We start from the raw sequence: 115343 nt of genomic DNA, 5'->3' as shown, positions 1-115343 counted from the left end.
CAGGGTTCCCCCCTCGCGCAGGCGTTTTGGCCATGCAAGGCATGATGATCGCGGCTGCCGCCAGGCGCGCCTACATCAGCATGCCCATCTCCCGGGCCGCCTCCACCAGGATCGGCCCGTATTCCTCCAGCCGCTGCAGCGTCAAGCGGCTGACCGGCCCCGACACGGACAGGGCGGCTGCAAGCTTCCCTGTCCGGTCAAATATCGGCGCGGAGACGGCGGACGCCCCCGGCTCCCGCTCCTCGTAGCTGGTGGCATATCCCGCCTTGCGGATATCCTCCAGCTGCGCCACATAGGCCGCCTTATCGATCGTCGGCGGCCAGTCCGGGCTGTCCAGCACCGCCTGGAGCACCTCTTCGCCCGAGTAGGCGACGAGCACCTTGCTGGACGCGCCCACGTACAGCGGCAGCCGCGCCCCGACCGGCGCGACCCGGCGGATGGCCTGGTTGCTCTGCACCGCCTGAATCCGTATCCGCTCAATGCCGTCACGTAAATAAAGGCTGACCGTCTCGCCGAGCCGGTCGCGCAGCCGCTCCATCTGCGGCAGCAGCAGCACAGCGGGATCGTCGCTGTGGGACATATGGGTCGACAGCTCCCAGATCTTCAGGCCGAGACGGTACTTCTCCGTAGCAGGATCACGGATCACAAAGCCCCGCTCCTCCAGCGTGGTCAACAAGCGATGGACCGTGCTTTTATGCAGGCCGATTTCGGCGGCGATCTCCGTCAGCCCCAGATCGCTTGCTTTTGTGAAACATCCCAATATATCCAAAGCCCGCTCAACCGCGCGCACCGTCAGCTTCCGGTCTTCCATCCGGCATCCTCCTTAGGTTTCACTATATGAAACTCGGTTACATAAATTATATGAAAGAAGCGAAATTCCGTCAATGAAACACCTTCCATTGACATTCAACAGGGATCGACTTACGATTAAATTCAGGGGAATCGTGTTATTTCGACATTTTCTTCGATCCCCCTCCATTAAAAGCGTTTTCTTCAATTGTAAACAGTCCAAATTTCAATCATATAATCTAGTAATGGGAGGGAAGCGTATGAGCCACACCGGTCGAAATGATCTTCCCTTGCCTCCTTCGGCGTACGTTTCCGGCGATGTTCCCGCGGCAACAGCCCGGCACATCAGCATCAAAAACATTATCATTGCCCTCTTATTATCCGTGCTGTTCTTCCTGATCTTCTGCTTTATCTCGCTGCACGGCTATATCGCCTGGGTGCTCTCCAACCCCAAGGTGGCGCCGCTTTATTCCAATCCGAAGCTGTCTATTAATTTGGATTACCAGAACATCACCTTCCCCGCGGCTGACGGGAGCCGAATGATGCAAGGATGGTATATTCCGGCGGAAGATTCCGTCAAAACGATCGTATTTAGCCATGGGTATGGGGCCAACCGCGAGGAGTACTGGATTCCGATGTATGATCTGGCCAATTTTGCCCATCGTCTGAATTTTAATGTCCTGATGTTTGATTACGGCTTTGCTGCGGAGAACAGCAAGGAGGTCGCCACCGGCGGCAAAAAAGAAGCCCAGCAGCTGCTCGGAGCGATCCAGGTTGCCAAACAACTGGGCAGCCAAGAGATCATCGTCTGGGGCTTCTCCATGGGGGCCGGCACTGCACTGCAAGCCGGTTTAAAAAGCCCGGACATCGACGGCATGATTCTCGACAGCACGTTCCTGCTGGAGCCGGATACGATGTACCACAACATCCGCCAGCACATCGACCTGCCGCGCCATCCGTCGCTGGAGATTATCGGTATGCTGCTTCCGGTGTTAAACGGTACCAGCCTGCGGCAAATTCCGTATACCCAGGTCAAATCGGAAGATTATCCCTTCCCGATCCTGTTCATCCACGGCACCGAGGATGAGAAAGCGCCTTACCCCATCGCTGAGAAACTGGCGGCCAACCAAACGAATCCTATTTCTAGCGTATGGATCGTAGACGGCGCGCATCATGAATTGATTTTCCGCGAGCATCCGAAGGAATATCTGCGTAAAGTGTCGTTGTTCCTGGGCCAGATCAAGCTCGCCTCCCAACAAACGAATATTCAAACCGGGTCCGCATCCGAATAGCATAAGCCAACCCTCCTCTCCAATAAGTTAGTAGTAATGTACTTCTTATCCCTGAGGAGGTAGGCCGAATGTTGTTTGTATACGGGCCTTTTTTGCCTGTGCGCATATTGGAGGAAATCCGTTTCTGGAAGCAACAAGAAGCGGAGCACACGGAAGTCATTCAGGCGATTGTTCCCCGCCTGGAGGCCGATTACGTTCGGCTGCTGGAGGAATGGAAGCCGATCTTTGAAGGGACGGAGGCCGCAGCTGACAAGCTGCTGCAATACGCCTTGGCCACACCTCACGCCGCCTCGAGTCCAGAGATCATCCGCCAGACGGAACGGCTTCTGCGAGCCTCGTGTCAGCAGTCGCAGGAATTTATCCGCCATCTGGAGTACATGCTGAAGCATAGCGCGGCCGTGAAGTCGGTGCCGCTGGCTCCCGTGGTACTGCTGCACATCATCCGGGAATCGGCGTATTTCCTCGAGGTGCTTGAACGGCTGAATCGGCCGGGGGAAATCGCCGGCAGCATGGCCGGAGCGCCGCCGTATCCTGATCCTCATCACGCGGCTGGGGGACAGCCATTCTATCGCGAAGAAGAGCCGCAGGAGTTAACAGCCTTCACCACGTCCGAGCAACTGGACTTGACGGCCGAAACGGACGCAACCACCTCCGCCGAGCAAAACAGAGCGGACGCCTCCGAAGCAGCAAACACGCCCGAGGAGCAAGACGTGCCAGGAGCGGCGGACGTGTCCGAGGCCACCCTTGCAGCAGAAGTCGTGCAGGTGCATGTGCAGGAACAGGATGAGCTCAGCCTCCGCCAAGAACCAGCCGCTGACAACAACGCGGAAGCGATTACGGCGCGCGTACCGGAACACTCCGTCCCGATCGGCGGACATACGCTCCCTCCGCTGCCTTATCCATACAACGCGCTTGAACCCTATATCGATGAACAGACGATGCGCATTCATCACGACAAGCATCACAAGACGTATGTTGACGATTTGAACAAAGCGGAACTCAAGCTGCAGGAGGCGCGGAAATCCGGCAATTTTGATTTGGTAAAGCATTGGGAGCGGGAGCTGGCCTTTAACGGTGCGGGACATTACCTGCATACGATTTTCTGGGACATTATGAATCCGAAGGGCGGCGGCAAACCGCAAGGCGAGCTGCTGGAGCAGATCAAACGCGACTTCGGCAGCTACGACGCGTTCCATAAACAGTTCTCTGAAGCAGCTGCCAAAGTCGAAGGCGGCGGCTGGGCCATCCTGGTGTGGAGCCCGCGCGCTCACCGGCTGGAGATCCTCACAGCGGAGAAGCACCAGAACCTGTCGCAATGGGACGTCGTTCCGCTGCTGCCGCTGGACGTTTGGGAGCATGCGTATTACCTGAAGCATCAAAACGCTCGCGCCAACTACATCAAAGATTGGTGGAACGTCGTCTATTGGCCCGCCGTCGCCAAACGGTACGAAGCCGCGAAAAAACTAAAATGGCAGCCGTTTTAAACGACTGCCATTTTGTTATTATGGTTCACTTTCTTTTGCTCACTTTGAAGAGGATAAGAGCTAGTAACAGAATAATGATGGTGTTATTTAATTGCTGTACAACGTGTCCGTACCAATAATAAGAACTATAAAAAGACCTTTGGTTCACGAGGCTTGTACTCGAAACCAAAGGTCTTTGATAAAGGCTAATCTTTGATGAGCGAAAGGAACTCCGCCCGGGAAGCCGCATCCTTCCGGAAGCTTCCGCGTACGGCCGAGGTCACGGTCTTGCTGCCTGGCTTCTTGACGCCGCGAGAGCACATGCATAGGTGCTCGCCCTCTACGACAACCATCACGCCTTTCGGCTGCAGCACCTCTTCCATGATGTCGGCAATTTGCGAGGTAATCCGCTCCTGCACCTGCAGGCGTCGGGTTACCGCTTCTACCAAACGGGCCAGCTTGCTGAGCCCGGCGATTCGACCGCTTGGAATATATCCGATATGGGCTTTGCCGAAGAAAGGCGCCATATGATGCTCGCATTGACTGTAATAGACGATGTCCTTCACAATGACAAGCTCTTCATGGTTTTCCTCGAAGGTAACTCCCAGCACATCCCGAGGATCGACTTCATACCCGGCAAAAATCTCTTCATACATCCGCGTCACCCGGGCCGGTGTTTCGAGCAGCCCTTCGCGTTTCACGTCTTCCCCGATCAATTTCAGGATTTCCCGAACATGATATTCGATTTGCTCCCGATGATCGCCTACCCGTGTATTGACGTAATCTTTCAATCCGGACATCTTCAGCGCCCCTCCTTTCATAGAGTATGGCGAAACGTTACTTTATTTTCTCTTCTTCGTCGTTCGTCCCGCCCCCGGCAATGGGCCGCCTTGATTCTTCATCAACTGCTGCGCACGCTGCATCTGCTTGCTGTTCAGGTTATACCCCATTTGCTTCGCCATCTTCTGCAGCATTTGCGGGTCGTTTTGCATCTTCGTTAACTGTCTGCGGAGGTAAAAGACCCCGATCACAAAACCGCCAACCAGACCGACGATTAAAGTAATAATTGGAATAACGATATCCATGTTTCAGCCACCCCTGAATAATAATCGTGCTGCCTTTCGCTTGTAAGGCTTGCACACTCCAAATATCATAGCATCCAGCCTCACGCGATTCAAGGATTCACGCCAAAACCGCCTCGATAAACAACGTTGTCTCAGTCGCGAGATCAACCTCATTCACGTCCAGCTCATCGCCGGTGCCCCGCACGATCCGAATAACAGGCCGGCCCGGTAATCCCCGGTGTTGTCTGACCACCACGCCGGTTTCCTTCGTCCCAAGACGAACTGAGGTTCCGTTCGGGTACACGGAGATAATGCGCATAAACTCCACCAGCACCTCGTGGTCCAGCTCCTGTTCCGAGCAAGCCATCAAATGCTCGCAAGCCTCATGCGGCAGCAAGACCCGCCCGTCCTTGCTTGCGCCGCTGATCAAATTGTCGTACATATTCGCGACGGCGACGATACGCGGAAACAGATGGATCTCGTCCCCGGCAATTCCCCGCGGGATTCCTTTGCCGTCCAGACGCTCATGGTGTTGCAATGCCGTATGGGCGATCAACAGATTAAATTCGCGTTTATGGCGGAGCAGCTCGTAACCCCTCCAGGTATGGTGGTTTTTAGGGTCTTTTGGATTGGCTCCTTCCGGCAGTTCCACTGATTTGCCGATATCGTGCAGCAGCGCGCCAATCGCCAAATCCTTGAGTTGGGAATACCCGAGCCCCAAATTCAGTCCAATCATCGAAGAGATCAAGCTGACGTTCACCGCATGAAGATAAGCGGCATTGTCCGCTGTCCGAATGTCGGTGAGCTGCAGCAATACCTCTTTGTTGTTCAACACGTCAGTCAGCAGGGAATCCACGCTCGCGTTGATTTTGCGCGCGCTCCAATCCTTGCCGGAACGAATGGCCTGCAACGTTTCGGACATTTCCCGGAACATCGCCTGCTTGGTCGCCTCGCTGAGCACATCTTCAATTTCGATATCATCGAATTCCGGATCTTTAATGTATAACATTGTCACACCGATCCGCTTAAGCGTGTTAATCATAAAAACCGTAAGCTGAACCCCTGCCGACAACAACACGGTGCCGTTGGCGGAATACACCGTTTTACCTAAATATTGCCCCGGTTCGATATCCTCGATACTGATGAAACGCATATTTTGTGTTATCCCCCTTGCTGGATATCAGTCTCCGATGGAAGCCTGCAGCTTCTGCTTGGCCGCCCGAAGCCGAACCCGCACTTCTTCCTCCTGCTCGGCGTCTAGCGCCCGGTCGATCGCTTCCTCGGCCTCCTTGCCTCCGATTCGGCTCAGCGCCCAAGCTGCAGTTCCCCTTAGCTCTGGCCGCGGGTCATGAAGCAGTATATCTATTAATTTCGGCACGGAAGCCGAATCTTTGAAGTTGCCAAGCGCGATGACCGCATTGCGTTGGACCGGTTTTTTGCCCCGCCAGGCCGCGGCGCTGTCGCCAAAACGTTCTTTGAACTCACGGTTGCTTAAATCCAGCAATGGCAGCAGCAGAGGCTTAACGGTCTCGGGATCGGGAGCCAGCTCAGGCCGATGATTCCAGGACTTGCCTTTGTTTTTCGGGCAGACAATCTGGCAGGTATCGCAACCATAGAGGCGGTTGCCCATCTTCACCATAAATTCTTCGTCCAGAAACCCTTTGGTTTGCGTCAAAAAAGAAATGCACCGCTGCGCGTTCAACTCACCGGGGCCAACTAACGCTCCCGTCGGGCACGCGTCGATGCATTTGGTGCACTCACCGCAATCCTCCTCCACCGGCGTATCCGGAGGAAACGGCACGTTGGTGATCAGCTCGCCGAGGTAAATCCACGAGCCCCACTTGGGGGAGATGATCGCACAGTTTTTCCCCTTAAAGCCGATCCCTGCCCGGTCCGCCACCGCCCGGTCTACCAATGCCCCGGTATCGACCATACTCTCGATCCGCGCTTCGGGTACGCGCTCGCGGATGAAGGCTTCCAGCTTCGCCATCGCTTCGCGAAGCACCTGATGATAGTCCCGCCCCCAAGCAGAGCGGGCCAAGATGCCCCGCCGCTCGCCGGGCGCTGACTTCGGGGGATTCTCCAGCTTCGACGGATAGGCTACCGCGATGGATATCAATGAAGCCGGCTCCGTAAGCGACAATTCCGGGTACACCCGCTTGTCGAGATCCGGCTCCTCAAAGCCGGATTCATAGCCTTTATCGCGCCGGTCCTGCAAAATCGCCTTCAGCGACAAGAACGGATCCGCGCTGGCAAAGCCGATATCGTCGATCCCGAACTCCGCAGCTGCTTCCTGAATCTCCCGCTTCAGCTGCGCCCAGCGATTGTCTCCTTCCGGTAAACGCGTCATGCCGGTTTCCGCCATAGACATGTGTCCCCCTCCTTCCTGTTCATGTTGCCGTAAAGGCTGTCTGTTGTATTTTTAAGAAGATAAGCGCTTAATCGCTTCCCGTGCTAACTGGTCGCAATAATTGTTCAGCTCGTTGTCGCTATGTCCTTTGACCTTGATGTACTCCACCTTGTGAATGCCCATGAGCCGCCACAGCTCTTCCCAAAGATCGCGGTTCTCGACGGGCTGGTTCTTGCTGTTCTTCCAACCGTTCTTGAGCCAGCCGCGAATCCAGTTCTGCTGAAAGCAGTTGACCACGTAAGCGGAGTCGCTGTATACCTTAACTTGACAAGGCTCCTTTAATTGACTAAGCGCCGAAATGACCGCCTGGATTTCCATGCGGTTGTTGGTGGTCATTTTTTCGCCGCCGGACAGGTCCTTCCGATGCCCGTTAAACATCAGCACCGCGCCCCATCCCCCTGGACCGGGATTCCCGGAGCAAGCCCCGTCCGTATAAATCGTCACTTCCTTCACTGTTCATCCTCCCAAGCAAACGGCTTATAAACTACGGATCTTCGTAATCGGCCAAAAAACGAATTCGGCGCGGCCAACGATCCATTTCTCCTTCACACTGCCAAAATAACGGCTGTCTTTGCTTCGTCCGGCGTGGCGGTTATCGCCCATCACGAAATAATGTCCGGCCTCCAGCTTCAGCTCCGGCATGTCGCCGTCCTCGATTACCGAGTCGGTGTATGGCTCGTCCAACGGCTGCCCGTTAATGAACAGTTGGCCGTCTCGCACTTCAACCGTATCCCCGGGAACCGCCACGATTCGCTTCACCAGAAAAGGCTTCCGGTCGGCATCCACACTAGGATCCTTCAGCACGACGATCTCACCGCGCTTCGGATGATGAAACCGATACACCAGCCTATCCACGAACAGCCGCTCCTGCTCTTCCAGGGTAGGCTGCATCGATTGTCCCTTCACCATTGATAAGTTAAAAACAAATAGGTTTAACAGCAGCATAATGACAAAGGCGATAACGATCGTCTTCAGCATCTCCCACAGTTCTGCGGCCCACCGCGGTTGCGTGGCTTCCGCTTGCAGCTCGTTAGCAGAGCGTTCGGGATCTGACGCTGCCTTTTGCTCCGAATCCATGACCGGTTCCATCCTGCACCTCATCAAAATTAAACAATCTATATAAATAGAAAAGCACATCCTTCACCCATTTGCAACGGATGGAAGATATGCTTCAACATTTCCCATTTCTGTCTTGGGAAGTTTCATCAATTGGATCCCGTCAGCGTCCGGGCTGCGATACCAAGCTTCTGGAAGGCTTCCAAAAACTTGCCTGCCCCATAGCCCATCGCCTCGTAGAGCGGCATGATCGCTTTATTGTGTTCATCTCCGGCGACCATAATCCGACGGACATTCCGCTGCTGGAACCGTTGTTCCATCGCGGTCACAAGGTTGCGGCCGACGCCGCGCCGGCGGTAATCAGGGTGTACGGCCATGCGGTAAATGCATCCCGTATTCTGATCGATCGTCCCGATCAATACCCCTTTGATCTCTTCCTCGACTTCTGCAACCATAATCAGCTCAGAATCCCAAGAAAGTTGTCTGGCAAACGCGCACTTGGTGTCTTCGTAGCAATCCTCCGATAAGGCCAACTGCAATAGCTCCATCACTTGATTTACATCACTCAACTGAAAGGAACGAATAAGCATGCTAAGATCTCCCTTTTCTTCACGCAAGATAGGCCGATGTAAAACATAACCCCCTGATTTACATCAACCGAATATTTGATTCCAGACAAAAACGAGAAAAAAACAGCTTCCTTGTCCATTAAACCATAGATATCTCCCAAATACATCAATTTTCTTATGAAAGCGCTTTGAATTAAGCGGTTACAATTATGAACTTTTACAAACGCCCCTGTTATGACTCACATTTATGCATATATTTTTATGCACTACCAATAATAGGATTGTTATGCGGGTGTTAACGGCGGGGAGCTGATGACTTCCTTAACACTCGGATGACGAAGCGGGATCTTATTATTAACGGGAGGTAAGAACGACCATGGCACATGAATTGCCTGCTTTGCCTTACCCGGCAAACGCACTGGAACCTTATATCGATGAGCAAACGATGATCATCCACCATGATCGGCACCATAACACGTATGTCACCAACTTGAACGCTGCGCTGGAAAGCGCGCCGGAACTGCAGAGCAAAAGCGTGGAGGAGCTGATCTCCAACCTGGATGCCGTTCCGGAGAGCATCCGCACGGCCGTACGCAACAACGGCGGTGGACATGCCAACCACAGCTTGTTCTGGAAGGTCATCGGCCCCGGCGGCGGCGGTGCGCCCACCGGCGCTGTAGCTGCTGCTATCGACAGCGACCTCGGCGGCTTCGATAAATTCAAAGAGGAATTCACCAAAGCGGCGACCACCCGGTTTGGCAGCGGTTGGGCGTGGCTGGTCGTCGGCAAGGACGGCAAGCTCGCGGTCACCAGTACGCCGAACCAGGACAGCCCGCTCTTCGAAGGCTTAACGCCGATTCTTGGCCTGGACGTTTGGGAGCACGCGTATTATTTGAAGTACCAAAACAAACGGCCGGATTACATCGCCGCGTTCTGGAACATCATCAACTGGGACGAAGTGAACCGCCGGTATGAGGCTGCGAAGAAATAACGCTGCGTTCATTACTCACGAAGGAGGATACATCTATGGCAGAGCAAAAGCGTAAATTGACGAATGACCCGGAGGAGCTTCTCGCCGCCAAACACGCCGAGGATGCGCATAAGCAGCAATTCACGAATTTCGCCCACAGCGTCATCAGCGGCGGAGCCACCCCCGACCTCGGCAAAGTCTCGGACGAAGAGCATCGCGAGCCCGATACCCAGAACCACATGAAATCCGTGGAGAACCGTATGATGTAATGGAAAAAAGGAAGGCGCGTGAGATGCGCCTTCCTTTTGTTGTGGTGTGGCGGCCGGATAGCGGTAAAAAGTACCGCTATTTTGTTCACGGATGGGGCTGTGCCGCAAATAGCGGTAATTTAGGGCCTTATCAGACCCGATTAGCGCCTCAACAATCGTTGGCGCTCGCAATAAGGCCAATTTTTTACCGCTATCCTTCTACGAAGACGTCGGCTAGAAGTAGACTTATTGACTTTTGGAGCTATCCTCCTAACGCACCCATCGTGCAAACAAGTTCCCCCTACCTCAAACCGCGCACTTCTATAAAATTAGTTAGTCTCTTACCCTTGTTTCACCGTGCTGTCCAGTCCCTTTAGCGCTCCACATGAACGTTCCATCCTGCACACCTTACAAACAAGCCGCCCAGTGTAATGGACTTCCTCGGCTAGGGGGTGGCCATATGTGGGGGGGGACTAGCCTACTGGGCAGTATAACGGTAAAAAGTACCGCTATTTTGCTTATGGGGATTGATCTATCCCTTTGATTCAGAACAATATTAACTTATTGCGTGTATCGCGTGCTGTTAGGCACCCTGCTTCCTGGAGGCTTCGGCGCATTAAGCGCCAAAGTACCCATTCAGAATACGCAGGAACACGTTCGGGAACGCCAGGTTATCCATATCTTCCCGAGTGATCCACCGGTACTCGGCTGCGGTGTCATCGGCGGCGGCCCCGGCGTCCGAGGCCTGTGGCCGGGCCGCCGAGTCGGCGCCGCCCGCCGCGTCATACGCCGCGGCGGTCTCGGCCACGGCCGCGGGCCCTACGCCGCGGCCGGCCGCCTCCATTGGAATCTCCGCGTCAAAACGAAACACACGGAGATTCCAATGGATATGGCTGAACGTGTGCTCCGCGTTCAGCAACGCCCCGCCCGGCCGGGCGGGCACCCCGGCGGCGGCCAGTGCCGCCGCCAGCCGGTCCATCGCCGGGCCGTCGGGGAGGCCGGCGCCTTCGCCCGGCACGGCGTCGGCGGGGATGTGGGGCAGCTCCCACATCCGTGCGAGCAGCCCCGTGTCCGGCCGCCGGCGCACGAGCACGCGGCCGGCCAGCGCCCCGCCGCCTTCGACGAGGGCGGCGAGCCGGTACTCCGGCCGCGGCGGCTTCGCCTTGCTCTTGACCGGCAGGCGCTCCTCCGCGCCTTCGAGCCGGCCGGCGCAGCGGGCCATCACCGGACAGATCAGGCATTGCGGCGACTTAGGCGTGCAGACAAGCGCGCCCAGCTCCATCAAAGCCTGATTAAAATCGGAGGCCCGCCCTTCCGGGATCAGCTCCGCGGCCAGCTCCTCCATGAGGGTGCGTGTCCCAGCCTTCGCGACGTCTTCCTCGATGAGGAAGTAGCGCGACAGCACCCGCATGACGTTACCGTCCACCGCCGGTTCCGGGCGGTTAAAAGCAATGCTCAAGATCGCCCCGGTCGTATACGGGCCAACCCCCTTCAAGGCGGATACCTCCGCCTTGGTATCCGGCACGATCCCTCCGTGCCGCTCCATCACCTGCTTGGCCGCGGCCTGCAGATTGCGGGCCCGCGAATAATAGCCAAGGCCCTCCCAGCATTTCAGCACCTCTTCCTCCGGCGCCTCTGCCAGATCCCGAATCGTCGGAAACCGCTCGATAAACCGCTGAAAATACGGAATCACCGTATCCACACGCGTCTGTTGCAGCATAATTTCCGACACCCAAATATAATAAGGATCGCGATGCCTGCGCCAAGGCAAGTCCCGCTTCGACCGCTCATACCAACTAAGCAGTTCTGTACTGAAAAATACCCGTGTTTCCCTGTTTCCCCGCATCCTGCTCTCCTTCTATTCCACGCGTTCCACCACGGCAAAGGCCGAAGCCAGTTGCCGCTCATGCGTAATGCTAAGATGTATGGTATACCCGCTGCCCTCCGGTCGGCCGACACCAGACAGACCAAGTCGTTCCCAGGCTCCCGGCGTCAGCGTCACAAACGGTTTCCCGTGCGCATCGGGCAAAATCTCGATATCAGTAAAGCTTAGCACCTGACCGATGCCACAGCCAAACGCCTTGCTGACGGCTTCCTTCGCCGCAAACCGCCCCGCCAAGAACTCCGCCGGTCGGGCAGCTTGTCCAGGCAGCTCCAGCTCCGCCACGGTTAAGATCCGCCGGCGCAGCCGTTCGCCGATCGACTTGTTTAACAAGCGCTCCATGCGCTGGATTTCGACGATGTCATGTCCGATTCCGAAAATCAACAGGCAGCCCTTCTTCCTTCAAAAACTTCTCTCCATGCGCCCCGTCCGAGTCAAGCCCATAAACGGTCGCTTCCCCCATTGTAGCAGGGAACGGGGGGAGGCGCGAGTCTTGCCACAGGGATTGACAAATCACCGGCCAAACGGGAGACAAGCGGCACTGCTCCTCCCCTTCCCCTATGCTATGCTGAAGCTAGCTTATCTTCCCAACCGCAAGAATGATCAAGAAGCCAATTTTTCGGTCCGCTATACTTGAACCATAGACCGGTCTGGAGGCAGTTATGAATCAAATCAACACCATTCAAAAAAGCATCGATTATATCGAAGAACGGCTAGGCGAGGAGCTCACGTTGGCTGAGGTGGCCAAGGCGATGTTTTACTCGGAATACCATTTTCATCGCACGTTCCTGTTTTTCGTCGGCGAGACGATGACGTCTTATATCCGAAAGCGCAGATTGTCTCTAGCAGCCGAACTCCTGGCACATTCTGATCTGAAGATAGTCGACATCGCGCTGCGCTGCGGCTTTGGTTCCCATGAGGCCTTTACCCGGGCCTTCCGGAAAATGTACGGAATCCTGCCTACGGAATGCCGCCGCCGCGGCCGCCCGCCATACCTGGTACCCAGGGCCAATCCGCTTCGAGATTTCGTTGCTCAAATTACTTATGATTGGGGAGATTATGTCATGCAATACCGTATTGAACAGATTCCAGCTAAGCGCATCCTGGGTTTCGCAATCCAAACAAAAACGGAGGATGGACAAAATCACAAGGACATTCCAGCGTTCTGGCAAAATTATATGCGTGAACAATGGGGCTCCCGCGTCCCCGGCAAACTCCATCCAAATGTTGAACTCGGCGTCTGCACCGCCCTCGATGAAGACGGCACGTTCCGCTATATCATCGGCTTTGAAGTCGACGAAACAACCGAGGTTCAGGAAGGACTCACCGAGTATCGGGTCCCAGCGCAAACCTATGCGATCTTCACCACTCCGCCAGCAGGTGAAGCCGATTTCTCCTCGTCCATTCAGCAGACATGGGACGAAATCTTTACGAGCTGGTTCCCGACGTCCGGCTACGAGCAAGTGGCTGCGCCCGATTTTGAATGGTATGATGAACGCTGCTGGCCGAAGGAAGGTAAACAGATCGACATTTATATCCCGGTTCAGCCATCCGGAGCAAAGGCGTAACCCCGTTGCCCCACAACATCATAGTAACCCGCAACAAAAAGAAACAACCCGGCTCCACCCAACGGAGAACCGGGTTGTTTTGTTATTCGTAACGCAGCGATTCGATAGGGTGCAGCTTGGAGGCTTTGTTGGCTGGGTACAAGCCGAAGAAAATACCCACCGCAGCCGAAAATCCAAAGGCCAGCAAAATCGCCCAAATCGAGATGACAAACGGCCACCCCGAGATCAAAGCGAACACCCAGGCCGCCAATAACCCTAACAGGGCGCCAATCGTGCCCCCGATAAACGAGAGGATGACCGCTTCGATCATAAACTGGAGCATGATCGTCCCCGGCGTCGCGCCAATCGCTTTGCGGATCCCGATTTCCCGGGTCCGTTCCGTGACGGAGACCAGCATGATGTTCATGACCCCGATCCCCCCGACAAGCAGGGAGATGCCGGCGATAGAACCGATGATCGTTTGCAGGATGGAGAACGTGCTTTTTATCATTTGTTCCGCATCCCTTGCCGATTCCGTGACATAAGCATCCTTGCTTACGTTTTTCCGATCCGCCAGCCAGGACTTGACCGTCTCCACCGTTTCATCCATTCTCTCCGGCGATGTGGGCAGAATCTCGAGCATACTTAAGCGATCGCTTGCCCCTTCCCCGTCCAGCATAGCCGTAATCGGTGTGTAAGCGGAGTAACGCTCTCCGCCAAAGCTGCTCATGAGGCTCTCCTGCGCCTTGTACACCCCAACAATCCGGAACATCCCTCCGGATAATTGGATTTTCCGGCCGATTGCCCCTTGCGGGGAACCAAACGCTTTATTGGCATATTTGGCCTCAACTACAAGGATTTTTTGACGCGCCCGCTCCTCTTGTGAGTTAAAAAACCTGCCCGCCACCACATCGATTTTCTGCATTTTAGGCGAATCCGAGGTCGTCCCAGTGATACTAAATTGCAGCTCTTCCTTCTTAAGCTTACCGGTCATCCCATAGGAAGACGACGACGAAACGTAACGGACCCCCGGGAGCTTACGAATCTCTGCCAATTCACGCTGCCGGAAATAGGTATTGTCCTCGGGTTCTCCGTTGTTATAGTTCGGATAGATCAGAAAATACCCATCCTCATAGTTAGAAATCTCCGACATAATCGAGCTTTGTCCAGCCTGGCCAATAGACACAACCGTGACCACCGCAGCGACGCCAAAAACGATGCCGATCATCGTCAGGAAGGAACGCAGCTTGTTCATTCGGAGATTGTCCAGGGCAACAAGGATGCTCTCCCAAATGCTCATCCGCCAACACTCCCTTTACGCTTGTCGCTTAGGATCCGTCCGTCCCCAAACGTGATGATCCGGTCGGCATGCTCGGCGATGTCCGGTTCGTGGGTAACGAGCACGATCGTCGTCCCTTCGGCGTGAATTTCTTTGAACAAATCCATGATTTCATAGGACGATTTCGTATCTAGGTTCCCGGTAGGCTCATCGGCCAGCAAGATCGGTGCGTTCATCGTCAGCGCCCGGGCGATCGCCACCCGCTGTTTCTGACCGCCGGAAAGCTCGTTTGGGCGGTGCTTAACCCGTTCAGCCAGCCCAACCCTGCGAAGCAGCTCAAGTGCCCGCTCGTTGCGCTTCTCCCGGGGGATGCCGGCGTACATCATCGGCAGCGTGACGTTTTGCAGCACGGTTTGCCGGCCCAGCAGATTAAAGCTCTGGAAAACGAACCCGATTTTCCGGTTCCGTACGCGTGCCAACTCCTCCTCGCTCAGCGACTCTACCGGAGCTCCGTCCAGCTCATAGCTGCCGGAGGTCGGGACGTCCAGGCAGCCGATAATGTTCATCAGCGTTGATTTGCCCGAGCCTGATGAGCCCATGATGGCCACGAACTCGCCTTTCTCGATGTGCAGATCAATGGGGGTCAAAGCCTGTACCTCAAGGGGACCGTTTTTGTATATTTTGGTGATGCCTTTGAGTGTAATCATTTCACCTTCACCTTAGCGCCATCCTGCAGCTTGTCGCCGCCTTCCACCACGACCAGATCGCCTGCGGCCGCCCCGGAGACCAATTCAATTTGATCCTCGCCTTCCTTCCCCGTTGTAACCGGCACCTTAACGGCAACACCGTCCTGAACCTTAAAGACGTATACCTGCTCACCGTCGTACTGAACCGCGTCGATTGGCGCAAGAAGCCGCTCCTTATCGGGAATCTCCATCTCTACCGTGACGTTATACCCCGGACGAAGCTCCGGCGATACTTGATTCAGGCTGACTTCCATTTCCACCGACGTATCCTTGGATGTTGGATCGGTCACCCCCGCCGTAGGAGCCAAATACGAGATACTGCCCTCATAACTGTCCGAAAAAGCCTCACCGGTAACCACGGCCTTCATCCCTTGCTCCGCCTTGCCTGCATCCAGCTCATTCAGGTATGCACTTACTTTAAGCCGGCTCACATCGGCAATCGTTGCGATTTCGCTGCCTTCGGCCAGCATTTGACCTGCGTTTACCGCAAGTGAGGTGACAACGCCGTCGGCTGGGGCTAGCACCTGCTGATTGGCGAGCTGCTTCTCCAGGGATTGGATCGTCAGCTGACTGGAACGAATACGCAAATCATAGGTGGTAAGGTCCAACTCCTCCGGTTCGAGGTCCGGGTTTTCGAGACGCGCTTGCTTGAAGCTTTCAAAATGCTGCTTTTTGGCCGCCAGTCGTTCCGCTTCGGTCAATTGCAGATTAATCCGTTCCTTCTCCAGTTGCTCCCGCACTTGCTCCATGCTCAGCGTAAGGAGAACCTGCCCTTTCTTGACCGTATCGCCTGACTTCACCTTTACCGCTTCCACCAATCCGCTTGCCGGAGCGTACACCGAGGTCGTCTGTCCCGGCTCCAGCTTGCCGTTCGTGTAGATTTGCTCGACGATTTTGCCCATCTCTACGGCGGTAACCTTCACTTCAGTTGCCCGATTCAACCCAATCAGGTTGGCAACGACCAACGCGATGACCGCCAAACCGACGATGGCGCCCCAAAACCATTTTTTCTTCAACAAGTCCATCACCTATCCTGTTATGTATAATTCCGGACTTAAACCAGCAACAGCGATCCCAGCGATAACACGAGCCATGCTACAATAATCCAACCTGCCACCGTTTTGTAAGGCCGTTTCATCATGACCGAAGAGCCGATAATATACAGTACGAGCCCCCAAATCGAAAATGGATTGATCAAGGATAAGAACTGGTACATTGGGCTGGACTTATCGGAGATAAAGGCCCCCAAGCTCAGCGAAACATCCGTGACGGACTGCACGTCCATCGTCATGATCATAATTCCCGTGATCAAGCTGCCTAACAGCCCCGGCAGAGCGGAATAAGCAGCGATGGAAACAAACTGCATGTATTTGCCTTCACCGCGCACGACTAAATTCAGCAGCAACAACAGCAGGCCTGTCACGAAAATCGTGATAATCGGCATCACTACGCCCATCACGTAAGCAGACGTCTTCGCTGTCGCCATAAACGTCGCCTGCATCGCGGCATCCAACTGTTGACTTTGGATCTGCCGTTGAAATTCCTTCTCCAGCACCGGCATCTGCATGTAGATCACGACAACGGAGACAAGGATCATCACCGCAAGCGCAAAGAGCCAAGCGGTCTTACTCTCCCGCACCCGCCTAAACGTTTCCACCGGAGCTGTAAAAATCGTAAATACGTTTTTCATAGAAACTCCCTCCTCCTCCTCAAATCTCCCAACATCATTCCATTTCATATAAAATGTAAGACTAGAATTATGTTATATATACGAACAAAGTCGCAAAGAGATTCAAGTTAGGCCCAATTTACAACTCATGCTAGAGCTCGTGAACACCACATCCATAGGAAGCTCGCTAGGTTTCCCTGCCATTATACCCTCCTGTCCCATTTCCGCCACAGACTAGGATCACTGCTGGACCTAAGCCCAAGCTCACTCAAATTGTAAAAGATCGGCGTCCCTTTACGTCCCCTGGCGTCCCTTGGCTTCCCCTGCCCCTTGGGCCCTTCTCGCGCGCCACTCTTTTCGCCATTATCCCTTTTGCTCAGAACGGGGGATCGGGGAAGGAGATCTTCTTGCTGCTCCACTTTGCACAATTATCCCTTTTGCTCAGAATTGAGAGATCCATGGACGGGAGTGAAATGAGGTCCCCGGGGAGCTGATCTTTCCTTTTCCATAAAGATAAGAATGACTTTCTGGGATTTTTTTCTTGTAAATAGAACGTATGTTTGGTATAATGAAAAAAAGAGAACATACGTGCGCATTTATTGAGTTAGAGGATTTGAATTGGAGGAATCGGACATGGAGTTAGGTATGAATACGGAGCTGCTTCAACCTGTCAGCAGCCGTTTTCAAAGTGAGGCGGACTGCATTGAGGCGATCATCACTATGAAGTGGCCAAACGGATTTGTTTGCCCGCGCTGCGCTTATAGCGAGTGCACCCGCCTGTCCTCCCGACGCCTTCCTTTGTTTGAGTGCGGACGATGCGGCTATCAGGCATCGCCTTTGGTCGGCACGATTTTTGAAAGAACCCATCTGCCCCTTGTGAAGTGGTTTCGAGCCCTCGAATTGTTCCTGCTTCCCGACGGCATCTCGGCGCTGCGGTTGAGTCAGGTCATTGAAGTTACCTACAAGACCGCTTGGCTCATGCTGCACAAAATCCGTCATACCCTCGGCGAATGCGATGCCCGGGAACTGCTCTCTGGAGACGTGAAGGTAAACTGCGATCAGTATGCGTATGATTCGTCGCGTTATCATCCGGCTGCTCAGCCATATGCCACCGCGGTTGTAGCCGGCTGCACGGTCACGGAATATGGCGAGCCGGAGCGGGTGAAGATCCAGCTGATATCGCATAAAAGAGGACAACGTGCCGACCGGCATGATCTCGCCGCGTTCATCCATGATCATATCGATGTCCATACCTCCACCGTTCAGTCGTTCCATTTGGCTTATCGGCTGTATTTGCCTTTGCGTAAAGAAGTAAGAGCGGCGTGGAACTCGCTTAAGCGCACGTATATTGCCTTGGGGCTAACACATTTGCAGGCGTATTTGAATGAATACACCGTCCGCCGCCATCTGCGCATGTCCCCTTCCGAGGAAGAAATGCGTCATAATATGCTTCAGATGTGCGTGTCCATTCCAGCGATCCCTTACCGCCAATTAATCGCAAGTCATCAGAACGCACACCATAAGAAGCCGTTCTTTGCAGCAGCCGCGTAAATCGAAGTGTTAATCGAGCCGCTAATCAAGCTACTAATCGAGATACTAAGAGGCTACTAAGAGGCAATGATAGAAGTGCTAATCGGAATGCTGAAAAACACAAATTAGGAGCCTCCCACCTGACTTTCGTAGCTCAGCTGATCGACCATTCACATGATATCCATACTAATGCGCATTGTGGGGATGTATCCGTACAAGGCGGTGTTGACGTAGTTTATCCATATAATACGTGTTGACGTAGTTTTTATCCGTATAAGGCAATTTGCAATAAGGCTTATTTGCGATAAGGCGTGTTTGCGAAATATGTCCGTACCGGGGTTTTGTCGCAAATTATATCCTGCCCATCGAAGTTCTCGCAGCATCTTTTTTGCTATTGGACGTGTTCCCTTCCTTCTTATTTCCCACGAGCTGATTCAACGGGATAATCATCAAAAAGGGGGCGGCAGAGAGACGATGAACGATGAACGATGAACACTGTTCCCCCTGTCGCATATAACCGTACTTATCGTTTTTCTTGCAACATCTTACTTCTACCGTGCATATTTGCTTCTTTCTCTCACTCACTGCCTGATGCAACGGGATAATCATAGAAAGAGAGCGGAAAAAGTACTATGTTACCCTAGAAAAAAGCGGGCTCCGGGCAGCTTGCCCGGGCCCGCGTCTATCATCTATGTGTTAATTAAATGCCCGGGATTGGGCTGCGCTTGTGCTCGGTTTTGCGGTAGAAGGCCTCCAGGCGCTCTTGGACGGCCGGATCGATCTGCTTGCCTTCCAGATAATCGCTGTTATCTTCGTAGCTGATTCCGAGCTCCTTCTCATCTGTTTGCCCTTCCCACAGGCCGGCGGTTGGCGCCTTGTCGATCACGCTTTGCGGCACGCCGAGGCGGACGGCAAGCTGGCGAACCTGGCGTTTGTTCAGCGAGCTGAGCGGCGTAACGTCAACGGCTCCATCGCCCCATTTGGTGTAAAAGCCGGTAATCGCCTCGGACGCATGGTCGGTGCCCACAACGAGCAGGTTCAGCTCAAAAGCCAGCGCATATTGCATGACCATCCGCGTCCGCGCTTTCACGTTACCTTTGCCTTGCGGGCTGAGGTGACGGGATTGCCCGATATTTTTCAAGCCGTGCTCGACTTCGAGGGCAATTTCGTCTACGGCTTCCTCAATATTCGTCTCTACCGTATGCTTAAGTCCAAACGCCTTGGCCACCTCGTAGCTGTGCTCGATGTCCTCCTGCTTCCCGTATGGCTGGAACACGCCCAACGTCATGTACGGTTGGCCGGTTTCCTGCGTCAGCTCGTCCGTCGCCCGTTTACACAAGCCGGTGGTTACTGCGCTGTCAATCCCGCCGCTGATCGCGATTAATAGGCCGGTCGTGCGCGCCGCTTTGACCTGCTCCTTCAAAAAGTCGACCCGCCGGCGAATTTCCTCATCCACGTCAATGACGGGTTTAACCCCAAACCGCTTAATGATTTCCTGCTGCAAACTCATCTAAATCCCTCCACATCCAAGATATAACACCTTATGTAAGTAGTATGCCCTAAATCGAAAAACGCCCCGAACCATCCAGACAGGCTGGATGGCGGGGCGAAAGCAACTGTCAGATCAGCGGCCATTCGTCGGCTGCAGATTGCGTCGCTGGACCAGCTTAAGGATCGTCTGTCGCCAGGTCGGCAGGCAGATTAGATGCTGCTTCATCCGCTGGCGGAACGGCTGGCTGCTACAAGGTCAGCTGGCTGATCCGCTGCTGCTATCGATCGGAGATCGCTACAGCTTACCGGCAGAAGCGGTCAAACGCGCTGGTCAGATCAGCGGCGATTTCTTCAGCCGAACGGTCTTCAATTTGGTGGCGTTCGATGAAATGGACGAGCTCGCCGTCCTTCATCAATGCGATCGAAGGCGAAGAAGGCGGATACGGCGCGAAGTATTCGCGTGCTTTCGCCGTTGCTTCTTTATCTTGACCCGCAAACACGGTAAACAGGTGGTCCGGTGTCACGTCATGCTGCAACGCCTTCGCTACGCCCGGGCGGCATTGTCCCGCTGCGCATCCGCAGACGGAATTGACAACGACCAGCGCAGTCCCTTTCGCGTTTGGCAGCTTCTCTTCTACTTCCTCCGGCGTACGCAGCTCTTGAATCCCCAGCACGGTTAATTCGTCTCTCATCGGTTGTACCATGTCTCTCATATATTGGTCAAATGACATCGACATTACCCATCACTCCTTATGCATAATCACATGGCTCTATTTTGAGCTCTCGCAATCGCCTCGCTCTTAGCCAGATTAATTTAATTATACATTCATAGGGAAGGAAAGCAACTCTGCCTATCGACGTCAAATGGCCCAACCCCGGCTTAGGAGAGTGGAAAAAGAACGGTAAAAGTTGTGCCTTGACCCTCTGTCGAATCGACGGTAATTTTGCCACCGTGGCGTTCGACGATGCTAAGGCATAACGCCAGCCCCAGCCCTGTTCCCTTCGCTTTTGTCGTGAAAAATGGCTCGAACAGCTTCTCCCGTTGCCCGGAAGGAATCCCGGGTCCTGTATCGCTGACCACCAGCAGTCCACCCTGATCGGTCACTCTGGTCTCAAGCGTAAGCTGCCCTTTCTCAGCCATCGCCTCCATCGCATTACGCGACAGATTTAAGATCAGCTGTTTAATCTCCTTGGCATTCAGCAACAATTCCGGCATGGAATCATCCAGCTTGACCTCGATCGTTTGGCCGCGAAGGTTCGCATCTGCCCAAAGCAACGGCGTCAGCTCCTTGATGATGTCGTGGAGATGGCATTTCTCACTTTCAACTGGACGATTCTGCGCCAGGGAAAGAAAGTCATTGATAATGCCATTGGCCCGATCGAGCTCCTCCATCACGATCCGGTAATAATGATCAAGCGTTGGCGGGCTCTTCTCCCGCATGAGCTGCAGAAAGCCCCGCACCACCGCCATCGGATTGCGGATTTCGTGCGTGATCCCGGCAGCCATCTGACCCACCAGACTCAGCCGCTCCACATGGTTCAGCTCCATCCGCAGCGTTTCCAGTTCGGTGATATCCTGAACGATAGCTACCGCACCGATCACTTCGTTGGATTTGCTTTTTTGAATCGGAGACGTACTGGTAAAATAAATATGATTATCCGCTTTGATCAAGTCGGTCACTTTCGTTTGCCCTTCGAGCGACTGCTCGACTCGGGAGGCGATGGACTCAATGGGCACGCCGCTGAGCACATCGCTCAACCGGCGCAGCAGCAGATCCTCGCGTCGCGATTCGTTCGGCTCTTTTTGGTACGTCCGATAGAGTTGGAGAAACGTTTCATTTATCGATATAATATAACCTTGTTGATCCAGCAGTACGATACCTAGCGGAGCGGCGTCCATCATTTGCTGAAGCTTCTCCGCTTCGCGGAAGTATTCGCGCGACAGCTGCATCACTTGGCCGCGCAGCTTCTCCTTCTCCAAGGTGCTTTCGATCATGTAAACGAACAAGCTGCCGACCAACATCGTCACTAACACATTAATGAATCCATTCGTTATAGCGTTAAGGTCTGAATGGAATGATAGGCTTCCGGTCAAAAATGGAGACATACCTATCATCGTCTCCCCGCCCATAAAGTAGAGAGAGAGGATGGCTACTTTGCCCTGGCGACCGGTTCTTTTGAAATAGCGGGAAGTGAGCAGAACAAAAGGATACAGGAGAATTCCCGTCTCCATGATAAACCCGATAAGGGTGTAATTTACTGCAAACAGAGGATGAAGGATGATCTGCAGCAGAGCCAAAGTAACCCCGTCCCGGAGCCGACCATACAGCATGAGAGCAAACAGGGGCAATATCCCGAAATTTAAAGGGGAAACTTCCCATAACCGCGAGGCAAAAATATCGCAAAGCAACATGCTGGTGAAGCAGGTATACATTAAGCCTACGGCATAGGGATGTCCCTCGGCGCTACGGTTGTTGTGAGGCCAGCAGCAATTTGTTTTCTCAAACGTCAACGGAAACAGAAAAGCAGGCAAACTGGCGATCAGCACTTGAAGCAGGATCTCTTTAACAACATCCACGTTCTCCCTCCTCTGGCGGAAGAATACAAAAATACGACTCTAGTTTCGATTAAATCATAGCCGACAAAGTTTTACAATAATTCATGGTTTATAAAATAGTAAGAATAGTACAAATAGAGAGGATATTACATGAAAAAAGCAGATGTCATCGTCATCGGCGGCGGCCCCTCCGGGCTGATGGCCGCCATTGCGGCAAGTGAGCAGGGTTCTAAAGTTCTTTTATTGGACAAGGGAGACAAGTTAGGACGTAAATTGGGCATCTCCGGCGGCGGAAGATGTAATGTCACCAATGCCAAGGAGCTGGACGAGCTCATCCAGTTTATCCCCGGAAACGGCCGTTTCCTCTACAGCGCTTTAACCACGTTCGGCAATAAGGATATTATCGCTTTCTTTGAAGGACTCGGGATTAGGCTCAAAGAAGAAGACAACGGGAGGATGTTCCCTGTCTCCGATAAAGCCAAGACCGTGGTAGATGCGCTGATCAACAAAGTACGCTCCCAAGGTGTTCAAATCCGGGTAAATAGCCCCGTAGCGGAAGTTCTTTACGACAATGGTCGAACCGTCGGCGTCAAGCTGAAAACCGGAGAAGTGCTGGAGAGCCATGCGGTGATTGTCGCTGTTGGAGGGAAATCCGTCCCGCAAACCGGGTCGACCGGTGACGGATATGCCTGGGCAGAGAAAGCCGGCCACACGATCACCGAACTGTTCCCGACAGAAGTTCCGCTCACTTCGAATGAACCTTTTATTCAAAGCAAGGAGCTGCAAGGGCTGTCCTTAAGAAACGTATCCCTTTCCGTATGGAATCCTAAGGGGAAGAAGCTGATCGAGCATCATGGCGACATGCTGTTTACGCACTTCGGGATTTCAGGACCAATTGCTTTACGGTGCAGTCAGTTCGTTGTCAAAGCTCTAAAGCAGTTCGGCACGGGGAATATTGAAGTTTCCGTTGACTTTACTCCCGATAAAAGCAAGGATGAAGTCTACAACGAAACGCTGAAGCTTGCTGAACAAGATCCCAAAAAATCAATTAAAAACGTATTAAGAGCGTATTTGCCTGAGAAAATCATCCCAATCCTGCTGCAAAAAGCCGAATTAGATCCTCACCTGACTTACGCTCACATTCCGAAGCAAAAGTGGCTGCAATTCGCCCAGTTGGTTAAGCGTTTCCCGATTCGGGTCTACGGTACGTTATCGATTGAAGAAGCTTTTGTAACGGGCGGCGGCGTGAATATAAAGGAAATCGATCCTAAAACAATGCAATCGAAGCTGATGCCAGGACTTTATTTCTGCGGCGAAATTCTGGACGTACACGGCTATACCGGCGGATACAACATTACTGCTGCTTTCGCCACGGGGTATACCGCCGGCCGCAACGCAGCGCTGAGTATTGGGCGTTAACCGACCGGAACAACGAAAAAGGGACGCTGCGGGGTTTATCCCGCCTGCGTCCCGTTTGCCATCATTTAGACAGTTGTTCATCTAATCTTTCTGCCAGTTCGATGCGGCGAGCCGGCCTCAACGGCCTGCAGCTTCGTGTTGTACAGGTCCCGTGGATTCCCGGACGATCAGCTTGGGTTCCATAACGATTCGTTGTTTGATGTCGTCGCTCCCTTCGTCCGGCGAAGAGAGAAGCAAGCCAAAGGCCAGCTTCGCCATTTCGTCCGTTGGCTGGGCAATCGTGGTCAGCGTCGGGTTCGTGACTGTTGACAAAATCGTGTTGTCGAAGCCGATGATCGACAGCTGCTCCGGGACGCGGACGCCGCATTCCCTAGCCGCCTGCAACGCGCCGATCGCCAGCATATCGTTGCAGCAGAAGATGGCTGTCGGCGGATTGGGCCCGCGAAGCAGCATCGTCGCCGCCCGCTTGCCGTCCTTGATCGTGGATTGGCAGGCAACAATCCGCTCGTCGTCCAGCGTCTTGCCGGCCTCGAACAGCGCAAATCGGAACCCTCTCACGCGCTCCTTACTGCTGCTGAACTTGGCGTTCTCCAACAAGATCGCAACGTTCTCGTGCCCGAGCTGTAGAAGATGACCCGCCGCCAGCGAACCGCCTTTAAAGTCGTCCGTCAATACACGATGCACAGTGATATCCGGCGTCTCCCGGGCGATCATCACGATCGGAACGGAATTTTCGGACAGTTGCGCAATAATGTTGGCATTTTCAACGCCGGTGCCGATCAGCAGGCCATCCACGCTTTTTTGTTCCAGAAGCTTGATGTATTTCTCGATGCGTTCGTCGTTATTATCCGTGCTGCATACAATGACGCTGTACCCTTCCTCATGGGCCATATCTTCCACAGCCCGGGCGATTTCGGAGAAGAACGGGTTCGACACATCGGGAATCAGCAGTCCCAGCGTATACGTCTTCTTCCCCATCAAAGCGGATGCGATGACGCTTGGCTTGTATTGAAGTCGGTCCATCACCTTAAAGATTTCTTCCCGCTTCTTCTTGCCCACGTTGCCTTTGCCGTTAATGACGTTGGAGACGGTCGCAATCGACACGCCCGCTTCCTTGGCAACGTCGTAAATCGTAGTCCCTTTCATAAACAACCTCATTCATTATCGGATAGTAGTCCGAGCGTTACCGCTCTCTATTGTGCTATTATCCGATGATTCATTTGCCTTTGCAAATGTTCAATCGGGTTGAGTCTTGCGCATGCCTGCCGGTTCGAGCGTCCATGCGTGGTCCGGGTCGTTGCGGATCTTCCAGGTGCGGACGGGACCGGCCATGACGTTGAGATAATAGACGTCGTAACCCGGAGGCGCAGACACCGGATGATAGCCCTTTGGCACGAGCACCGTCTCCCCATCCTTTATCGCCAGCGTTGAATCAAGCGAGCCGTCGTCCGTATACACGCGCTGAACGGCAAAACCTTGCGGCGGGTTCACCCGGTAATAATACGTCTCCTCCAGAAACGCTTCATCGGGCAGGGCATCCTGATCATGCTTGTGCGGGGGATAGCTGGACCAATGCCCCGGAGGCGTAAACACCTCGACAACGAGCAAGCTGTCCGCAGGCTTCTGTTCCGGCAAAATATGGTGAATATATCGCTGCGTCACCCCTTCTCCCCGGACTTCGCTGTCCATATCCTCTGGCCCGATCAGGCGAGCCGGATGGCCGCCATTCCGATCCGGCGCATGGCAGACCGCCAGCTCCAACTCGGTCACCGCTTCAATTTCGTACCGATTGCCGCCCGGCACATAGACCGCATACGGGGGAATGCGTTCAAATACGCTCATCCGCTCGCCAACCGCCTCCCACCGGGTCTCTGCCGTTGATACGTGGGCCTTCCCTTCCAAAATCACCAGGCAGTATTCCCGATCCTCTGTACTCCGTTCGATTTTCTCCCCAGGCTTCAGCCGGTACACGTCAAAGCCGACATAGCTCCAACCGGCGGATTCCGGCGTCACCGACAGCAGCGGGAGCTCGTCCGACGCTCCCTTGTCAGGACGAACGATTAGATTTGGCATTTTCTCATCTCCCTTCGCGTTCAGCATGGATCGATCCGGCCACATCCAGCTCTGACAGCTTGACGATCCGCCGTTCCTGAAGCGACAGCTTCGCTGCCCGAGCGATCCGCTCCGCCTGCAAGCCGTCCTCACCGTCAACCGGAACCGGTGTGCCGCTTAACACGCAGTCAATAAATTGCTGCGTCTCCAGGATGTACGCCTCGTTATAGCGCTCGAGGAAGAAGTATAACGGCTTATCGCTCTGCACGCCTGACGACGTGCTAAGCTCCACCGTGTTGGCGTAGTCGTTGTCGGCGTATGCCGCGCCAAGCGAGCCAAACGCTTCCGCACGCTGGTCATAACCGTACGCCGCTTGACGGCTGCAATCGATCACGCCCAACGCGCCGTTAGCAAAGCGCAGCGTCACGATCGCCGTATCCACATCGTCGTATTTCGCAAAAGCGGGATCGATCAGCACCCCGCCGTGCGCGGACACTTCCACCACCTCGCTGCCGGACAAATAGCGCGCCATGTCGAAGTCATGGATCATCATGTCCATGAAGATGCCGCCGGATACCGCGATGTAGGCTTCCGGAGGTGGACTCGGATCGCGGGATGTAATTTTAATAAGATGTACGTCACCGATTGCCCCTGACTCGACATGCTCGCGGACGCGGCGGAAATTGTGATCGAACCGGCGGTTGAAGCCCACCTGCAGCTTCACGCCGGCACGGCGCACCTCCTCCAGCGCCTCCTCCGTCTGACGGATATCCATGCTGATTGGCTTTTCACAAAAAATATGCTTACCGTTTCTCGCAGCGCTCTTGATGAGCGGAACATGGCTGTCTGTGGACGAGCAGATGAATACCGCATCGATGTCGGGATGATGAATCATCGCGTCGCTGTCGTTCGTGACGAGCGGAATCTCCCTCTCCCGTGCCCACTTCTCCAATTCGGCGTCCGCATACAAGTCGCTGATCGCGATGACCTCTGCTTGCGGCAGTCTTTTGAGATTACCCACGTGAATTTTGCCGATTCTCCCGGCGCCGATGACGCCGATTCTTAATTTATCCATGTCGTTCCTCCCACTTAACTTCAGCTTGGTTACAACCAGCGAGCGGTCACCATTTTTTTGCGCGTATAAAATTCGACCCCGTCTGTGCCGTTCGCATGCAAGTCGCCGTAGAACGACTTCTTGTAACCGGAGAACGGGAAGAACGCCATTGGTGCAGGCACGCCCAAATTAATGCCCAGCATCCCAGCGTCAATGGTCTCCCGGAAGGTCCGAACGTTGGCGCCGCTGCTCGTGAACAGACAAGCCCCGTTCGCGAATTCCGAGCGGTTGGCGAGTTCGATCGCTTCCTCCAACGTCTTCGCCCGCATGACCGACAACACCGGCGCAAAAATCTCATCTCTGCCGATCGCCATCTCGCCATTCACCTGATCAAAGATCGTTGGCCCGAGGAAAAAGCCTTCGCCGCTTGCCGCCGCATCTTCGCGGCCATCCCGAACGAGCACGGCGCCTTCGGTAATGCCGCTTTCGATGTAGCGAATCGTCCGTTCCTTGTGCGACTGCCGGATAACCGGGCCAAGGAGCACGCCTTCGTCGAGACCGTTGCCGATCTTGATCCTGTCCGCAGCTTCAGACAGTCTGGCGACAAGTTCGTCCGCGATGTCGCCAACGGCAACGACAACGGCGCAAGCCATGCAGCGCTCGCCAGCAGAGCCAAACGCCGCGCTGATAATCTCCTTGACGGCAAGGTCAAGATCCGCGTCCGGCATTACGATCGTATAGTTTTTGGCCCCAGCCAATGCCTGAACGCGTTTGCCGTTGGCCGCACCGGTCTTGTACACGTATTCCGCCACCGGTTGTGAGCCAACAAACGAGATCGCCTTGACGCCGGGATGCTGCAGCAAGCCGTTTACAACATCATGCGCACCGTGTACGACGTTCAGCACGCCAGGCGGCAGGCCAGCCTCATGGAACAGTTCAGCCAGCCGGTTCGCCAGCAGCGGCGTCCGCTCGGACGGCTTGAGCACAAACGTATTGCCGCACGCAATCGCCAGCGGGAACATCCAGCAAGGCACCATCATCGGAAAATTAAACGGCGTGATGCCACCGACAACTCCGAGCGGGTAGCGGTACATGCCGGATTCCAGGTTCGAGGCAATATCCGGCAGCTGCTTCCCCATCATCAGCGAAGGTACACCTGCGGCGAATTCGACGCATTCGATGCCGCGCAGCACCTCGCCGTGCGCCTCGTTAAAGCTTTTGCCGTTCTCTTGCGTAATCAGGCGGGCTAATTCATCCCAATGCTCCACAAGCAGCTGCTGGTACTTAAACAACACCCGTGCACGGCGCGGAACCGGTGTCCGGCTCCATGCGGTAAAAGCTTCGGCCGCAGCCGAAACCGCCTGATCCACCTCAGCCTGCGTAGACAACGGCACCTTCGCCAATACTTCGCCTGTTGCCGGGTTGTAGACATCCTCCGTTAGTTCGGATGCGGACTTAACCCATTGTCCGCCGATCCAGTTGTTTAGCGTCGTTGAGTTCATAGCGCATGTTCTCCCCGTTTCTATAGGCCGGCCCACTTGCCTCTCAAGTTAACCGGCTGTAATTTCCCCGCGCTCGCAGCACTGAATATAGTCCTCCACCGCTTTGGCAGTGGGCATCGCGTCCGAACAGCTGTGACTCGAAATCACAATACTTGCTGCCGCCCCGCCAAAAGCCATGCTCCGGGCGACATCCCACCCGGACATTAGTCCGTGAAGGAAGCCGGAAGCATAGGCATCGCCGGCCCCAAACGTCTTGATGACCTTTGCTGGATACGACGGAGCGCGATGCTCCAGGCCATCCTCCGTATAGGCGATGGACCCCTCCTTGCCATGCTTGATGACGACGAGCTTCGCACCGCGATCGAACCACTTGGCAGCGGTGTACCGGTCACTGCGGTCGGAATTCTGCTCGAATCGCTCCATGCTGTCGAATTCCTCGCGCGTCCCGAGGATGATGTCGCTTTTCTCCGCGACAAGGTGGCAGTACACCGCCGTTTCCTCCGGCGATTTCCAGGTGTAAGGCCGATAGTCGATATCAAAAGCGACCGGAGTCCCGTGAGCCCGGGCATACTCCAGGGCGACGAATACCGCCTCCCGAGACGGACTTGCGGCCAGTGCTGTACCCGAGATCAAGAGCGCTCTGCTCTCCGCAATCAGCGATTCATTCACCTCCAGCGGGCCAAGCTTCAGATCGGCCACATTATCCCGATACATCAGGATGCTGCAATCCGTAGGGCTCTTGATTTCCGTGAACGCAAGCCCGGTGACCGCGCCGGTGTGGTCCGTCGAGACGCCGCTGTCGTCGATGCCGTTATCGCGCAGGTACGTTCGAATAAATCGGCCCATCTGATCGTCGGCCAATTTACCGATGAAGGCGACGCGCCGGCCGAGCCGGCTCATGCCGATGGCGATATTCGCGGGCGAACCCCCAACATACTTGGTGAACGTCACCGTCTGCTCCATCGGGCGGTTAATTTCGTTCGCGTTAAGGTCAATACATAGCCGTCCAAGCGCCGTGAGGTCAAACCTCCGGTTCTCCGGGAACAGCGAAACCAACGTTGTCATGAAGGGTCCCCTCCTTCAGCCGGAATCAGCGAGTGCAGATAGGCAAGCGCCTTCGCTGCATATTCCCGCGGCGGATGCTCCGCCGGATCCTGCTCGCCCTCAAGCATGGCCCAACCGCTGTAACCGCGGCTGACCAGCTCAGCGATGATCGGCCCAAAATCGATGCAGCCGTCGCCCGGAACCGTGAATACGCCTTCACGAATGCAGGTGATGAAGTCGGAGCCGGCTTCCTTCAGCTTACGCAGCCTGTCGTCGCGCACGTCCTTCAGATGAACGTAGGCGATGCGGTCGTAATGCTTGCGGAGCACTGTCAGCGGGTCCGCCCCGCCGTACAGCGCGTGCCCGGTATCAAACAGCAGCCACACCGATTCCGGATCGGTCAGTTCCATCAGCTTGTCGATCTCATCGGGCCCTTCGATGACCGTGCCGCCATGGTGGTGGTAGGTCAGCTTCAGCCCGTACTCGCGGGCGATGCGGCCGGCAGCGTTAAGACCTTCAGCCAAGCTGCTCCATCCCGCATCGTCCAAAGGAATAACGTTCCGCTCGTTTGGCGTTCGTCGCGGATCAAAGTGCAGTGAACCGCCAACTTCGCACGTGCTTATCACCTCAGCCCCCATCTCTTTCAGAAACTTTACATGCTTCCGGTATGCCTCCAGTTCCTGCTCCCGATAAGCCGGATCAGAGAAGAGCACCGACTTCCATTGCGAGACCAGTTGGATGCCGCGTTTGGACAACTCCTGCTTCAGCACGCCGATCTCGGTTGGATATTTTCTCCCCATCTCCGTTCCCGTCAGGCCCAGCGCTTGGATATCATCCAGGATTTGTTCGTACGTCGTGTCCGCTCCATGCTCCTTGACGTCTTCCCCCACCCAATTAATCGGATGCGCCCCTAAGCGAAAAGAAAAACCTCTCATCCTCATCCCTCCCCGTTGCCGGTTTCGATTAATAAGCTCTTGCCTGCCGAATGCGCTCGTTCATGGCTTCGTGGGCCTTCACAACCCGCTCGCCCGTCGAGACGGCGGGGACGCCGACGTTCCACCAGGACTCGTAGCCCTCCGTGTTGGTGCCCGGCAGCACCGCGATCTCGATCAGCGTCGTCCGCGTCTCTGCCTGGGCCAGGCGAAGCGCCTCGCGCAGCTCCTCCGTGTTCGCTGCCTTATACGAAGCTGCACCAAGACTGCGGGCGTGCGCGGCGAAGTCGATGGGAAGCACCTCGCCCGTGTAGCGGCCTGTGCCGCCCTCCCGATAACGGAATTCGTTGCCAAATCCGTCGCTTCCATGCTCGCGCTGCAAGTTGTGAATACATTGGAAGCCGTGGTTATTAAACAGCAGGACCGTGATTTTCCGCCCTTCCTGCAAGCTGGTGAGCAGCTCGGAGTGAAGCATCAAATAGCTGCCATCCCCGACCAAGGCGTATACGTCCCGCTGCGGCGCCGCCAGCGAGACCCCAAAGGCGCCGCTCACTTCATAGCCCATACAGGAGAAGCCGTATTCCATATGGTAGGTATCCGGCCGGGACGTCCGCCACAGCCGCTGCAGGTCGCCGGGCAGACTGCCCGCCGCGCATACGATAACCGCTTCGTCGCCGATCGTCTTATTGATCACCCCAAGCGCACGTGTCTGCGCAAGCCCGTCTTCGCGTTCCAGCCCATATAACCGGTCGACCTCCCGATCCCACTCGGCCTTGAGCGCTTCGATCTCCGTTTCGCCGTAAGCTGACGCATACCCCGCCGCCGCCAATATTTCCGCAAGCGCTGGCAGCGTTGCCTTCGCATCTCCTGCAAGCGGGATCCCGTCCAGCTTGACGCCGTCCAGCCGGCTGACGTTCACATTCACAAACAGCGCGTCTTCCCGGTACGCCGACTTGGATGCGGTCGTAAAGTCGGAATACCGCGTACCGACGCCGATGACGAGATCGGCCTGATGGGCGAGCCGATTCGCCGCGAGGCCGCCGGTGACTCCAATGCCGCCGACGTTAAGCGGATGGTTCCAAGGCAGGACGCCTTTGCCCGCCTGCGTCTCCGCCACCGGAATGCCAAAGCGCTCGGCGAATGCCGCCAGCTCAGCCTCCGCCCCGGAATAACGCACGCCGCCGCCTGCAACGATGATCGGACGGCGCTTGGCTGAGATGGCTTCCGCCGCCCGACGGAGCGCCTCCTCAGACGGACGATGCCGCTCAATGACATGCACCCGCTTGTCAAAAAACGCCTCCGGGTAATCATAAGCCTCTGCCTGAACATCCTGCGGAAGCGCAAGCGTCACCGCCCCCGTCTCTGCCGGGTCCGTCAGCACGCGCATCGCGTTCAGCGCTGCGGTCATCAACTGCTCCGGACGAACGATGCGATCCCAATACTTGCTTACCGGCTTGAAGCAATCCGTCGCCGCGATCGTGTAGTCGTGGCCGGCTTCCAGTTGCTGCAGCACCGGATCAGGCTGCCGTGAGGCGAAGTTGTCGCCGGGCAATAGCAGCAGCGGGATACGATTGACCGTTGCCGTCCCGGCTGCGGTCACCATGTTCAGCGCGCCAGGACCTATCGAGGTCGTGCACGCGTAGATGCGCCGGCGCCGCGATTGCTTCGCAAACGCGATCGCCGCATGGGCCATGCCTTGCTCGTTCTTGCCTTGCACGTATACTAGCTTGCCTGGGCTTCGTTCCAGCGCCTCCCCGATGCCCGTTACATTGCCATGGCCAAAGATGCCCATGACCCCAGCCACGAACTTCGTCTCGACACCGTCGACGGATACGTATTGATTGTCCAGAAACCTTAACAACGCTTGTGCCATTGTAAGCCGGATCGTCCGCATTTTGCCCTCCCACTTTTCATTAATCGCTTAAAAATACAACGCTTTCAATTTCTCGTAAACTTCTATATTTAAATTAAGTAAAGCGCTTAATTAACTTTTACTATAAATTTGAAGTGAGCGCAATCATTTTTTGGGGCTTGGGTAGATCTCGACAAAGGTTTAGAAAAATCGGGAATTCTCGATTTCTCGGTCGAAACGGCGGTTTTTGAGACGAGCGCGGACAAACAAAAAATAAAACAACCCGGCGTCAGAATTACAATACCAGGTTGTTTTTCGCGGATCTAGTAAAGCGCTTTACGACCTATCCTATGATTTAAAGGGGGGCTACCCTCGCCTACGATCTCCATCGTCTGAAGGATAAGCCCATTTCACGGGAGAAGCCGCCAAGCCATCTGGCGAGCAATACGCCCGTGGATGCCTTAGACGCCATCGTTGTCATAGATGTTTTGCTGCGGGCGGCCAGCCCCAAATGCTCCCATAACGTCAGCGTATCGTAAAATACCGGCTGCTCCGGAATATAAGCATAATGGTTCGCCCCGCCATGAAGTGTCACCTCGGCGTCCGCAAACGGCAGCAGGCCAAGGATCGCCTTCAGCGTGGTGCTCTTCCCCGCTCCGTTAAGCCCGATCAGCCCGGTAAGAACACCGGGCTTCACTTCGAGCGAAATTTGTTTGATGGCGGCCATCCCTGACTCGTATCCCGCCTGATGAATATTCACTTCCGTTCCATTACGCCTCCACAGCTCCCACAGTCTCCACTGCCGGTACAGCTGCGGCGCGGTCCCGCTTCATAATGGCCGGGGCAATCGACAAGAGCAGGAAGCCGATGACGGCCATCAGGCTGCCCGATACAATGAAGGCGGGTTCCGGCCCAAAGGCGGTCACCAGCGAGCCGCCAAACAACGGTCCGATCAGCGTTGCGGTCGAGGTCAAGCTCGATACCGTTCCAAAAACGCGCCCGGTCACCGCTTCCGGGGTCCGCTGCTGCAGCGTGACCTGGAACGGGATAAACGTCATCCCCGCGCCTAATCCGGCGAATGCGAACAATGCCAGCATCAACGCCATGACTCCGTCGGTAAACGTGACCCGGCTCACGATAAAGCCTGCTGCCGCGAACACCAACCCCAGCATGGCTCCGCCGATCCCCATTTTATACAGCGGAGTGATCTTGAGGCGCTGCGTGAGCCACGCCGCAGTTAAGGTGCCTACCCCGCTAAACGTAATGCACCACCCCAGCAAGTCATCGGGCACCCCAGGGATCTCCCGGAACAAAACCACGGCTTGCGAATCGGCGATCTGCAGAACGAGCAAACACGCGCACAGGATCAATGTGGCAATGGCAAGCAGCGGAATTCCGCCGATGATTTTGATGCCGGCCGCCATTTCTGCCCAAAACCCCCGCTTCTGTTTCCCGGATGCCGCTGATTCCCCGGCTTCCCCTTCCACCGGTTTCGACAATGCTGCAACGCTCCGCAACTTGCCCGGCACCTTGGTTAGCAAGAGCGCCGAAACGAGAAAGGTTCCCGCATCCACCACAAAACATACGGTTACGCTAAATGCCGCCGTCAGCATCCCGCCCAGAGCCGGACCGATAATTTTGGTGCCCTGTTCAATGATCGCACTGTAGGAAACGGCCTGTTCCAACTGCTCATGCGGCACAATCTCTTTAATTTTCCCGTTCTTCGCCGGGAAGAAGATGACGTCCAAGATTCCCTTGAAGATCAACAGGACGTACACCTGCCAGATCGCAGTTACGAACACGAAGCCGAGCAGCACCCCAAACCGCACAAGGTCGGAGAAGACCATCAACTTTTTGCGTTCAAATCGATCCGCAAGCATGCCCGCCAACGGTCCGCCCAACAATACCGGCAACACCATACAAAGCGAGACCATTGTAATTTCCCAAGGTGTGGCGTGCCATTTCAAGCCAACCATCGTCAGCAAGGCGAGCAAATACAACCAGTCGCCAATGTTGGATACCAACTGCGCCGATAACAGCGCTAAATAAGCACGATTTCGCAAGAGGCCGGAAGTTTCCCGGCTGGCCAAACCTTTCCCCAATCTTCTCATCTTCGACATCCCCTACTCCGCTTTGATTTATGAAGTTATCTTAATGAAACGGAAGGGGGATTCCATCCGTCTCGGGGCCGATTCCGTCCCTGCGCCGCAGAATGAAATTTTTGTGGTCCTAAGGCAGAGGGAATTACATTTATTTCCATACAAAAAAGACGCAAATTGTGATAAATTATATTTTTTTTAAATCTAAGGTGGTTTAAGATTACAAGTACTCGATCAAGTTCAAAGATTCACAAATATAAAATAAGGGCGGGATGCACATGATGACCACCGAACAACGCGGAACGGATTTGTCACTGCATTTGTACCGGGTTTTTGCCAAATCATTTAAGAGCGTCAACGAGCATGCGGTCATGGGGAGCAAAATCCAAGGATTTAATCCTACGGCCTTTGCCGTTCTGGAGGTCCTGTATTACAAAGGCTCTCAGCCGATTCAACAAATCGGCGCGAAGCTGCTGCTGCAAAGCGGGAACGTGACGTATGTGATCGATAAGCTGGAAGCGGCCGGCTTGCTGCACCGAACGCCTTGCCCGCGCGACCGTCGTGTAATTTATGCCAATCTGACACCTAAAGGCAAAGAGCTGATGGACCGGCTGTATCCGGAGTATGCGGAGCGGATTGACCACGCGCTGAGCGGGCTGACGGATGAGGAGAAGAAGGTCATGATCGAATTGCTGAAGAAAATGGGCCGTGAAGCCGAGAAGCTTGCCCCGTTGCTGCGGAAATAAAACAAATAGGCTGTTTCCATGGCTCATCGGCATGATGAACCTGGACACAGCCTACTTCGGGAAATCCGTGAGAATTCCCTTACATAGAATAGAGTGATGAAATCACCTTATCTCAGGACCATGAGCCCGATAAGGTGATTTTTTATGGAATGCTCCAAACCCTAATGGGTCGGATCCATATCCTTGTTGTGGTCGCGGTTGTTAATGTCGCGGTGCCGGCGGTCATTCACCTTTTGCTGCATCTGCTGGGCTTGGTGTGCGTTGACCGGGGTCCGGTCCAGATCCTCTACGACATTCGTCAAATTTTTATCGATTCCCGATTTGCTTCGTGCCATCGCATAGGTCCTCGCTTTCTCGTTGTTAAGGGTTCGTCAGCGGCGCCAAAGCTTGCGCGCATTCATGAATATGACGGACATAGTCTCCGGTTAACTCCTGAATTTCCTGGCTGTTCTCCGCAATGGCCTGCCCATCCCGCTCCACATCTACCAGCTCGACACGAACCTCGCGCGGGTCCATATAAGAGCATTGAAAATCGAAGGAATAAAGCTGATGTCCCGCCGCATTGATATGAATCCGCAGCCCCTGGGGGTCCGCCCCATCAGCTTGCACCTGTACGGAGTCTCCCGGGTTCAAGTATTCCGGCAGCTGCTTCTGCCAAGCGTTGACGAGCGTGTGTTGGTCAACGTTCATGACCTTGTTCATAGTTACACCTCCCCTTTCCTGTTAAGGTGCGGAGAGGCAGGCTTTTTTATACCGTTTGATGCAAAAGAGACTGTAGACCGCGGCTACCCAAGGTCCGCCAAAAAGCAAAACGGGCCGTCCCATGAAGGGACCGCCCGCTGTAACCCCATATGAAGTTAAGCTCTATCTATAGAGGGCTCGCCCGCCTCGACGTCCTCCTCCTGCTCCGGTGCCTGGTTACGCAGCCCGAAAGCGCATAGGATGCCAACGATGCCAAGCACAGCCATCACGATAAACAGCGTATGCAGGCTTTGTGCCAGTACATCCTTTAGCTCACTCCATAGCTTGGGGGCGAGCAAGTGGACTTTTTCCGGAGACAGCAGCTGATCGATATCATCCTGAGAGATCGGGATCCCTGCCGCCGTGCCATTCTTCGTCTGGGCAACAATCTGCAGATTAATCAAGGTACCAAAGGCGGTGACCCCAATCGTCTGCCCAATCGATTTGACGAAGGAATTTAGCGCCGTAGAGGCGCCGCGCAGGTTATAACCAACGGAGGATTGGGAGATGATCGTAAATACGGTAAACGAAAAACCAAACCCGATCCCGTACAGCGCGTTATAAATCAACAGCGGCCAGATCGGTGTTCCGCCTTGGATCGTAGCCAATCCTAACGCACCGAGGGCGATGATCACCATTCCGATCAGCGAAGTGTTACGGGAGCCGCGGGTAATGATCCAACGGCCGCCCAACACCGAGCCAAGCATCCAACCGATGGACATGGGGGCGAGTACGAGACCGGAGGTCGTCGCATTTTGCCCCTGCACTCCTTGAACCCAGAGCGGCAGATACGAGGTTAACCCGATGAGCAGGGCGCTTGCCAACAGACTGGTGATATTGGAGAAGGCGATATCCCGGATACGGAACAGCTTCAGCGGCACCAGCGGTTCCTCGGCCCGTTGCTCAACGACGAAGAACAGCACCAGGAAGCAGGCCGCCACAGCAAAAATCCCGATCAGCCAAGGCGAAACCCAATCAAACTGTTGTCCGCCCGTCGCCAGCCCAATCAGCAAAGCGGAAACGCCAATCGTAAAGGTGACCGCTCCCAAATAGTCCACCTTCACCTTCCGTTTTTCAATCTGTTCATGCAGATAGACGATGATGAAATAGAGCGACAGCAGGCCAAACGGTACATTAAAATAGAATGCCCAACGCCAATTCAATGAATCCACGACATATCCGCCCAGCAGCGGCCCGATCAAAGAAGAAATGCCCCAAACCGAGCTGATCCAGCCCTGAATCTTGGAGCGTTCCTCGATGGAATAAATGTCGCCGATAATCGTAAACGTCACCGGCAGCAGGCCGCCGGCTCCGATCCCCTGCAAGGCGCGGAACCCGATCAGCTGTCCCATGCTGTGCGCCGTGCCGGACAGGACCGAACCCGCCAAGAACAGCAGGGAACTGATCACAAACACCGGTTTGCGGCCGTACAAATCGCTGATTTTCCCAAAAATCGGCGTAGTGACGGACATGGTCAGCAAATAGGCGGTAAACACCCAGCTCAGCAGCCGGGCGCCGCCCAGATCGCCAACGATCCGCGGGCCTGCCGGACCGATGACAGTCCCTTCGATCGCCGCTAAAAACGTGGACAGCAGCAAGCCCGTTAAAATATAATTCCGTTTCAATTGCATTGGTTTCATGATGAATAAAACTTCCTTTCTTTACTTTCCGGGCAAGGATTCCATAAACACTCATTATAATTTAACCCTCTGAAAAAAGAAAGCGGACAACAAACACAGGCCCTTTCCTGGTTTGTCGTCCGCATGTTTACGTATCGTCTATTGGATCGTCTGCTTCATCGTTATCGTACCGTTTCCTGTCCAGCTTTAATCCCGCTCTTCGTCCTGAAGCTGCCCTTCCGCGATCCGCCAACGCTTGACCCGTTGGCCTTCAAACAACTCCGGCTCATGGGTGATCATGATCAGCGCGGCACCTTGGTCCAGCGCCTCACGGCACAAAGCCGTTAACAAGCGGACACCGCTGTAATCGATGCCCGCCGTGGGCTCATCGAGAATATACAGCCGCTTCGGGCAGATCATGACAGAGGCTGCGCTCAGGAGCCGCTTCTCCCCGCCGCTTAACCAATACGGGGAATCGCCGGTTTTACCGCTTAAGCCGATCGCCTCCAGCATCCGTTCCGCGCGCTGCCGCCATTCCTCCGGCACAGGATCCCGCGGCCGCAGCCCAAGCTCAGCGCGCGGGCTGTACAGCAGCTCGTCCAGCACCGTCGAAGCAACGAATTGCTGCTCCGGCTGCTGGAACACGTAGCCGATCTCGGACGCCAGATCGTACAGCGTCCGGCGAGCGGTATCCTTGCCCTGCCAGAACACCGTCCCTTTGGGCGGGCGCAGAAGGCCCATCAGCAGGCGGGACAATGTGGTTTTGCCGGAGCCGTTGTCCCCGCACAGCAGCCGCCATTCGCCAGGGTACAGCGTGAGGCTAACATCCCGCAGCACCGGCTCGGCCCCGCGGGCGAAGGCGTAGCTGAGCCCGCGCGCTTCGAGCAGGGGGGTGCGGAACACCGGCGCAGCGGCCGCGGGAGCCGGGGCGGGCGCTGCGGGACGCTCGGCGGCGGGCGTGTGCTCGGCTGGAGCTTGAGCGAGCTCAGCCGAGACGGCCGAGACACGCGCCGGGGCTGGGGCCGGCGCTGAGGCGAGCTCCGCTGCCGTCGCCTTAGCAAGGGCGGCGTGCCCCTCCGGGCCGCCGCCGCTTGGGCCTGGGCCTGCTGCCGCCGCCGATGTGCCGGCCGGCAGCAGGCCCAGCGCTTCCAGCCGCGCGCTCGCGCTGCGGCGGATGCGCTCCGCCGGACCGTCCAACGCGACGGTTCCGGCGTCCAACACGACGAGCCGCGGCGCAGCCAGCGCGAGCTCGTCCATCCGGCCGGACATCGTCACGATGGTCCGGCCTTCGCCGTGCAGGCGGCGCAGCAGCGCCAGCAGCCGCCGGCGCGAGGCGGCGTCGAGGCTGGCCGCCGCCTCGTCGAGCACGAGCAGCGGCGGCTCCAGCGCCAGCACCGCCGCGATCGCCGTGCGCTGTCGGCCGCCGCCGGACAGCGCGTGCACGGGCGTCAGGCGGCGAGGCGTCAACGCCACCGCCGCCAGCGCGTCCGAGACCCGCCGTTCCAGCTCGGCGGCGGGCACGCGCAGGTTCTCCGGGCCGAAGGCGACTTCGTCTTCGACCCGGCCCTGCACGAGCTGCGCGTCGGGGTCCTGGAACACGACCCCGACGCGCCGGGCGACCTCGCCGATCTCCGCTTCCGCGGGATCGACGCCGTGCACGCGCACTCGGCCCGAGCGGCTCCCTCCCCCGGCGCGGGGGAGATAACCGCTGATCAGCTGCGCCAGGGCCGATTTGCCGCTGCCGCTCGCGCCGACGACCGCCATCCACTCCCCGCGTTCCACGGTGAGCGTCACGTCGCGCAGCGCCGGGACTCCGCCGGGCTCAAACGCATAGCTGACGTCCTGCAGCTCCAATGCCGGTTCCGGCATTTTACGCCTCCGCCCGGCGGCCGACCGCGAAGCGGCGAAGCAGCCCGCTGCTAGCCAACGCATCGCCCAGCAGTTTGACCAACAGCCCGCACAGGATCATGCCGCTTAATACCCGAACGACGAGGGCGATCAGCAGAACATCCATGCCCCACTTCGTATAACCGTACATCTGGGCCGCAAAAAAGAACCACAACGGCACCATCGCCCCGCCGGTAATCAGCAGCATCGGCAAGCTCCAGTTTTTATAACGTACGAGGGCAAAAGCCGCCTCCACAATCACCAAATAACAAGCCGCAGCCACAAAGCAGGACAAAATGCCATACGCCGTTCCCATAAACGCTTGGACAACCGCACCGATACCATAGGTGATCAGGGCCGTCCCCGGTTTGCGGATAATATAATACGCCAGCAATCCGTAAATCATATACAAACCGGTGATCGTTGAGGTGAGGATCGGTCCCCCCAGCCCATTCAGCGCTTGATTCACCGGTGACAGAAACACCGTCATGACCGCGTTAGCCGCTGCCAGCATCGCCATAAGTACAATATCAAGCGTCGTAAAGCGCTGAAGCACTTTGTCGGAACTTCCTTCTTTCACTTGAACCATCCTCTCATCCATTTGAATTGTTAACCACAAGTGATAATTTAGGTTAACAATTTGTCCGCGTCAAGTCCTTTTTTTCAAATTTAACCTGAACTGCCTTATCTCTAGGGCCCGCATGCTTGTAAAAAGTGAACATCCAACAAGTCAAAATCCGTTACAGCATCCACAGGCCCGCAGTCAACACCAAGCTTGCCAGCATCGTCCATACGCCAACCGCCTTCAGCGGCACATCCCGCAAAAATGTGCGCTCCCGGTACGCACCAAAGCCCTTCACGTCCATCGCTCCTGCGGTTTGTTCCACACGCCGAATCGCTCCGGTGAACACGGTGACCAACTGCCCCCGCCACTGCGCAAGCCGTTCTGCAACCCCCCGCGGTTTGCGACCCAACCGAAGTTTACGGGCGGCTGCCGCCTGTCTTCCTTCCTCCGCAAGCAACGGCAAGAACGTCATCGCCAGCGAAACGCCAAACACAAACCGGTAAGGCAGCTTCAAACGGGTCGACATCATCACAACAAAATCCTTGGGATTCGTGGACTCGATATAAGCCAGCGAGGACAAAAACAAATTCACCAGCCGCAAAGTCACGGCGGCAGCGTCCTCAAGCGCAGTGGCCGAAATCGGCAGGAATCCCCCGCCCCCGGCACTTCCCTCCCGAAGCTGCACCGCCAGCGCGGTAACCACAAATAACGGCAGACCAAAGCCTAAGATCCAGGCGATGCGCCGCAATAACCGGGCCCAGCCAATCCCGGCCCCCAGCTTGGCCCCCGCCACCAATACCAGCAGCAAGATCACCTGCCGCTGCAGCTCGTCCCAATGCATGGCAAGCGCAGCGATACAAGCTAATGCGACCAGCTTACTGAGTGGGTCCAAGTGGTGCAGCATTCCGCCGCCGTATTTTTTTTCAGACTTCATCATCGTTAGGTTATTCCTCCCGAGTAATACTCTTTCTTCAACAAAGAATACATCAACAAATCAACAAAACCGTTCTCCGTCTTCTGATACTCCCGCAACAGCCCTTCTTCCATGAACCCAAACGCTTTCAGCAACTTGCGGGAAGCGTTGTTGCGTGGATCTACCAGCGCTTCTATCCGGTTCAGTCCCATCGTCTCGTAGCCGTACGCAAGCAGCATTCGCAGCGCCTCCGACATATACCCGTGCCCCCAATATTCCCGGCCTAGGTCATAGCCGATTTCCCCGCGATAAGCCCCGGCCAGCTCCCAAACATTAAAGCCGCAGCTGCCAATCAGCTTCTGTTCATCCTTCAGCTCAATGCCAAAACGTAGCGTATCCTCGCTCTCAGATAAACCATTCAGCAGGTTAATCATTGCCCAAGTATCCTCCACCGAGGCAAACGGCGGAAGATTCATATACTTAATGACTTCCGGATCGCTCCAATACCGAAACATCACCTCGGCATCGCTTCGCTCCATCCGCCGCAGCCTTAGCCGTTCGCTTTCCAGCACAGGAATGTCTCCGCCGCATTTGTACACGCCCGCCTTCTCCCCCTTTCCACCTGTGGTCATTAATCGCTACATCCTTTACTAGCTAATCATATCGGAATGGGCTCGTCAAAGGGACGGGGTAAATTTTCCGTATGGCGATTTTCCTTCCAACTTTTCGGTGATACTATAAAAACGTAAGAGAGCTTCACGGATAGGCTCGCAAGGAGGAACCCAGCGACATGGTATTTACGATCGTTATTTTGTTCTTCATGCTGATTGTATTGGCATTCGTAAGCGGCTTGCCGCGGTTTGCGGTGCGCCAAATCACCCAGATGCGGCTGCAGACGAACGAGAGCATTTACGAGTATTTGGAACGAACCGGGGTATTTACCCGCGACCAATTCGAACGGCTGCCCAAACGACAGGTTCAAGTCCGATCCCGAGATGGGCTGAAGCTCAACGGGTATGTTTTGGAACTGTTTCCTGGAAGCCAACGCTGGATGATCATCGTACACGGCTATACGGTTTCCTTGCTCGCCTCCACGCAATACATTGACGTGTTCCGGAAGGCAGGGTTTAACATTCTGCTGGTCGATCAACGTCGACATGGCGGCAGTGAAGGAAACTACACGACCTATGGATATCAGGAAAAATACGATGTCCAAGCCTGGGTAAACTGGATTTTGGAGAATTACGGGGAGAATAGTGTGATCGGCCTGCATGGCCAATCTTTGGGGGGTGGAACGGTGCTGGAGTATCTTGCCATCGCCCATCCGAACGTGAAATTTGTGATCGCGGACTGCCCTTACTCGGACTTGACGGAGCTCATTCGACATCAGATCACCAAGCTGAACAAGCTTCCGGCCAAACCGCTCTTGCCGCTGGTCGATAAGCTGCTGCATCGCAAAGCCGGCTTCCGGCTGCACCAGGTCAGCCCAATTAAAGCCGTTGAGAACAGCAAGCTGCCGGTGTTATTCATCCACGGTACGGAGGACAACTACGTTCCGACTTATATGAGCCGGGAAATGTACCAAGTGAAGCCTGAACCTAAAGAACTGCTGCTCGTGGAAGGCGCGGTCCATGCCAATGCCTACGGCATCAACCCGAAGCGGTATGCCGAAGTGGTACATGGCTTCATCGAGAAGGTTCTTGGCGCGGAAATGCCAGAGGCCGCTTACTTGCCGAGCATTTGACTTTGGGCCATCACGATATACTGGTCCAGGCGCTGGCTTATTTCCAGAATGGCGCCGCTGCTGAAGTTATCTTGAGTAGCGGCATTCATCAATTCCGTGCGCAGGTGCTCGATGGTCGCCTTCAAGTCGTTGCTGATTTTATTATTGGTACGGCTTGTGCCTCGGAGAGATTGAGGTACCATAAAAATCACCTTTTCATTAATCTTGTCCCTATTTTACCGCATGATGCCAAAAAACATATTTTGCAAATTTGATAAAAAATAGCACTGAGTGTCGGACTTTGTAAGATATAAACGGTTCTTCGCTCTTAGGGATGCTATCCCTCGACAAAAAACTTCTTTATAATAGTTGTATCGCTGCCGGCAACCTTATCTCGCCCGCAGTTTTTAAGGAGGGAATCATGCATGTTTCATGCCAATGAATATAGCGGTACCCGCGAAGAGCGGCAGCAAGCCGTCTTGTCGCAGCTTCAAGCGCTCATCAGCGGGGAGACTAACCAGGTAGCCAATCTAGCCAATGCGGCTGCGCTGTTGAACCATTACCTGGAGGATATCAACTGGGTCGGCTTTTACTTATACGACGGCAACGAGCTGGTGCTCGGACCGTTTCAAGGCCTGCCGGCCTGCATCCGGATCCCGCTTGGCAAAGGGGTCTGCGGCACCAGCGCAGAACGCCGCGAAACGCTGCGGGTGGAGGATGTCCATGCTTTTCCAGGCCACATTGCCTGTGATGCGGCATCCAACAGCGAGATCGTCGTACCGATCGTTAAGGAAGACCGGCTGATCGGCGTCCTGGACATCGATAGTCCGCGGAAAGGACGCTTTGACGCGGAAGACCAAGCGTTCCTCGAACAATTTGTGGCGACGCTGGCCCAGCAGCTGCCGGTTCCCGCTTAACGGGGATTACACTTCAACTGCGACTGTTACTCAGACTGGGATCCTTACCCCAACTCACTCTCACTGTAGCCGCTGCGATTCCTGCAAAAGTGCTGTTATTTTAGTCAAAATGGGAGAAAATCACGAAATTGATGCAAAAGTGCAGTTTTTTTCGCTCGAAACGCCGGATTTCCGGAAATGGGCAGAAAAAGCCTGCACTTTTGCAGTTTTTTAGCTCCAAATCGTCACTAGCGTTGCATTAACTTTTCAAACGATATTTCAAATCAACAATTTACTAAATTTGCAAATTATAGGCTGGTTTTCATGTACAAAAATAAAGAAATCCCCTAATGTTGAGTTGATCCAAAGGTTATCCATCAACCTCTCAACAAAAGGAGATTTCTATGGATAACAGTACAAATTTAAGTGTCATATGTCAATGTCTACAAATGTTAAATATTAATTCTTCCCGAGATAGCGTTTTGGATTATCGTGCTCGCAAGCTTTTTGTCGGTTCTTCCCTACTGCTGTTCATTGAAGCCCAGTTACAGCAACGAGAGTCTTATGCTGAAATGTCCGAGCATCTTGAAGCCAATGAAGATTTTCAAGCGATACTTGGTGGACTTGAAAGCATAAGCCCATCCCAACTCTCGCGGAAAATGAAGAAGCTTCCCCTAGAGAACCTTCACCTGCTTTTCATGCAAGTAACGAGACAAATCCAACAACTAACGGAGAGTAAGCCAGGAATCACGACTAAGATCGGAAAGCTCGCGATCATGGATTCTACTCAAATCACCTTGCCAGCGATTCTTTCCAAATGGGCTTACTGCTCTGCATCCAATCACGGCGTGAAAATGCACACTTCACTTCTAGTCGTCGACGCGAAGACGATGGTTCCAGATAAAATCATCGCCTCAACCAAAGATGTCGCAGACCACGAAGTTGCCCCAAACTTTACGGTCGATAAAGAAGTGACCTATGTGATGGACCGAGGCTATCAGGTGCACAAGCATTTTCAAGCCTGGGTGGACCAAGGGATGAAGTTTGTGGCTCGGGTTAAGGATAATACCCGATTGACGATCCTCAAGGAACGGGCTCTTCCCAAGCGGGGAGATTTCATTCGGGATGCGGATGTAACTCTGCCAGGGCAGCAAATGAAGTTGCGACTCATTGAGTTTCAGGATCAGCAAGGTCGTTTATATCGCCTTGTGACAAGTCGCATGGATTTGTCCGTGCACCAAATTGCAGATGTATATCGGCATCGTTGGCAAATCGAGCTATTCTTTAAATGGATTAAGCAACACCTCCGTTTAGTGAAGCCTCATGGGTACACCGCAGAAGCCATCTGGAACCAGATGTATATCGCGTTGATATCCTATGCTCTGTGCCTGTTGCTACGCCTGAAGCTAGAGTGCAAGCAAACCGTTTGGCAGTTACTTCGATTGATTCGACTCTATGCCGATCGGTCATGGACTAGGCTGCATGAAGCCTTATTCAAAAAGCCCACACGGAGCTCAAAAGGACGAACGAAGCGAAACGGTCGGCCCCCCAAGCAGGCGAACAAATCGATGAAGCCACGAATCATTGTAGAAGTATTGAACTAAATACTTAAATTTTAAAAAATGGGTAACGTGCGGGTCTAATCCCCTCTAAACTTTTTCAAATTTAAGCAAAGTGCGTCTGTAAAATATATACTAATCCGGTTTGTATATACTATATCGTTGTTCTGTATTTGTCTGAATCAAAGCAGAAAGAAGTCTTAATGCAACGCTAGTGCCAAATCGTACTTTTGACAGAAAAAACTGTACTTTTGCAGCTATCTCCCCCCTAGCGAACAAAACTAAAGCGCGAGCCTAAGGACCGAATGAAACGGACCTCTAAACTCGCGCTCTTTCATTATGCCTGACGCCTGGCTAACTACCGCGCAAAGTTAATCCTCCCCCGGTTTCTTGATAATCATCAAGCCTTCCACGTGCCGTTTGCTCATCAGCTTGCGCTTTTTCCGGTTTTCCTTCGAGTCGAACACGATATCCAAATCGTAATCCTCCGGATACAGAGACTCGCTCTTAAGATAAGGCTTTAATCGCTTATGGTTCACCTTGATTTTCTGCTTCTGCACCTGAACTAACGCCATTCCTCGCAAATCCGGCGGTTCCACGACGATGCCAATCTTCCCGATGGAAGTGACGAGAACGGCGTCGCCCACCTCAAACTTGCGGGACGGCGGAAGGGCTGCTTCTCCGGTTGCCGCCTCAGCGTCAGCGGGTTTCCCGGCCCCCGTTACGGTCTCCGTTCCTCCGCCGTTCAAGCCTGCTGCTCGCTGGGGCTTCAGCTGTCCCTTAGCTCCCGAACCTTTCCCCGGCTCCCCCGCTGCTCGCGAACTCCCGGGCACAGAAGCTGCCTTATCCCGTGCATCCCGCGCAGCCGCTGATGGCTTCGCGGGTACGATCTCATCCCAACGCAAACCGCCGCTGCCAGAGCCATCGGTGGATTGCTGGCGGCTGACGATATGCTGCGAGCGTTCGATGATCCCGCCGGACATCCCCAGCTTGCGGGCGATTTCGATCGCATAACTGCGGCCGGACTGCCCGATGGTCAGGCGGTACAGCGGACGCAGCGTCTCGGCGTCGAATTCCATCCGCGCGTTCTCAAATCCCTCCGCCCGGGAAGCGAAGGTCTTGAGTTCGTTGAAATGGGTCGTGACCATTACCGTCGACCCTTTCCGGGCGAACTCCTCCAGGATCGCAATCGACAAGGCGATCCCTTCGCCTGGATCGGTGCCCGCCGCCAGCTCATCGATCAGCACCAGGGTAGCGGGGCCCGACTCTTTCAGGATTTGTACCAGCGCGCCGATCTGAGCGGAGAACGTGCTGAGTGACTGCTCCAGGTTCTGGCCGTCCCCGATGACAGCGCGGATGCCCTGGTACACCGCAAACCGGCTATCCGGCGAGACCGGCACCAGCAGACCCGATTGCACCATCAATGTCAGCAGACCAAACGTCTTCAGGACGACCGTTTTCCCGCCGGTATTGGGACCGGTGATGATCAGCGTCCGGTAATCCGTACCGATCGCCATATCCAGCGGCACCATCGTCTGCAGCAGCTTCGGATGCTTGGCGCCGCGAATCACCGTCTCTCCGGTCTCGCTGAGCTGCACCTCGGTCCCGCCGATTGCCGCAGCGTATTTTGCCTTAGCGAAAATAAAGTCATACAACCCTGTAATCTCGATATTCCGAATCAGGTCAGCCGCTTCCCGTTCGACCAATCCGGCGAGGTATCCGAGGATTTTCGCTTCCTCCCGGGCCTCTTCGCCTTGAAGCAGCTCCAGCTCGCTTTGCAAGGCTGCCACCTCCTGGGGCTCGATGAACGCGGTCTGCCCGCTGGTCGATTGGTCCAGCATACGCCCATTAACTTGCTTGTAGTAGTCTTTTTTCACCGGGATCACGTATCTGCCGCCGCGTACGCTTACGATGTTCTCCTGCAAAATCGAGGCGTGACGAGCCATAACAGCCTGAATCCGCTTCTGGATCCGCTCTTTGACGATGCTGATTTTTTTACGTATCTTCTCCAGCTCCCGGCTGGCGTCATCCATAATCACTCCGTGCCGAATACAACGGAGAATCTCCTGCTGCAGTGCAGGCAAATCCTGCAAATCGGTCGCATAGATGCCGATTCGCCAGGCCAGCTCGCCTTTGGCAGCCATATATTTCTTGAGTTGCCCGCAGCTGTGCAGGAACATCTGCACTGCCGTCAAATCCTGCTCCGTGAACAGATACCCTGTGCCCAGCAATGAGACGACCTGCTCGATCCCTTCCAGCGAAGGCAGCGGGACACTGGCTCCCTTCCTGTACAGGGCGACCGCCTCCGCCGTTTCCGCAATCGCCCGTTCGATGGTCCGCTTCTCCACCATCGGTGCGAGCTCTTCGATGCGTTTCCGGCCGGCATAAGATACCGCGTATCCCAGCAATTCCTGTTTGATGCTTTCATATTCCAATGTACTTAGCGAAAATCTCTCCAAGGGAAATCCTCCTTCAAAATGGTTGATCTTCCTTCTTTCCGGAATAAAAAAAGGCAAAGGACGCACGTATGCCATCCTTTGCCTATACTTCTCCCGCTCTCTGCCGATCCGGGTAATCAAAAAAGCCGTGCTGAAAACAGCACGGCTTGATCGTTATCAAGATAACGGCAGCTAATGGGGAGCTGCAAGATGCTTTCGCGTGTGTTCTTAACTATTCATAGACCGAAACAAGCGTACGGAAAAATACATGCGCGCTTAAAACTCAAGCGGCACGTTCCTGTACTCGTGTCTCTGTCCCTATGAAATTACTAGTTAAGAACCTTCACCGACATCAAGATCTCTCCTCTTTCGATCACGAAGCATTATTCCGAAAAGAAGGAATACGTTTAATTTACCAAAAAGGGGCGTTATCCGTCAATAATACGGCTTTCGACGCGTTGCATACGGCTTTAAGTGGAATATCTTGCTAATTGAGTGAATTGATTAATTTTATTCTTGCGGCCATTTCATGTATTATATATGGGGTGTTAAAATTGTAAACTCGGCATTAATTACAACTAAGGAGTTTTTACGGAAAGGAAGGAAACGAAGTGTCACAGTTCAATCGCATCCGGCTCGCCAGCATCAAGCCGTTTGTCTTTTTCTCTGTCATTATGATCTTCAAGATTTATCTCGTCTGGACGGCTATCTTTGATGTAGTACCCGCTTGGGGGCCATTGTTGAAGGAAATCCCGTTTATCTGGATTTTGTTCTGCTTGATTGAATGGTTCTCCTCCAAACGTAAGATCGGCCTTTATTTAACCGTCAATTTGATCGTTACAGCCATTTTCTTCGCCGCTGTTATGTACCATAAATATTATGGGGTTATCGTGAATTACACTGCCCTGCAGCAGGTGAATCAAGTCACCGCGGTGAAGAACAGCGTGTTCTCCCTGCTGGCGCCTTATTATCTGCTGATCTTTGTGGACATCGTGGTGATCGGCTTCTGGTTGTTCCGGAAGAAACGCGCCGAGAAGCTAAAAGCTTTATTTAATCTAAGAAAAGCCAGCACCGGCGTCATTACCGGAATTTTCGCCTTTTCCCTGCTGCTGTGTATCTTTAATGTATGGCCGAACCGGGCCAGCATGAATGAGATCAAACAGGCCGAGCAAATGGGCATCCTGAACTATGAAACGTACACGATTTTCTCCAGCGCCAAGAAGGAAGAACTGGTTGACAAGGACCAGATCTCGCAAGAGAAAATCAATAACCTGAAAGGCATTACCATCCCAGCGGAACCGAAATATTTTGGTGCGGCCAAAGGCAAAAACCTGATCATCATTCAGATGGAATCGTTCCAGAACTTCCTGATTGACCTGAAGATCGATGGTCAGGAAGTCACGCCAAACATGAATAAACTTGTTAAGGAAAACACCTATTTCAAGCATTTCTATCAAATGGTCGGACAAGGGAACACCTCTGATGCCGAGTTTGTTGTGAACACCTCGTTCTACATTCCGTACAATGAGGCCGCAACGCAAAACTATCCGGACAAGGATCTGCCAAGCTTGCCGAAGCTGATGCGGGATCAAGGGTATGATACGGCAACGTTCCACACGAATGTCGTTGATTTCTGGAACCGCGGCGAATTGTACAAAGCGATTGGCTTCAACCGCTATTATGACCAGAAATGGTTTGGTACCGAAGACACCGTCTTCTTTGGCCCTTCGGATGAAGTGCTCTACAAGAAGACAGCTGAAGAGCTGGATCGCATGCAGCAAACGGGACAGCCTTTCTATACTCAAGTGATCTCGATGACGGCTCACCATCCGTTTACAACACCGCATGACAAGGATAAGATTCAGTTGCCTGAACGTTACCAAGACAATATGGTTGGCGATTATTTGCGGGCGCAAAGCTATGCGGACTACGCACTCGGTCAATTTATCGAGGATCTGAAGCAAAGAGGCATCTGGGACAACAGCGTGGTTGTCATTTACGGTGACCATCTCGGCTTGCCAATGTATTCGCTAGACAAACATGGACTTGAGCTAATGAAAGAAATTTATGGCCGGGATTACAGCTATATTGATATGATCAATATCCCGCTGCTTCTTCATGTGCCGGGTACCGATATGCCAGATGTCATGGACAATGTCGGCGGCCAAGTGGATATCCTGCCGACGGTAGCCAACCTGTTTGGCATCAATCTCGATAATCATATTCATTTTGGTGAGGATTTGCTGAACCAAACATCTTACAACCTGTTACCGCAGCGTTACTATCTGCCATCCGGCTCGTTTATCAACGACCAGGCGCTGTTTATCCCAGGGGTTTGGTATGATGACGGTACGAAGTATCCGCTCCCCAAGGACGGTGTGACCCAAGCGTTAACGACGGAAAGCGAATATAACCGTGCGCTTGAACTGCTCCGTCTCAGCGACAGCTACGTGAAGCAGCTGCCTGACCGAGAGAAAGAGTAGGATATCTTGCCACAAAAAACAGAAAGAGCCGCAGGCGCCCTTCCCGGGCCGCCCTGCGGCTCATCTTTTATTCTCACCCTTTATAACGCCGAAGGAGCAACTCCGTCCATCGCCTGATTTCCTTGCCCCTGGCCTTGGTCTTCCTGGGCCCATCCCCGTTCTTGAAGCAGCTCCTGCTCTTTTCTGCGCAGATACTTACGCCCTCTCCATCGGAAGAACGAAAAGACGCCCCGAATATATTCGTCGCTGATCATACAAGCGTAAATGGCGATAATGCCCCAGCCGAGCGAAACGCCAAACAGATACGAGCAGCCGGTCGCAACGACGGACATAAAGATCAAGGAAATGATCATCGTATATCGCGTATCCCCTACCGCATTCAACGAGTTCCCGAGGGCCATGTTGATCATTTTGCCCGGCTGCAGCAACAGATTGAGCCAGAGCAATGCCGCACAGAGGGCCAAGATATCGGGATCCTGTGTAAACAATCCCAACAGCTTCGGACCAAACAGAACAAGGATAAACGCATTAACGATAACGAGCGGCAGCCCAAAGGCCAGCACGCGGTATACCGCGCGGTAAGCTTCTTTGGTTTTGCCCGCTCCGTACAGGTGAGCGATCTGGATTTGCGCCGCCATCGCCAGCGAGAAGCCGAGCATAAAGCAGAACGACTCCAGCGTATTCATATAGGTTCTGGCGGCCAACTCGGTTGCGCCAAGCATCGCCAGGAAGGAGAAAATCGCCAGCTGCGAGAACACCCAGCTCGCCGAATTGACTCCCAGCGGCCAGCCAATGACCAGAACCTCCTTAAACAGCTTGCCATCGTAGACAGACATGTCCTTGAAGCCGATCCGCCGCTGGAACGTGCCGAGGAAAATGAAGAGCAAGACAACCGTAGCGACCAAGCGGCTGATTACCGTTGAAATCGCCACGCCGGTCAGCCCCCATTGCGGAAATCCAAAGGCCCCAAAGATAAAGCAATAGTTCATCAGGATATGCAAAACGTTCATGCCCACCGCCGTGTACATCGGGCCTTTCGTATTTCCGGTGTTGCGGATCGCCGTACCCAGCAGGGAAATCATCGCGGTTAGAATCATGCCTCCGCCAACGATGGAGATGTAGATTTTGGCCAGAGGCAGCAGCTCATCCGGAAGCTGCAGCATGGTGGCGATCGGTCCCGGAACCGCAATCAGCAAAATGCTGAGAACAAGACCAATCCCAGCCGTCACCTTGAAAGCGATAATCGCGACGGTTCGCGCATCCTCTTCGCGGCCCGAACCGATCTTCTGGGCGATGACAATCCCCGCCCCGCTAGCGACAGTTGCAAACAGCGTCGTCAGCGCATTAAACAGCTGGTTCGAGAACCCCACGACCGCCACCGCATTGTCGGAAATGCGGCTAACCATCAGCGTATCGACTGTCCCCAGCAAAATTTGCAGGAACAACTCGATAAAGATGGGCCATGCGAGCAGCCAGAGAGAGAACTTATTCTTCTCGCCGCCATTGACTTTCTTCATTATTACAACCTCCTGGAGATTGGAGAATCCCGTTGATTCCCTGTCATCGTGTTAGCATGAAACACATTATAGATGGTAACGCCGTTTTGATGTATCATTGAATCAACTCAATTTTTCAATATTCCAACCTAAGAGGAGTGGGTATCCTTTGCCTCCCATCATTGAATTTACCGCGCCTCCACTTCCCCATTACATCGTCAGCGGCTCGGCGGTGATCCCGGTCGGCGGCAAGCATCCCAGCCGGCAAAATATCGGGGCCTTCGACCTGCTGGTCGTCGAGTACGGATGTTTATATATCAGCGAGGAAGGCCGCGATTACGAGGTGACCGCCGGACACTCGCTCATTCTCCGCCCGGACTGTTATCACTATGCGCTGGAAGGCTGCCGGGAAGATACGCTGCACCATTGGCTGCATTTTCAACTCTTGGGCGATTGGCGTGTAGTTGAGGAGGAGGAATACCGGCATTGCGGATGCAGCCTGACGGATCAGGGCACCCCTGGCTCGATTTCCCTGCCGCCGTTCACGGCGACGTCATATACAGTCCCCCTTCCCCAATATGCGAAGCTGGCCCAGCCGCAGAAAATGATCGCGCTGCTGAAGGAACTGACGGATTTGAACCGCGATATCCATTTGGACAGCGTCCGGTTGCGCCAGCAAGCTCTATTTCAAAACGTGATCGTTGAGCTGTCGGCTTTGTCGACCAATACGGGACTCTCTCCGCAGTCGGCCTGCGCCGAAAAGGCAGCCTCCTATTTGCGTGAGCATTATGACGAGCCTTTCTCTGCGCAAAAGCTTGGGGAGAGCATCAATTTCCATCCGGTCTATATCGCCCGCTGTATGCAGAAGGTGTTTGGCTGTTCGCCCGCCGTCTACTTGCAACGGCTGCGTATCCAGCAGGCCAAGCTGCTGCTTCTGCAAACCGATCTGACCATCGAGCGGATCGCCGAGCAGGTGGGCTTTAATCAGGCCGCTTATTTCACCGCTTGCTTCAGCAAGACCGAAGGCATGTCCCCGCGAAAATATCGTCAACGCTTCACTTGGAGCAAGGACTGATCGATTTACTTCATACAAAGAGGCCGGGCAAAAGGGGATAATTCCCTCTGCCCGGCCTCTCCTTCTATTTCGTCACCAGGAACCGCTAACTTCATCACTTCTTCCCGGGATCAATGTCCTGCGGACGCAAACCTTCCCAAATGTTCGGGATGTTCACTTTGGACGGATCCTCAAAGACGAGAAACGCGGTTGGCAAATAACGTTCTCCGTATTCGGACGAAGGCTTGTTAACGATCTCCCCGCCTTCCTTGACCAATACGGTTGACGACCCGCCGTCCAAATTGGCAGCGATCACCGCGCCGCGTTCCAGCATGATCTGCTGAACATCGTACAGGCTGGCGCCGATGCTGTATCCCGGCTGACGTCCGTCGATGACGACGAACAGGATCGCGCCGTCTTCGCGCTGCCCCATGGCCGTCCGCGGTGCGATGCCCCAGCCTTCTTTTTGACTGCGGATCTGTCCTTTGCCGTTTACGATAATTCGCGGTTGAAACGTCACCGCTTCCTGAATGCCCAGCTTGTCCAATTCCTCCAGCGTATATTTACCAGCGATCATTTTGCCTTGCTTGTCCAGGCCAACGATCTGCGTCGCTGCCCCTGAACTGATGCCGTTGTAATACAGCTTCCCTCGGGAAATGACCACCCCAATCGGCTTGAAGCCGTTGCCCTTCCAGTTCGGGTCGGCAAAGCCGCCGCCGTTCACACCGGCAAGGGCACCGGTCCGCGCCACCATGCTGGAGACCTTTTCTCCTTTGCCTCGTTTCGCTGGAACTCCTAAACGGATTTTGGTCGGGTCGTTTACAGTTAACACGTACCCGTGATAGCTTTTGCCGGAGATCTCTTCAATTTCAATCAGCGGCTTCTCCGCTTGTGTGTCTTCTTTATCATCCGGGTCGGGTAAGTCAATCGTATGGGTGTCCTTCTCCGTCCCCATTTCCTCGAATTGAGCCTGGTAAGCGGCGACCCGTTTGTCCAGCTCAGCTTGTCCGATGATATATTTCGCCCAATGGCGATGCTGCGTCGTAATCAGCGTATCGGCCATTAAATAGCGCATATTGTTCCCAGACGGGGTAAAGAACAACCAGAATAAGGCCGCCGTCCCGATCAGCATCATCGTGAGGATCAGCCGGGATAACAGATAGAAAAATCCACGCTTCCGCCGTTTCTTGGCGGACGTACGCTTCTTAGCCCCCGTTGCCCGCTTTGCCGACGCGGGGCTTGTCCGGCTCGCGCGGCTGGGTAATGTAGGCGTTGGCATGATGCTTGTCTCTCCCCTGCTCTCTAATATACTTGCTGTACATTAAACGTTCATGTTAGTCTGAAAGTTTCATTTTCGCAAGTAGACCCATGATCGCTTCACTGTACACCAAAAACCCGCCTGCATCAACAGGCGGGTTCTTTCTCTAAACAATGCTGCCGCGAAGCTCCTTCCCGGCAAGCTTCGCCGCGCAAGGCGTAAAGCTGCCGGAAGCCTCGTCTGCGTAAGATTCGTGCTGCTTTTATCACCGCAGACCGACGGTCCGCGACAATCAGAACAGGGTCCGAAGACGAAAGCTCCTTCGCCCATACAAAAGGTAATCGACCTAACGAAATGTTGATCGCTCCGTTCAGGTGGCATTCTTCATAATAAGACGCGTCCCGGACATCCAGTATCTTCGTCTGCGGCGGCAGGTCGAACCCGCATAAGGCCCTCTCCTCCACGAACTTTAGACCCGAGACAGGCCATACCAACCGCAGTACATATCCGATTATCCAGGCGGCAAGCAATATTCCTCCTGCCATGGTCAGCATGTCGCTCACTCCACTTCATCCTGCCAGGCCAGCATTCCGCCGGTCATGTTGACCACACGGTAGCCTCTTTCACTGAGCAGCTCACACGCCAGACTGCTCCGCCCGCCGCTGCGGCAGACGACGATCAGCTCTTCCTCCGGATCCAGCTCCACAAATCGCTCTGGCAGCTGCCCCAACGGAATATGTTTAGCCCCTGGAATATGGCCTTCGGCCCACTCAAGCGGCTCGCGTACATCCAGCACATGAACCTGTTCGCCCCGTTTCATTCGCATGACGAGCTCGGCCGGAGTTATTTCCTTTTCTGGCTGAAACGCCACCGTGATCATCTCCTTTTCGAATTACCGGCTCTTAACCAGCAGCTCTACCGCTTCCTTCACCAAATGGGCGGTGTCTCCCCCTTGGGCCTGCTCCTCCAAAATGCACTGCTGCAGGTTATCCGCAACGATTTGGGCCAAAGCCTTATCCGCAGCACTCCGCACTGCAGATAGCTGGCACACCACTTCCTTGCATGGCTTCCCTTCCTCCATCATGCGAAGCACCCCGCGCACCTGACCTTCGATTCGTTTCAATCTGCGTTTGACTTCTTCTGCATAGTGATGTTCTTCGGACATGTCGTGCACTCCTTTCAATTATCCCTCGTGCCTGACATCGCATTATTACATCATACCCCCACGGGTATATATTTTAGTTAATAATCCCCCTATCGTCAAACCGAACATGCCCTAAAAACAGCCCAGCCCGCGCCTTCGTAAACGAGGGTGCGGGCCGCCGTCGTATCTGCTGCGTTATCGTTTGTCCCCGTCTCCTGATCCGAAGCGGCCGCGTTATTTCCCGATTCGGAATTTGCCGATGTCTGGTCACTGACCCCTGACGTATTCGTCGTCGTATTTTGCTCTTGTGGTGCTCCACTTAACGATTTATTGCCGCATGCGCTCAGCATCAATACCGCTGCCAGGGCTGCCATCAAAAGTACCAGTGTTTTATTAGGGTTCATAGTGAAGCTGCACAAAATCCCGATTCAAAATCGCGATGCTGGCGTCATGCCGGTTCATGTATTCGCCTAACAGCCGGGATACTCGATGGTCCCGCGAGCTTCTGGAGCATTACGCACCATAACTCCGCGCAAACAAGAAAAGCCTTGATAGACGAGAGTACGTCTACCAAGGCTTAATACACTTTGATTGCTTAGCGCAGTTAATCTAGATCTTATAAGCCTTCATCGCTTTGCGCAGCTCTTTGAAGGTCGGACGTTTACCGTACAGCAGGACGCCGGTGCGGTAAATCTTCGCCGACAACCAGCCGAACACGAAGATGGCAATAGCCAGGACGATCAGCGAAGCCGCGATTTCCCAGACCGGCGGCTCCCCGATGCCGATCCGCACGATCATCGAGACCGGCGAAACGAACGGGATGAAGGAGCTGACCTTCATCAGCAGCGAGTCTGGCGTGCTCAAGCTGAAGATCCCGATATAGAACGCCGCCAGCGACAGCATCGTAATTGGCATCACCGCTTGCCCCAGCTCCTCGGTCCGGCTGACCAGCGAGCCGATCGCGGCAAACAGCGTCGCATACAGGAAGTAACCCAAGATGTAGAAAATCAGGCCAAGCACTAACACTTCTACGCGGATGTCGGACAGATGCAAATTGAAATCCGCCAACACCGGCTGGTTATACGGCAGCGAGATATTGATCGCAATCACCCCGGCAAAAACGGCGATTTGCAGCAGCCCGATAAAAAACATCCCGATAATCTTCCCGAACATTTGCGCCAGCGGTGATACGCTGGTGATGAGAATTTCCATAATGCGCGAGCTTTTCTCTGCGGTGACTTCGGCCGAGATCATATTGCCCGTCATCATAATGGTCATGAAGAACAAGATGATGAGCACATACACGATAACGTAATTAATCGCCCCCATCGCTTTCGCCTGATGACCCGATTCCTCAGCGCCGGATTCCGGTGAAGCCTTCACCGCATCGATTTGGACCGGCGCGCTTAACGCGGCGATCTGCTCCTCAGTCAGCATGCCTTTCGTGATATACTCCGCCTTAACGTTCTGCAGTGCTGCCTGCAGCGCATTTTGCAGTCCCATTCCCAAGCTGTCTTTTTTCGAGGTATAGGTCACCGCCGGGAAGACCCCGCCATCTCCTTCGGCAAATTGCAAATAACCATCAATTTCCCCGGCTTCAATCGCCGCTAGCAGTTTCGCGTTGTCCGCTTGTTCATAAGGAACCAGCGTGTAACCTGCCGCCGGCTGCTTCTCCGTGTAGGCTTCAAGTGACTTCGCCAGCTCCGGCTGCCCTTCGTACACAATGCCGATCTTCGTCGGTTGATCCTCCCCGCCGGTAAATTTATCGATAAAATAAGGCACATGCAGCCCGATCGTCACCAGCAGCGCCAACACGAGCGTCGTAATGATAAATGATTTCGTTCGAACTTTATTCATGAACGTAAAGCCAACGACCGTCCCCATTTTATTCATTGGATTCACCTACCTCTTTAATGAAGATCTGATTCAGCGTAGGCTCCTTAATCTCGAAATGCTCCACTTCGCTGACTTCCATCGCTCTACGCAAAATCTCTTGCGCCGCCGATACCTGCGAGATCCGCACCAGATAGCCGCGTTCTTTCCGCTCAACCTTCTCCACGCCCGCGATCCGCTCGAGTCCCGTTACTTCTCCCGCTGTATGCAAGAGCACTTCTTCGCGTGGATAACGTTTTTTGATCTCCTGCAAATTGCCCTGCAGCACGGTATTCGAACGGTGCAAAATCGTGATGTTACGGCACAGCTCCTCTACATGCTCCATCCGGTGGGTGGAGAACAGAATGCTGGTGCCTTGATCGCGCAGCTCCTTCACCGTCGCCTTCAGCAGCTCGACGTTAACCGGGTCCAAGCCGCTAAACGCTTCGTCCATGATGACGATTTTCGGTTTATGGACGACCGCAGCGATAAAGCCCATTTTTTGCTGGTTGCCTTTGGACAGTTCCTCGATTTTCTTATCGTAGTATTCCGGCACTTCAAACCGTTCAAGCCAATACTTCAAGCTCTTGTCGGCCTCCGCCGCAGACATGCCGCGCAAGCGGGCCAGGTAGATGATTTGGTCGCTGACCTTCACCTTCGGGTACAAGCCGCGTTCCTCCGGCAGATAACCCATTTGCGATTGCAGCTCCCGGCTGTAAGGCTTACCGTTGTACAAGATCTGCCCGCCATCCGGATAGATCAAACCCAGCACCATCCGCATCGTTGTCGTCTTCCCGGCACCATTGGCGCCAAGCAAACCGTAAATCTCGCCTTCCTCTACCTGGAGCGAAATGTTGTTGACAGCCGTTTTCTCGCCAAACTGCTTCATTACGTGGTCCAGTACCAATGGTTTCGCCATATTCCCTCTCCTTCTTCACTACGAAATTATTCATGCCATTAAACCAATGCCGCTGTGGATGTGGATACCAGCTTCGCCGGTGAATGCCCTTGAATCCATAGCTGCAAAATTTCATCTAACTCCAAGCTGCGGGTCTGGATCACCTGCAGGCCTTTCGCCGCGAGACTCCGCTGCAGTTCTCCTTCATGCTGCTCCTGGACGACCAGCTTCGTCACCTGCGGTCCATCGACGCGAAGAATCGTTCCCTCGGGCAAATCGCTTGGCGAGCAGTCGCTGCTGCGGATCCAGATCTCCTTCCAGCTGCTGAACAGCTGATCCTTCTCGGCCATCCCGAGTACCTGCCCCTGGTGGATTAAAGCAATGTAGTCAGCCAGCCGCTTGACTTCCTCCACGATATGGGTCGCGATCAAAATCGTCATGTCCTCGCCTGCCATAAAGTCCCGGAGCTCGTCGATCATGCCCTTCCAAGCGAAGGGATCCAGCCCCGAGGAGGGCTCGTCGAGCAGCAGCAGTTTCGGCCGGGCAGCCAGCGCTGCCGCAATCTCGAATTTACGTCGCTCTCCTTTGGACATCCGGTTTAACCGTTCATTTCTTGGGACCTCAAACCGATTCATGAGATCCTCAAAGAGTTTCTCATCCCAAGTCGGATACCATTGCGACCGGAATTCAGCTGCGCGCTCGGCGGTCATATAATTTTCTTCCGGTTCTGGTGCTTCCGGGACATATCCGATTTGTTGGCGCAGCTCAAGCGGCAATTCGCCGGAGAACGACTGTCCAAACCAACGAATCTCCCCCGCATCCGGCCGCAGCGTTTGCTGAATGAATTGCATCATCGTGCTTTTTCCAGAGCCGTTAGGTCCAACCAGAGCCACGATATACCCCTTCGGTACTTGTAAATGCAACGGCCCGATCGTTTTACGGCGGCCCTGCTTCAGCGCTCCAATCAGCTCAATCGCCATCGGTTGTGCCATTAATCCGCCCCCTCCTTGTCTTGATTTGAGTTATATTTCTGTTGCATGACCTGCAAAAAAAGCTGCTTTAACTCTTCCGCCTCGTATTGCATCGATTTCCCGGTATCCACCGCCTTCTCCAGCGCTTCCTTCACAACTGCGGTACGGTATTCATCACGTTCGTCCGCGCTGACCTTGGCGACAAACGTACCTGTTCCCTGCCGCGTCCGAAGCAATCCCTCGGCCTCTAAATCTTGATAAACCCGGCGTACCGTAATGACGCTGCAGTTTAAGGCGCCGGCGAATTCCCGAATCGAAGGCAGCAACGTACCTTCTTCGATTTGGCCGCTGACGATCAGGGAGCGAAGCTGCGACTCTATTTGATGATAAAGCGGCGCAGCGCTATTTTCGTTGATTTGAATGGGAATCCACACCTTTCTTGCTCACCTCCGCCTTACTCCCGTATTTCCGTGCCATCTTTAGGCCAAATCCCGCTGCAGCAGTTTTCGCCGCGTCAACGATAACAGGTAAGTGAATCCGAGACCGCCGATAGCTAAGGAGCACCACATCACTGGTGACAAGATCACGTAACGCCGGGAGCTTTCCAAGATGAACGCCAGCAGGTTGAAGTCAAGCAAATTCATAACCAAAGCGGCTCCCCCCAACACCAGCATGAGCAGGAACGTTAACCCTAAATAAACTTTGCCGCTCGTCAGAAGCTCGCAAAAGATGAACAACCCGTTGATCAGTAAGCTGTACCCGGTCCAAGTGAAGCAAAACACGAGAAAGGCTCCAAAATCCCACATCATACTATTCATCAGATACGTGACCAGATAAAGGCCGCCGTAAAACAATATGCCGTTCAGCAGCATCGCCGCCCCTAACTGGATCAGCCTGCTTCTCAGCACCGTCCGCAAGGAAATCGGCAACACGCGATAATATCGCAGCATTTGGGTATACGAATTTTCCCGAATATAGTTAAATGACCTCCGGGTAAAAAAGAACCCTGTGAACGGAACGATCATCAGCATCATGAAATCGCCCATCGGATTCATCACGTACTCGGCTTCCTCCCGGGTTCCGATGAAGATGCCGAGCATCAGCGAAATGTACAGCATAAAGATGACGTTCCAAATGAGATAGAGCCGATCGTTTCGCAAATCTTTTTTGAAGATCGCCCAAGCACCCTTCCAACTATCCATCGTCTATCCACCTCTTTTCAATCCCATCGTCGTCCTTCGTTCGTGATTGATGTTCGTCGACAGGGTGTGATAATCACTGTGCTTACTGTTTATATCTTTATACACAGTATAATCTGTGCTCATTTTCGTGTCAATGCTCCTTCCACCCGCATAAGAAAAACGTCTATCGACGTATATTCTAGGAAGACAGACCGCGGTTAGCGGTAGTTTTTCTTGCGATATCAGGAAGCGGAAGCTCCGAAGTTTATACTTTCTGATATCTTAAGAAAAACGTCTATCGACGTATATTCTAGGAAGACAGACCGCGGTTAGCGGTAGTTTTTCTTGCGATATCAGGAAGCGGAAGCTCCGAAGTTTATACTTTCTGATATCTTAAGAAAAACGTCTATCGACGTACATTCAAAGTAGACAGACCGCGTTTAGCGGAAGTTTTTCTTGCGATATCAGGATGCCAATGCCCCGAAGTTTATACTTTCTGATATCTTAAAAAAAAGCCAACAGCGCGATTCTTCACGAATCGGCCATTGGCCTTTGATAGGATCCAGTCCAAACTAACGATCATTTACATTCCCAAAATGACTTCCCACACCGGCTTCGTATGGCCGCCCGGATACAACATATACAGCAGCACATAAACGACTACGCCGGTAATCGCCGTGCAGAACCAGATGACCGAGGTGACTCGTCCCCATTTGCGGTGTTTGGCGTATTTCTCCTTGAAGCCAAGCACCAGCGTGGTGATGCCAAATACGGCCGCAACGGTTGCCAGGACGATATGGAAGGCGAGGAACGTCTGATAATAGCCTTTGAGGCTATCTGGTCCGCCCCATGAGGTATTGCCGATAAATACGGTCCGCGACATATAGATCAGGAAGAACAGAAGCGCAGCGACGGCCGCAGCAATCATCGTCCTCTTGTGAGCTTCCCGTTTCCCTTTAATGATGAGCCCCCAACCGATCGCTACCAGCACGGCACTAATGACGATAAACGATGTGCTGAGCGTCGGAAATAACGTGAACAGATCCAATTTGCATCCTCCTAAACGTTTTGTGAGGTAACCTTCTGACCCCAATTCGCAGGCCGGACTCCCATCCCACAGATTTAAGATCCGGTCTGAGGCGGGGGTGGATTCAGCGAAGAGTTAGACAACGCAGCTCCCTCCGCTTCTTCCTCGTCGTTCTCGCGGTTTTCCTGCTTGTACCAATGGTAAAACACGTACGCCAGCATCGACGCAAAGATGAATTCCTGAATGAATTTCATCAGGATTCCACCGACCTGCTGATCGATGTTGGGCTGCAGGTAGCCAAAAAATTGCGGGCCGCCGAACTGACGAAGCAGCTGCGCCGGGTCGCCGGCAACGCAATAACCCATCGCCCGCGCCCAGACAGCCGGATCGCTGTAAGTCGCGTACAGCGGCTCGTCCGCAAAGATGATCAAGCCGCAGGCTGGCGTGAGCAGCACCATGTTGAGGAAGATAAAGCCCATCTTCTTGAGCCCCTGAACCCCTGCCCGCTCGGGCAGCGGATTCACCAGCGTCCACCACATGAGAACTGCCGCGATAAACAATACGACATAGTACAGGCGATGCACCCCGAAATGAAGCATCACATAATCATGCACGACCGGCAGATGATAAAACGAAAACAACCCGTTAAACACCACAGCTGCCACCACCGGGCGAGCCAGAAACTTCAGTGCCCTGAGCGGGCTTGAAGCCAGAAACGCCGTCACACGGCGCCAAACCCAAGGGGGAAGCCCCAGCATTAACAGTGGCGGCGCCAACAGATAGGACATCGCCATGCTGAGCATATGGAAGCTGAACATCATATGGCCGAGCAGTTCCACCGGGCCGCCTTGAGCCAGATAGAGCAGCAGCATCCCGGTGACGAACAACACTTTCCGTCTCGCTGGAACGTGGACTTCACCCTCTGCCCATTTCTCAGCTCCCGGCCCAATTAACACGAAATATCCGGCCGTGACCAGCAGCATGAAAGCCAAAAATACCGGGCTCCAGACCGCTGTGAAATTAAAATATTCTAATCCCAGCACGGCAAACCCTCCTTCCGCAGCGCGCTTAGTTCTGTCCAAATTGTGAACAAGGGGGCAAATACGACAAAAACGGTGACAGCATCCCAAGCGGGAAGGTACCGTTTTTGTGCCATACATATCCTCACTGTGCAGATGAACTCGCAAAAGAGGGGGCCCGCCAACGGCGAAAGCCTCCTCTTCTCCCTTTACCACCACATCCAATATAAAGCGGCAATAATCGCGGTAAATGCGACGAAAAATCCGCCGGCCATGAAGAGGATCGGGATCAAATGCCCCTTATCCTTCATGTGCATCCAGTAACCCAGTTGAACCAGCACCTGCAGTACCGCCATCACCAGCAGCAAAATGACGGTGAACGCGGTATTCACTCCGCCGGCCGCAACCGCTGCAAAAGCGATCAGGGTCAGAACGATGGAGAAAATAAACGCGATAATATGTTTCTCCGGACCTTCATGCCGCTGACGGTGCTTTACCGCCGGCGAACCGTTTGATTCCTGATTGACCATCCGTTAGACCACCTTTCCGAGCAGGTAGACAACCGTGAAAATGAACACCCAGACAACGTCGATGAAGTGCCAGTAAATGGCCGACACGTAAATCTTCGGTGCCGTGACGACGGTCAGACCTTTTTTAAAGAGTTGCCCGATGAGCAGGGAAATCCACAAAATCCCGAACAACACGTGCGCGCCGTGGAAGCCAACCAGCGTATAGAACGCCGAACTGAACGCACTTGTTGTCATGCCGTAGTCTTCATGCAGGACATACTCAGCAAACTCATAAATCTCCAGCACAAGGAAGGCCAGGCCAAGCAGAACAGTTACAGCCAACCAGCCTGCCAGCTTGCCTTTGTCTCCCCGGTGCATCGCCTGAATGGCGAACACACTCGTCAAACTGCTGACCAAGAGGATAAAGGTTGCAGCGGCCGTGATCCCCAAGTTAAACAGCTCACTTGCGGACGGGCCATCCGCGATTTGATTCCGCAATGTCAGGAAGGTTGCAAACAAGGTACCAAACAGGACGGCCTCGCCTCCGAGAAACAACCAGAAGCCCAAAATTTTATTACGGCCTTCCAGCGTCGCCTTCTCCGGTTCGTGCGGCAGCGTACCTGCTACATGCGATGTGTTTGGCGTACTCATGCTTTGACCTCCTTCCCATTCAGTTCATCCGGTTCGATGTGCCAGCCGTGATCGTCAAACAAGGAACGGAGCAGCATCGACAAGAACGTGATCGCCAAGCCGAGCCCTACTACGATGTAATTGTTGAACAGGAAGTTCATCGCACCGTTACCAAAATCGTCGTTAGCGAACATAAAGCCCAGACCGGCAATAAACAAACCTACCGACATGATAAATGGAAGAATCGTCGGCGAAGGCATATGAATCGGACCAACCGGCTCTGCCGGCGTCATTTCTTTGTTGCCAGCCATCTTCTCTTTCCAGAAAGCATCAATCCCGCGAACCAGCGGAATTTGCTTGAAGTTGTATTCTTCCGGTGGAGAAGCAATCGACCATTCCAGCGTCCGTCCGTCTTCCCAGACATCGCCCGGAACGCCTTTTGGTTGTCTCGCCGTAATCGCAATATTCACCAGGAACAAGATGACCCCGACGCCCATCAAGAACGCGCCGATCGTACTGATCAAGTTCAACAGGTCAAAGCCTTGGTTCGGCAAATACGTAAATACACGGCGTTGCATCCCAAGCAAGCCAAGGAAATGCTGTACGAAGAACGTCATATGGAAGCCAATAATAAAGGTCCAGAACTCCCATTTGCCAAGCTTCTCATTCAGGACGCGGCCAAACATCTTCGGCCACCAGTAGTGCAGTCCGGCGAACAAGCCCAGAACCAGACCGCCTACGATAACGTAGTGGAAATGCGCTACTACGAAGTAAGTATCATGATATTGATAGTCTGCCGGCGCCGAAGCCAGCATTACCCCGGTAACCCCGCCCATAACGAACGTCGGGATAAAACCGGAAGCGAACAGGTTGGCCGTCGTAAAGCGGATTTGACCGCCCCACATCGTAAACAACCAGTTGAAGATTTTGATCCCCGTCGGAACAGCGATCAGCATCGTAGCGATGGAGAACAGCGCATTGGCCACCGGCCCCATCCCTGTCGTAAACATATGGTGCGCCCAAACCATGAAGCCCAGGAAGGCGATCAGGATCGTAGCGAACACCATCGAGCTATAACCGAACAACCGCTTACGCGAGAACGTACTAACAACTTCGGAGATAACCCCAAACGCTGGCAAAATCAAAATGTAAACTTCGGGGTGTCCGAAAATCCAGAAAATATGCTGCCACAACACCGGGTTACCGCCGCTTTCTACATTAAAGAAGTTCGCGCCGAGAATCCGGTCGAACGTCAACAGCACCAGACCTACCGTGATCGCCGGGAAAGCGAACAGGATCATCGCGGACGTCACGAACGTCGTCCAAGTAAACATCGGCATCCGCATAAAAGACATCCCCGGCGCGCGCATCGTAATGATCGTCGCTAGGAAGTTAATACCGCCGATCAGTGTCCCTAGACCAGCAATCTGCAAGCCGATCGTGTAGAAGTCAACCCCATGCGTCAAGCTGTACGTCGTACTCGACAGCGGCGTGTACGAGGTCCAACCCGCATCCGGTGCACCGCCCATCACCCAGCTCAGGTTCAGCAGCAGTCCACCGAACAGGAATGTCCAAAATCCGAGAGCGTTCAAGAAAGGGAACGCCACATCCCGAGCCCCGATTTGCAGCGGAATCACCGCGTTCATCAGGGCGAAGATAACCGGCATAACGCCAAGGAAAATCATCGTTGTGCCGTGCATCGTAATCAATTCGTTAAATTGCTGTGCCGTAACAAAATCATTCATCGGTTTTGCCAGCTGCACGCGGATCAGCAATGCTTCGATACCGCCGATCCCAAAGAACAAACCGCCCGCCACTAAATACAAAATGGCGATTTTCTTGTGATCGACCGTCGTCAACCAGTCCATTAACCCCTTGTGCCGCTTGACAGTGTGAGCATGAGCCAAGGTTTGTACCCCCTCTTTTAATTCCTATCCATCCATGCCGTCCATAGAGGCACGCAAGATTAATAAGATAATTTGCTGTTAGCCAAGTAGTCGGCGATGGCTTCGATTTCAGCATCCGTTAATCCGAGATCTTCCTTCGGACTTGGCATTTTGTTGCCCGGTTTTACCTTTTGCGGATCCATCAGCCATTCCACCAAATTATCCTTAACCGGTTTGCCGTCGATCGGTTTGCCGGACGCTTCTGCATTATGTAAAATGCTCGCAACCGTCTCTCTGCTGCCGATCCCCGTCAGGTTTGGTCCAACTGGTCCGCCTTGGTCACCGATAGCGTGGCAGCTCAAGCATTGCGTCTTAAATACTTCCGCAACGGCTGGATCCTGAATCGTTTGTACTGGCGCCTTCATCGCTTCAACCCAACGGTCAAAGGACTCTGGGCTAACCGCCTTGACTTTAAACTCCATGAAAGCATGGGATTTCCCGCACAGCTCGGCGCACTTCCCGAGGTAAACCCCTTCGTTCGTGGCTTCCAGCCAAGCTTTATTAATCGTTCCGTCCGTATTCGTATCCGTTTTGCCGGCGAGTGAAGGCACCCAGAAGGAGTGCAGCACGTCCGCTGTCTTCAGCTCAAGCGCAATCTTCTTGCCCGTAGGGATAATCATATCCTGGGCGGTCGTAATGCCGTAATCCGGATAGGTGAACTCCCACCAGAACAAATGCGAAGTGACTTTGATCTTCACCGCATTGGCATCCTTCGAGTAATCCTCGCCAAAAGCAAATACTTTCTGTACCGTTGCAACCGCCAGAATCAGTACCAGAACCAACGGAATCGCAGTCCAGATGATCTCCAGCTTATGGTTGCCTTCAACTTGCTTTGGAATGTCGTTTTGCCCCGGTTTACGGCGATACTTGATCCACACGTAAGCCGCGATCCCGAATACGATCAGCATGACAACTATCATGATCGTAATCGACAGTTTAATTAATCCGAGCTGCCCTTCAGCTACTGGACCCTGTGGTCTGAGCACGGACAGGTCTTCACGGCCGCATGCGGACAAGAGCAACGCTAGCATGGCAAACAAAGGTACTAGCCGCTTAACAGCCTTCCAAGGTTTCATCATTGATCTACCCCACTTCTTACGTTTTCTTCCGCAGCATCACAGAGATTTCCAGCCTGCGCAGCTCAAAAATCCACCTGTCTATCACGGAAACTACATTCCTGTCAATTACAACAATCACCTATTAAATATATGATTGAACCCCTCGTTTGTCAATGATTCGGGGTCAGTTCACAAATTGTTCAAAAATCCGAGAACCCGCACCACAAAAGGTTTTGCGAACGTTTTCCCCAGTTCGACACCGAGTGAAAAGGCTGCCAATTTTGAACAAATCTCGGCGAATTGTGACGTTTCCCTGCTCCGCTTCATTTTTGACATTTCTTCAAACTTTATTTCGTAACTCTAACGGAACGTAGCGACCTTATTTGCTCATTTCCCGGCTATTTCCCGCTGTAACGGAACGTAATGACCTTATTGCACTTTTTTGGCGGCCATTTCGCTGTCCACCTCTCAAATAAGGTCTCCTGGTTCCGTTAGCATTCAGGGACACCACTAAACTGGACAAATAGCGGCTCTAGGTTCCGTTAGAACAAAGCAAACAAAAAAGAGAGCTTTCCGCTCTCTCTTCGTCCGCGTTATTCCCCGTTTGTCAGCACCAGCGGTCCGTCCTCCGTGATCGCCAGCGTGTGTTCATAATGCGCGCCGAGGCTGCCGTCCGCGGTACGGATCGTCCAGCCGTCATCCTCCCACAGCACCGCGCCGGTTTCCCCGCCGGTGAAGATCGGCTCGATCGTGATGACCATCCCCGGCCGCAGCGTCACTCCCGTGCGCGGCCGGCCGAAGTTCGGCACGTCCGGCGCTTCGTGCATCGACTGGCCGATGCCGTGGCCGATCAGCGGCTTCACGATGCCGATGTTCGCGGCCTGCGCCACGCGCTGCACCGCATACCCGATGTCCCCGATCTTATTGCCGGGGACCGCCTGCGCGATCCCGGCCAGCAACGCCTGCTCGGTGGTCGTCAGCAGCTTCTCCGCCTCAGCGCTCACCTGTCCGATCCGGTAAGACCAGCCGGAATCGGCCATCCAGCCGTTTTTGCCTACCACAATGTCGATCGTGACGATATCTCCGAGCGCCAACTTACGATCGCTCGGGAACCCGTGGCAAACCACGTCATTCATCGACGCACAAGTCGCAAACGGAAACCCGTGGTATCCCTTTTGCTCCGCCTTAGCTCCCCGCTTCGCCAAAAACGACTCCACGAAGGCGTCGATCTCCAGGGTGGTTATACCCGGCCCGATCATTTTGGCGATTTCGCGGTGGCACTCGGCCAATATCCGTCCCGCCTCACGGATCCGCTTGATTTCCTCTTTCGTTTTTATGCGTACCTTCACGTCCTGTTCTCCTTCCGCTGCCCTACGACGATTGATTTCGTGATGTTCCCGTCAGTTTAATATATGTGGGAACAGAAGAAAAAAACCGTCCCGAACGCCCAAGGCGCCGGAACGGCGAATATCCTTCCATCTCAATGGTTCAGGAAACAGACGAGTCCAATTTCCCGAGCTCATGCTCAACCAGGTGGGTCAATTCCTCTTCATAGCCGCCCATAATCCGATACTTGCGTACATATTCTTTCACGAACTTCTTCGGATCTTTCGGTCTGAAGATTCGGGTCATTTCCCGTAAACTTTCTTTCACTTCATCATGACCTTTCGTTGCCATACTGATTCCCTCCCAGAACGCTTAAGGTAAATGCTCCGATTTTGCGATGCCGAAAAGTGCGGGTTCAGATTCATGAAGCTGTGCCGGCTATTTAGTTGTAATGGAAAGACCTCCTATTGTCTTATTGTAACATATTCAGAAGAAGGTTTCAGCTTTCTTCCAATTGTACATTTTTTATCCGCTTCACCTAATACTATTTATAAACGGGGTGCAGGGGCAAACTACAAGCAGTTGAGGGGCATTGCCTGGACATGAAGAGGAGTGATACAGCCATGACTTCCCGGTCTCCAAAAATCCTTATTTTATATGCCAGCTACGGGGATGGGCATTACCAAGCCTCCAAAGCGGTGGAAGCCAGCTTGCGAAGCAGAGGCGTCACCGACATCACGTTGCTTGATCTGATGGCTGAAGCACATCCGCTGATCAACGGGCTGACGAAGTTCGTGTATATGCAAAGCTTCAAAACCATCCCCGGCCTCTACGGCTGGGTCTACAACGCCACCAAACAAATGCCGCAAGAAGCGCCGCTGCTCGAGGTCATCAATTCGTTTGGCATCAGCAAGCTACAACAAACGCTGCGACAAGCCCAGCCGAATCTGATCATCCACACCTTCCCCCAGCTCGCGATGCCTAGACTGCTGAAGCGGACCGGCCAATCGCTGCCGCTGGCGAATATCATCACCGACTTTGACCTGCACGGACGATGGATTCACTCCGGAGTCGACCGCTACTACGTCGCAACCGACGACTTGAAAGCGGAAATGATCAGCCGGGGGATCGCCGAAGATCGCATACGGGTAAGCGGCATCCCGGTAAAACCAGAGTTTAACCATCAACATCCCGCATGTGAAGAACGCCTTATCGGCCCCCTTCAAGACCTTTTCCCAGACAACCGCACCGGCAAAACCACCGTCCTACTGATGGCAGGAGCCTACGGTTCCATGCAGGGAGTACGCGAGGTGATCGAGCGGTTTATGGCGCTGGAGCGTTACCGGGTGATCGCCGTTTGCGGAAGGAACCGCGAGCTATACCGTGCACTGCACGAGCAACTCCCTCCCCATCCAGACGTGCACCTCTTGGAGTATGTCGAGCAGGTAGCTGCATTGATGCGAAAATGCGACTGCATCGTAACCAAGCCGGGAGGGATTACCTTGTCCGAGGCGCTGGCTTGCCGGCTGCCGGTGTTCGTCTACCGCCCCGTTCCCGGGCAAGAGCTCAATAATGCGCGTTACCTCGCACAAAAAGGCGTTGCCTGTATCGCCCGTACCCCTGCGGAGCTGACCGAGGAAATCGACGCGCTCTTTCGGGACCCACACCGGCTGACCGAGCTTCGCCAAAAAATAGATAACCTCCGCCGGCCTGAAGCCGCGGAGGTGATTGCAGACGATATTTTAGAGCAGTGGTTCGCGCCCAAGCGGGCCGAGCTGGTTCTTTCATGAGGGGGCTCGTCATACATTTAGGATAAGACAATCCTCTCCTGAAAGAAGGTGTCGTCCTCATGTCCCCTTTCAAATCATCCACCGGCCTCTACGAAAATGTCGCCGGCTTCCTGTGCTACCTGCTTGCTTTTGTGGGCGGAGTTGCATTCCTTGTCCTAGAGCGGCGCAGTCGATTCGTGCTGTTCCACGCCCTGCAATCGGTCATGCTGTTTGGCGGATTCATGCTGGCCCATGCCTTGTCCGGCTTTCTGCCGATCATCGGCGTGGTCGTCAATCTGCTGCTGACCCTGCTGGGCGTTACGCTTTGGATTATCATGATGCTGGCTGCGCTCCAGGGCAAATGGCTGAAGCTGCCTTGGATCGGCGAACTCGCGGAAAAGCAACTGCAACGGATGTAATTCTCCGGCTAGACCGAGGCACTTTTTACGCTGTAGCTTTGACGGATTCGCTTGGTTCAGCGGCCCCATTCAGCACAGCTGCCTTGCGCTGACCCTTCCAACCGTTAAACAGCAAATTCATCACAATCGCCGTAAAGCTGCCGGCGACGATGCCATTGTCCACCAGAATCCGCAGCGCGGCCGGCAGCCGGTCGAACAGTTCAGGCAGCACGGTCACACCCAGCCCCATGCCGACGGAACAAGCGATGATCAGCAGGTTTTCATGCCGGTTCAAATCCACTTGGTCGCCCAACATCCGAATCCCGGAGGACAAAACAAGACCAAACAACGCGATCATCGCTCCGCCGAGCACCGACGTAGGTACCAGCTGCGTTAATGCGGCGATCTTCGGCACGAAGCCGATCAAGATCAGCAGCGTACCGGCCACTACGATCACGTCGCGGGTTTTCACCCGGCTCATTTGGACAAGCCCGACATTTTGGGAATATGTCGTATACGGAAACGAGTTAAATATCCCGCCGAGCATGATCGCCAGCCCTTCCGCCCGATACCCCCGCGTCAAATCCTTATCCGTAATCTCTTTATCCACGATTTTTCCAAGCGCCATAAATACGCCGGTCGACTCGGCAACGCTCACGATCGCCACCAGAATCATCGTCAGAATCGCTGAAGCGTGGAACGTAGGTGCACCAAAATAAAACGGTTGTACCGCATGAAACCAGCTGGCTTCCTTCAGCGGCGTCAAATCTACTTTCCCGGCGAGCGCAGCCACCAGCGTCCCTGCAATCAGACCCAGCAAGACGGAGATGGAACGCGGAAAGCCCTTGGCAAAGCGGTTCATCAAAATAACGAACAGCAATACCCCAAATCCAAGCGCAAGATTAAGCGGGCTCCCAAAGTCGGGATTCTCACCCGGACTGCCGCCGCCAAGATCCGAAATCGCCACCGGAATCAGCGTGACACCGATAATAGTGACCACGGAGCCAGTGACGACCGGCGGAAACAACGCAATCAGCTTGCCGAACAAACCGGCAAAGAGGAAAACAAACAGCCCGGAGGCAATAATCGCACCGTAAATGGCGGAGACCCCTGCGCCGTCTGTCAGCCCGATGGCAATCATCGGCGACACGGCCTGAAAAGCGCAGCCCAGCATCACCGGAAGCCCGATGCCAAACAGGCGGTTCCCCCAGACTTGAAGCAGCGTAGCTACACCGCAAGCCAACAAGTCGATAGCGATCAGGTAAGTCAGCTGTTGGTTAGTGAAGTTCAGCGCGCCTCCAACGATCAGCGGTACGATCACAGCCCCGGCATACATAGCCAATACGTGCTGCAAGCCTAGCGAAAAGGTTTTTAGCGGATGACGGTGTTTCTGAAAAATACGTTCGCGTTCCATAGAATTCTGGTTCCTCCCCGATGATTAGTTCATCTCATGAATAATTCGGTGTATCCTCAACGAAAGTCACCGCACCGTCTTCCAGCGAGGCAACCCGAACAAGCGATTCAACGCGGTACCCTGCTTCCGTAAGCAGCCGGGCTCCCGGCTGGAACGACTTCTCAATGACGATCCCGATGCCGGCGACCGAAGCTCCGGCTTTCTCCACGATGCGGGCTAGTCCAAAGGCCGCCTCGCCGTTCGCCAAAAAGTCGTCCACGATCAGCACCCGATCCTCTGCACGCAGAAACTTTTTCGATACGGTGATCTCGTTGGTTTCCCGCTTGGTGAACGAGTAGACTTTTTCCACAAAAATGTTGTCCTTCAGCGTCAAGGATTGATGCTTGCGGGCAAAGATCATCGGCACATTCAACTCCAGCGCGGTCATGATCGCCGGGGCAATCCCCGAGGATTCAATCGTCAGCACCTTCGTGATGCCTTCTTCGGCAAAGCGCCGGGCGAACTCAGCCCCAATCTCCTTCATCAGCACCGGATCCATTTGATGGTTAAGAAACGAATCTACTTTCAACACCTGGTTCCCCAGTACAATCCCTTCTGCCATCACCTTGTCTCTCAGCAGCTTCATTCCTGTGTCCCCTTTCCTCTAATAATTCATCACATGAACTAAACGCAAAAAAGCCCATTTCTCAACGGAAATGGACTTTAAATTTAGAAAGCACCTAATAAACCCGAATAGCAAAACCAGCGATCAGGGCAGCGAAAGCCTATAGCTGATCCCCTTGGTTCCCGGGCACATGCACGGCGGTACTTTCCGTAGTCCGATCATTCCGGTGATCAGGTAGAGACGTGCAGGCCAATTCCTGCACTTATACGGAAAATTCATGGATTCGCATTTAACCAATGCTAGAAGTATAACGCATTCCGCCCGGGTAGAGAAAGAGGAATCTTTTAGGGTTCTGTGAAAACTTTGCAAAGCCCTGCGAGAAGCAGTGCCGTCAAACCGCGCCAGAGACTGGTTTAAAGCGGCTTCGGCTCTTGCGGCAAAAGATGGGTGAGCAGCGTTTTTAATTCGCCGTCTTCCTTGTACGTCTTCTCCCCCGTGTCGAGGCGGCGTACCCGGATCTCGCTGTAATCCGCACCGGCTTCCGTTGGCTTGAACACAAGATTCTTCCGATCCTCCAAACGCAGCTTATATCCCATCTCGTCAAACATTTGCAGATAGTCAGCTTCACTCGGAGTCTTCCCTTGATCGAGGAAGAGTAGTCCGCGCAAGTGCTTCACTTCATCCTTATGTACGACGTCAAAATGTACAATGCATTCCATGTGCTGCACGCTCCTGTATCATGTTCTATGCGGTATAGCATCCCCTGCCGCAGGCGGGAGCATCCACTTAAAGCCGAACGCCCGCGATAAGAAAAACGGCACGACAGCTGCGGAGCTGCTTCATCTCACCCAGCCCCTGGGCCGCCGTGCCGGCGTAGACCGCATGCTCTTAGCTATTACTACGAATCAGCGTGCTGCTGCGGCAGTGGATTTTATGACAACCTGATGAACTTTCTTTAAGCCGGCGATCCAGCGTTAAAATACTAGATTTGTTCTGAGCCGCAATGCGGGCACCATTTTGTCCCTTTTACCAGCGTCGACGAGCAGATTTGGCATTTCACCGTGGCCACCCCGCCGATGATGAGTTCAGGTTCCGCCGAACTCTCCGGCTGCGGAGCGGCGGCGTCCTGCTTCCAACTGCGAATGCGGCGATCCAGCTCCTCCTGACGTCTGCGTTCCCGCTCCAGCTCGCGTTGGAGACGCTCCTCTTCCTCAGGATCGATCGGCTCCACCGCTCCAGATACGGGCGCCGACTCCCGTTGCTCTGCTTTCTCCCGAACGAGGGACGCGGCAAGCTCCAACGTATCCATCTCGTCTACCTCGACCCGCTTCATCACAGGCGGCTCGGCGCTAGCGGCCGCCTCGCTGGCTGCCGGGGACTTCACCGGCTTCTGCACCGGCTTCAGCAGCTCGGTCGGAACGGCCTTCTTCGCCACGGCCAGCTTATGGCCGCAGTATTGGCAGAACAAGGCGTCTTCCGCCACGTTCCGGCCGCAGGCGCCGCATAAGCGTTCATTTTTGAGCTCGGCGATTTTCATCCGAATTTCGTCGCGTTCTTCCGTCAGCAAATCGCAGGTTTTGGCCAGCTCGAGCATCTCTTTTTCCGCTGCGGCCATATCCTTCTTCCGATAAGCCTCATAGAACACTTCGCCCATTTTATGAAAATATAAACCAAGCTCACGTTCGATATTTGAAATTTGAGTATTTAGTTTACTAATCTCCACGACATTTTGCGCGCGATCGGTAACCTTGCCCGCACCGTCTTTCAAGCGTTGTAAAATTTTCATGACATGATTCCTCCCCGCGAAATATTCATAATCATACCAGATTTTGCACCCCCATGAAACCGTCCTGCGACTCAGGAAGCGGCTTCTTAAGGTTCACAGCGGCCATCAAGCTCCAATTACGGGACCTCAAATGCCCCTTTGTGCTCCTAAGGAACACTGGCCTTGGCTGCACGAGATCTGCTGATTTTGATGGTACAATATCCTTTCCATTCGGTGAAAGTGCGGGGTGAAGAAGTTTGCCGAACCAGCCCATGAATGGGGTGTGGAGAGGTGGGAAATGAACATTTTGGGGCATGTATGAGGGGGACGCCCAAGAGGCGGGCCCACAGGCCGTAGCGCGATAAGGCGCCTCTGGGCGCCGCCGTGCGAGGCGGCGCTTGGCCGGACTGACCGTGCACAGCAGTCAGTCCGGCTTGCGCCGCAGCGGGGCGGCGAGTTCCTCCGCCCGCTGCATGACCCGCTCGGCGACGAGCGACAGCCCCGTCGCCGCCCCCCGCACGCCGGGCAGCAGCGCTGCCCACGGCGCGGGGTCCGGGCCCGCCGGCGGCTGTTTGCCTGCCGCCGGCGGGCCGCAGGGCCGAGTTCCACGTCGACGTCGTGGAACTCCGGCCCGGGCTGGTGCAGCCGGCCTTGCTCGGCTGCCTCTGCCAGCCGCTCGGCCAGCGGCGGACCGCCCGGGCCGGCGGCCTCGCGCCGGGCGCCGCGCGGCCCGGCGGCACGGCGCAGCGCCGCTTCGGCGTCCGCCAGCGGCGCCTCGGCGGCCCAGGCCGCCCAGACGGCGGCGAGCAGCGCCTCGCGCGTCCAGCCGAGCTGGCGCAGCCGCAGCTCGGCGTCGGCCGCCCAGGCCGCACGCGCAGCGGCCAGCGCCGGCGCCAGCCGGGCGCAGCCGGGGTCGCCGCACGCGCAGCGCACGCCGCCAGGCGCGCCTGGCGCACGATCTGCCGGCAGCAGCTTCGCAATGCCGCCGGCCCCGCTTTCGGCCAGCGCCACCACAAGGCGCGGCCGCTCCGCGAGCTGGCGCAGCAGCGCTTGCTTTTCCTGCTCTGCGGCTGGGGCCAGCGGGATCAACACCACATGATCCCGTTCCAGTTCCACTTGCAGCCCGCCGGCTTCATAGCGGACAACCGGCTGGGCAAGTTCCTGCGCGTTCGTCTTGGGCCTGGTCATGCGTGTTCCTCCTCTCAGCAAGTCTCAGCAAGCTTATTGTTTCGGCATCCTATCTTTTTCGCTCAACCAAACGCTCCCTCCGGGAACAGTCCGCTTTCCTGCAGCACGATCAGGTTGCGCAGCTCCTCGTCGCTCATTTCCGTCAGCCATTGCTCACCGGAGCCAACCACCTGCTCAGACAGCGTTTTTTTTCGCTCGATTAATTCGTCGATTCGTTCCTCCAGCGTTCCTTGGCAGATCAGCTTATGTACCTCGACGTTCTTTTGCTGCCCGATCCGGAATACCCGGTCCGTCGCCTGGTTTTCCACCGCCGGATTCCACCACCGGTCATAGTGGACCACATGATTCGCCCGGGTCAGGTTAAGGCCGACGCCGCCAGCCTTCAGCGATAACACGAAAATCGGCGAGCCTTCGCCCTCCTGAAAAGCCCGGACCATCTGATCCCGCTCGGCCTTCGGCACCCCGCCGTGCAGAAAAAACGGCCGTACACCATACCGCTCCGTTAATCGCTCCTGCAGCAGTTCACCCATCCGTACGTATTGCGTGAAGATCAGCGCTCCTTCTCCGTTGTCCATAATCATGTCAAGCAGCTCGCCGAGCCGTTCCATTTTGCCGGAGCGGCCAAAAGCGGCCGTCTTCGCAGGCCGGCTTCCTACAACCAGCTCGGGATGATCACAAATTTGCTTTAACCGGGTCAGCGAAGATAACACCAATCCTTTGCGGGCGATGCCGCTCTGGCTTCCGATCTGATCCAGCAGCTCCGCCGTCACCGATTGATACAAGCGAGCCTGTTCAACGGTTAACGAGCAATACGATTTCAGCTCGATTTTCTCCGGCAAGTCCTTGCGGATGTCCGGATCGCTCTTGAGCCGGCGCAGCAGAAACGGCGCAACCAACTTCCGCAGCTTCTGCAGCTCGGCTGCTTGCTGTTCTCCCCCAGACCCGGTGTAACGCGTCCGAAACGAGGCATGCGTGCCTAAGTATCCCGGGTTCAGGAATTGAAAAATCGACCACAATTCGCTGAGCCTATTCTCCACCGGGGTGCCCGTCATGGCGATTCGGTGAGGCGCGCTGAGCTTCATCACGCTTTGCGCTTGCTTGGTTCCGTAATTTTTGATGTACTGGGCTTCGTCCAGCACCACCGTCGTCCATTCCGCCGAACGCAGTTCCTTCGCATCGCGGCCGGCCAGCTGATACGTCGTCAGAACCACATCGCATGCCCGGTACTCCTGCAAGAACCGCTCCTCGCGGTAACGGTCGCTCCCGTGGTGCACGTATAGCTTTAGCCCCGGAGCAAACCGGGAAAACTCCCGTTGCCAGTTGCCTAGCAAAGAAGTCGGACAGATGATCAAGCTTTTGGCCCCTGCCTGCTGAACGCCATCCAACAACACGGAGATCACCTGCACCGTTTTCCCCAAACCCATATCGTCGGCCAGCAATGCACCGAAACCCAGCTCGCGCATCGTGACCAGCCACTGGTATCCACGTTCCTGATAGGGGCGCAGCGTTCCGTTTAATCCGGATGGCACCGGGCGCGGATGGAGTTGCCGAACAGCTCCGCCTGCCATCAGGATAGACAACATCCCGGTGGTTTCGATGCCGGCGATGTTCACGCCCTCCAGTTGGACTTCCTGATCGCCGGAAGCGAGGTGCATCAATTCGCGGAAGGTCAAGGTGCCGTTTTCATGGCGCTTCATGAACTTCAGCACCTGCCGGATCTCCTTCGCATCCACTTCAATCCATTCGCCGCGAAAAAAAACGAGCGGCAGCTTCGCCGACGCCAGCTCCATCAACTCTTCCCGGGTAAGCTCACGCCCCCCAAGCAGCGCCTCCGCTTCAAAATCGACCAGCTGATCCACTCCCAGCCTTGGCATCCCGTCACCACCGCCCTCCGGCATCCCGCTCGCGAACCCTCGGGTTCTGATACGGATGCTGGCGGAACGCCGTCCCTCCCGGGTCCAGCGGCTTGGCATTTGCACGTTCACGCCAAGCTTGCGCAGCGCCGGCACCGACTTGCTTAAGAACGCAATCAGGTCCTTGGGGTCCATGAGCAGATCCTGCGGGCGCGGGTGCTCCATCGCTGCGGCCACTTCCCGGGATACCCCAGCTGCTTTGCTCAGCCGCAGCAGGAAGTTCTCCTGTACGTTCCGGTACAGAAGACCGTGAATTTCCATGTCGGGCCCGGGATAGCTCCAGATGAGCCCGGCTGGCAGCAGCACGCTGGGATTCTCAGCTCCCTCAGCCCAGAAGCTTAGCCGCCAAAGTGCAGTCGCTGCTTCACCCTCCGCGGTCTCGCCATGACCATCCTGATACGGTTCCACACGCAGGCAGAGGCGCAAGCTTCCCGTTTCCAGACCGCCGGTCTCGGTTTCCTCAGCTCGGGGACGTCCGCCGCCAGCAGCAGCGATGTCTGCACTCAGCTGATCCAGCTCCGTCGCACTGCCTTGAATATCCGGCGGCTGTGCGCCGGTTAGCAAGCCGTTCCACCACAACTCCGCCAGCGGCGACGAACCCCGGTGATAGTCCGCCCGGCTGGCATTCAGCTTCCGTCCCAAATCCTGAACCGCCCCGCGCGCTTCGTGATCAATCATTGCCGTTAAAAAAGAATGCAGCACCGCCATCTGCCGATCCTCCAGCGTCCCCTCGTCTTCAGAGGATGCCCCTGCCCCAGTTTGCACGGCGGCGATACAGATCGGCGGCATCGCCCCGGCTAGACGCCGGAACCGTGCCTCGTCGGCCGGCTCGGTCAGGAGTGGTCCCCAAGCCGCGCGCATTTGACCCTGCGACCCGCGGCGGCGTCCGGTGGCCGCCACCGGACGGATGGATGGCGCAATTCGGCCGCGCAGCAGCAGCTCTAAGGCGAACTTGGCCGCCTTGCTCCAATAGCTCATTTCCGCGCCCGGCTTGATTCCCTGCTCCTCCCAGACGGATTCGTCCCAATGCAGCAGCAAACGCCAAGCCTCCGGCACAGGCAAAGCCAATCCTTCCAGGGATCGGCCGATCAGACTGCGCCGCTCCCCGTTCTTGTATGACCTCCGCACGGAAGAGACCGGATACCTGACCTCTGCCAACCGAAGCACGGCATGCTGAAACGGCCGGACTCCCGGCTCCAGCTCCTTGCGCCGGAGCACGGCGGTCCAAGCATCCACCTTCGACTCCGATACTTCGCCGGAGAAGCAAAACAATACATCGCCCAGCCATATTCCATAAAGACGTTGATTCATGGTGATCTCCCGTCGGTTATCCTAATTCTAGCCAAATTCATTACTAACATCTTATACGAAAACGGCTGCTTATAAAACCGCCTTCCTTCCCGTCCCGCTGCCTCTCTATACTCTCCCTTATCATTTGAGGAGAAATGGGGAATATTTCTAGTACAAAAAAAGATTCAAGGAGGTGTATTCCCATGTTGCGCGGTCGGTCTGGTCATTGGTTGAATCTCGCCTCGTTTGCGGCGTTAATGGCGGCAAACCTGGCGGCAGCAGCACTTCCGTTTGGCTTGCGCCGGCCCCAAGGGTTTCCCCACGGATTATACGCGCTCCTCACGCCGGCGGGCTATACTTTTACGATATGGCTGCTCATTTATGCCCTGTTGACCGGCTGGGTCCTTTACCCGCTGCTGCGGCCTAACCGCGAGCCGTTTTCTGTGACGCCTATGCCAGTGCGCTTCCTGCTTTTCTGCACCCTATCCATCGTGTGGATCACACTAGGGGAGCGGCAACCCCTGCTGTCTATCCTGGCGTTGTTCCTGCTCGTGTTCGTGGCGGCCTCGATGTACAGCAGTACCCGGAATATCCTTCGCCCGTCAGCCGCAGAGATCTGGTTCGTACGCCTGCCGTTCAGCTTATATTTCGGATGGATCTGCGTTACAGCTCTTGCCAGCGTGGACGCCTTGCTAACCCATCCCTCTATTTCTGCAACCTCGATTTCCGCAGCTTCCGTTTCCGTTCCATCACATCTTGGACTCACCCTCCTGCTGCTCGTGGTAGGGATCCTCAGCGCCTGCTTTGTTGGATTCCGATGGCGTGACGCGATCGTCCCGCTCACGTTCGCGTGGGGGTATGGCGCCATTGCAGCCGGTCCTCAGCTGCACCAAATTGTGGCCATTGCCTCCAGCGCCGGAGCGCTAGCCTTGATCGTGTACGCACTCTGGATTGCCTTTCTGCGCTCGCATGAGCGGGACTAAAGATCCACCCCCCTTGGGCCCTTTCACGCGTCCTTTTGCACGATTATCCCTTTTGTTCAGAATCGGGGAGGGGGCGCATCTAATCCATTTTCGAAGCGGAGATTGGTTTTCTCCACTCCCTCGCAGCGGAGATCGATCCCCCCCACTCCCTGAAGCAACGGGATAATCACGAAAGGAGAGCGGCCGACATAGGTACCTCCCCCCACAAAAAGGCCAACCAGAAATTCTGGTTGACCTAATAATACGAAAAAGCCGCCGCAAGGGATATTTTATTTAACCGCAATAACCTCGATCTCAACCAGACCATCCTTTGGCAGACGCGCCACTTCGACGGCACTGCGCGCTGGATACGGCTCAGCGAAGAACGAACCGTAAACTTCGTTGACCTTGGCAAAATCATTCATGTCCTTCAGAAATACGGTCGTCTTGATGACCTTGTCCAATCCGCTCCCGGCTGCAGCCAATACCGCCTGAACGTTCCGCAGCGCTTGTGCAGCCTGAGCTTCCACACCCTCGGCAAGCTGACCGGTTTCCGGCACCAATCCCAACTGGCCGGAGGTAAAGATCAAATCTCCCAGTTGAATCCCCTGCGAATACGGGCCAATGGCACCTGGCGCAGCGGTCGTAGAAATTACTTGTTTCATTTTCGTCATCCCATCCTTTCTTCTCCTCATTTTACCGATAACCCCTTCGTCACGGCAACTCGGACTGCGAATGAACTTCGCCGCAGTGGGATCGGGCGGGTTTTAAGGGCAAATAGAAGGAAAAGGTGCTGCCCTGTCCTTCTTTGCTTTCCATGCGGAGGTACCCCCCCAGCAGGCGGGCCAGGTTGCTGCTGATCGACAGGCCCAGACCGGTTCCCCCATATCGCCGACTAATTGAGCCGTCGGCCTGCTGAAACGCCTCGAATACCGCCCGCTGCTTGTCCTCGGCAACGCCGATGCCGGTATCCGAGACGGTGAAGACCAGCCATTCCCCTTCGGCCGTCCCCTTCGCCGGAGCGCGGCGGATGTCTAGCTCTACATGTCCCTCATGCGTAAACTTAAACGCATTGGACAATAAATTCCGCAGGATTTGTGCGATCCGCTGCGGATCGGAGATGATGGAATCGGGCAGACTTTCCTCCAGTCGGGTCGTAAATGCAATTTTCTTCTGAGCGGCAATCTGCTCAAACTGCAGTTGCATCCAAACGGGGATCTCTGCCAACACCACTTCCTCGTTCGTGATCTCCAGCCGCCCTGCCTCCACCTTGGACAAATCCAAAATGTCATTAATGATCTGCAGCAACTCTTCCCCCGACTTGTGAATGATCCGGCCATATTCCGAAATTTCCTCGCTGGCTTCGTCGGATTCGGCGATCATCTCCGCCAGGTTGATAATACTGTTGAGCGGCGTTCGCAATTCATGCGACATCGTTGCCAAGAACTCCGATTTATGGCTGGATGCTTCAGCTAACTGCTCCGCCCGGTCTTCCAGCCCAATCTTGGCCTTCTGCAGCTCATCGGCCTGTTTGCGGAGCAGCTCGTTCGCGTATTTCAGCTCCAGGTTCTGTCTTGCCCCAAGCTGAAAATCGCGAAGGATCAGGGCAAATCCCAAACTGAGCAGAATGCTTAACGGTAGCGCAATCGGCATGATATCCAGCAAATAATGCTTGGGAGGCACCACCCCGATTACGGCAAGGTTCAGAGAGTTGATCACATTGACAACGAGGATAGTTACGATCCCTTTGATGGCAAAACGGTAGCTTGTCCGCCGCATCCAGAGATTAAGTCCGGCACACACAAATCCCAAGATCGTCAGGTTCAACAAACCGGCCATCGCTGCATCGCTCAAACCAAACGTCAGGCGGGCCAGGCCAATCCCGACGCCGATGACGATCAAGGTTAATGGCTGGGAATAAACAAATGCCGCTATAATTAGCGGCACTGCCCGAAGGTCGAATCTGACGTCGTCATTAAGCCGGAAGCCAAACTTGATACAAATCCAGCCCGAAAAAATCATCATTAGAACAGACAGGACGTACAGGCTGCGCTGCGGCATTTTTCGCAAACCGTATTTATATAGGATATTGGCTAAATAAGCGACCGTGATCAACAAGCTTAGATTTAGCAAAAAGCTAATTCCGATCCCCATCTCCCCACTCCTGCTCGTAGAACCCGCTTCTCTCCGAGATCAGCTGGACTCTTTTTTTTGGGTCTCGCTGCGAAAATGCTGCACCAACAGTCCGGCGAAGTAAGGATCCCATTGGGTTCCACGGCCTCGCTCCAGAATGTCAATCGCTCGGTCTCTTGCTAGGCCCTTCCGGTAAGGCCGGTCTGAGGTCATGGCGTCAAAGGCGTCGGCCACGGCGATAATCCGCCCGAAAAGCGGGATCTCTTCCCCGGCCAACCCGTCCGGATAACCTCTTCCATCATAACGCTCATGATGCGACCGGACCCCCGGCAAATAAGGAGCCATCGCATCCGCAGGCTCGACCTGCTTTAAAATCGCTTCCCCAAGCACGGGGTGCTGCTTCACCTGCTGCCATTCCTCGTCGGTTAAACGGCCCTCCTTCAGCAGAACCGCATCGCGAATGCCGATTTTCCCGATATCATGGAGCAACGCCGACTTGCGCAGCTCATCGATGCGTTCTTCGGGCAACTGGGCCAACTCACCGATTTTGACGGCGTATTCAGCCACTCTAAGCGAGTGTCCAGCCGTATACGGGTCGCGGGCGTCCAGCGCCGCTGCCAGAGTTGCGAAATAACTGTCTACCAGTTGGCTATTTCGGGCTGCCTGGGTTTGCAGCCCGCTCAGCATATGATTAAATCCTGTGATCAGACGAGAAAATTCATCAGAAAACATATCGCTGGCTGCTGTACGAATGCTGCCGGTTTTCACCTCGGCCATCCGCTCGTACAAATGCTGAATCGGCAGCATGATCTCGCGGGCCAACAGCCGGGAGCCAATCACTGCGAATAGGATGCTCACGGCCAAGATATATCCGGCCCACTGCCAATAAGCATAAGCTCCATGGTCAAGGTCCTCAAGCCGGAACTGCATGGACAAGCTATACAGCAGCAAGGGAGCCATACTCATCAAGGAAAAGCTCCATATTAATTTTCGAGATACCGGGACGATAACCCTGCCGTGAAGCGATAAATCTTTGCCAAACATCCTGCGGCTCCAGGAAATCAGCTCCTGCAGGACAGGACGAATCGCATAGGAGGTTAAATAATATTCGACTAACGCATGCATGCTGCTGACCAGTATTCCGCTTAAGGCAGCCAGCAACACGTAGTAAGGCGAAATCGATAGGTGGCCGGTCCGGATTAATCCCAACGATAGGGCCGCGCCCGGGACGACCAAACCAAACAAATGAGGTCCGAGAATCCGCTTGACAGCAAGCGATGGCAGGCGATGTGTGCGGATATAGACATTTTGAAGTGTTTGGTAGCTCCCCACTTCCTCCATGAACACGCTGCGGATGGGCTTGATTTGCCGGGTGAACACCATCCATTCCAGCCCCAGCATGCAGCATAGCGACAAGACCAGAATTCTGATCAGCCAGGCATAGTCCGAAGGGGATATATCCAGCGGTGCAGCGGCGATAAGGCTCGCGACCGCGATGACCGCAAGCAGGAGTCCTGCTGCGTAATTGAGTAATAGGCGCGAAATAAACGTCCTGTATACCGTCAAGGAGGATGCCTTCTTTCCGTCTCGCGTTTTTCCGGGCATGCCCGCTTCTTTTTATATCGGTTAGAGTCATGACTATTTTCATAAAACGTTTGGAACTTTTGGTTTGTATGCCCTCTTTTCGGTACAGGAGATTCGTCGCTCTTCTCGCCGACCCATCTTTTAAAAATATATATTTTAAAAATTGGGCAATTCTTTGAACACGACATTCCCTTACGTAGTACTGCTTCCGCCGCTTGGAGCAGTTGTTTTAGATCACACTACATGTGATAAATTTCACATTAAGCCCTATTTTTATATGCTAAAATGCCATCGAACAAAGGTTTCGGGACTCCCGAACCCCTCGTCAAATCAGCCTTTTTCAAGGGTCCCCCACCTGATATCCGTTATTAAAATGTCTTCACATTTTAATATATATATATTTTCATTCACTGGAGGTCTCAATCATGAAAAAAGCTTCAATTATCCTGAGCAGTGCGCTGTTGTTAGGTCTCTTGGCCGGCTGTGGATCGGACAATGATGCTAACGGCGCAAACTCTGCGCAACCTGCAAACAACACTTCTGCCGCTAATGAAACCAATGCAGGAGCTGATAACGCGGCTGCAGAGCAAGGCAAATACCAAGACGGTGTATACTTCGCCCAAGGTGAAGTGGATGCAGATTCCGGATGGCAATCCTACGTGACGCTGACGGTAGCCGGAGGTAAAATCACGGAAGCCAAGTGGAATGCGCTGAGCGAAAAAGCCCCCGTCGATAAAGTGACCTATTCCAAAGAAGGCAAGTACGGCATGAAAGCCGGCGGCGCTTCCTCGGAATGGCATGAACAAGCCGAGAAGGTTGAGCAATACCTGATCGAAAAGCAAGATCCCAAAGCGATCACCTTGGGGGATGACGGCAAAACTGATGCCATCGCGGGTGTGTCCGTGCATGTAAGTGAATTTTTTAACTTGGCGGAGCAAGCGCTGAATGCTGGTCCAGTTGAGGTTGGCCCGTACAAAGACGGCACTTACCATGCCGAAGGAGCGGCCTTCGACGAGCATTCCGGTTGGAAAGATACCGTTGACGTTGTGGTCGCCGCCGGCAAGATCGTCAAAGTGAACTTCAGCGGCGTCAACGAAAAAGGCGAAGACAAGAAGCAATATTCGATCGACGGCAAATATGGAATGAAGGCCGGCGGTGCTCAAGCCGAATGGCATGAAGAAGTGGCCAAAGCTGAAGCTTACCTGATTGAAAAACAAGATCCAGCCGCCGTGACATTTAACGAAGAGGGCAAAACGGACGCGATCGCCGGGGCAACGATTACGCTGCAACCGCATTTCGAGCTCGTTAGCCAAGCACTTGAGCAAGCGAAATAAACCCATATTACCATCCACCCTAAAATGAGAAGGTGAATCTCTTGAAGAAAATCGTAGTTCTGGGCGGCGGTTATGGCGGTGTAGTCACTTCCAAGCATCTGGCCAAACTGTTCAAAAAAGACAAAGATGTGGAGATCCAGCTGATTGACCGAAATCCCTACCACACGCTGCTGACGGAGCTGCATGAGGTTGCAGCGAACCGGGCGCCGGAGGATTCCGTCAAGATTGAACTAAAGAAGATTTTTGCCGGGCAAAAAGTGGATGTCGTCCTCGATTCCATTGATGCCATCGATTTTAACGCTAAAGAGCTTCGTTCCGAGCGAGCCACTTATAAATACGATTACCTCGTCATCGGTACCGGCTGTAAACCAACGTTCTTCGGGATCCCAGGCGCTGAGGAGCATGCCTTGACCCTGTGGTCCTATGAAGACGCCGTACGTCTGAAAGAACAAGTGCGCCGTAAGTTCAGCGAAGCGGCGAAGGTAAGCAATCCGGTGAAACGCCGCAAAATGCTGACCTTTGTTGTCGTCGGCGCCGGCTTTACCGGCGTGGAACTGGTTGGCGAATTAGCCGAATTCCGCGATGAGCTGTGCAAAGAGTTCTATATCGATCCGAGCGAGGTTCGCCTGGTCGTCGCCGATATGGCTCCAAAAATCCTGCCGATCCTGCCGGATAAATTGATCGAAAAAGCGACGAAACGTCTGCACAAAATGAACGTAGAGATCATTACGAGCGCTAAAATTACTGGCGTCACCCCAACCAGCGTACAGCTTGGCGAAGGTAAAGAGCTCGAAGCGGATACGATCGTCTGGACCGCCGGGGTTGAAGGCTCCGAGCTCGTTGGCAAGCTCGATGTGAAGCAGGAAGGCCGCAAGCGGATCGTCACCAACGATAAGCTGCAAAGCGTCGATCACGAGAACGTCTATATCGTTGGCGACAACATCTTCTTCATTCCGGAAGGCGAAACCCGTCCGGTACCACAGATGGTTGAGAACGCCGAGCAAGCCGGCCCGGTTATCGCCCACAACATTTATGCGGACGTTCACGGCAAACCGAAGAAGTCCTATAAACCGGGCTTCCACGGAACGATGGTCTGCATCGGCAGCCGCTACGGCGTTGCGAATGTTGGGCTCCCGAATAAAATGTTTATGCTCAGCGGCTTCATGGCCATGTTCTGCAAACACTTAATCAATATGTATTACCTGTTTACCGTGGCTGGTTTTGCCAAAGTCTGGACTTATATGATGCATGAATTCTTCCACGTGAACAATCGCAGAAGCTTCGTAGGCGGCCATTTCGCGAAGCGTTCGCCGAACTTCTGGCTCCTGCCGCTGCGGATCTTCGTCGGCTACAAATGGCTCGAGGAAGGCCTCGATAAGCTTCCGAAAATTTGGAAGGATCCATCGAACATCTTCCTGATTCCGGCCTCTCCGAAAGCGGACGTCATTTCCGCGGCCAGTGAAGCCGCTGGTGAAGTGACCAAAACGGTGGATGCTCAAGCGGCAGCTTCGGCGGTAGAAAGCGCCTCGACAGCAGTTACCGCCTTGCCGGTACCTGGATTTATCAAGAGCATCGTAAGCTGGTTTATGGATGTCTTCTTCTACACATCAGATGGCGGGTATACCGCTTTGGCGACTGTGTTCCAGTTCTTTATGGTGTTTGCCGAAATTGCGCTCGGCATCATGATTATCGTTGGCCTGTTCACCGCTGTCGCTTCGGCAGCCACCGTCGCGCTGGGCGTCATGATCTGGTCCTCCAGCATGGCTTCGGCGGAAATGCTGTGGTACATGACCGCAGGCGTCGCGTTGATCGGCGGATCGGGCAGCACGTTTGGTCTGGATTACTACGTACTTCCTTGGCTCAAGAAACAATGGAAACGAATCCCGTTCGTACGAAGATGGTACCTATACACGGAATAATCGCAGCTCTTTATGAAACCTTGAACTGGAGTAATGTGCGCCTGGCGGCGTACATTACTCTCATTTTTATCCTTTTGCCGAAATCGGTGTGAGGATCCCCTGCAAGCCTGCCTGCATTTAGGCGAATGTTCAAAAAAGTCAGGGTTCGGTACCGGATACGCTGCCTATGTTGGTTCGTGATCAATGATGACTTTTTTGAACTACCTCTTTAAGGAGTGTGTGTCCTTATGAATCCGAAGCTTATCCAAGACGCTTATCGCTTATTGCAGGGCGAATTATCGCCCGAAGCCGGCATTATTGTGGATTTACCCTATCCAGAAGCGGCAACACTGGCAACCTTGCTGGAGCAATACGACATGCCGCAGGTTCGCCAATGCCGTCTGTTATCCATTTACATCGCAATCAAGCTCGCCCTTCAACGTCATAGCGAATGCGGCTCCCTCGCCCCCGGCGAAACGTTAACCCGCAAAGTGTTGGATGGCGACTATCTATACAGCTTTTACGTCGAGCTTTGCCTGAAGTGGGAAGAATTCGATCTGCTCGGGCATCTCGCTCCCATCATTAAACAACTGCAAATCAAACGCGTCGAAGGCCGTCCTGAAGACGAGCGCTTGCTCAAAGCCTGGGAACGGTTCCTGCAGCTAGACAACAACCGCAGCACCGCCAGCAAGGCGATGTAGACGGCGGTGGATTGAGAGTGTTCGAGGATCTGACGCCCCCCGACGCACTCGGCACCTGCGTCTACGACTGCCAGCCCAAGTTTAGGAGGGAAGCGACATGAAGCTTGAGGAAACACTGAACATCCCCTTAAGAACCGTCGATCGGGAACTTGAGAACATGGTCAAATATGATCGCGACGTCCCTCGTTCCTCCCAATTGGCCAAAGCAATCGTCGAGTTGATTCGTTCCGGCGGCAAACGGATTCGCCCCTTGATGGTTATCGTCGGCAGCCGCTTCGGCCCTGATCCCGATGAGAAGAAGGTCTGGCGGCTCGCCGCCGCCGCAGAATTCATTCACGCTGCTTCTCTGATTCATGACGATATTATCGATGATTCCCCAATGCGGCGCGGCCAAAAAGCCATGCATATCAAGCTGGGCGTGAGCGGCGCGCTGCATGTGGGCAATTATATGTCGGCGAGGGTCATCGAGCTGATCTCCGTCTATTCGGCGGAACGGGAGAAATTCGTCTACGACCTCTCCTCCCTGGCCACAACCAAGCTGTGTCTCGGAGAGTATCAGCAGCTTTCTCACCTGTTCGACTATGATGTGACGATCGACGAATACTTGGAGAAATCGAAGAACAAAACCGCACAACTGATGGCCACATGCCTGCAAATCGGCGCCAAAGCCGCTGGCGCGGATACGGAAACGGCCGAGCTGCTGTATAGCTTTGGAGAAAAGCTCGGCATGTCGTTCCAGATCCGCGACGACGTGCTCGACTACACCCAATCGGCGGAGAAGCTCGGCAAGCCGGCCGGCAGCGATCTGCGCAGCGGCCAGGTGACCTTGCCTGTCCTGTTCGCGTTGCAGGACGAAACCCTAGCCCCGGCGATCCGGGCCATTTCGGCAGACAGCCCTGCCGAAGAGGTAGACGCCGTCGTCGCGGCGATTCAAGCCAGCGGCGCGCTGGAGAAAACCGAGGCGCTCAGCCGTCAGTATCTCGATGAAGCGCAGGACATCATCAACCGGCTGAGCCATTACCCGGCGCACCGGGATCTGCAGGCGTTGCTGAAGTATTTTGGCGGGCGGGAGAAATAAAATAAAGCACGAACCTAAAGGAAGGTTATCTTGACCATCGCTGAACTCGCCGGCCTGTAGACAGCCCCTCCCACCAGGTTCCCCAGCATACTGAAGAGCGGCGGCAGCGCTAATAGTAAGCCGGCAGCGTGGTTGCGCAACGCCTCTTCGAAATAGATGGCTATAAACGGGAAGTACATCCAATACAACATGATGAACAGCGCTTCTCCGAACAACCTGACTTTTAAATTGGCATCCCAGAAATATAGACTTATATTCACCGATGTTTTATAGTAATAATATGAAAATCGAATACAGGCCATCTTATATGAGATGTGCCACGAATCGAACATACGTTTCTGGTGATACAATCCCTTGCCGACTCGGTCCCGCATAGGGATTTTTTTGATATACGCCAACACCCCCACCCATGTAAGTCTGGGTGGGGGTGTTATTCTGTACGGCTCAGCAGCCGTTTACAACAGAAAGTAATCGCCGAGTGTAAAGAACAGGATCACCATGCTGATGACCTGGTTCAAATTGTACGAAGCCACGTTCATCCGCTTCCGGTTGGACGGTTTGATAATTTTGTGTTCCGTCATTAGCAGCAGGATGGCGATGATGATTCCCGTGATATAAAGCCAGCTCAGGTGGCGGATCGGGATTAAGGCAATCAGCAGCAGCACCATAATCGCGTGCAGGCCAGCTGCGATACGCAGACCGTTCTTGAGACCAAACGCGCTAGGAATCGACCAAAGTCCGTGATTGCGGTCAAATTCGATATCCTGCGAGCCGTAGATAATGTCAAACCCAGCGATCCACAGCATCACCACAGTGCCGAGGACAAACGGCGTAAAGGCGAATTGACCGGTAACCGCAAACCAGGCGCCGATGGGAGCCGAAGCGATCGTAAAGCCAAGGTACAGATGGCTCAGGTACGTAAACCGTTTGGTATAAGAATAGGAAGAGATCAGGAAAATCGCCACCGGTGACAAGATCAGGCACAACGTATTCAGCATCCCTGCAGCGAAAATGAAGATCGCATAGTTGACCGCAACGAACACCAGCACCTCCTTGGCGTCCAGCAGCTTTTGCGGCAGGTGGCGATGCGCGGTGCGCGGATTTTGCGCGTCAAAGACGCGGTCGACGACGCGGTTAAAGGCGTTGGCCCCGTTCCGGGCGCCGATCAAGGCGATCAATCCCCACAGCATCACGCGCCACGAAGGAAACCCCTCCGCCGCCCAAACCATTGAGATGATGGCAAAAGGCAGCGAAAACAACGTGTGCGAAAACATCACCAATTCGCTGTACAACCGGATTTTGGTGCCGATTTTGCGGGCTATTTCCATGGATAGTCACTCTCCTCATCCTAAAAACACGGGTCATAACGTGGATTATTTATATTGGGGCGCCCCGTCACTCTTTCTAGTTTCAAATAACGGTAAAAACGACCTTTATTTTTCGGCAACCCGGGGTTTTTGGCAAAATAACGGTATTTCGTACCGCTAATTTTGAGGTTGGCGTCCGTTTTGACAGAAATTCCGGAAAATAAGGATACTTTTTACCGTTATTTTGATGGAAACAGGCCGATGGGCCGAAAATAAAGGTACTTTTTACCGTTAATGAGACGGGTCTACGTCTGGCGGGCGGGTGGTACGCCTGCTGCGCTGGTCCGCCGGGCGCGCATGTTCACGCCTAGCGGACCTTAGCCCAGCTGCACGGGTTACACCAGCTCCGCCAGCGAAGCCTCCAGCGCGTCCAGCATGCCGCGCACGTCGGCCTCGTCGATGACCAGCGGCGGCTGGAAGGCCAGAACGTTGCGGTTCACGCCGTTCTTGCCGATGATATAGCCGCGGTCCAGCATCGCTTCCAGCACGTCGTCGGTGAGCTTCGCGCCGCGCGCGGGCTCCTCGGCGCATAGCTCCGCGCCGAGCATCAGCCCCGCGCCGCGCACGTCGGAGACGTGCTGCGGAAACCGCGCGGCGAGGCGCGTTAAGCCGCCGCGCAGCAGCTCACCGAGGCGCTCGGCCCGCTCCGGCAGGCGATGCGCCTCGATGTAGTCCAGGACCGCGAGCGCGGTCACGGACGAGACGGGGTTGCCGCCGAACGTGGAGGCGGATGGCCGGTTCAGGCTGGCAGCGATCTCGTCCGTGGTGGCGAAGCCCGCCACCGGGATGCCGCTGCCAAGCGCCTTGGCCATCGTCAGGATGTCCGGCGTGACGCCGTAACGGTCCACGGCGAACATGCGGCCCGTCCGGCCGAAGCCGGTCTGAATTTCATCGGCGATGAGCAGCACGCCGTGCTGCTCCAGCAGCCGCTTCACTTCAGCGAAATACCACTCCGTCGGCGCAACGATGCCGGCGTTCCCCTGGATCGGCTCGGCGATCATCGCCGCGATATCGCCGCCTTTCTCCGCCAGCGCTGCCTCCAGCGCGGCGATGGAGCGGCGTGCCGCCTCGTCGGCGCTAAGCCCGTACTCATACGGCCGGGGGATAAACGTGACATCCGTGTCATGCGCCAGCTGTGGATCCGTCCGCCACATCGCCAGCCCGGTCACGCTCATCGTCAAATACGTCCGGCCGTGCAAACCTTGCTCCAGCGCCAGGAAGCCCCGCCGCCCCGTATGCATGCGGGCAAGCAGCAAGGCGCCTTCATTCGCCTCCGAGCCGCTGTTCACGAAGAAGGTGCGGCGCAGGTTCCCCGGCAGCACGTCCGCCAGCCGCTCCGCCAAATCCACATTCGGCTGCGTCAAATAGATCGTGGACGTGTGCTGCAGCATCCGCAGCTGCTCGGCCGTCCGTTCGGCAATTTCCGGATTGCAGTGACCGCTGGCCACGACGGATACGCCGGCAAAAAAATCCGTATACCGCTTCCCGTCATGACCGTACAAATACTGCATCTCCCCCTTCACCAACTGCGGCGGATTTCGATAGAAATGGCTGGTGCAAGGATAAAAATATTGCTGCCGTTTCTTTAACACTTCGTCCGGTCCGATATATTTTGACATGTTCATTCGCTTCCTTTCCCCGATTAGGCTTGCACTCCTGCCGCCACTTCCGCCTGCGCTTCGGCGGCCTCCTCTTTGACGCCGTTGCCTTCGTTGTTCAGGGCCGACGCCTCTGCTCCTGCCATCTCTGCTCCTGTCGCCCCTGCGCCCGCAGCCCCGCTGGCACTCCCGCCGTCAAACTGCAACGCCCCCAGCGTATAGCCGGCATAAACGGGCTTCATCGCGGCAAACAACTCTCCGGCTGCCGCAGGGTTAGCCAGCGCCGCCTTATAGGTGCGCACGATCTCGGCCAGCTGCTCTGGACGGTAGGTCGCCCCTTCGATGCGGAAGACAGATAGACCCGCCGCCAGCAATTCCTTCACCGCGGGCAGCAAACAGATTTCTTTGGCCAACATCAGATGGTTGCGACCATGAACGTCCCGGTAAACCGGGTTTTCGCCTTTATCGGTTTTTAACACCAAAATGCTGTTATCCACGTAGTGATTGTCTTCCTCGCCGATGGCTTGGAACACTTCAGCGTTTTCGTACAAGTCATGCTCCATGTACATGATTGCCGGTGTACCGTGAACGATAGCCTCCAGCGGCCCTGGGGCATGTGCCAGTAGCGCTGCCAGGTCCTTCAGCGGCAGCTCCATGGATGCCGTAAGCCGGCTAACGCCACGCTCCCTATAAAACTCAGCTGCCAGCTGATTGTATACGTTCAGATTGAAATCCCCCACCAGCGGGTAACCCTTGTCGGCAAATTTTCGGATCGCCCCCAGATTCGTCACCATCAAGCCGTCGATCGGCAACCGTTCGCTCGACAGCAAGCCGTCATACATCTCAAAATGCAGCTCCGTCATCATCCGCGGCAGGCACAGAACTAGCTTGGCGTTCCCTTTTAATGCCGCCAGCTCTTTCACGTCCTCCTTCGTAAACGGACGATCCGGTTCAAATACGTCGCCGGAGAGATAAATATGGTCAGCTCCCGCTTCCAGCGCGGCTTTGGCTTGAGCCATGTTATTCACATGCACGGAGACGCCAGGAGCCGCGTGATTCTCCTGCACCGTACCCTTCTCTTTCCCCACCGCCGCCAGCGTCTCGCGAATCACGGCAACGCGTTTGTCGCTGAGCTCCCGCTCCTCCGTTGGCGTACTAAACACTTTGCCCGTGCTATAAAATTTCCCCGTTCCTTCGTAACGCCGGTTGATGTTGGACAATCCCGGACGGCCAAACGCATATCCCGTTGAAAAATCACGCTTGCGGTTATCGTAAAGCAGTTTCGTATCCCGGCTGCGTTCAAAGCCCACCGGATCGTTAATATAACGGTCGATCGCATCGCCATACGCCTTCACGAGCATTACCACGAACGCGGCATCCCGCATGCGGCCTTCGATTTTGAAGGAAGTGATGCCGCCGTGAATCAGCTCTGGGATATGTTCGTACATGAACATGTCTTTGACCGCCAGCGGGTATTCCGCCGGATAGATGTTGCCGTCTTTTTTCACACGATAATCCCAGCGGCATGGCTTCAGGCATTTCCCCCGGTTACTGCTCATCCCGAATACCGCAGAGCTGAAATAACAGTTCGCCCCGTGCACCGAGCACATATCCCCATGCACAAAGTACTCCAACTCCATGCCGGTCGCTTGTTGAAGATAGCGGGTCGTCATGAGATCCATTTCCCGCGAAGTGACGACACGAGTGACCCCGAGCTCCTGTAAAGCGCGAACCATCTCCACGTTATGCACGTTCATCATGACGGAGGAATGCACGTTTAGCTTCAGGTTCATCTCCCGGATCAGCGACAACACAGCGAAATCCTGCACAATGATGGCATCCGGTCCCGCCGATTCCAGGAAACGCAAATATGCCCGCGCCTCGTCCAACTCGCCTTCGTTCAGCAAATTGTTGACGGTGACGTACACTTTTTTGCCAAGCCCGTGTGCAATCTGGACTGCCTCCGTAATTTCCTCCAGGCTAAAATTAAATCCTTTTCGCATCAGGCGCATATTCAGGTTAGGTCCTCCGAAATAAACCGCATCACAATTCTCTACAATGACTTGTTTGAAAATTTCGAACGTCCCCGTAGGCGCAAGCAGCTCAACTTCTTTCCCATTAAAAAAACGTGCCACAGCCGTTTCCCCCTCACATGATTTAAATGTCCAACCTATCAACCTATCCCATCAAACTCTATCTACATGAATTTACTCGCGGAGAATTTTGCATTGGCGGTTCAAACCAACCGATAAACCACAACCGCTGCAGCCAGGACCACATAGGACAACACAAACCAAGTGTCCCGGCCTTTCCAGACCAGCAGGTGGTATTCCGAACGCGGTGCGCCAAGCGTGTAGCCCCGGGACTCCATGGACAACACAAGCTCTTCAGCCCGGCGGAAGGCGCTGACCGTAACCGGTACGAGAAGGGAGACCAGCATGCGCCCCTTCTCCTTCCACGGCAGCTCCTTCAGGTCCGCACCGCGCGACGCCTGTGCCTTGAGGATCTTGTGCGTTTCGTCCAAAATCGTGGGGATAAAGCGCAGCGCAATGCTCATCATCAGCGTCAATTGCTCGGGCGAGACGCCAATCCGTTTCAGCGGTTTAAGCACACCGCTCAAACCTTGATTCAACACCCCCGGCGTCGTCGTAAACGTCAGGATGGCGGTGAATGACACCAACAACCCCATACGGGAGGCGGCGATGAATCCGCTGCTGACTCCGCCGCTGTATAGGGTCCAGGAGCCGATGCGCCAGATCGCCTCCCCCGACTCCACCGTCAAGCACTGAACAACGAAGATAAACACCATCAGTGCCCACAGCGGTTTGGCCGCCTTCAGGTAATATTTCAGCGGGATCTTGGTCGACAGCATATAGCCGATCGAAAACACCGCAGCCACGGCCAAGGCGGGCCAAGAGCCTACCGCCACGATCGCAACAAGATACAGCACCATCCCGGCCAGCTTGGCCCGAGGATCTACAGCGTGCACCCAAGAGCCGGTATCAATACTGCGCCCAAACAGCAGCTTATTCCGCATGCCCGCTGCCTCCTTCCCCGGAAGTGCCGGATAGAATCGGCGGCCGAACCGGAACGGGCCGGTCCACGGACAGCAAGGTCGGGGCGGAACGCTCCCCAGCCTCATCCAACAACCAGGCCAACCGCTCGGCCAACGCCTCCGCCGTCAAGCACGGCGGCTCGCCTGTCAGGCCGTACATTTCCGCCGCTTTATTCCAGTAACGGATACATGCCGGGATAGCCAGCCCCTCGGCCTCCAGACGGGGTGCCTCGCTTACCAGCTCGGCCGTACTGCCTTGGAACGATTTCCGGCCATCTTTCATCACGATCCACTGCTCTGCGTACGGGAGGATTTCCTCCATCCGGTGCGTTACCACGATCACCGTCTTCCCCTCTTCACGGTGCAGCCGCGACAGCATTTCCGCCAATTCGGCACGGCTTTGCGGATCCAGCGTCGCTGTCGGCTCATCCAGCGCGATCACGTCCGGCTCCATCGCCAGCACCGAGGCGATCGCCACTTTGCGCATCTGCCCCCCGCTCAAGCGGAGCGGGTTGCGACTGAGGAACGAGTCATCAAGCCCAACTAGGGCCAGCGCACGTCTGGCTCTTGCCTTGGCTTCGTCTAAGGAGCAGCCGAAATTCAGCGGACCGAAGCAAAGATCCTTCTCCACCGTATCCTCGAATAGCTGCTGCTCCGGAAACTGGAAGACGAGTCCAACCCGCCTCCGCAGCTCGCGCAGCGGAGGCGCCTTACCGCCGGCTTCCATCGTCACATCCAGAACGTGCACCTTCCCGCCCGTCGGCTTCAAAATGCCGTTGAAATGCTGCATCAACGTTGATTTGCCCGAGCCGGAAGCCCCGGCAATCCCGGCAAACACGCCGTCCGCCAGGTAGAGGTCGACCTCCAGCAACGCATTGTGCCGCCATAGGCTGCTCTCGTCATAAGCGAAGCTGACTTGCTCGAACTGTATCGCCATCAAAGTTGCGCCTCCTCTTCGCCGTTCAATTCAAAGCCCGCAGGAAGCGTCACGCCCCGCCGCCTCAGCTCCTGTTGAAGCCGAATCCGATAGGGGGCGATTAACCGGCATTCCGCCAGCAGGGCTTCATCCCGAAACAGCTCGCCCGGCTCCAGGTCGGCGGCTACCGTTCCGCCTCCCAGTACGATCGCCCGGTCGGAGGCCATAATCTCATCGGCATCATGCGTAATCGAGACCATCGTGTAACGGCCGCTCTGCTTCATGTCCCGCAGGATGGCAAGCAGCTCGCCGCGGGCTTTCTCGTCCAGCATCGAGGAAGCCTCGTCAAAGATCACGATGCCCGGCTCCATCGCCAAGATGGAAGCGACGGCCACCCGCTGTTTTTGTCCTCCCGACAACTCCGCGGGATGCTTGGACAGCAGATGGCCGATGTGCAGTTTATCCGCATATTCCCGCACGCGCTTCACCATGACCTCCCGCGGCAGATTATGCCCCTCCAAGCCAAAGGCGATATCCTCTTCAACCGTGGCGCCGATAAATTGATTGTCCGGATTTTGAAACACCATTCCGATGCGTGGACGCAACGAAGTCACCGTATTCCGATCCAACTTCGTTCCTTCCACATATATCGCTCCGCTGTTAGCGCCCAATAAACCGCCCAGCAGCTTTGCCAGCGTGGATTTGCCACAGCCGTTCGGCCCCACCAACGACACCCAGCTGCCCGAAGGGATGCTAAGCGTAACATCTTGAAGCACAGGATGCGCCGGGTGGTATGCGAAGGAAACCTCCCTCAGCTCATAAGCGAATCCGGTTTCTCCCATTTCTCTCTCCCCCTCAGATGTACGTCGTGCGAAGCCCCTCCCGGCTTAAGCCGTTTCCGCTAAAAAGCCTTCAAATAAAGACAGCTTCGACAGCGACGGAATCAAATATCTCACGGCAATTCCAACGGCGATCCCGGTCAGAACCCCCATGATGAGCAGCATCGGCAAATAATAGAAAATTTTCGTCGTATTAAAATACAAAGCAGCGGCCGTCAATTGCCCGATATTGTGGGCAATCCCCCCAACGATGCTAATCCCGATGACGCTTAGCCGTTTGCGCCCAACCAGCAGCAGGAACCACATCGCCGCAAAGCTGAACAACGCCCCCATAATACTGAACAGGAAGCTGGAAAAGGTCCCGAAAATAAACGCCGTGAGCAGCGTCTTTAACAGCACCATCATGAAGGCGTCCCGGGCTCGCAGAAAATAAAGGCAGGTCAGCACCATAATATTAGCCAGTCCGAGCTTCGCCCCAGGTACGCTCATGTTCACGGGAATGAGGGACTCCACCAAGCTGAGAACGACCGCCACCGCCGCGAAAATAGCTACGATCACCGTTCTTTTTAGCAGCAGGCTGGATGATTCATTAAAGGATTGCATCAACCTCGTCTCCCCCTTCTGAAGCTACCACTTCAACCATCAACTTATGTGGCAGGCATACGATCGTCCCACCGTTACGGTCAATAAATCCGAAGGTCAGGCACACTTTGTCCGGACAGTCGGCGTCGATCATCTCAATCCCGTAGTCATGCACCTTCAAAATGTTGTGGCCATACTCCGTTATAATGTCTACCTTCTGTTCTTCTCCGGTCAACTGCACCGTCTTAAACAGCTTCCCGTCCACTGTGATTCTCGCTACTCGATTCTCGTTTTTGTGATTGTTTTCACTTGAATCGCCAAACCATCTCGGAACCAAGAAGACCAAAGCGATCACGACGATGGTTCCGATCAACAGGATATCTCCGCGTTTCATGGCTAACTCCCTTATTTTTTGATTATATAAATCTTAGATGACCTCATTATACATGGTGCCTTCCCTACTCTAGTGTGACAAATATCTCAGCTTCTTCTGTTTTCCCCGGGTTTCACAAAATCATCACTTTAGAAAGGCTTTTAGATATATGCATTGCATTTTTTATTCATTCAAAGTATAATAAATAATTAGTTGTTATAACCACGTTGCAGTTCCTCACAAGATTATAACTCTCCTTATACCGTTCGGTATGAAATTCCTTATTTGAATGACCCAATCAAAGTAAGAATTTGGACGTTTTTCTGATTCACACTGGCGCGGTCATCGGAGCCGCAAGGACAAATGAGAGGTAGGGCTTTTGTTGTTTTAGAAATAGGCAGTTTGTTGTAGTCGGAGCAGGGACACAAGGCCGGTCTTCACGTGTACATGAAGGCTTGGATAACAATACGAAGCAGGCATTGGCGCGTATAGCCAGTGCCTGTTTTGCTTAGAATAAGGCTGTCTTTGCGAATCTGCAGTCTTAGCGAACAAACACCAGGAAATCTATAATTTACAACGGCTCTCCAAATCGCTTGGCTTCCAGCCTTGGTATGCCTTACCCAAATTCTACACGACCGAGCTGCCGGTTGAAGCTGCCCATGCGCTCAGACAAGGCCGTCTCCTTCTCTTTATGGACCGGTTACCGTTTTCCATCATTTTGCCAGCCCTGATCAGCGATATCTTCATGATGGAAAATGACCGGAATTACTCGCCCCCCTTCATATATCTGATCCGAAACCAAAGGATGATTCGAGTGGATAAAAGTCTACAGGTCATGATCGTAAATATCCTGATTCACATCGGGATCATTTTCTTTATCTTCCCGACGAACATCAGGCATCGGGGCGACGTACATGCGCAGCCAGATCAATCCGAAGGTGTCGATCTTGCAAACACGGGGGAACTCCGGACCAAAATCCCGACGGAGAAGCTCGCTCATTGGCGGTCGGAGTATTTTCCCCGTCTTAGAATGGACTTGGTGGTAAAAACAACGATCCAAAACGAAGGTAATCTCAAAACGGATCGCATCAATACCCTCAGATAAAGTTCACGATAAGAAAAACGTCTATCGACGTACATTCAAAGTAGACAGACCGCGTTTAGCGGAAGTTTTTCTTGCGATATCAGATGCCAATCGCCCGAAGTTTATACTTTCTGATATCTTAAAAAATCCCCTCCGGTCGAACCGTGAGGGGATTTTTGATGATCAAGAGATTATCCGCCGATAGCGGTAGCCGTGAAGACAACCGGCCCTACGACTCTGGCCGTGCTGTTGTTATCCTGATTTTCTACGATCAGCTGATAGTTTTGGACTCCGAGCGGGGCGTGTTCAACCATGTGCACGCTAATGAGACCCCAGTCGTTGAAAGCATCCTCCAGCTCTACTAACCCATAGAAGATTTCGGTGCCCGCTCTCCAGATGCGCACCAGGATATTCGGCGTATCGGTCAGCGCTTCAACGCCTATCGTTGCCTTCAACTCAACACGGTTGGTCAAGGACGCCGGATCGGCCGGATCAAGGAATACGGAAACTGCTGCAATCTGCACGCCCCCTACAACCGGAATCGGAATGTTAACACCATTGGTCACCGGAGTCACAACAGTCGAGTTGTAATCCAAAAGCGTTTTTGCCATACCATCTTCTCCCCTTTACTAAGGTATGCTCTATTCTATGTAAGAGAGAAAGAAGATTCTTAGATGAATGCATCAGTAGAATTGACTCATTTTCATACAAGCACAGGAGCAAGGAATAGGCATATGATGGATAAAAAAACTGGAGGTTATGTCAAACATGAGTTATGTTCCCGGACCGTACCCCGGCTTGTCGTACGCCGCTCCGTATGATCCTTACATCTATCCTCAACCTTACTTCGTTTACGGATATCCGCAGGCATTTCAACCCGCACGCTATCCCGACTATATCGAGCCCAGCCCGATCTATCCTGAATACGCACCGTCTCCTTCGCAAGACGACGCTTGGAACCGGCAGCCGCTTCAAGATTACGGGCAAAAGCCGTTTGTGATTAATATTAGCGATGCCGCCGAGCATAACCGGAACTTCCGGACCGCTCTCTGGACGGGCAAGCATTTCCAGGTCACTTTGATGAGCATTCCGGTCGGTGAGGATATCGGCTTGGAGATCCATCCGAACACGGACCAATTTGTACGCGTGGAAGAGGGTCGAGGCGTTGCGCAAATGGGCGATCGAGCGGATCACCTCACCTTCGTACGAAACATCCGTGAAGACGACGCGGTCTTCATCCCCGCCGGCACGTGGCACAACATCATCAACACCGGCAACGAGCCGCTTAAAGTGTATGTCATTTATGCCCCGCCGCACCATCCGTTTGGCACGGTGCATCGGACAAAAAGGGATGCGATGGAGCAAGAGTAAGCGCACCAAGGAACAGGGAGGTTTCAGCAAACCTCCCTATTTGCGGTCACAATTTAGTGCTAAGCGCATGGAGAAAACAAAGAAACGGAGAAGAACTAACAAGCGAAGAGCAAGAGGTCACTCGGAAGATGAACAAGGTCCTTCAACAATTCAAAAACGCCCCCCGAAAACCTCGGAGGGCGCGTTATGCTTGCATATCAGATGCTGGTGAAGGGACTCGAACCCCCGACCCACGCATTACGAATGCGTTGCTCTACCAGCTGAGCTACACCAGCAGGTTCGTTTTTAGCGAACAAAATTTATTATACCGAGTTTTAAAAATAATGCAAGCACCAATTTCAAGAAATTATAGTTTCTCGCGCACAGAGCGCAGCTTCTGTTCGGAGGAGCTGGCTTTGTCGCGGCGATCATCGATCTTGATCGAGGTTGATACGCGGCCGGCACCGGATTGGAACGGCGCTTCGTGAATCGCGCGAATCGCAGTAAACACATCATCTAACGATCCTTCAATAATCGTACTCATGGAGGTGAGGGTAAAGGTAATGCCCTTCTGCTTCTCCAACACCCGATGCAACTCGGCCACATAAGCGCTGAGGCTGGTGCTCCCCGTCCCGATCGGAATAACGGTAACTTCGGCGATAGCCATAATCGGCTCCCTTCTTTCCTGGTAATTGGTTTGAATCAAATCCCTGAGCTGGTTTTCGTCCTACAGGTATATTCTAACCAACTCTCCTCTCTAAGATCAACCGAACCCGTCTGCTAATATCCTTACCGTCCCCAAAACTCACACACTCTGTAAAACCCGATCTAGTCCTCCAGTCCCATTTATAAATGTTCACAATTTTCTTCTGTCCCCCACTCTCCGCATCGTTGCGCGGACCGGAGATTTTCACGTGATTTTCAGTCTGCTTTCAATGGGAAAATCCCATTTACAAACACAATATCTTGGGCTATCCTTAGATCAACGCAACAAAATATAGTGTGAACGGGTGATCCGGCGGACAAGCCGCCGGAGCTTAAAAGGGAAGTGCGGTGCAAGTCCGCTGCGGTCCCGCCACTGTAATCGGTAGCTTGGTACTAAAGACGAGGCGTTCGCCTACATCGTCTTGAAGACCCAGCCGTTCGACTGACGATATGCCACTACAGCTTAATGCTTGATGAGCTGCGGGAAGGCGTCAGCAACGTTCCGAAAGCCAGGAGACCTGCCCGTTTGAAAGACACCGACGGAAAACCTGCGAGGATCAGGGATGGTGTCCGCTTGCCGCCGAAATGTTGGGGCCTTGATTTGGTCTGTCCACTTTTTTGCAGTGCATTCGGGCATGTCTACCTCGTTGGTTGGACATGCTCTTTTATTTTGAACCAAAGCTCGGTTTACAGGGAGGAGAAGTGTGTTATGGCATGGGTAAGCCAGACGTATACCGGCCGGGACACCTTGCTGGATGAAGTGATTCGGATGGGCGAGGAAATCGTCCAGAGCCGCAATCTTGAGGTGCTGCGCGAGAACGCCAATTTAAATGGAGAGAGCTTCTCCGGCAAGATGAGCAAATTCGGCAGCGAGTATTCCAAATGGTATGCAAGCCATTTCGTACTGCCAACTCGCTTGGTACAGGCCATTCAGGATAACATCGTTTATGTTCACGACTTGGATCAGTACGCCCTCGGCACAACGAACTGTATTTTTATCCCGTTTGACAAACTGCTGCGCAAAGGCTTCAACACCGGCAACGGCAGCGTACGCCCGCCAACTTCCATCATGACGGCGATGGCGCTGGTGGCGATCATTTTCCAATCCCAGCAAAACTCCCAATTCGGCGGTGTGTCCGCGAACAAGCTGGACTTCGATCTCGCCCCGTACGTAGCCAAATCGTTCGCCAAGTACTTCCGCAAAGGGCTGGATTATTTTGAAGAAGGCGATGCGAACGCTGATTTGGGCGACATCACGATGAGCCGCAGTGACCTGCGGGATCAGTATCCCAAGGCTTTTAACTATGCGCTCAAGGAAACCAAAAGCGAGACGTTCCAGGCGGCCGAAAGCCTGATTCATAATCTGAATACGATGTCGAGCCGGGCCGGCGGGCAAATCCCGTTCACCAGCATCAATTACGGCACATGTACCTCACCGGAAGGACAACTGGTCATTGACTCCCTGCTCACGGCCACGATGCGCGGGCTGGGCCATGGGGAAACGCCGATTTTCCCGATTCAGATTTTTAAATGTAAACAAGGCGTCAACCAGAATCCGGGGGAACCTAACTACTCCCTATTTCTGAAAGCGGCGGAATGCTCGGCCAAACGGCTTTATCCGAATTTCGCCAACCTGGACGCCCCACTCAACCTGATGTATTACGACCCAACGGATCCGGATACGGAATTCGCTACCATGGGCTGCCGCACCCGGGTGCTGGCTGACCGGTTCGGCCGCAATCGTCTGTCTGGCAAAGGCAACCTTTCCTTTAATACGCTGAACCTGGTCAAGCTAGGCTTGAAGTACGGCATCGCGTTGGGACACCGCAAAGAGCCCGACGAACGCGGCTTCTACCGCGAGCTGACTCACTATATGAATATCGCCCTGGAGGGATTGCTGCATCGCTTCTCGATTCAGGCCTCCCAAAAAGCGAAGGCTTCCGATTTCATGATGCGGGAAGGCGTCTGGGAAGGCGGTGAGCAGCTGGCGCCGGATGATCAGGTCGGCGAATTGCTGAAGCACGGCAGCTTGTCCATCGGGTTCATCGGGCTGGCCGAATGCATGAAGGCGATGTACGGGAAGCATCACGGCGAAGATGAAGCCGTGTATCAGAAAGCTTACGACCTGATCGCTTACATGCGCGACTATTGTGACGGCCAAAGCGAAATTCACAATCTCAATATCACGTTGTTTGCGACCCCGGCGGAGGGGCTGTCCGGCAAGTTCACCAAACGCGACCGTGCGGTCTACGGCCCGCTGCCCGGGATTTTGGACCGCGAGTATTACACGAATTCGTTCCATATCCCGGTCTACTACAACATCAGTGCGGCACGAAAAATTGAGCTGGAAGCCAAATTCCACGGGCTGTGCAACGCCGGAGCCATCTCTTATATCGAGCTTAACGGCAATGCCCGCAACAATCCGGAAGCATTCGTCAAAATCGTGCAATACGCCCTGCAGCAGCAGGTCAGCTATTTTAGCATCAACCATCCGATCGACCGCTGCTCGGCCTGCGGCTTTGAAGGGATCATTGGGGCAAGCTGCCCCTCCTGCGGCAGCCATGAGAGCGAAGTGCATATTCGCCGTTTGCGCCGGGTGACCGGTTATCTGACCGGCGACTACCAGACACGGTTCAACCCCGCTAAACAAGCGGAGGTTCGCGACCGGGTGAAACACGACGCATGAACATTTGCGGGTACTACCCGGAATCCATTAATGAAGGGCCCGGCTTGAGAGCAGCGATCTTCATCAGCGGATGCCGCCATTATTGCAAAGGCTGCTTCAGCCCAAAAACCTGGAGCTTCGATTACGGGGAACCGCTCACTTTGGAGCGGGAAGCAGAAATTATTTATGACATTAAACATAATCCGTTGCTCAGCGGACTCACGATCCTTGGCGGTGATCCTTTTTTCTCCGCTGCTGAGGTCTGCGGTTTTATCGACCGGCTTGTGGCGGAAACCGGGCCAATATCCATCTGGATTTACACCGGTTATACGTTGGAAGAATTAATCGAACGCCCCGGCTCCCCCGAATATGAACTGTTGCGGCGTTGCGAGGTGCTGGTCGACGGAAGGTTCGTTGAGGAGCTTCGCGATCCTTCCCTGCTCTATCGCGGCAGCTCCAATCAACGGCTGATCGATATTCAACAAAGCCTGCGGCAGGGACAAGCCGTGTTATGGGAGCCCCTGTTCTCTTTTTAGCTGATTGATCTTATTGATCCTGAGCGCAACTTGATTGCGCCCCTTTTTTCACTGATTATCTGCAATTTGAACATTCAAGATTTGGGGTACCACCACCCATCTGCAGCCTTCATCCTACCTTAATATATGGAAAGTGAGGATTTATCTCATGCCTACTCTAGTGACAAAACCAAATAACCGACAGCTTGCGTTTGACAGCGCACGCCTTGGCGTCTATGCTGACCGAATTTTGCAAGGATTACATAACGTCGATAAAGAGCGCCTGCTGCGCGGCGTCAATGCAAAGCTGCGCCGGGATGTGGTGACCGGTGAAGAAATTAGCAACGCGTTTACGATGTCCGCACTGGAGCTCGTCAGCAAAGATGAGCCCGATTGGAAATATGCAGCGGCCCGCTCCCTGCTCACTTCCCTGTACAAAAAAGCGGCCGTCAATCGTCGCTACAAAGCCTACCCGGAAGAGCCTTACGGCTCGTTCTATCACCTGATCACCGAGCTCTGCCAGCTGGGCATTTACCGCGAGGAGCTGCTGGAGTGCTATACGAAGGAGCAGATTGAAGAGCTGGGCCGCACGATTGACCCGTCCTGCGACCTGCTGTTCGACTACATCGGCCTGCTCACGCTGACGGAGCGTTACCTGGCCACCGACTTCGACGGACGGACGATGGAGCTGCCGCAGGAGCGCTACATGGTCATCGCCATGTACCTGATGCATAAGGAGCCGGAAGAGAAGCGTCTGGAGCTGGTGAAGGAAGCGTATTGGGCGATGAGCAACCTTTATATGACTGCGGCGACGCCAACGATGTCCAATGCCGGTAAAAAAGTAGCCGGCCAGCTCTCCAGTTGCTTCATCGATACTGTCGACGATTCCCTTGAGGGCATCTTCGACTCCAATACGGATGTAGCCCGCTTGAGCAAAATGGGCGGCGGCATCGGCGTTTACCTCGGTAAGGTCCGCGCGCGCGGCTCGGACATCCGCGGCCACAAGAACACCAGCTCCGGCGTGATTCCCTGGATTCGCCAGCTGAACAACACCGCCGTCAGCGTCGACCAGCTCGGAACGCGTAAAGGTGCGATCGCGGTTTATTTGGACGTTTTTCACAAAGATATTCTTGCCTTCCTCGATCTGAAGCTGAACAACGGCGACGAGCGGATGCGCGCGCATGACGTCTTCCACGGCGTGTGCCTGCCTGACCTGTTCATGGAGGCGGTGGAGGCCCGCGGGGAATGGCATCTGTTCTGCCCGCACGAAGTGAAGAAAACGATGGGCTGGAAGGATGAGAACGGCCGCCCATTGGGGCTGGAGGATTTCTATGATGAGGAGCTTGGGAAAGGCAGCTTCCGTGAAAAATACGCCGAAGCCGTTGCCCACCCTACCCTGTCGCGCATCACGATGCCGGCGATCGATATCATGAAGCGAATCATGAAATCGCAGCTGGAGACCGGCACGCCCTACATGTTCTACCGCGATACGGTAAACCGGGCGAACCCGAACCGGGCGCATGGGATGATTTACTCGTCCAACCTGTGTACGGAGATTATGCAAAATCAATCGCCGACCGTCGTCGAGCAAGAGGAACTGGTGACGAAGGACGGACAAACCCGGATCGTCGTGTCCAAAATCCCTGGCGATTTCGTCGTCTGCAACCTGAACTCGATCCATCTGGCCCGCGCGGTGCCGGCCGGCGTGCTGGAGCGGCTGGTGCCTATTCAGACGCGGATGCTCGATAACGTGATCGATATCAACAATATCGAAGTGCTGCAAGCGCAGTATACGAACAGCCAATATCGGGCGATCGGACTTGGCACATTTGGCCTGCACCATCTGCTGGCGCTCGAAGGCATCCGTTGGGAATCCCAGGAGGCGGTTGAATACAACGACGCGCTTTATGAAAAGATCAACTACCTGCTGATCAAATCCAGCATGGAGCTCGCCAAGGAAAAAGGCAAATATCCGAAGTTTGCCGGCTCTGACTGGGAAACGGGGCAGTACTTCGAGTCCCGCGGTTACGTTGACGGCACGCGCGAAGGCAAATACGTGACGACCGAGCAATGGCGTGAGCTGCAGAAGGAAGTGCGCGAGAACGGCGTTCGCAACGCCTGGATGTTCGCGATCGCCCCCAACGGATCAACCTCGATCATCGCCGGCTCGACCGCCAGCATCGATCCATTGTACGAGCTGCTTTCGTATGAGGAGAAGACGACGTACAAAATCGCCAACCCGGCACCGGACCTGTCCGAAAAAACGATCTGGTACTACAAGACCGCGTTCCTGATCGACCAGCATTGGTCGATCGAAATGGCTGGCGCGCGCCAGCGCCACGTCGACCAAGGCCAAAGCTTCAACCTGTACGTGCGGCCGGACATCCGGGCTACTGACTTCCTTGACCTGCATCTGCATGCTTGGAAGGCCGGGTTGAAGTCGACGTATTATGTGCGGAGCCGGGCGTTGACGATTGAGGAGTGCGAAAGTTGTGCCTCCTGAGTGATCTCAACCAAGACCTCAACCCACCCCACCCCTCCCTTACCGTAAGGGAGGGCGTCCGAGGGCCTGCTGCCCTCTGGTCTCCCGCAAATGGGAAGAACGCGGGAGTGCAAGAGGCGCTCCTGCACGCTCTCCCCTGCGGGGAATCGCTGAGGTTGGCTCGTGGAACGCTTTTCCCCCTTCGGGTACGTCTTACTTTTGGCGCTCCCGGGTGACCTGGTAAACCGTGCTGCTCAGGACTGCTGCTTTCGGCGCACCCGGGGGGACGCAGGCGGGATGAGCCGCTTGCCGCCCTTCGGGCCCGCTCTACTGTGGCGCTCCTGCGGAGGCGGGGACTGCGACTTTGGGGCGTTACTGGCGAAACCACGTGCAATGAGGCGTTGTCCCTTCGGGATACACTTACTTTTGGTGCAAGACGAGAGAGCAGCAGGGGCGCTTTATACGTAACTGCGTGCTCGGAGGCGCTATCCCCTGCGGGGATGCGCTCACATTTTTGAACATATATACATGCGGGATCAGGGCCAGACGTTCGCCTTTGTGAGCGGATTTCTACAACTTCTGAATCTAGTCCAACCAGAGAAATCCGCGAGCAACAGCGATCGGAAGAACATTTCAGCCGGCGGCCTGATCCCGCAAATCCCATTCCATGTACAACTTACTCAACACAAATTAAGGAGCGAAATCCCATGCAACTTCAAACGATTTTTAATACCGAAGCCCCCAACAAATCAACGCGCATCATCGGCGGCGAATGCTCGGGCATCCTGAACTGGAACGACATTCGCATGCCTCATATGTACAAGCTGTACAAGGTGCTGCTGCTCAACCACTGGATCGCCGACGAAATCCCGATGGCCAAAGATGCGCAGCAATTCGCCCTGCTCGATCCGGAAGAGCAGCGCACCTTCAAGATCAACATCTCGCTCTTGGCCGTGCTCGACTCGATGCAGACGATGTTTGTGGGCGATGTAAAGCGCTACTTCACCGACTCATCGCTGGAGGCGATCTCGGCGATCATCGGGCAACAGGAAGTGGTCCATAACCAATCCTACTCCTACGTGCTGTCCTCGATCGTGTCGGAGCAGGAGCAGAAAGAAATTTTCGAGTACTGGAAGCATGATCCGGTGCTGCTGGACCGCAACAAATTTATCGCCAACATCTATCAGAACTTCCGTGATGAACCGACGCCGCAATCGTTTTTTGAAGCGCTGGTGGCGGATCTTATTCTTGAGGGCATCTTCTTTTATAGTACGTTTGCGTTCTTCTACAACCTCGCACGCGATCAGAAAATGATGGGCACCAGCCAAATGATCTCGTACATCCAACGGGATGAGAACCAGCACTGCTACTTCTTCGCCGAAGTGTTCAAGCAACTGCTGATCGATTATCCGGAATTAAACACGAAGGAAAATATCGATTACGCATACCGCACGATCGACCGGGCGGTAGAACTGGAGACGAACTGGGCGCACTATACGTTAAAAAATGTCCCCGGCATCGACTTAAACGAATTGTCCGATTACATTAAATACATCGCCAACAAACGGTTGACGTTAATGGGGCTGGAGAAAGCGTACGCGGGCGTGGATATCAACTGCATGCCGTGGATCAAGCCGTTCTCCGACGAAGCGTTGAACGCAACGAAAACGGACTTTTTCGAGGCCAAATCCCGCAACTACGGCAAGGTCGGCGACGACAACGGGTTCGATGACCTGTAATACCTGGGGTTACCTAAGTGAAACTGCTTCTTGCTCTTCCGCATCGGCTGCGGAGGAGCTTTTTTTTCGTTAAAAGAAGTTGTCCGTTTAAATTCGGTTTAAGAAATTCGGATATGCTATAATCAATACCAAATCGGCCCAGTGCCCGGACACATCGGAAGGACGTTGCTTTCATGGATTTACTGATTACTGTCATTTTGCTGCTCATCTGTCTGGTGGTTTCCAACATCATCAGCCACTACATCCCGATGATCCCAACCGCACTTACTCAAATCGCTCTCGGGATCCTCATCGCGCTGGCCTACAAAGAGTTTTCGCTAGAGCTTGAAACGGAATGGTTTTTGTTGCTATTCGTAGCCCCCCTGTTGTACAACGACGGCAGGTATTTCCCTCGCGACCAACTATGGAATATGCGCGGGGCGATTCTCGGGAACGCCATCGTCCTCGTCGTGTTAACTACGCTGGGAGGCGGCTACCTCATCCATGCCGTGATTCCTGACATTCCGCTGGCCGCGGCATTTGCATTGGCGGCAATCCTGTCCCCTACCGACCCGGTGGCCGTCAACGGTATCGCCAAGCGGATTCATATCCCGGAGAAAGTGCTGAATCTGGTCCGGGGTGAATCGTTGATCAACGACGCCTCCGGCTTGGTCGCTTTCAACTACGCGGTTGCGGCGGTCGTGACGGGGTATTTTTCTCTGAAAGAAGCGTTATATGACTTCTCCTATATGTTCGTGATCGGGGCCTTGCTTGGTTTAGTGCTCAGCTTGATGATGGCTTGGATCCGGTTCTCGCTGCTCAAACAAGGGATTAAGGATGCCACGCTGCACTCGCTGCTGCAAATTCTCACGCCGTTCCTGATCTTTATCGTGACGGAGGAATTCCTGCATGCTTCCGGCGTTATTGCCGTTGTTGTCGGCGGTATCGTGCATTCGCTGGTGCGGGAGCGGACGGAAACGATGCTGGCCAAGGAACAATTGTTAACGGAAAATATTTGGTCCACGCTGCTGTTCGTCCTGAACGGGGTTGTCTTCCTTCTGCTTGGTCTGAACATCCCGTCGTCGATTCAGGATACTGTCGCTAACCCGAATATTAACAATGTGCTGGCGATTGGGTACGTGCTCATTGTTGGGGTTGGAATCCTGGGGATTCGTTTTATCTGGTCGCATTTATTTGCCATTCATGATTACAAAAAAGGCAAAGGGGATAAACCTACGGTGAAGTCCAGCCTGCTGCTCACCTTGACCGGGGTCCGCGGCGCGGTGACGATGGCCGGTGTCCTGTCTATCCCTTATGTGGTTGCCAGCGGCGGGCCGTTCCCGGAACGGTCATTGATTCTGTTCTTGGCAGCGGGCGTCATCTTGTTTACGTTGATTGCGGCCACGATCTTATTGCCGATGCTTAGCAAAGGGGCCGCGCCAGGCGAAGAGGACAGTCCGTTCCTCGATTATAACGAAGCTCGGACCCGCGTGCTGCGCGTTGCGCTAAACAAAATCAAAGAGGTCATGGACGAGGACAATAAGGTCGCGGCCTATCAGCTTATGGATGAGTATAGCCGGCTCCTTAAGCCCGCTTTGGATCAATGGGGAGCCCAGCGGCTGGATCGGCCAGAAATGATCGGGAAAATCACCGAACTGCACCGGGCCGCACTGAAGGTAGAACGCAACTACATCCAGCAAGCCGTCCAAGAAGGCAGCATAGACAAAGTCATGTATGAAACCTTCGAGAAGGCTTTGGATCACCGTGAAGAGAAGCTGTCGCAAAGCGGAAGCTCCCGCTTCTTCTTCCTGGTTGGTACGACAGTACGGGATTTCCGGCGGGCGAGACGGAAATACAAAGATGACAACATGAAGGCCGTAGGGCGGGACATCCACCTGAAGGCCTTGCAAGCAGCACTCGAGTATTTACAGGGGTTGAAAAAAGGAGACGCTTCCGACAACGTCATTCAATACGTCATCCTGGATTACAAGCGCGCCATCGCTCGGTTGAAAGGCTCCGCGAATCCATTCAACGAGAAGACGGAAGCGCAGAAGGAAGAGCTGCGGCTGCTGGTTATGGATGCCGAACGTGCGGAAGTCAACCGCATGTTCGAAAACGGCGAAATCAGCCGGGAGCAAGCCCGGGAGCTGCGCAGAACGATCAACCAAATCGAAGGCATCACCCTCTTCGAGCACGAGGAATAGCAATGCCAAAAACGCCTCCACAAGATGTGGAGGCGTTCCCCTTTTTTGCGCCGCGGGCGGCGGGCAAGTGTAACGGAACGTAGTGCGCTTATTCTGCGAAAAAACGCCGCTAAAAAAATCTAACGGAAGGTCTTCTCGTTCCGTTACGCGGGCGCAGTAACGTGCCCCGCAGCCGCCCGCCATAGCGCTTGCCCGGCCCGGCGGCGGCGTTCAGGGCGCCGACTCGCAGCGCCGCCCAGGGCAGCGGCAAGCCGCCCGGATGCCGGAGGCGCACCGTCCGGCTCTCGCCCGGCAGCAGGTCGAAGTAGTTGTCGCTGTAGCGGACCTGGCCTAGCGGCATCTCCAGCTTGACCAGACGGGCGATAGCTTGGCCGGAGACGGTGACCGTGACGGTCTGCTCTGCTTCGTCCACCTGCACGTCCAGCTCGGTCGCAGGTAGTCGGATATCCTTCGGATCGCGCAGGTAGTAGCGGTTCACCGGTGCGCTGAACCCGGCGGCGCTCAGCTCCACCAGCACCTCCTCCGGCGCCAAACCCACCAGCGCCTCCGCCTCATCCAAGCTTCCGAGCAGCAGCGCCGTTTGCGGCGGCACCATCGCCGTAAACGTAAACTGACGAGCGCCCCTGTCTCCCGCATCTTCTGATGCTTCCGCCGCTTCGGCCACTCCGTCCTGCCAAACCAAAGGATGTACCGTTAACGTCACGGTCCCCTCCAGCTGCTCGAGCGTGTCGTTCACGACCCACACGCGCAGCGGCTCGCCCGGTTCATGCTCCAGGGACAGGAGCACCGGATGAAAAAACTTCTTCCCATAGTAATACGAAGCCTTCGGCAACAGCTCGTAATCGATCATTGACCAGCTCGTCCCCGGCCAGCTGTCGTTGAGCTGCCACACCAGCGCACCGCTGTTCCGATGACGATGTCGGCGATAATGCTCGATCCCGTATTTTAGCCCTTCGGCCTGCGTTAACATGGAGAAATTCATATACTCCTCGATATCCTGCGGAATCCCGGTATAGCCCTCCATGAGCAAAATCCCTTTGCGGTGATTCGTATCCTTGTTCCGGTACGCCATCTCGGCGCTCCCCCAAGTAAACTGCCCCTCCGGGATGTTCTTCTCCAGCGTATACCGGTTTGCGGAAGCGTGCATGCCAAACTCGCTGCTAAACAAGGCAAAGTCTTTTTTAAAATTTTTGAACGTGACGCCCTCGATGCTGTAATCCAGCAACGGCTTCTCGCCCTGCATGCGCGGATACACCGACCCATGCCACACCTGCCAGTTATGGCGGTCCCCATGATTTGGATCGTTGGCATCATACCCATCCTGCGCCCCATACGGCGACGAAGGCCAATACGGTCGATACGGATCCAGCTCGGCCAGCAAGCCAGGAATCAGCTCATGATAAATCGTCTCTCCAAAAAAATCCCCGGTAATATCCCCAGCAGCCGACTTCATGTCATACAGCCAGTCGATTTCGTTATTGCCGCACCATAGCGCCAACGAAGCCCGGTTCCGCAGCCGCTTGACGTTATCGATAATTTCCTGCCGCACATTGTCCATAAAGTCACGGTTGAAGTCCGGAAACAACGCATTAGCAAAAGCGAAATCCTGCCACACCAGCACCCCGCGCCGGTCGCACTCCTCGTAAAAAATCTCTTTCTCATAAATGCCGCCCGCCCATACGCGCAGCATGTTCATTTGCCCTTCCACGGCCAGTTCGATTAATCCACGGTACGTCGACTCCGGAATCGATCCGATCAGATGATCCGCCGGAATCCAGTTGGCTCCCTTGGCATAAACCTTAATGCCATTAAGGATAAAAGCAAACGAAGGGCTGCCGTCAGGTTGTTGCAGCGATAATTCCAGCGTCCGTATGCCAAAGGGCTGCTCGTAACGGTCAATCTCTTCATCACCGGCCAAAAGCGTCACTTGCAACGTGTACAAATAAGGTTCGCCCAAGTCATGCGTCCACCATCGCCGTGGGCAGGCAACACGCAGTTCGGCCGATGCGGCCCCTTTCGTATGGATCGCGTTCGGGAAGGCCTGCCTTAGCGCGGCTTGTCTGCCTACAAGGGTCTCTCCCGCATCCAGCACCGAAAGTGTAGCGGACGCGACCTCCTCGCCCTCCGCGTCCAGCAGGCGGGCGACGGCCACCGCCGCCGTCCCGGAGCGGTACGCTTCCACTTCTGCGCTTACCTGGATCACCGCTTCCTCCGCCCTCGCGGATAATGTTGCGGCATATACGCTTGTCAGCTTCGCCAGCTTATGGCGTTCCAACCGAACCGGTCCCCAGATCCCGGTCGTGACGATCCGCGGCCCCCAATCCCAGCCAAAATTCATCGCCGCCTTGCGGATCCATTGCCGCTCCTTCGTATACGAGGACCATTCGAGCTGCTCTTTGTCCCGATGATGCAAATACAGCGGATCAAAACGGACCGCTATCGTGTTCCGCCCCTCACGGACGATCCGCGTAATATCAAATGTATAGCAGCGGAACATGTTGGAGGTTGAGCCGATTTCATGCCCGTTGACAAAGACGGACGCATACGTGTCCAACCCTTCAAATACGAGCTCGATTCTCTCCGCTTCCCCCGGCATGGCCTCCAACTCAAACGTCGTGCGGTACCACCATTCCTTCCGTTCGATCCAGCGGCATTTCGCATCGTTGTGTCCGTAATACGGGGAATCGATCAAACCACGCGCGAGCAGCGTCGAGTGAACGTCGCTCGGGACGTTGGTCTCGATCCAGAAGCGATCGTCCAGGCCGGGGGCGGCCAGCTCCAAGGGCGGCTTCTCACCAATCTCAAAATGTTGCAGCTTCCATGGTCCCGATATGATCATAAATCGTCCCTCTTTTCCTGATGAGATGTAGTATCGACAGATAACCCTTCCGTGCCGTTAAGCTTGCCGGATCGTTCCTCCCGGCGCCTCCTCGCGAAATTCGCTTGGCGTCTTGCCGGTATGCTTCTTAAAGAGCCGGCTGAAATATTTCACGTCCTCGTATCCGGTGAGTCCGGCGATTTCGCTTACCTTTGCCGGTGATACAGCCAGCAGCTCCATCGCCCGGCGCATTCGTAAGGCGGTAACGTAATCGCCGAAGGTGCTGCCGGTTTCTTTTTTGAACAGCTCGCTGAGATGGCTGGGATGCAGGTGCACATAGGCCGCAACCTGCTGCAAGCTTAGCTCCTCTGCCGGGCAGGACTCCATATAAGCTTTGGCCCGCTGCACATGGGAAGCCTGCCCCTCACCAAGTTGACCGTGATATAAGCTCATGACGGCATGCAGATGACGGAACAGCTCATCCTTCAGCTTCGCACCTCCGATGTGCTGCTGCAGCCAAGGCGCGAAGCGTGCGGCCCCTTCCTTCCCTAACGCCCGGAGCGTACGCTCCAGCCAGCGGTGCGCCGCAACGGCCGCCGACTGCAAACAGGCTTGATACGATTCCGGCGTGCATTCCGGATCTGCGACCAACTCGTCGGCCAGCCGGTGTGTCCAAGCTCGCAACGCCATCCGATCCTGCTCTAATAAGATCGAGCCGAGCTCGTTCTCCTCTTCTTGTGTGATCACCGTCTTCCCGCCTTTACGATCCGCGAACGCCTGGTAATCCAGCAGCTTCGCGCCGGGGAGCAGATCATGGTAAGCAAAAGCGGCCTGTGCAGTCACATAACTTTGATGCACCTGATCCGGATCCTCCACGGGTACGCCGGCGGCCAAGCGCAGCTGGCAGTTCAGCAAATTTTCGATACGTTCCAGCATTCCCTTGAACCGCTGGCCGCTGGAATGTACCGCGCTCGGTTCGGGTCCGGTCACGCAAACGATCCGCCCCTGATGGATCAACACCGCCGCTCCGGGCAGCAGATCCTCCAGCATATTTTGAACGGCAAACCGCAGCAGCGAATCGGCCTCCTCCTCCTGGCCCCAGCCGCCGGCGGATAGAATCAGCACTTGCCGGTACCCCGGATGGCCGGAGTTCTTCAGATCCTGACTCGAACCCGCATGCTTGGGATCCGCAGGAGCCGCTCCCGCCTCACCTTCGATCACCCATTTATACAGCTGCCGCTGCCGTTCTTCCCTGGCCTGCCGATGTGCGCGGGAATCCTCGGCCCGACGCTCCACCAACCGTTGCTTGGCTTGGAGCACCGTCCGGATGATTTCCTCCGGTTTGCTCGTTTTTAACAGGTAATCGCTAACGCCCTGGCGAATCGCCTGTTGGGCATAGGCAAAATCCCCATATCCAGATAAAATGATCACTTCCAGCCCAGGCAAACGTCTCACAGCTTCCTCCGCCAGCTCCAAGCCGGTTTTGCCATTCATCCGTATGTCGGTGATTAAGATATCCGGCCGTTCCACCTCCAGCCGCTCAAGCGCCTCCTCTGCAGAAGCAGCCGGCTGAAGCAGATTTAGTCCAAGCTCGCTCCAGGAAATGACACTGGCCAGCCCGGTCCGGATAATAACCTCATCATCTACAATCAATACATTCATGGCGATTCCTCCATGATCGGAATGGAAAATGAAACCTGCGTGCCCTCGCCTTCCCGGCTGTCAATTGAGAGCCCGGCTTCTCGTCCGTAATGCAAGAGCAGCCGCTCGTTAACGTTGCGCAGCCCGTATCCGGCAGACAACCCCGTAGCTGTTGTTGCCGCTGTTGACGCAGTTGCCGTTATTGCCATGGTTGCCGCTGTTGGGGCTGCTTCGTCCGTAACCGCCGTTGCCGTCGTCTCCGCCAAGGCCGTTCCGGGCATCCCTGACCGCCCGTTCTCCTCCCCGTCAGCTGCGGGCAGCAGCAGCGATTGACGTACCTCCTGCAAACGCTCGGCGTTCATGCCAAGCCCGTCGTCCATGACCGTTACGTTCATGCGTTTTCCCTCCGGCTGTATGAAGATGGTGATTGTACCGATCCCTTCGCGTTTTTGAATCCCATGGATCAAGGCATTTTCCACCAAAGGCTGCAACAGCAGCTTCAGCATCCACTTGTCCTTCAGCGTCTCATCTACGAAATACTCGACGGTAAATTTATCGGGGAAGCGGATCGACTGGACGCGCACATAATTTCGGATATGGGCTACCTCCTGTTCGACCGGGCAGTAATCTTTGCCCTGATTGAGGCTGATCCGCAAGAAGTCGCTTAACCCTTCGACCATATCGGCGATGCGCCGCTCCCCTGACATCAGGGCAATCCAATGGATCGAAGACAACGTATTGTATAAAAAATGAGGATTGATCTGCGCCTGTAATGCACGCAAATCGGCCTCTTTCTTGCGAGCCTCGCCGCGGATCACTTCGCGCTTCAATCGTTCGATATGCGCGCCAAGCATGTTGTAGCTATGACCCAACCGCCCGATCTCATCGTCCGAGGTCGCCGGAAAACGCGGCAAAGGCCGCTCTGGATCGATCCGCGACAAATGACGGGTTAACACGCGCAGCGGCCGGGTAATCCGGCGAACGGTAAACCAAATGAGCAGCGTGCACACGAGCACCGACACACCAACGACCTCGGCGGTTAACGTGAGGATGTAGCGATTCTCCGCCCGGTATTGGTCGTAAGGGACGCTGCCTACCAGCATCCATCCGGTTAAGGGCTCATGACGGTACAGCACCGTCGACTTGCCGTCCCCTTCGCCGTAGATTACGCTACCGCTGATGTTCATACTTGCAGGGAGCGGCTCACTCACGCCGTCTCCTTCCGGGGAGCGACCCGGAAGCAATGCGAACAGGCCGGGCGCATAGTCATCCAGCGGCCGGCCCAGCCTGGACTTGTCGGCGGAGGACAGAATCGTCCCGTCTCCCCCGACCAGTTCCACCTTGCCCATCCCTTGACCAAACTCCGGCGATTCCAGATTGCGGGCCAGCTCCTGTTCATCCAGGCTGATCGCCAGCCAACCCAGCCGGCGAAAATCGTAGATGCTGCGGATCGGCCGAAACAAGGTGATCACCTGCTCCATCCCGGCATAGTCGCGAATTTCGTACACGCCGGACCACGTTTTTCGCCCGCCGGCAATGGCCTTCGCCGCCTCCTCGGGGAGCTCATTTTCATACCAGGTGGCCGTTGATAGCCGCGCGTCGAACCGTTCGGGATAGATCGCGATATTCGCGATATAAGGCTTGGAGGCCGCCAAATTGGTCATTCGCCCGACCAGCTCCGTTCGCTTCGCTTCGTCGTCGTCCGGACCAGCCAGATAAGTTTGCAGATCCCGTTCCCCAATCAGGAAGATCGATAACGTTTCGATATCCTCCAGCATAAAGCGCAAATTGGCGTCCATTTGCTTCAGCATGTCACTGCCGGTCAGCTTCGTTTTCTCCTCCGTAATGTTGGAAGAGATCACAAAGGCGAACAGCCCCAAGGCCAACATCGGCACGATCATGGACCCTGCAACAACCACCGACAG

The 115343-nt window shown here is 54.7% G+C and carries 104 protein-coding genes, 1 tRNA gene and 2 riboswitches (1 of these 107 running past the window's edge); of the genes, 27 read left to right on the top strand and 78 right to left on the bottom strand.

From position 1 onward, the window contains the following. Positions 1 to 70: 70 nt before the first annotated feature. On the bottom strand, positions 71 to 811 hold the full coding sequence (locus NSQ80_RS03425; protein ID WP_009227077.1) for an IclR family transcriptional regulator: 741 nt from the start codon (positions 809 to 811) through the stop codon (positions 71 to 73). A gap of 238 nt (positions 812 to 1049) precedes the next feature. On the opposite strand from NSQ80_RS03425, the gene NSQ80_RS03420 reads away from it, so the two are divergent. After that, on the top strand, positions 1050 to 2081 hold the full coding sequence (locus NSQ80_RS03420) for an alpha/beta fold hydrolase (protein ID WP_260071321.1): 1032 nt from the start codon (positions 1050 to 1052) through the stop codon (positions 2079 to 2081). Positions 2082 to 2149: 68 nt separating this feature from the next. After that, complete coding sequence (locus NSQ80_RS03415; RefSeq protein WP_339301343.1) at positions 2150 to 3565, top strand: Fe-Mn family superoxide dismutase; 1416 nt, start codon at positions 2150 to 2152, stop codon at positions 3563 to 3565. Positions 3566 to 3750: 185 nt separating this feature from the next. Here the strand turns inward: NSQ80_RS03415 and folE are convergent, their stop codons facing one another. The 7 genes from folE to NSQ80_RS03380 all read right to left on the bottom strand — a co-directional run bounded on the left by folE (position 3751) and on the right by NSQ80_RS03380 (position 8664). Continuing rightward, on the bottom strand, positions 3751 to 4344 hold the full coding sequence (gene folE, locus NSQ80_RS03410; RefSeq protein WP_009227074.1) for a GTP cyclohydrolase I FolE: 594 nt from the start codon (positions 4342 to 4344) through the stop codon (positions 3751 to 3753). 42 nt (positions 4345 to 4386) lie between these two features. Beyond that, the gene (locus tag NSQ80_RS03405) at positions 4387 to 4629 is read right to left on the bottom strand and encodes a YneF family protein (protein WP_009227073.1); all 243 of its coding nucleotides are present in this window, start codon (positions 4627 to 4629) and stop codon (positions 4387 to 4389) included. Positions 4630 to 4726: 97 nt separating this feature from the next. Further along, positions 4727 to 5761, bottom strand: a complete 1035-nt coding sequence (locus tag NSQ80_RS03400) for an HD domain-containing phosphohydrolase (RefSeq protein WP_009227072.1) — start codon at positions 5759 to 5761, stop codon at positions 4727 to 4729. Between the two features lie 27 nt (positions 5762 to 5788). Beyond that, positions 5789 to 6979 carry a tRNA epoxyqueuosine(34) reductase QueG gene (gene queG, locus NSQ80_RS03395; protein WP_009227071.1) on the bottom strand — a complete coding sequence of 397 codons (1191 nt, stop codon included), beginning with the start codon at positions 6977 to 6979 and terminating at the stop codon, positions 5789 to 5791. A gap of 51 nt (positions 6980 to 7030) precedes the next feature. Further along, positions 7031 to 7471: a ribonuclease HI gene (gene rnhA / locus NSQ80_RS03390; RefSeq protein WP_009227070.1), complete on the bottom strand. Its 441-nt coding sequence runs from the start codon at positions 7469 to 7471 to the stop codon at positions 7031 to 7033. Between the two features lie 24 nt (positions 7472 to 7495). After that, complete coding sequence (gene lepB / locus NSQ80_RS03385; protein ID WP_260071318.1) at positions 7496 to 8095, bottom strand: signal peptidase I; 600 nt, start codon at positions 8093 to 8095, stop codon at positions 7496 to 7498. 128 nt (positions 8096 to 8223) lie between these two features. Continuing rightward, on the bottom strand, positions 8224 to 8664 hold the full coding sequence (locus NSQ80_RS03380) for a GNAT family N-acetyltransferase (RefSeq protein WP_009227068.1): 441 nt from the start codon (positions 8662 to 8664) through the stop codon (positions 8224 to 8226). A gap of 355 nt (positions 8665 to 9019) precedes the next feature. Here NSQ80_RS03380 and NSQ80_RS03375 point away from each other — a divergent pair, with 355 nt between their 5' ends. Further along, positions 9020 to 9634, top strand: a complete 615-nt coding sequence (locus NSQ80_RS03375) for a superoxide dismutase (RefSeq protein WP_260071317.1) — start codon at positions 9020 to 9022, stop codon at positions 9632 to 9634. A gap of 35 nt (positions 9635 to 9669) precedes the next feature. Beyond that, entirely contained in the window at positions 9670 to 9882 is a 213-nt protein-coding gene (locus NSQ80_RS03370; protein ID WP_339301339.1) for a hypothetical protein, read from the top strand. A gap of 595 nt (positions 9883 to 10477) precedes the next feature. Here the strand turns inward: NSQ80_RS03370 and mutY are convergent. Further along, the gene (mutY, locus tag NSQ80_RS03365; protein WP_260071315.1) at positions 10478 to 11707 is read right to left on the bottom strand and encodes an A/G-specific adenine glycosylase; all 1230 of its coding nucleotides are present in this window, start codon (positions 11705 to 11707) and stop codon (positions 10478 to 10480) included. Between the two features lie 12 nt (positions 11708 to 11719). Beyond that, positions 11720 to 12127, bottom strand: coding sequence for a holo-ACP synthase (gene acpS / locus NSQ80_RS03360; protein ID WP_260071314.1), 408 nt, complete (start codon positions 12125 to 12127; stop codon positions 11720 to 11722). Between the two features lie 278 nt (positions 12128 to 12405). Between acpS and NSQ80_RS03355 the strand changes: the two genes are divergently transcribed. Next, complete coding sequence (locus NSQ80_RS03355; protein ID WP_323078988.1) at positions 12406 to 13311, top strand: AraC family transcriptional regulator; 906 nt, start codon at positions 12406 to 12408, stop codon at positions 13309 to 13311. A gap of 82 nt (positions 13312 to 13393) precedes the next feature. Here NSQ80_RS03355 and NSQ80_RS03350 read toward each other — a convergent pair whose 3' ends face one another. The 4 genes from NSQ80_RS03350 to NSQ80_RS03335 are packed head-to-tail and all read right to left on the bottom strand — an operon-like array spanning position 13394 to position 17005. Beyond that, the gene (locus NSQ80_RS03350; protein ID WP_260071313.1) at positions 13394 to 14590 is read right to left on the bottom strand and encodes an ABC transporter permease; all 1197 of its coding nucleotides are present in this window, start codon (positions 14588 to 14590) and stop codon (positions 13394 to 13396) included. Further along, a complete protein-coding gene (locus NSQ80_RS03345) occupies positions 14587 to 15276 on the bottom strand; it encodes an ABC transporter ATP-binding protein (protein ID WP_009227061.1) in 690 nt (229 codons plus the stop codon). The genes NSQ80_RS03350 and NSQ80_RS03345 overlap by 4 nt, the downstream gene beginning before the upstream one ends. Beyond that, positions 15273 to 16340 (bottom strand): efflux RND transporter periplasmic adaptor subunit, encoded by a 1068-nt coding sequence (locus tag NSQ80_RS03340; protein ID WP_232282376.1) that lies wholly within the window; start codon positions 16338 to 16340, stop codon positions 15273 to 15275. Before NSQ80_RS03340 ends, NSQ80_RS03345 begins: the two co-directional genes overlap by 4 nt. 29 nt (positions 16341 to 16369) lie before the next feature. Then, positions 16370 to 17005: a YIP1 family protein gene (locus NSQ80_RS03335; protein ID WP_157273559.1), complete on the bottom strand. Its 636-nt coding sequence runs from the start codon at positions 17003 to 17005 to the stop codon at positions 16370 to 16372. A 612-nt stretch (positions 17006 to 17617) separates the two neighbouring features. On the opposite strand from NSQ80_RS03335, the gene NSQ80_RS03330 reads away from it, so the two are divergent. Next, positions 17618 to 18535: an IS1595 family transposase gene (locus NSQ80_RS03330; protein ID WP_339301334.1), complete on the top strand. Its 918-nt coding sequence runs from the start codon at positions 17618 to 17620 to the stop codon at positions 18533 to 18535. Between the two features lie 679 nt (positions 18536 to 19214). Here the strand turns inward: NSQ80_RS03330 and nadE are convergent. The 3 genes from nadE to NSQ80_RS03315 all read right to left on the bottom strand — a co-directional run bounded on the left by nadE (position 19215) and on the right by NSQ80_RS03315 (position 22583). Beyond that, complete coding sequence (gene nadE / locus NSQ80_RS03325) at positions 19215 to 20024, bottom strand: ammonia-dependent NAD(+) synthetase (RefSeq protein WP_009227057.1); 810 nt, start codon at positions 20022 to 20024, stop codon at positions 19215 to 19217. Positions 20025 to 20307: 283 nt separating this feature from the next. Beyond that, a complete protein-coding gene (locus NSQ80_RS03320) occupies positions 20308 to 20742 on the bottom strand; it encodes a BrxA/BrxB family bacilliredoxin (protein ID WP_009227056.1) in 435 nt (144 codons plus the stop codon). A 143-nt stretch (positions 20743 to 20885) separates the two neighbouring features. Beyond that, positions 20886 to 22583, bottom strand: a complete 1698-nt coding sequence (locus NSQ80_RS03315) for an ATP-binding protein (RefSeq protein ID WP_009224097.1) — start codon at positions 22581 to 22583, stop codon at positions 20886 to 20888. A gap of 129 nt (positions 22584 to 22712) precedes the next feature. On the opposite strand from NSQ80_RS03315, the gene NSQ80_RS03310 reads away from it, so the two are divergent. Then, positions 22713 to 23981: an NAD(P)/FAD-dependent oxidoreductase gene (locus NSQ80_RS03310; protein ID WP_009224096.1), complete on the top strand. Its 1269-nt coding sequence runs from the start codon at positions 22713 to 22715 to the stop codon at positions 23979 to 23981. A gap of 117 nt (positions 23982 to 24098) precedes the next feature. Here NSQ80_RS03310 and NSQ80_RS03305 read toward each other — a convergent pair whose 3' ends face one another. The 9 genes from NSQ80_RS03305 to NSQ80_RS03265 all read right to left on the bottom strand — a co-directional run bounded on the left by NSQ80_RS03305 (position 24099) and on the right by NSQ80_RS03265 (position 34528). Next, complete coding sequence (locus NSQ80_RS03305) at positions 24099 to 25127, bottom strand: LacI family DNA-binding transcriptional regulator (RefSeq protein WP_339301331.1); 1029 nt, start codon at positions 25125 to 25127, stop codon at positions 24099 to 24101. Between the two features lie 90 nt (positions 25128 to 25217). Further along, a complete protein-coding gene (iolB, locus tag NSQ80_RS03300; RefSeq protein WP_339301329.1) occupies positions 25218 to 26054 on the bottom strand; it encodes a 5-deoxy-glucuronate isomerase in 837 nt (278 codons plus the stop codon). A gap of 4 nt (positions 26055 to 26058) precedes the next feature. Then, positions 26059 to 27108, bottom strand: coding sequence for an inositol 2-dehydrogenase (iolG, locus tag NSQ80_RS03295; protein ID WP_009224093.1), 1050 nt, complete (start codon positions 27106 to 27108; stop codon positions 26059 to 26061). A gap of 29 nt (positions 27109 to 27137) precedes the next feature. Then, positions 27138 to 28589: a CoA-acylating methylmalonate-semialdehyde dehydrogenase gene (locus tag NSQ80_RS03290; RefSeq protein WP_260071801.1), complete on the bottom strand. Its 1452-nt coding sequence runs from the start codon at positions 28587 to 28589 to the stop codon at positions 27138 to 27140. A gap of 48 nt (positions 28590 to 28637) precedes the next feature. After that, positions 28638 to 29654 carry a 5-dehydro-2-deoxygluconokinase gene (iolC, locus tag NSQ80_RS03285; RefSeq protein ID WP_339301326.1) on the bottom strand — a complete coding sequence of 339 codons (1017 nt, stop codon included), beginning with the start codon at positions 29652 to 29654 and terminating at the stop codon, positions 28638 to 28640. Then, positions 29651 to 30568 carry a myo-inosose-2 dehydratase gene (iolE, locus tag NSQ80_RS03280; protein WP_339301324.1) on the bottom strand — a complete coding sequence of 306 codons (918 nt, stop codon included), beginning with the start codon at positions 30566 to 30568 and terminating at the stop codon, positions 29651 to 29653. Before iolE ends, iolC begins: the two co-directional genes overlap by 4 nt. Positions 30569 to 30596: 28 nt before the next feature. Continuing rightward, positions 30597 to 32459 (bottom strand): 3D-(3,5/4)-trihydroxycyclohexane-1,2-dione acylhydrolase (decyclizing), encoded by a 1863-nt coding sequence (gene iolD, locus NSQ80_RS03275; RefSeq protein ID WP_009224089.1) that lies wholly within the window; start codon positions 32457 to 32459, stop codon positions 30597 to 30599. 334 nt (positions 32460 to 32793) lie between these two features. After that, positions 32794 to 33177 carry an ATP-binding cassette domain-containing protein gene (locus tag NSQ80_RS03270; protein WP_339301322.1) on the bottom strand — a complete coding sequence of 128 codons (384 nt, stop codon included), beginning with the start codon at positions 33175 to 33177 and terminating at the stop codon, positions 32794 to 32796. A gap of 10 nt (positions 33178 to 33187) precedes the next feature. Next, the gene (locus NSQ80_RS03265) at positions 33188 to 34528 is read right to left on the bottom strand and encodes an MFS transporter (protein WP_339301321.1); all 1341 of its coding nucleotides are present in this window, start codon (positions 34526 to 34528) and stop codon (positions 33188 to 33190) included. Between the two features lie 266 nt (positions 34529 to 34794). On the opposite strand from NSQ80_RS03265, the gene NSQ80_RS03260 reads away from it, so the two are divergent. After that, complete coding sequence (locus NSQ80_RS03260) at positions 34795 to 35262, top strand: MarR family transcriptional regulator (protein ID WP_009224086.1); 468 nt, start codon at positions 34795 to 34797, stop codon at positions 35260 to 35262. 161 nt (positions 35263 to 35423) lie between these two features. Here the strand turns inward: NSQ80_RS03260 and NSQ80_RS03255 are convergent, their stop codons facing one another. The 7 genes from NSQ80_RS03255 to NSQ80_RS03225 all read right to left on the bottom strand — a co-directional run bounded on the left by NSQ80_RS03255 (position 35424) and on the right by NSQ80_RS03225 (position 41619). After that, positions 35424 to 35597 carry a hypothetical protein gene (locus NSQ80_RS03255; RefSeq protein WP_260071806.1) on the bottom strand — a complete coding sequence of 58 codons (174 nt, stop codon included), beginning with the start codon at positions 35595 to 35597 and terminating at the stop codon, positions 35424 to 35426. A gap of 25 nt (positions 35598 to 35622) precedes the next feature. Next, on the bottom strand, positions 35623 to 35964 hold the full coding sequence (locus NSQ80_RS03250; RefSeq protein WP_009224084.1) for a hypothetical protein: 342 nt from the start codon (positions 35962 to 35964) through the stop codon (positions 35623 to 35625). Positions 35965 to 36119: 155 nt separating this feature from the next. Continuing rightward, on the bottom strand, positions 36120 to 37643 hold the full coding sequence (locus NSQ80_RS03245) for an MDR family MFS transporter (protein ID WP_260071807.1): 1524 nt from the start codon (positions 37641 to 37643) through the stop codon (positions 36120 to 36122). A 186-nt stretch (positions 37644 to 37829) separates the two neighbouring features. Next, positions 37830 to 39491 (bottom strand): energy-coupling factor transporter ATPase, encoded by a 1662-nt coding sequence (locus tag NSQ80_RS03240; RefSeq protein ID WP_339301319.1) that lies wholly within the window; start codon positions 39489 to 39491, stop codon positions 37830 to 37832. 1 nt (position 39492) lies between these two features. Continuing rightward, positions 39493 to 40029, bottom strand: coding sequence for an ECF transporter S component (locus NSQ80_RS03235; protein WP_232282243.1), 537 nt, complete (start codon positions 40027 to 40029; stop codon positions 39493 to 39495). 220 nt (positions 40030 to 40249) lie between these two features. Next, a complete protein-coding gene (locus tag NSQ80_RS03230; protein WP_260071540.1) occupies positions 40250 to 41011 on the bottom strand; it encodes an energy-coupling factor transporter transmembrane component T in 762 nt (253 codons plus the stop codon). A 2-nt stretch (positions 41012 to 41013) separates the two neighbouring features. After that, positions 41014 to 41619, bottom strand: a complete 606-nt coding sequence (locus tag NSQ80_RS03225) for a GNAT family protein (RefSeq protein ID WP_009224079.1) — start codon at positions 41617 to 41619, stop codon at positions 41014 to 41016. 158 nt (positions 41620 to 41777) lie between these two features. Between NSQ80_RS03225 and NSQ80_RS03220 the strand changes: the two genes are divergently transcribed. After that, positions 41778 to 42731, top strand: coding sequence for an alpha/beta hydrolase (locus NSQ80_RS03220; protein WP_009224078.1), 954 nt, complete (start codon positions 41778 to 41780; stop codon positions 42729 to 42731). Here NSQ80_RS03220 and NSQ80_RS03215 read toward each other — a convergent pair. Beyond that, on the bottom strand, positions 42713 to 42913 hold the full coding sequence (locus tag NSQ80_RS03215) for an aspartyl-phosphate phosphatase Spo0E family protein (protein ID WP_036644485.1): 201 nt from the start codon (positions 42911 to 42913) through the stop codon (positions 42713 to 42715). The genes NSQ80_RS03220 and NSQ80_RS03215 overlap by 19 nt on opposite strands. A 222-nt stretch (positions 42914 to 43135) precedes the next feature. Between NSQ80_RS03215 and NSQ80_RS03210 the strand changes: the two genes are divergently transcribed. After that, entirely contained in the window at positions 43136 to 43627 is a 492-nt protein-coding gene (locus NSQ80_RS03210) for a GAF domain-containing protein (RefSeq protein WP_009224076.1), read from the top strand. A 383-nt stretch (positions 43628 to 44010) separates the two neighbouring features. Further along, the gene (locus NSQ80_RS03205) at positions 44011 to 45210 is read left to right on the top strand and encodes an IS4 family transposase (RefSeq protein WP_339299006.1); all 1200 of its coding nucleotides are present in this window, start codon (positions 44011 to 44013) and stop codon (positions 45208 to 45210) included. Positions 45211 to 45536: 326 nt separating this feature from the next. Here NSQ80_RS03205 and NSQ80_RS03200 read toward each other — a convergent pair whose 3' ends face one another. Then, the gene (locus tag NSQ80_RS03200; protein ID WP_339301316.1) at positions 45537 to 47624 is read right to left on the bottom strand and encodes a DNA mismatch repair protein MutS; all 2088 of its coding nucleotides are present in this window, start codon (positions 47622 to 47624) and stop codon (positions 45537 to 45539) included. Positions 47625 to 48214: 590 nt separating this feature from the next. Here NSQ80_RS03200 and NSQ80_RS03195 point away from each other — a divergent pair. Continuing rightward, positions 48215 to 50086, top strand: coding sequence for an LTA synthase family protein (locus NSQ80_RS03195; protein ID WP_323078966.1), 1872 nt, complete (start codon positions 48215 to 48217; stop codon positions 50084 to 50086). 80 nt (positions 50087 to 50166) lie between these two features. Here the strand turns inward: NSQ80_RS03195 and NSQ80_RS03190 are convergent, their stop codons facing one another. After that, complete coding sequence (locus tag NSQ80_RS03190; RefSeq protein ID WP_260071543.1) at positions 50167 to 51603, bottom strand: MATE family efflux transporter; 1437 nt, start codon at positions 51601 to 51603, stop codon at positions 50167 to 50169. Between the two features lie 148 nt (positions 51604 to 51751). On the opposite strand from NSQ80_RS03190, the gene NSQ80_RS03185 reads away from it, so the two are divergent. After that, entirely contained in the window at positions 51752 to 52657 is a 906-nt protein-coding gene (locus tag NSQ80_RS03185; protein WP_009224072.1) for a helix-turn-helix domain-containing protein, read from the top strand. A 94-nt stretch (positions 52658 to 52751) separates the two neighbouring features. Here the strand turns inward: NSQ80_RS03185 and NSQ80_RS03180 are convergent, their stop codons facing one another. The 18 genes from NSQ80_RS03180 to NSQ80_RS03095 all read right to left on the bottom strand — a co-directional run bounded on the left by NSQ80_RS03180 (position 52752) and on the right by NSQ80_RS03095 (position 67826). Further along, the gene (locus tag NSQ80_RS03180) at positions 52752 to 53915 is read right to left on the bottom strand and encodes a phosphodiester glycosidase family protein (RefSeq protein ID WP_036644483.1); all 1164 of its coding nucleotides are present in this window, start codon (positions 53913 to 53915) and stop codon (positions 52752 to 52754) included. Positions 53916 to 54040: 125 nt separating this feature from the next. Next, complete coding sequence (locus tag NSQ80_RS03175) at positions 54041 to 54448, bottom strand: rhodanese-like domain-containing protein (protein WP_232282242.1); 408 nt, start codon at positions 54446 to 54448, stop codon at positions 54041 to 54043. Positions 54449 to 54453: 5 nt separating this feature from the next. After that, a complete protein-coding gene (locus NSQ80_RS03170; RefSeq protein ID WP_339301314.1) occupies positions 54454 to 54774 on the bottom strand; it encodes a rhodanese-like domain-containing protein in 321 nt (106 codons plus the stop codon). 12 nt (positions 54775 to 54786) lie between these two features. Then, positions 54787 to 55059, bottom strand: a complete 273-nt coding sequence (locus NSQ80_RS03165) for a metal-sensitive transcriptional regulator (protein WP_036644478.1) — start codon at positions 55057 to 55059, stop codon at positions 54787 to 54789. Positions 55060 to 55154: 95 nt separating this feature from the next. Next, positions 55155 to 55442 carry a hypothetical protein gene (locus tag NSQ80_RS03160; RefSeq protein WP_260071544.1) on the bottom strand — a complete coding sequence of 96 codons (288 nt, stop codon included), beginning with the start codon at positions 55440 to 55442 and terminating at the stop codon, positions 55155 to 55157. Positions 55443 to 55647: 205 nt separating this feature from the next. Continuing rightward, a complete protein-coding gene (locus NSQ80_RS03155; protein WP_339301311.1) occupies positions 55648 to 56931 on the bottom strand; it encodes an ABC transporter permease in 1284 nt (427 codons plus the stop codon). Beyond that, positions 56924 to 57829 (bottom strand): ATP-binding cassette domain-containing protein, encoded by a 906-nt coding sequence (locus NSQ80_RS03150; RefSeq protein ID WP_339301309.1) that lies wholly within the window; start codon positions 57827 to 57829, stop codon positions 56924 to 56926. Before NSQ80_RS03150 ends, NSQ80_RS03155 begins: the two co-directional genes overlap by 8 nt. Positions 57830 to 57867: 38 nt before the next feature. Continuing rightward, positions 57868 to 58800, bottom strand: coding sequence for an ABC transporter ATP-binding protein (locus NSQ80_RS03145; protein ID WP_323078960.1), 933 nt, complete (start codon positions 58798 to 58800; stop codon positions 57868 to 57870). Further along, positions 58800 to 59213, bottom strand: coding sequence for a GntR family transcriptional regulator (locus NSQ80_RS03140; RefSeq protein ID WP_009224064.1), 414 nt, complete (start codon positions 59211 to 59213; stop codon positions 58800 to 58802). Before NSQ80_RS03140 ends, NSQ80_RS03145 begins: the two co-directional genes overlap by 1 nt. A gap of 45 nt (positions 59214 to 59258) precedes the next feature. After that, entirely contained in the window at positions 59259 to 59981 is a 723-nt protein-coding gene (locus tag NSQ80_RS03135; protein WP_260071547.1) for a hypothetical protein, read from the bottom strand. Positions 59982 to 60543: 562 nt separating this feature from the next. Continuing rightward, a complete protein-coding gene (locus NSQ80_RS03130) occupies positions 60544 to 61008 on the bottom strand; it encodes a DUF420 domain-containing protein (RefSeq protein WP_260071548.1) in 465 nt (154 codons plus the stop codon). Positions 61009 to 61082: 74 nt separating this feature from the next. Then, positions 61083 to 62030, bottom strand: coding sequence for a cytochrome c oxidase assembly factor CtaG (ctaG, locus tag NSQ80_RS03125; protein WP_009224061.1), 948 nt, complete (start codon positions 62028 to 62030; stop codon positions 61083 to 61085). 185 nt (positions 62031 to 62215) lie between these two features. Further along, a complete protein-coding gene (locus NSQ80_RS03120; protein WP_009224060.1) occupies positions 62216 to 62536 on the bottom strand; it encodes a cytochrome C oxidase subunit IV family protein in 321 nt (106 codons plus the stop codon). Positions 62537 to 62539: 3 nt separating this feature from the next. Continuing rightward, positions 62540 to 63166: a cytochrome (ubi)quinol oxidase subunit III gene (locus NSQ80_RS03115; protein WP_009224059.1), complete on the bottom strand. Its 627-nt coding sequence runs from the start codon at positions 63164 to 63166 to the stop codon at positions 62540 to 62542. Next, entirely contained in the window at positions 63163 to 65013 is a 1851-nt protein-coding gene (gene ctaD, locus NSQ80_RS03110; RefSeq protein ID WP_050769715.1) for a cytochrome c oxidase subunit I, read from the bottom strand. The genes NSQ80_RS03115 and ctaD overlap by 4 nt, the downstream gene beginning before the upstream one ends. A gap of 98 nt (positions 65014 to 65111) precedes the next feature. Further along, positions 65112 to 66170, bottom strand: coding sequence for a cytochrome c oxidase subunit II (gene coxB, locus NSQ80_RS03105; protein WP_009224057.1), 1059 nt, complete (start codon positions 66168 to 66170; stop codon positions 65112 to 65114). A gap of 572 nt (positions 66171 to 66742) precedes the next feature. After that, a complete protein-coding gene (map, locus tag NSQ80_RS03100; RefSeq protein WP_009224056.1) occupies positions 66743 to 67498 on the bottom strand; it encodes a type I methionyl aminopeptidase in 756 nt (251 codons plus the stop codon). Positions 67499 to 67637: 139 nt separating this feature from the next. Then, the gene (locus NSQ80_RS03095; RefSeq protein WP_009224055.1) at positions 67638 to 67826 is read right to left on the bottom strand and encodes a hypothetical protein; all 189 of its coding nucleotides are present in this window, start codon (positions 67824 to 67826) and stop codon (positions 67638 to 67640) included. A 272-nt stretch (positions 67827 to 68098) separates the two neighbouring features. On the opposite strand from NSQ80_RS03095, the gene NSQ80_RS03090 reads away from it, so the two are divergent. Continuing rightward, complete coding sequence (locus NSQ80_RS03090) at positions 68099 to 69265, top strand: glycosyltransferase (RefSeq protein ID WP_339301305.1); 1167 nt, start codon at positions 68099 to 68101, stop codon at positions 69263 to 69265. 59 nt (positions 69266 to 69324) lie between these two features. Then, complete coding sequence (locus tag NSQ80_RS03085) at positions 69325 to 69663, top strand: hypothetical protein (protein ID WP_009224053.1); 339 nt, start codon at positions 69325 to 69327, stop codon at positions 69661 to 69663. A 25-nt stretch (positions 69664 to 69688) separates the two neighbouring features. Here NSQ80_RS03085 and NSQ80_RS03080 read toward each other — a convergent pair whose 3' ends face one another. The 6 genes from NSQ80_RS03080 to NSQ80_RS03055 form a co-directional block, all read right to left on the bottom strand. Beyond that, on the bottom strand, positions 69689 to 71056 hold the full coding sequence (locus NSQ80_RS03080) for a nucleobase:cation symporter-2 family protein (RefSeq protein WP_009224052.1): 1368 nt from the start codon (positions 71054 to 71056) through the stop codon (positions 69689 to 69691). A 34-nt stretch (positions 71057 to 71090) separates the two neighbouring features. Beyond that, entirely contained in the window at positions 71091 to 71681 is a 591-nt protein-coding gene (locus NSQ80_RS03075) for a xanthine phosphoribosyltransferase (RefSeq protein WP_009224051.1), read from the bottom strand. A gap of 169 nt (positions 71682 to 71850) precedes the next feature. Next, a riboswitch (purine riboswitch) is annotated at positions 71851 to 71950 on the bottom strand. A 123-nt stretch (positions 71951 to 72073) separates the two neighbouring features. After that, the gene (locus tag NSQ80_RS03070; RefSeq protein ID WP_036644472.1) at positions 72074 to 72379 is read right to left on the bottom strand and encodes a hypothetical protein; all 306 of its coding nucleotides are present in this window, start codon (positions 72377 to 72379) and stop codon (positions 72074 to 72076) included. 263 nt (positions 72380 to 72642) lie between these two features. Continuing rightward, positions 72643 to 73446 carry a zinc ribbon domain-containing protein gene (locus NSQ80_RS03065; RefSeq protein ID WP_009224049.1) on the bottom strand — a complete coding sequence of 268 codons (804 nt, stop codon included), beginning with the start codon at positions 73444 to 73446 and terminating at the stop codon, positions 72643 to 72645. A 126-nt stretch (positions 73447 to 73572) separates the two neighbouring features. Beyond that, positions 73573 to 74613 (bottom strand): hypothetical protein, encoded by a 1041-nt coding sequence (locus tag NSQ80_RS03060; RefSeq protein WP_339301303.1) that lies wholly within the window; start codon positions 74611 to 74613, stop codon positions 73573 to 73575. 62 nt (positions 74614 to 74675) lie between these two features. Further along, a complete protein-coding gene (locus NSQ80_RS03055; RefSeq protein ID WP_339301301.1) occupies positions 74676 to 77837 on the bottom strand; it encodes a DEAD/DEAH box helicase in 3162 nt (1053 codons plus the stop codon). A 182-nt stretch (positions 77838 to 78019) separates the two neighbouring features. Between NSQ80_RS03055 and NSQ80_RS03050 the strand changes: the two genes are divergently transcribed. After that, positions 78020 to 78799, top strand: coding sequence for a hypothetical protein (locus NSQ80_RS03050; protein ID WP_339301299.1), 780 nt, complete (start codon positions 78020 to 78022; stop codon positions 78797 to 78799). 269 nt (positions 78800 to 79068) lie between these two features. Here the strand turns inward: NSQ80_RS03050 and NSQ80_RS03045 are convergent, their stop codons facing one another. Genes NSQ80_RS03045 through NSQ80_RS03035 form a run of 3 tightly spaced genes read right to left on the bottom strand, consistent with a single transcriptional unit; the run spans position 79069 to position 82477 of the window. Beyond that, the gene (locus tag NSQ80_RS03045; RefSeq protein ID WP_036644589.1) at positions 79069 to 79443 is read right to left on the bottom strand and encodes a RidA family protein; all 375 of its coding nucleotides are present in this window, start codon (positions 79441 to 79443) and stop codon (positions 79069 to 79071) included. A 49-nt stretch (positions 79444 to 79492) separates the two neighbouring features. Then, positions 79493 to 80932 (bottom strand): ATP-binding protein, encoded by a 1440-nt coding sequence (locus NSQ80_RS03040; RefSeq protein WP_050769706.1) that lies wholly within the window; start codon positions 80930 to 80932, stop codon positions 79493 to 79495. Between the two features lie 39 nt (positions 80933 to 80971). Continuing rightward, on the bottom strand, positions 80972 to 82477 hold the full coding sequence (locus NSQ80_RS03035; RefSeq protein WP_339301297.1) for an HD-GYP domain-containing protein: 1506 nt from the start codon (positions 82475 to 82477) through the stop codon (positions 80972 to 80974). Positions 82478 to 82920: 443 nt separating this feature from the next. Between NSQ80_RS03035 and NSQ80_RS03030 the strand changes: the two genes are divergently transcribed. The 4 genes from NSQ80_RS03030 (at position 82921) to NSQ80_RS03015 (ending at position 87506) form a co-directional block, all read left to right on the top strand. Beyond that, positions 82921 to 83829, top strand: a complete 909-nt coding sequence (locus NSQ80_RS03030) for an FMN-binding protein (protein WP_323078945.1) — start codon at positions 82921 to 82923, stop codon at positions 83827 to 83829. 41 nt (positions 83830 to 83870) lie between these two features. Next, positions 83871 to 85748, top strand: a complete 1878-nt coding sequence (locus NSQ80_RS03025) for an NAD(P)/FAD-dependent oxidoreductase (protein ID WP_036644464.1) — start codon at positions 83871 to 83873, stop codon at positions 85746 to 85748. A 227-nt stretch (positions 85749 to 85975) separates the two neighbouring features. Beyond that, positions 85976 to 86428 (top strand): hypothetical protein, encoded by a 453-nt coding sequence (locus NSQ80_RS03020; RefSeq protein WP_009224041.1) that lies wholly within the window; start codon positions 85976 to 85978, stop codon positions 86426 to 86428. 97 nt (positions 86429 to 86525) lie between these two features. Beyond that, positions 86526 to 87506, top strand: a complete 981-nt coding sequence (locus tag NSQ80_RS03015; RefSeq protein WP_339301294.1) for a polyprenyl synthetase family protein — start codon at positions 86526 to 86528, stop codon at positions 87504 to 87506. Between the two features lie 14 nt (positions 87507 to 87520). On the opposite strand, the gene NSQ80_RS03010 is transcribed toward NSQ80_RS03015, so the two are convergent. The 9 genes from NSQ80_RS03010 to NSQ80_RS02970 all read right to left on the bottom strand — a co-directional run bounded on the left by NSQ80_RS03010 (position 87521) and on the right by NSQ80_RS02970 (position 96257). Beyond that, positions 87521 to 87904: a hypothetical protein gene (locus NSQ80_RS03010; protein WP_323078939.1), complete on the bottom strand. Its 384-nt coding sequence runs from the start codon at positions 87902 to 87904 to the stop codon at positions 87521 to 87523. A gap of 57 nt (positions 87905 to 87961) precedes the next feature. Beyond that, positions 87962 to 88834: a UbiA-like polyprenyltransferase gene (locus NSQ80_RS03005; protein ID WP_009224038.1), complete on the bottom strand. Its 873-nt coding sequence runs from the start codon at positions 88832 to 88834 to the stop codon at positions 87962 to 87964. 374 nt (positions 88835 to 89208) lie between these two features. Then, the gene (locus tag NSQ80_RS03000) at positions 89209 to 90492 is read right to left on the bottom strand and encodes an aspartate aminotransferase family protein (RefSeq protein WP_323078937.1); all 1284 of its coding nucleotides are present in this window, start codon (positions 90490 to 90492) and stop codon (positions 89209 to 89211) included. Positions 90493 to 90515: 23 nt separating this feature from the next. Then, positions 90516 to 92606: a U32 family peptidase gene (locus tag NSQ80_RS02995; RefSeq protein WP_009224036.1), complete on the bottom strand. Its 2091-nt coding sequence runs from the start codon at positions 92604 to 92606 to the stop codon at positions 90516 to 90518. Positions 92607 to 92707: 101 nt separating this feature from the next. Next, positions 92708 to 93508 carry an energy-coupling factor transporter transmembrane component T gene (locus NSQ80_RS02990; protein ID WP_009224035.1) on the bottom strand — a complete coding sequence of 267 codons (801 nt, stop codon included), beginning with the start codon at positions 93506 to 93508 and terminating at the stop codon, positions 92708 to 92710. Then, positions 93498 to 94463 (bottom strand): ATP-binding cassette domain-containing protein, encoded by a 966-nt coding sequence (locus NSQ80_RS02985; RefSeq protein ID WP_323078935.1) that lies wholly within the window; start codon positions 94461 to 94463, stop codon positions 93498 to 93500. Before NSQ80_RS02985 ends, NSQ80_RS02990 begins: the two co-directional genes overlap by 11 nt. Then, entirely contained in the window at positions 94463 to 95284 is an 822-nt protein-coding gene (locus tag NSQ80_RS02980; RefSeq protein WP_009224033.1) for an ATP-binding cassette domain-containing protein, read from the bottom strand. Before NSQ80_RS02980 ends, NSQ80_RS02985 begins: the two co-directional genes overlap by 1 nt. 45 nt (positions 95285 to 95329) lie before the next feature. Continuing rightward, positions 95330 to 95884, bottom strand: a complete 555-nt coding sequence (locus NSQ80_RS02975; protein WP_009224032.1) for a Gx transporter family protein — start codon at positions 95882 to 95884, stop codon at positions 95330 to 95332. Then, positions 95871 to 96257: a NusG domain II-containing protein gene (locus NSQ80_RS02970; RefSeq protein WP_323078933.1), complete on the bottom strand. Its 387-nt coding sequence runs from the start codon at positions 96255 to 96257 to the stop codon at positions 95871 to 95873. The genes NSQ80_RS02975 and NSQ80_RS02970 overlap by 14 nt, the downstream gene beginning before the upstream one ends. Before the next feature lie 793 nt (positions 96258 to 97050). Between NSQ80_RS02970 and NSQ80_RS02965 the strand changes: the two genes are divergently transcribed. Continuing rightward, complete coding sequence (locus NSQ80_RS02965) at positions 97051 to 97341, top strand: hypothetical protein (protein ID WP_339301291.1); 291 nt, start codon at positions 97051 to 97053, stop codon at positions 97339 to 97341. Between the two features lie 170 nt (positions 97342 to 97511). On the opposite strand, the gene NSQ80_RS02960 is transcribed toward NSQ80_RS02965, so the two are convergent. Next, positions 97512 to 97931, bottom strand: coding sequence for a hypothetical protein (locus NSQ80_RS02960; protein WP_009224029.1), 420 nt, complete (start codon positions 97929 to 97931; stop codon positions 97512 to 97514). Between the two features lie 148 nt (positions 97932 to 98079). Here NSQ80_RS02960 and NSQ80_RS02955 point away from each other — a divergent pair, with 148 nt between their 5' ends. Then, a complete protein-coding gene (locus NSQ80_RS02955) occupies positions 98080 to 98691 on the top strand; it encodes a cupin domain-containing protein (RefSeq protein WP_083791425.1) in 612 nt (203 codons plus the stop codon). A 202-nt stretch (positions 98692 to 98893) separates the two neighbouring features. Here the strand turns inward: NSQ80_RS02955 and NSQ80_RS02950 are convergent. Both NSQ80_RS02950 and NSQ80_RS02945 read right to left on the bottom strand, forming a co-directional pair. Next, a tRNA-Thr gene (locus tag NSQ80_RS02950) sits at positions 98894 to 98966 on the bottom strand. A gap of 71 nt (positions 98967 to 99037) precedes the next feature. Continuing rightward, entirely contained in the window at positions 99038 to 99337 is a 300-nt protein-coding gene (locus tag NSQ80_RS02945) for an MTH1187 family thiamine-binding protein (RefSeq protein WP_009224027.1), read from the bottom strand. A gap of 324 nt (positions 99338 to 99661) precedes the next feature. Continuing rightward, positions 99662 to 99916: riboswitch (cobalamin riboswitch) on the top strand. A gap of 168 nt (positions 99917 to 100084) precedes the next feature. On the opposite strand from NSQ80_RS02945, the gene NSQ80_RS02940 reads away from it, so the two are divergent. The 5 genes from NSQ80_RS02940 to NSQ80_RS02920 all read left to right on the top strand — a co-directional run bounded on the left by NSQ80_RS02940 (position 100085) and on the right by NSQ80_RS02920 (position 108959). Next, positions 100085 to 102061 (top strand): anaerobic ribonucleoside triphosphate reductase, encoded by a 1977-nt coding sequence (locus NSQ80_RS02940; RefSeq protein ID WP_260071360.1) that lies wholly within the window; start codon positions 100085 to 100087, stop codon positions 102059 to 102061. Beyond that, on the top strand, positions 102058 to 102576 hold the full coding sequence (gene nrdG, locus NSQ80_RS02935; RefSeq protein WP_127576075.1) for an anaerobic ribonucleoside-triphosphate reductase activating protein: 519 nt from the start codon (positions 102058 to 102060) through the stop codon (positions 102574 to 102576). The genes NSQ80_RS02940 and nrdG overlap by 4 nt, the downstream gene beginning before the upstream one ends. Positions 102577 to 102724: 148 nt before the next feature. Continuing rightward, a complete protein-coding gene (locus tag NSQ80_RS02930; RefSeq protein WP_009224024.1) occupies positions 102725 to 105058 on the top strand; it encodes a ribonucleoside-diphosphate reductase subunit alpha in 2334 nt (777 codons plus the stop codon). A gap of 686 nt (positions 105059 to 105744) precedes the next feature. Continuing rightward, positions 105745 to 106776 (top strand): ribonucleotide-diphosphate reductase subunit beta, encoded by a 1032-nt coding sequence (locus NSQ80_RS02925; RefSeq protein ID WP_009224023.1) that lies wholly within the window; start codon positions 105745 to 105747, stop codon positions 106774 to 106776. Positions 106777 to 106949: 173 nt separating this feature from the next. After that, positions 106950 to 108959: a Na+/H+ antiporter gene (locus NSQ80_RS02920; protein WP_323078926.1), complete on the top strand. Its 2010-nt coding sequence runs from the start codon at positions 106950 to 106952 to the stop codon at positions 108957 to 108959. A gap of 109 nt (positions 108960 to 109068) precedes the next feature. Here NSQ80_RS02920 and NSQ80_RS02915 read toward each other — a convergent pair whose 3' ends face one another. The 3 genes in view from NSQ80_RS02915 to NSQ80_RS02905 are tightly spaced (at most 57 nt apart) and all read right to left on the bottom strand, a layout consistent with a single transcriptional unit that may run on beyond the window. After that, the gene (locus tag NSQ80_RS02915) at positions 109069 to 111798 is read right to left on the bottom strand and encodes a glycoside hydrolase family 2 protein (RefSeq protein WP_339301286.1); all 2730 of its coding nucleotides are present in this window, start codon (positions 111796 to 111798) and stop codon (positions 109069 to 109071) included. Positions 111799 to 111855: 57 nt separating this feature from the next. Further along, on the bottom strand, positions 111856 to 113439 hold the full coding sequence (locus NSQ80_RS02910) for a helix-turn-helix domain-containing protein (RefSeq protein WP_323078923.1): 1584 nt from the start codon (positions 113437 to 113439) through the stop codon (positions 111856 to 111858). Beyond that, positions 113436 to 115343, bottom strand: partial view of a sensor histidine kinase gene (locus NSQ80_RS02905; RefSeq protein WP_323078921.1) — the 3' portion only. Its footprint extends 39 nt past the window's final position; the window shows 1908 of its 1947 coding nt (coding positions 40–1947); the start codon falls outside the window, past its right edge; its stop codon occupies positions 113436 to 113438. The genes NSQ80_RS02910 and NSQ80_RS02905 overlap by 4 nt, the downstream gene beginning before the upstream one ends.

This window comes from Paenibacillus sp. FSL K6-2441 (assembly GCF_037964765.1).
Taxonomy (GTDB): domain Bacteria; phylum Bacillota; class Bacilli; order Paenibacillales; family Paenibacillaceae; genus Fontibacillus; species Fontibacillus phoenicis.
Note: the sequence above shows the minus strand (reverse complement) of the source record. Positions and strands in the feature narration are given on the sequence as shown.

What these genes read in the sequence shown, in the direction of transcription:
- NSQ80_RS03380 (WP_009227068.1), bottom strand. Translation starts at nt 8,664, where the DNA reads ATGCTTATTCGTTCCTTTCAGTTGAGTGATGTAAATCAAGTGATGGAG.
- NSQ80_RS03135 (WP_260071547.1), bottom strand. Translation starts at nt 59,981, where the DNA reads ATGGATAGTTGGAAGGGTGCTTGGGCGATCTTCAAAAAAGATTTGCGA.
- NSQ80_RS03220 (WP_009224078.1), top strand. Translation starts at nt 41,778, where the DNA reads ATGGTATTTACGATCGTTATTTTGTTCTTCATGCTGATTGTATTGGCA.
- NSQ80_RS02940 (WP_260071360.1), top strand. Translation starts at nt 100,085, where the DNA reads ATGGCATGGGTAAGCCAGACGTATACCGGCCGGGACACCTTGCTGGAT.
- NSQ80_RS03240 (WP_339301319.1), bottom strand. Translation starts at nt 39,491, where the DNA reads ATGCCGGAACCGGCATTGGAGCTGCAGGACGTCAGCTATGCGTTTGAG.
- NSQ80_RS03170 (WP_339301314.1), bottom strand. Translation starts at nt 54,774, where the DNA reads ATGATCACGGTGGCGTTTCAGCCAGAAAAGGAAATAACTCCGGCCGAG.
- NSQ80_RS03050 (WP_339301299.1), top strand. Translation starts at nt 78,020, where the DNA reads ATGTTGCGCGGTCGGTCTGGTCATTGGTTGAATCTCGCCTCGTTTGCG.
- NSQ80_RS03030 (WP_323078945.1), top strand. Translation starts at nt 82,921, where the DNA reads ATGAAAAAAGCTTCAATTATCCTGAGCAGTGCGCTGTTGTTAGGTCTC.
- NSQ80_RS03405 (WP_009227073.1), bottom strand. Translation starts at nt 4,629, where the DNA reads ATGGATATCGTTATTCCAATTATTACTTTAATCGTCGGTCTGGTTGGC.
- iolE (WP_339301324.1), bottom strand. Translation starts at nt 30,568, where the DNA reads ATGAGAGGTTTTTCTTTTCGCTTAGGGGCGCATCCGATTAATTGGGTG.
- NSQ80_RS03005 (WP_009224038.1), bottom strand. Translation starts at nt 88,834, where the DNA reads ATGGAAATAGCCCGCAAAATCGGCACCAAAATCCGGTTGTACAGCGAA.
- NSQ80_RS03205 (WP_339299006.1), top strand. Translation starts at nt 44,011, where the DNA reads ATGGATAACAGTACAAATTTAAGTGTCATATGTCAATGTCTACAAATG.
- iolD (WP_009224089.1), bottom strand. Translation starts at nt 32,459, where the DNA reads ATGCGGACGATCCGGCTTACAATGGCACAAGCGTTGTTAAGGTTTCTG.
- NSQ80_RS03055 (WP_339301301.1), bottom strand. Translation starts at nt 77,837, where the DNA reads ATGAATCAACGTCTTTATGGAATATGGCTGGGCGATGTATTGTTTTGC.
- iolC (WP_339301326.1), bottom strand. Translation starts at nt 29,654, where the DNA reads ATGACAACGTTGGTTTCGCTGTTCCCGGAGAACCGGAGGTTTGACCTC.
- NSQ80_RS03080 (WP_009224052.1), bottom strand. Translation starts at nt 71,056, where the DNA reads ATGGAACGCGAACGTATTTTTCAGAAACACCGTCATCCGCTAAAAACC.
- NSQ80_RS03235 (WP_232282243.1), bottom strand. Translation starts at nt 40,029, where the DNA reads ATGGCGATGCTGGCAGCGGCTAACGCGGTCATGACGGTGTTTCTGTCA.
- NSQ80_RS02970 (WP_323078933.1), bottom strand. Translation starts at nt 96,257, where the DNA reads ATGAAACGCGGAGATATCCTGTTGATCGGAACCATCGTCGTGATCGCT.
- NSQ80_RS02960 (WP_009224029.1), bottom strand. Translation starts at nt 97,931, where the DNA reads ATGGCAAAAACGCTTTTGGATTACAACTCGACTGTTGTGACTCCGGTG.
- NSQ80_RS03115 (WP_009224059.1), bottom strand. Translation starts at nt 63,166, where the DNA reads ATGAGTACGCCAAACACATCGCATGTAGCAGGTACGCTGCCGCACGAA.
- NSQ80_RS02975 (WP_009224032.1), bottom strand. Translation starts at nt 95,884, where the DNA reads ATGCAATCCTTTAATGAATCATCCAGCCTGCTGCTAAAAAGAACGGTG.
- NSQ80_RS03145 (WP_323078960.1), bottom strand. Translation starts at nt 58,800, where the DNA reads ATGGCACAACCGATGGCGATTGAGCTGATTGGAGCGCTGAAGCAGGGC.
- NSQ80_RS03160 (WP_260071544.1), bottom strand. Translation starts at nt 55,442, where the DNA reads ATGAACCCTAATAAAACACTGGTACTTTTGATGGCAGCCCTGGCAGCG.
- NSQ80_RS03350 (WP_260071313.1), bottom strand. Translation starts at nt 14,590, where the DNA reads ATGAGCATTTGGGAGAGCATCCTTGTTGCCCTGGACAATCTCCGAATG.
- NSQ80_RS02920 (WP_323078926.1), top strand. Translation starts at nt 106,950, where the DNA reads ATGGATTTACTGATTACTGTCATTTTGCTGCTCATCTGTCTGGTGGTT.
- NSQ80_RS03230 (WP_260071540.1), bottom strand. Translation starts at nt 41,011, where the DNA reads ATGATGAAGTCTGAAAAAAAATACGGCGGCGGAATGCTGCACCACTTG.
- NSQ80_RS02945 (WP_009224027.1), bottom strand. Translation starts at nt 99,337, where the DNA reads ATGGCTATCGCCGAAGTTACCGTTATTCCGATCGGGACGGGGAGCACC.
- NSQ80_RS02925 (WP_009224023.1), top strand. Translation starts at nt 105,745, where the DNA reads ATGCAACTTCAAACGATTTTTAATACCGAAGCCCCCAACAAATCAACG.
- NSQ80_RS03000 (WP_323078937.1), bottom strand. Translation starts at nt 90,492, where the DNA reads ATGTCAAAATATATCGGACCGGACGAAGTGTTAAAGAAACGGCAGCAA.
- NSQ80_RS02915 (WP_339301286.1), bottom strand. Translation starts at nt 111,798, where the DNA reads ATGATCATATCGGGACCATGGAAGCTGCAACATTTTGAGATTGGTGAG.
- iolB (WP_339301329.1), bottom strand. Translation starts at nt 26,054, where the DNA reads ATGCCAAATCTAATCGTTCGTCCTGACAAGGGAGCGTCGGACGAGCTC.
- NSQ80_RS03045 (WP_036644589.1), bottom strand. Translation starts at nt 79,443, where the DNA reads ATGAAACAAGTAATTTCTACGACCGCTGCGCCAGGTGCCATTGGCCCG.
- folE (WP_009227074.1), bottom strand. Translation starts at nt 4,344, where the DNA reads ATGTCCGGATTGAAAGATTACGTCAATACACGGGTAGGCGATCATCGG.
- NSQ80_RS03290 (WP_260071801.1), bottom strand. Translation starts at nt 28,589, where the DNA reads ATGAACTCAACGACGCTAAACAACTGGATCGGCGGACAATGGGTTAAG.
- NSQ80_RS03165 (WP_036644478.1), bottom strand. Translation starts at nt 55,059, where the DNA reads ATGTCCGAAGAACATCACTATGCAGAAGAAGTCAAACGCAGATTGAAA.
- NSQ80_RS03175 (WP_232282242.1), bottom strand. Translation starts at nt 54,448, where the DNA reads ATGCTGACCATGGCAGGAGGAATATTGCTTGCCGCCTGGATAATCGGA.
- NSQ80_RS03250 (WP_009224084.1), bottom strand. Translation starts at nt 35,964, where the DNA reads ATGAACAAGGTCATGAACGTTGACCAACACACGCTCGTCAACGCTTGG.
- NSQ80_RS03040 (WP_050769706.1), bottom strand. Translation starts at nt 80,932, where the DNA reads ATGGGGATCGGAATTAGCTTTTTGCTAAATCTAAGCTTGTTGATCACG.
- NSQ80_RS03155 (WP_339301311.1), bottom strand. Translation starts at nt 56,931, where the DNA reads ATGAATAAAATGGGGACGGTCGTTGGCTTTACGTTCATGAATAAAGTT.
- NSQ80_RS03305 (WP_339301331.1), bottom strand. Translation starts at nt 25,127, where the DNA reads ATGAAAGGGACTACGATTTACGACGTTGCCAAGGAAGCGGGCGTGTCG.
- NSQ80_RS03415 (WP_339301343.1), top strand. Translation starts at nt 2,150, where the DNA reads ATGTTGTTTGTATACGGGCCTTTTTTGCCTGTGCGCATATTGGAGGAA.
- NSQ80_RS03120 (WP_009224060.1), bottom strand. Translation starts at nt 62,536, where the DNA reads ATGGTCAATCAGGAATCAAACGGTTCGCCGGCGGTAAAGCACCGTCAG.
- NSQ80_RS03180 (WP_036644483.1), bottom strand. Translation starts at nt 53,915, where the DNA reads ATGCCAACGCCTACATTACCCAGCCGCGCGAGCCGGACAAGCCCCGCG.
- NSQ80_RS03060 (WP_339301303.1), bottom strand. Translation starts at nt 74,613, where the DNA reads ATGACCAGGCCCAAGACGAACGCGCAGGAACTTGCCCAGCCGGTTGTC.
- NSQ80_RS03075 (WP_009224051.1), bottom strand. Translation starts at nt 71,681, where the DNA reads ATGAAGCTGCTGAGAGACAAGGTGATGGCAGAAGGGATTGTACTGGGG.
- NSQ80_RS03425 (WP_009227077.1), bottom strand. Translation starts at nt 811, where the DNA reads ATGGAAGACCGGAAGCTGACGGTGCGCGCGGTTGAGCGGGCTTTGGAT.
- NSQ80_RS03015 (WP_339301294.1), top strand. Translation starts at nt 86,526, where the DNA reads ATGAAGCTTGAGGAAACACTGAACATCCCCTTAAGAACCGTCGATCGG.
- NSQ80_RS03345 (WP_009227061.1), bottom strand. Translation starts at nt 15,276, where the DNA reads ATGATTACACTCAAAGGCATCACCAAAATATACAAAAACGGTCCCCTT.
- NSQ80_RS03265 (WP_339301321.1), bottom strand. Translation starts at nt 34,528, where the DNA reads ATGAGAAGATTGGGGAAAGGTTTGGCCAGCCGGGAAACTTCCGGCCTC.
- NSQ80_RS03215 (WP_036644485.1), bottom strand. Translation starts at nt 42,913, where the DNA reads ATGGTACCTCAATCTCTCCGAGGCACAAGCCGTACCAATAATAAAATC.
- NSQ80_RS03320 (WP_009227056.1), bottom strand. Translation starts at nt 20,742, where the DNA reads ATGTCGATGTCATTTGACCAATATATGAGAGACATGGTACAACCGATG.
- NSQ80_RS03070 (WP_036644472.1), bottom strand. Translation starts at nt 72,379, where the DNA reads ATGGAATGCATTGTACATTTTGACGTCGTACATAAGGATGAAGTGAAG.
- NSQ80_RS02910 (WP_323078923.1), bottom strand. Translation starts at nt 113,439, where the DNA reads ATGAATGTATTGATTGTAGATGATGAGGTTATTATCCGGACCGGGCTG.
- NSQ80_RS03340 (WP_232282376.1), bottom strand. Translation starts at nt 16,340, where the DNA reads ATGGACTTGTTGAAGAAAAAATGGTTTTGGGGCGCCATCGTCGGTTTG.
- NSQ80_RS03020 (WP_009224041.1), top strand. Translation starts at nt 85,976, where the DNA reads ATGAATCCGAAGCTTATCCAAGACGCTTATCGCTTATTGCAGGGCGAA.
- NSQ80_RS03245 (WP_260071807.1), bottom strand. Translation starts at nt 37,643, where the DNA reads ATGAAACCAATGCAATTGAAACGGAATTATATTTTAACGGGCTTGCTG.
- NSQ80_RS03355 (WP_323078988.1), top strand. Translation starts at nt 12,406, where the DNA reads ATGAATCAAATCAACACCATTCAAAAAAGCATCGATTATATCGAAGAA.
- coxB (WP_009224057.1), bottom strand. Translation starts at nt 66,170, where the DNA reads ATGATGAAACCTTGGAAGGCTGTTAAGCGGCTAGTACCTTTGTTTGCC.
- NSQ80_RS02990 (WP_009224035.1), bottom strand. Translation starts at nt 93,508, where the DNA reads ATGCGGAATAAGCTGCTGTTTGGGCGCAGTATTGATACCGGCTCTTGG.
- NSQ80_RS02955 (WP_083791425.1), top strand. Translation starts at nt 98,080, where the DNA reads ATGTCAAACATGAGTTATGTTCCCGGACCGTACCCCGGCTTGTCGTAC.
- NSQ80_RS03375 (WP_260071317.1), top strand. Translation starts at nt 9,020, where the DNA reads ATGGCACATGAATTGCCTGCTTTGCCTTACCCGGCAAACGCACTGGAA.
- nadE (WP_009227057.1), bottom strand. Translation starts at nt 20,024, where the DNA reads ATGAGTTTGCAGCAGGAAATCATTAAGCGGTTTGGGGTTAAACCCGTC.
- NSQ80_RS03190 (WP_260071543.1), bottom strand. Translation starts at nt 51,603, where the DNA reads ATGAAGAAAGTCAATGGCGGCGAGAAGAATAAGTTCTCTCTCTGGCTG.
- NSQ80_RS03335 (WP_157273559.1), bottom strand. Translation starts at nt 17,005, where the DNA reads ATGAAAAACGTATTTACGATTTTTACAGCTCCGGTGGAAACGTTTAGG.
- mutY (WP_260071315.1), bottom strand. Translation starts at nt 11,707, where the DNA reads ATGCGGGGAAACAGGGAAACACGGGTATTTTTCAGTACAGAACTGCTT.
- ctaD (WP_050769715.1), bottom strand. Translation starts at nt 65,013, where the DNA reads ATGGACTGGTTGACGACGGTCGATCACAAGAAAATCGCCATTTTGTAT.
- NSQ80_RS03310 (WP_009224096.1), top strand. Translation starts at nt 22,713, where the DNA reads ATGAAAAAAGCAGATGTCATCGTCATCGGCGGCGGCCCCTCCGGGCTG.
- NSQ80_RS02930 (WP_009224024.1), top strand. Translation starts at nt 102,725, where the DNA reads ATGCCTACTCTAGTGACAAAACCAAATAACCGACAGCTTGCGTTTGAC.
- queG (WP_009227071.1), bottom strand. Translation starts at nt 6,979, where the DNA reads ATGTCTATGGCGGAAACCGGCATGACGCGTTTACCGGAAGGAGACAAT.
- NSQ80_RS03260 (WP_009224086.1), top strand. Translation starts at nt 34,795, where the DNA reads ATGATGACCACCGAACAACGCGGAACGGATTTGTCACTGCATTTGTAC.
- nrdG (WP_127576075.1), top strand. Translation starts at nt 102,058, where the DNA reads ATGAACATTTGCGGGTACTACCCGGAATCCATTAATGAAGGGCCCGGC.
- NSQ80_RS03210 (WP_009224076.1), top strand. Translation starts at nt 43,136, where the DNA reads ATGTTTCATGCCAATGAATATAGCGGTACCCGCGAAGAGCGGCAGCAA.
- NSQ80_RS03095 (WP_009224055.1), bottom strand. Translation starts at nt 67,826, where the DNA reads ATGGCAACGAAAGGTCATGATGAAGTGAAAGAAAGTTTACGGGAAATG.
- NSQ80_RS03370 (WP_339301339.1), top strand. Translation starts at nt 9,670, where the DNA reads ATGGCAGAGCAAAAGCGTAAATTGACGAATGACCCGGAGGAGCTTCTC.
- NSQ80_RS03085 (WP_009224053.1), top strand. Translation starts at nt 69,325, where the DNA reads ATGTCCCCTTTCAAATCATCCACCGGCCTCTACGAAAATGTCGCCGGC.
- NSQ80_RS03065 (WP_009224049.1), bottom strand. Translation starts at nt 73,446, where the DNA reads ATGAAAATTTTACAACGCTTGAAAGACGGTGCGGGCAAGGTTACCGAT.
- NSQ80_RS03090 (WP_339301305.1), top strand. Translation starts at nt 68,099, where the DNA reads ATGACTTCCCGGTCTCCAAAAATCCTTATTTTATATGCCAGCTACGGG.
- NSQ80_RS02980 (WP_009224033.1), bottom strand. Translation starts at nt 95,284, where the DNA reads ATGGGAGAAACCGGATTCGCTTATGAGCTGAGGGAGGTTTCCTTCGCA.
- NSQ80_RS03255 (WP_260071806.1), bottom strand. Translation starts at nt 35,597, where the DNA reads ATGGCACGAAGCAAATCGGGAATCGATAAAAATTTGACGAATGTCGTA.
- NSQ80_RS03400 (WP_009227072.1), bottom strand. Translation starts at nt 5,761, where the DNA reads ATGCGTTTCATCAGTATCGAGGATATCGAACCGGGGCAATATTTAGGT.
- iolG (WP_009224093.1), bottom strand. Translation starts at nt 27,108, where the DNA reads ATGGATAAATTAAGAATCGGCGTCATCGGCGCCGGGAGAATCGGCAAA.
- NSQ80_RS03225 (WP_009224079.1), bottom strand. Translation starts at nt 41,619, where the DNA reads ATGACCACAGGTGGAAAGGGGGAGAAGGCGGGCGTGTACAAATGCGGC.
- NSQ80_RS03330 (WP_339301334.1), top strand. Translation starts at nt 17,618, where the DNA reads ATGGAGTTAGGTATGAATACGGAGCTGCTTCAACCTGTCAGCAGCCGT.
- NSQ80_RS03420 (WP_260071321.1), top strand. Translation starts at nt 1,050, where the DNA reads ATGAGCCACACCGGTCGAAATGATCTTCCCTTGCCTCCTTCGGCGTAC.
- NSQ80_RS03150 (WP_339301309.1), bottom strand. Translation starts at nt 57,829, where the DNA reads ATGGCGAAACCATTGGTACTGGACCACGTAATGAAGCAGTTTGGCGAG.
- lepB (WP_260071318.1), bottom strand. Translation starts at nt 8,095, where the DNA reads ATGGATTCGGAGCAAAAGGCAGCGTCAGATCCCGAACGCTCTGCTAAC.
- NSQ80_RS02985 (WP_323078935.1), bottom strand. Translation starts at nt 94,463, where the DNA reads ATGGCGATACAGTTCGAGCAAGTCAGCTTCGCTTATGACGAGAGCAGC.